This window comes from Pacificimonas sp. ICDLI1SI03, assembly GCF_054740865.1.
Map to the genome: position 1 here is coordinate 1,587,529 of NZ_JBSQAU010000001.1, position 115,343 is coordinate 1,702,871.

A 115,343-nucleotide genomic window follows, 5' to 3' on the forward strand; every position below is an offset into this window, starting at 1 on the left:
GATCATTGGCTACAGCCATGGCGGCGATGGTGGCGTGGGCGGCGATGCCACGTACAAGGGCAAAAAGGGTGGCGCCGGTGGCGTTGCCGGCGCGGGTGGACGGGTGTCCATCGTGAATCACGTACCCATGAATGTCACCGGCAGTTCCGCCGCTGCGGCAAGTGGCGGGGCCAGCACCACAGCATTCGGCATCGTCGCGCAAAGTGCCGGCGGTCAGGGCGGCGAAGGTGGCTTCGCCGACAATGGAGACAAGAATTCGGCAGGCGGTCCTGGCCTGGCCGGCGGTTCAGGTGGCGCGGTAAGCGTCAATAACACGGCAACAGTCCGAACCGCTGGCGGTATGGCCATCGTGGCCCAAAGCATTGGCGGATTCGGAGGCGATGCCGGCACAAGCGTCAAAGGTTACGGCGGTGGCGGCGGCTTTGGTGGCAATGGCGGTGCGGTGTCGATCGTCAATTCAGGCGCGTTGTCGGTCGGCACTTCCGGGCTACGCGAATGTACCGATTCTGTAAAAAGCGCGTGTAATCCCGTCGGCGTCGCGGTCGTCGCCGCGCAGTCGATCGGCGGCGGCGGCGGCGATGCCGGCGCAGCAGCCGGCCTTCATGCCATCGGAGCCGATGGCGGTTTCGCAGGTAACGGCGGAACGGTCAGCATCACCAATTCGAACTCGCTGTCGGTCTTTGGCACGGGATCGGTCGGTCTCTTCGCGCAATCCGTCGGCGGCGGCGGCGGCAAAGGCGGCGTGGCAACCGCCAGCGGTCGACGTTCTGTCGCTATTGGCGGCAGCGGCGGCGGTGGCGGCAGTGGCAGCACCGTATCGCTCAGTAATAGCGGCGACATCTGCACCGGCGGCGCTTGCATAGCCGGCCTCGCGGACGTTCCGAACAACGATGACAGTGTCGGTGGGGCGTTCGGCATCTTTGCCCAGTCGGTCGGCGGCGGCGGCGGCAGCGGCGCCTATGCCAAGGCCAAATCCAAAACGATTTTCGGCGGTTCGGCGCATGCGACAGGCGGCAGCGGCGGCGACGGCGGCAATGGCGGCCAGATCGCCGTGCTGAACAGCGGGTCGATCCGAACAGTGGAAATCAATTCGACGGCGATCTTCGCGCAGTCGGTCGGCGGTGGCGGCGGCAATGCCGGCGGCGCCCTGGCAATGGCCACCTCATTCATTGGCGAGGCCACTTCGGTGGCCCACGGCGGATCCGGCGGCGGCGGCGGAACGAGCGGCACGATTACCGTCAATTGCAACAGCTTCAGCAACGTCTCGCTCAACACGTCGGCCTGCAACGGTCGTTCACTGCTGGCGGCACCTGCATCGCGGGCCATGCTGTCCACCGCCGGGCTCTCCTCTCATGGCATCTTGGCGCAGTCGGTCGGTGGCGGCGGCGGCGCGGGCGGCTATGCTGTAGCGCTGGCGGCCAGCTTTTCCGGCGCGCTGGCAGTATCGCTGGGCGGCTCAGGTGGTTCAGGCGGCAGCGGTGCGGAGATTTTTGCTGGTACCGGTGGCGCCTCGATCACGACGCAAGGGATGAATGCGTCGGGCGTGCTTGCTCAGTCGATCGGTGGCGGCGGCGGCAGTGGTGGCACTGCAATCGATGCCACGCTTGCACTGGGGGCGGCAATCTCAGTCGGCATTGGCGGCACTGGCGGCTCGGGCGGCACTGGTGCGGCGGTGACCATAGAAAATCCCGGCGGGGCAATCACCACGCACGGCAGCAACGCGGCTGGCCTTCTTGCGCAATCCCTCGGCGGCGGTGGCGGTGCTGGCGGTTCATCTGTCAGCGGTGCGGCCAGCGGCGGCGTCTCCATCGCCCTTGCGATCGGCGGTCATGGCGGCAGCGGCGGCAAGGGACGCGAGGTTTCCGTGTACAATGAATCCGGGTCGGCCAATCAGGTTGCAGGCACCCCAGCCTATGGCCCGGCGTCGATCACCACCACCGGCTATGGTTCCAGCGCGATCCTGGCACAGTCGATCGGCGGCGGCGGCGGCAATGGCGGCTATACCGTTGCGGGCGCAGCGTCTCTTGGCGGGGCAAGCGCCGCCAGCATCGGCGGCGTTGGGGGCGCGGGTAACAGTGCCGCGACCGTGACAGTCCAAAACAGCGGCGCCCTGACGACGACCGGCGGCGGGGCCGCGGCCTTGCAGGCGCAGTCCATCGGCGGCAGCGGCGGCAGCGGCGGCTTTTCGGTTGCGGGCAGCTATGGCGGCTGGGCCGGCGCCAGCATCGGCGTCGGCGGCGCAGGCGGCAATGGCGGCGTCGCTGGTAAAGTCGCGGTCACCAACACCGCAGACATTGTCGTTCAGGCCTCCAAGACCGGCAATTCCAGCGGCATTCTCGCGCAGTCGATCGGCGGCAGCGGCGGCAGCGGCGGTTTTGCCATCGGCGCCGGTTTCAGCCCCAGCATTGCTGCCTCGGTATCGGTTGGCGGCAATGGCGGCAATGGCGGCACGGCAAGCACCGTTTCGGTCAGTCAGTCCGGCAGCACCGTCACGGCAGGGGCAATGTCCTCTGGCGTGGTCGCGCAAAGTCTTGGCGGGCATGGCGGAACCGGGGGCTATGCCGTTGCGGGAGCCTTTGGCGGTTCGCTGGGGCTGTCCGCAGCGGTCGGCGGCGATGGCGGCAAGGGCGGACGCGCCGCAAATGTCAGCGTGACACTGAAGGATGCGGGCAAGTCGGTGTCCACCACCGGCGACCAGGCGACCGGCATTCTGGCCCAGTCCATCGGCGGCAGCGGGGGTGATGGCGGCTGGTCGCTGGCGGGCGCGCTCGGCGGACTTGCGGCCGTCGGGGTTTCGCTGGGCGGAAGCGGTGGCGCAGGCGGCGTCGGCGCAAGCACCACTGTAACGACCGACCAAACGATCAATACGAACGGCCTGCTTTCCACGGGCATCCTTGCGCAATCCATCGGCGGCAATGGCGGCAATGGCGGTTTCAGCGCAGCACTGGCGGCATCTACGATCGCTTCGCCCACTGTTGCGATCGGCGGATATGGTGGCAATGGCAGCGTCGGCGGAACGGTCAGCGTAACTTCGCGCGGTGGGATCGCGACGTTGGCCGACCTGTCGACGGGCATCATCGCCCAGTCGATCGGCGGTAATGGCGGTAATGGCGGCTCCGCCTTCTCCGGCGCAATCGCGACGGGCAATCCCTTGTCCAAGCTTTCGGTCGGCGCCGCCGGCGCGCAGGGCGGATCTGGCGGAACCGGGCAAACCGGAAAGGCAGTGACGGTAGCCGCAAGCGGCCCGATCTCTACCGCCGGTTTGGGATCCGTCGGGATACTCGCCCAATCGATTGGCGGCGGCGGCGGCAATGGTGGCAATGCGGCCGCGTTCAGCGCGTCGGCCTCCTCGACCAAGAGCAAAAGCCTATCCGCAGCCGTCGCCATCGGCGGCGCAGGAGCCGCAGGCGGCAATGGCGACCGCGTCAGCGTAACCCAATCGGGTTCCCTGATCACGGGTGCGCCAGTCACTGCCGGTATGCCCGGCGGCGGGGACCAGGCCATCGGCATCCTCGCACAATCCATCGGCGGCAGCGGAGGCAATGGCGGGTCGGCCTATGCCAATGCCCTTTCTGGAACAGCATCGGTTTCGGTCGCAATCGGCGGCGGCGGCGGGTCCGGCGGCGTTGGTAGCGCTGTGACAGTGTGCAGCAATGCAACAGCCAATTGTGCCACACCGGCGGCAGGTACATCGGGACAGATCGTGACGCATGGCGCGCAGGCCTCGGCCATCCATGCCCAGTCGGTCGGTGGCGGTGGCGGCAATGGCGGCTGGTCGATGGCCGATGCCTCCAGCAACAAATATGGACTGGCCGTCGCTGTGGGCGGATTCGGTGCCGGGGGCGGCGACGCAGGCGCGGTTTCCGTCACTGCCGGCGGACAGTTGCAGACATCGGGCACTAGTTCCGCGGCGATCTTTGCGCAGTCGGTCGGCGGTGGCGGCGGCAATGGCGGTGCCGCAAGCGCATCGTCAACCGGACAGAAGGGCGGCGCCCTCTCTGGTGGGGCCGCGTCCTATACGGGTAGCGGCTTTGCGAAGCAGACAAATACCGGCGCGTCGGTCGCCACCGCAGCCCAGCTTGCCCAGTCGGGCGCGCCGGCTGACGATGAGAAATCGGACAATGGCGTAGGCGCCTCGCTCAGCATTGGCGGCAGCGGCGGCAAGGGCGGCAAGGGCCAGGCCGTAACCGTCAACAGCTCGGCGGCGATCGGCACGGTGGGCGATCTCTCCAGCGGCATCTATGCTCAATCGATCGGCGGCGGTGGCGGCAATGGCGGGTCCAGCCTCGCCAAGGCCGACGGCGGCAATTACTCGGGCGCGATCAGCCTGGGCGGCGCAGGCGGCGCGGGCGGCACCGGCGCAAATGTGACGGTATCCAGCGCCAATAAAATCAGCACCAGCGGCATCCAGTCGGCAGGCATCTTCGCGCAATCCGTGGGCGGCGGCGGCGGCAATGGCGGATCGGTTTCCAGCTCGGCGACATCGGGCGGCAGCGCAGCGGTGACATTCGGCCTTGGTGGTTCAGGCGGCGGCGGCGGGGCAACCGGCACCGTCTCTGTTACCAATAGCGGGGAGATCGCGACCCTCGCTGCCAACTCGGCTGGGCTCTTCGCGCAATCGGTTGGCGGTGGCGGCGGCAATGGTGGCTCGGCAATCAGCGCCGCCACGGCAGCACCGGCCAGCAGCGGCACATCCAGCTCAACCAGCGCCAGCACACGCTCGGGCACCACGAGCGGAAGTTCGACCAGCAGCGCCAATTCCGCCGAGACGGGCAAGAACAGTTCCGGTGGGCAGAGCCAGGCAGGTGCCGATGGCGGCTATGCACTGGGCATGAGCATCGGCGGGGCCGGTGGAGCCGGCAGCGCCGGCAATGCCGTTTTTGTATCCAACAGCGGATCGATCACCACCGGCAGCGCGGACGGGCGCAACGCCAGCGCCAATTCGGCGGCGATTTTCGCGCAATCGGTTGGCGGCGGCGGCGGCAATGGCGGATCGACCAGCACCAATGCCAGCGGCGGCAAGGCGAGCGTCGCCCTGTCGCTGGGCGGCAATGGTGGTGGCGCCGGCGCGGGCAGCACCGTGCGCGTGCTGCAGACGGCCGGATTGCTGACCACCTTTGGCACCAATTCCAGCGGCATCTTTGCCCAGTCGGTCGGTGGTGGTGGTGGCAATGGCGGTTCCGCCAGCTCGACCACGGGGGCCGGTGGGTCGGCATCGATGGCAATGAGTCTTGGCGGTTCGGGCGCGGGCGGCGGCGCCGGGGGTTCTGTGCAATTATGCGGCTCGCTGGATGGGCAGGTTTGCGGACAAGCCCTCAGCGGAAACGGCATCAATACCTCAGGTGCGGCATCCTTTGGCATCCTTGCGCAATCGGTCGGCGGAGGCGGCGGCAATGGCGGCGTATCCAGCGCAGCGGCGACGGCGGGATCGGGCAGCGGCGATGGCAGTGCCAAGCGTGCGGGTGGCGGGGTGGACGCCTCCACGGCTAGCGGTGCAGCAATCGGGTTCAGCCTTGGCGGTACAGGAGGCGGCGGCGGCGCTGGCGGAGCGATCGACGTATCCAGCAAGATCGCCATCACCACTGCGGGGGATCAGGCCACGGCCATCCAAGCGCAGTCGGTCGGCGGCGGCGGCGGCTCCGGAGGCTCGAGCGTAAGCAACGCCAATGGCGGCAATTATAATCTGGTCGCCGCGCTTGGTGGCGCCGGTGGCAATGGCGGCGCGGGCGGCTCGGTGGGGCTTGTTAACGCGGGTAAGATCCAGACGGGGGGATCGGCGGCGCATGGGCTGTTTGGCCAATCGGTCGGCGGCGGCGGCGGCTCTGCGGGCGCAGCAAGCGCAACAACCGCTACTGGGGGCAAGGCGAGTATATCATTGACGCTTGGCGGATCTGGTGGCGGCGGCCTGGCAGGCGGCTCGGTCAGCATGAACAATACCGGCCAGATCGTCACCAAGGGCGCAGGCTCTTTGGCAATGGTCGCGCAATCGGTCGGCGGCGGCGGCGGCGCGGGCGGATCCAGCATCAGCACTGCCAAGGGCAGCGATTACAATCTCGCCACCGCTCTTGGCGGTACCGGCGGCAATGGCGGTCTGGGCGGATCGGCAGCGCTTGTTAATGCTGGCGCGATCCAGACCTCCGGGTCGGCTGCGCATGGTTTGTTTGCCCAATCGGTCGGCGGTGGCGGCGGCATGGCCGGCGCATCGAGCGATGCCAGTGCCACCGGCGGCACCGCCACCATTTCAATGGGGCTTGGCGGCGCTGGCGGTGGCGGTCAGGCCAGTGGCGCGGTCAGCATGAGCAATACAGGCCGCATCGCCACAAGTGGTGCTGGATCGTTCGCAATGATCGCGCAATCGGTCGGCGGCGGCGGCGGCTTCAGCTCGGCATCGCGGTCAATTGCGTCGACGGGCAACAGTCTCTCCCTGACGATGAACCTGAGCAGCCGAAGTGCCAACGGTAACGGTGGGGCGGTTTCGCTGGCCTATTCGAGCGACCTTTCGACGACGGGCATCAATGCGATCGGTGTTCTGGCACAGTCGATCGGCGGCGGGGGCGGCGTGGCAACCTTTACCGATCAGTCATCCGGCGGATCAATTTCTGGCCTGCTTGGACAGGCGGACGGCTCGGGCATCGGCGGGGGCGTGAAGGTTACCGGATCGGCGAACGTCGCTACCAGCGGCGCGCAGGCAATCGGCGTTCTGGCGCAGAGCATTTCGGGCGGAGGCGGTCTGGCGAGCTATGCATCGTCATCAGCCGGCGCAATGAGCGGAACCATGAAGCTCGGCGCGGGCGATGGGGGGACCGCACTGAGTGGCCCCGTTACCGTTAATCTCTCCAGCGGGTCGCTGAGCACGAAGGGCGAATTCGCGCACGGGTTGGTCGCCCAATCGATTGGCGGCGGCGGCGGCTTAAGCCAGATGTCGGTGACCAATACCGTTTTGGGAAGCCAGGTGGGCAGTGATGCCAAAGGGGTCAATTTGACCAATGCGACCGCCATAGCCACAACGGGCCGCGGCGCCATAGGGATCATCGCGCAGAGCATCGGCGGCGGCGGCGGCCTGGCGGTTTCCGCCGACAAGGCAACATTTGGTGTTGCGCTGGATCCTGTCGCCCCCCCTGCCCCGGTTCCGCCAAGACACGGCGGCGGTGGTGGCGGCGTTGTCATCAATCCGCCGCCGCCGCCTACGCCGATGCCGAGTTTGGGTCTGGCCAATGGCGATGCCGTCGTCGTCAACAGCAATGCTGCGATCACTACGAGCGGCGTGAATGCCATCGGCATTCTTGCGCAAAGCATCGGCGGCGGCGGTGGAGCGGTGCTCTCGAACGGCGGAAAAGTTGCAGCCAGCGGCGTTGTCGGCAGGGTGGCCAATGCGGGCGCCGTGACGGTGAACGTCAATGCGTCGATCACGACTACAGGCGCGGGCGGCTATGGCGTCGTCGCGCAGTCAGTCGCCAATAGCGGCGGGCTGGCGATGAATGGCTCGACGGCCCTGACCGTCCAAGGTGATCCGGGCAGCTATTTGGGAGGCGTCGCAGGCATCGTCACGGTCAATGTGAAAAGCGGTGTCTCGATCACCACGAAGGCCGCCGGAACCAGTGCGATCTTCGGCTATTCCACCACCGATCCGGTCCTGAACATCGAGGCCGGGGCGATTTTGACCGGGGGTTCGGGTGGTCATGCAGCGCTGCTGGATTCGCCGACGAACACGATCAACAACCATGGCAGCATGTCGACGCTCGACGGGGCCGCAGGCATGGCTATCAAAAGCCAGTCCGGCAATACGGTGATGACCAATGGCGGCACGCTGATTGGCTCCGTCGAGTTTGCGGCCGGCGGTGTCAACTCGTTGCGCAATCTGGTCGGCGGTACGATCCAGGCAGGCACGTCGCTCGATCTCGCGGGCGGCACCTTCCAGAACGAAGGTGTCCTCGCCCACGGTGCCTCCTCCATCGGCACGACAGTGATCAACGGTTCGCTGCTGCAAACGGACAGTGCCTCGATCCTGGTCCGCATGGATCAGGCTGCGGGCATTGTGGACAGTTTCGAAGTCACCGGCTCTGGCAAACTGGCCGGTACATTGCGCCCAAGCCTGCACAATGCGGGTCGAATCAAGCCCGGTACCGTCTTGAAAACCATCCTCAGCGCTGCCGGCGAGCTCGACATTTCGGAACTCGAAATCGCCGGACAGTCGGCAATTATGGATTTCGCGCTCACCCAAAGCGATGGCCAGCTCACATTGGCGACAATAGCCGACTTCGCACCCAAGGGTCTGTCCGATAGCGGCGCGGTGATCGGAAAGGTCGTTTCCAACGCACAAGCGGGGGGACTGACGCATTTCGCAAGCTTCGTACCGAGATTGGTGGCAGTTCGCTCGTCAATCGATCTGGACCAAGCCTATTACAATCTCAGCGGTGCCGGAGTTTCATCGGTCTCGACCGTTGCCACGCAAATATCGACCGCATTCATCAGACAGATGCAGAACCTGCCGGCCGCGACCACCAATAGCGGCACCAGCAAACGCTGGGACCTCTGGGGCAGCGGCTTCACCGGCTCGAACACGACCAACTCCGGCGAGACAGAGATCGGCACGGGTGACCTCACCGCCCATGCCGAAGGGATCGCGATGGGCATCGGCGATCAGGTCGGGAATGACAGTCACATCGGCATCGCGGCCAGTTTCGGAACGACCCGCTTCGAGACCGCGAACGGCGTGAGTGGTAATGGTGACGTCTACCAGCTGGGTGCTTATGGCACACATCGCTTCGGACCAGCCTATGTATCCGGTTCGCTATCGATCGCGCGGCATGAAATCTCCACAAGCAGGATGCTGGAGTTGATCGGGGCGAGCTATGATGCCGATGTACGCGGTGAAAGCTTCGGCGGACGGATCGAAGCGGGCTACCGCTTTGCGACGCCCTATGTCGGAATCACACCCTTCCTGGCCGTACAGCCCCAGTCGTTCAGCACGCCGGCCTACACTGAAGCCGCAATAGCGGGATCGCCGCCGGTTCCCGCACTCAGCTATGAAAAGCGCTCTATATGGGACACGAGCTTTGAAGCAGGCGCCGCGATGGACAAGCTCTTTACGCTCTCTGCAGACAGGGATTTGGCAGTCCACCTGCGCGCGGCATGGGCGCATCACGATCTGTCAAACCACGATGTCAAAGCGACGTTCCAGACCGCGCAACCCGACCCGTTCAGTGTCGGGGGCAAGCTGCCGGCCGCCGATGTCGCTCTGATATCAGGCAGCTCTGAACTTCGCCTCCTCGACAACCTCTCGCTGGGGGTCAGGTTCGACGGCGAGTTCGCGGACCGCTCGCACACCTATAGCGGTGCCGGAACGCTGCACTTCCGCTGGTGAAGTCCTTCTCCGCTGCCCTGTCATGTGCAGCGGCGGACGAGAAACGCAGAAAATCCTTGTTAGCAAACGCGCATAGGCATCAAAGGAAAGCGCAGAGACGACTTACGACGGATGGGGGCGGGCCATGCGGCTGGCGCTTCGGGCTAGCTAGCGGGCCAAGTCTATTGTGACCGTGTCGGGGGAACGCTACGCTCCCGGCCGATGCAGGATCGTTACGGGGGAATATCGATGAATCAACTGATGCGTATGGCGGCTGCAGTGGCCGCCTTGGCGCTGGCGTGGTCCGGCACGGCTCAAGCCCAAACTCAGCCGGCCCTGAACCTCGAAGCGCTGAAGCCAAAGATCGAACAGGTGATTCAGGCGGAGATCGACAAAGGCACAGCGTCGGTGTCCATCGTGCTGGTAGAGGGTGACCGCATCATTTGGTCGGCCGCCTATGGCAACGCCAATGAAACCACCGCGACCCCTGCGACCCCCGCCACGGTTTACAGCACAGGCTCTACCAGCAAAAGCGTTACCGCCACTGCCGTGATGCAACTGGTGGAGCAGGGTAAGATCGATCTGGATTCGCCGGTGAACCGCTACCTACCGGCCGCACGTGTCCAGGACCGCCTTCAGGTAGAAGATCCGGTCACCGTCCGCCACATGCTCTCCCACGCATCCGGGCTGACCTGCGATGTGCGGACCGTGCCGCTCTTTTCCCGCACGCTTCCGCCGGACCTGGCCGAGCTTACGGAGCGCACATATTCCGTGCGCGCGCCGGGAGAGAAATATGAATATTGCAACGCCGCCTACGGCATTCTCGGCTATCTCCTCGAGGAGGTCTCCGGCCAGGAGTATGAGAGCTTTATTGTTGAAAATATTCTAAAGCCGCTGGGCTCCGAGGATGTGGCTCCGGTAAGACCCACCGCAAAAATGGCAGATCTGATGGCCCGGCCTTATGATCGCGGCGAGGACGGGAATCCAGAGCCGACAGAACAGGTGTTGTTCGACGTGTACCCGGCCGGCGACCTTTACATGACCGCTACCGACATGGCCCGTTATCTGGGCGCCCACCTCAATGGCGGCGCGTTTGGCGGCAAACGCATTCTGTCCGCAGATTCCGTGGCAGAGATGCAAAGGAACCAGTCGCCGACACCGGACAGTCCCTACGGCTTTGGCTTTGCAGTACTCACGGCGCCGGACGGACATAAGATTATAACCCACACTGGCTCGGTACCGGGGTTCAATGCCTTTCTTGGGGGCGACGTCACCTCCAGGCTGGGCGTCTACCTGATGACGAATTCGGCCGGTCATCAGCCCATTGGACGGGCGGTGCTGGAGCTTATGCGCGGCGCGCCGATCGAGGCAGAGGAAACGGGCCTGTCGGACTAATCCGGTACGGCAGGCACACCGCCGCTCTAAGCTATTTCCGGAGCAGGCGGGAAATGCGCGGGAAGACTATCGTTTCCAGATCATCTGACTTTCCAGAAAACCACCAGATCGAGACGTGGCAGACGCAATATACGGCGGCACCCAGCCAGATTTACATCGCTGCGTTTATATTGCACCTGGGCATCCCTTTCCACGGGGTGGCGGATCGGGAAAAGGATTTTTACAGATAATAGCGCATGCGGATGGTCTGGCGCGCTTGCTCCGCCACGGTGAACTGAACCTTCTCGAACTTTGGCGGACCGAACGGTGCGCTGGCATTGTTGGAAAAGCCAACGCCTTCGAAGGGAAGGCCGACGAAGCTCTTGTCCAGCCGCTTATTATCGTTCTCATCGTGGATGACGGAAATGCCATATTCGCCGGGGGTGAGATCTTTCACATCGAGCGTGACTGTGGCCGCGGCAGGCGCCTGGATGCGTTCCACGGCGTCGCTGCCCTTGCAATCGGGAAAGCCCTGTCCGTTCGCCCACAGGCAGATGCGCACGTGCCCGTCCTCAGACCGTAGCCCCTCAAGCGTCAGATGCAGAACTCCCGGTTGCTGAGCTGGCAGTTGCATGGGTGCCGCAGCCGGCGGCGCATCCGCCCCCATCAACAGAGCGGCGAACGGCAGCACGGCGGCGAGCCTGAACTTCTTCACGTCCGAAATCCCCCGATATCCCACGATCCGTACCGCATAGCCGGTCCCAGAACCGGAAATACAGACCGTAATTGCTGTTATAGACCTGGTGATGCCTGTGATGATGCGACGCCGTTATCATCAATCGTCCGAATGTGCCGTTAACGAGACGAGCGAGGAAAATCTCCCAACCCATGAACCCGCGCCAAGCGCATGCTGTGCATTGCCGCCCTCCTGCGCTGACGCAGCCGTCCATGACGCGTTGCAGACAAAGTTTCCTTCGACAGACCGCCTTGATATACGCAACGCCACAAACAGCAAGTGAGCAGGCCCGCCCGCCCCGGCTGGCCGCGGCACATCAATCTGCACAACCGGCGCCCGCACGGAGGTTCGCACCCGTCGCATGGCGCTGCAGTTTAGGAATATCATGGCAGTGTCAGACGAGACTTTCGAGACCCAGAATGTTGAATCGGGTGCGGATGACCGGCTGGTGGGGCTGGACTGGAACGACGCCCGGAAGCTGATCGCGGAGCGGCCGCTGGCCTGGGTATCGTCGCCTGCGCATTTCGAGGGCAGCCTGTTACCCTTGATCGCGACGTACGATGCGTCCGGTCGGCCGCAGGAACTGATCGGACATTTCGCGCGGCGCAACGCCCTGGTGCCGATCGTTGAGACGGACCCGCGCGTCAATGTGCTGTTTACCGGGCCGGATTCCTATATTTCGCCCCGCCATGCCGGGCGCCGCGATTGGGGGCCGACGTGGAATTATGCGCAATTGCATATCCAGGGCGAACTGATCGTGGAGGACGGGCTGACGGAAGCCGCGCTGGAAATGCTGATCGACAAGGTGGAGGCCGGCGCGGATAGCCCATGGGGGGCGCAGGAACTCGGGGGACGCTATGAAGTCCTGCTGGCGCACATCGTCGGATTTCGGATACGCGTGGAGAAGGTGTCGGGTCGTTTCAAGCTGGGTCAGGACGAGGACCTGGAGGACCTGCAAAACATTCTGGCCAATTTACCCGCACCGGACCTGGTGCGATGGATGCGGGACGCCAATGCCGAGCGGTTGGAACGCCCGGTTCGGAGATCTAGGATTATGCTAAGCAGTGAATTCAGGACGCGGTGATAGTGGTGGATGGCAATTGTCCGCGTGCTATGCATTGACAATGCGCTCAAAGGCCTCGCTTCTGTTGCTCTGCTTCCTGTCCGGATGTCTGACGGCGGAACCTGCGCCTATTTTGGAGTTTGGATGCAGTGATGTGGCCGTGGTAGGGCGTATCAAAACGCTTCGCCAGAAAGCAATCCAAGGCTCCGATCCGTTCCCTGGCTGGCAAAGTTCATATCAACTTCAGGTTCAAATTAAGCGGATACTTCGCGGTAGCGAGCGCAGGCAAGTAGTTCCCGCCACAGCCATAGCGCATGCCCAAATTCGCGATGATCGGGATTTTCTGATTGTTCTCACGCCAGATGGTCAAGACGGCTACTCCTTGGCGACGGCCTCTCTGTGGCAATACCGGCCCAAGCTCAGTGCTTCGTGCTCCTAGAGCGTTCCGTTCACTCGCGGCTTCCAAACACGTTTGGAAATTCTACTTCGACATCGCTGTACCGTCAGCGCAATCTGTCGGGCGGTTCCTCCCTAAGGTGAAAACTCGCCGAAAGCTTCCTCGCGATGGTTCAACTCGCCTCCATGCGGCTGTAGCTTCGCGTTTAGAGTCGACGGCCTCATTCAACGCCGATGTGGGCACCGCCCCCCTATTGAAACCGATATTGGCTGGGCGGAACGCCGAAGAACCGGTGGAACATGGATGTGAAGGCGCTGGGGCTTTCATAGCCGACGTCAAAGGCAACGGTGGTCACCGATTGGCCGCAGGCAAGGCGTGAAATCGCGTCGAGCAGGCGCACCTGCTGACACCATATGCCAAGGCTCATACCCGTTTCCTGCCGGAACTGGCGTGTGAAGGTCCGCCGGCCCATTCCGGCAAGGCTTGCATAATCATCGAGCGTTTGGCGATCCGTCGGCTCGTCCAGAATTCGGCGGCACACCCTGAGCAACCGCGGATCGGTGGGCATCGGCGCCTGATAGGGTGCGGTCGGCATGGCGGCGAGTTCCGCAATGAGCAGCGAAACGATCTGCTGGTAACGGATGTCGCCGCCATCCGCGCCCTCGCCAATATGGGCCAGCTCGACGATAAGCGCCTTTAGAAAATCGCTGACTTCAACGACGCGGCATTCGCGTTCGCCGCTGCCCGTCCGGTGTTCATCGATGTAAAGGGTGCGCAGGGACACGGCGCTGCGGCAGGAAACCTCGTGCCGGGTGCCGGACGGGATCCAAATGGCACGCAGCGGCGGTATGACGAAGCTGGCGCCACCCGCCACGACAGACATGACCCCCGAAGAGGCATAAAGCAGTTGGGCGCGGCTGTGCGAATGTTCGCTGTCCACAAAACCGGGGGCATATTCATCCTGCAGCCCGACCACAGGCAGTCCCGCCAGATCGCGCGCTTCGTCGAAATGTTTCATCCCATCGCTCCACCTTCACCCGGATAGAGCGTATGCTGCACTGCAGCGTGGTCAAGGACGAAGGCCGCGCCTTGGCCCGGTCGCAGAGCAGCTTGGCCCGATCAAGATATTCTGGCGACTTCTTGCAGCCATTGGGCCGATCTGTCGAGAGCCTGACCCGCGAGGGGCGCGATACTTACAGCCTCAAGGAAGGAGTGCGTCGCCTCTGGATATTCGCGGACGTCGACGGCGACACCCGCGTCCCGCAGCTTTTCGGCCAGCTCCAGGTTCTCGTCGGCCAGAATATCGCCGGACGGAATGCAAAAATGCGTGGGCGGAAGGCCCAGAAGATCCGCCGAAAGCGGGGCCGCATAGGGCACATGCTCGATCTGGCGATCGCCGATATAATTGCGCCAGAATTCTGCCATTTCATCGTCGGCAAGCATATAGTCGGGGCCATTCAGCAGCCGCCATGAGCCGCGTGGCCGGGGATCGAAAGCGCCATAATTGAGGAGCAGGCCACGCAGATCGGTCCGACCGGCATCCCGCTCCCGCAATGCTGTCCCGATGGCGAGGTTCGCACCCGCCGAATCACCCCCGATGAAAACCGCCTCTCCATCCAGCCCGAAGTCTGCAGCGTTTGCGCGAACCCACTCCAGCACTGCGCCGATCTCCTCCAGCGCGGCAGGGTAAGGCGCCTCTGGCGAGAGGCTGTAATCGGGTCCGAGGACGGCAAAGCCGCTGCGATCGGCATATTCCCGCATCAGGCGATCATGCGTTTCGATACTGAACACCGTCCAGCCGCCGCCATGGATATAGATGAGCAAGGGCCTTGGCTGCCGGCTTTCCGTGGCGGGAACGTGCAGACGCATGCGGGGGCGTCCGCGCTCCGCCGGAATATCGATCCGCTCCGCCATGTCGGGGCCGCCCTGAACCCACGGCGCGCGTACCGTTTCCGCCGCGGCACGGCGTGCCTGAAGATCCCCCGCAATGATCGAATGTTCGGCGTAAGCGGCGGCGATCCTGTCCCGAAAAATGGCGATGTGCGGGTCGACAGCCGGTCGCTTATTCTGCTCACTCACCAAATTTCTCCAGACTCTACAACGGCATTCCCGCTTCTTCCTTTCGCAGGAGCGCCGCTTCCGGTGGCGGGCAATTCTTGCGCGCGGTCGGGCCGTCGGGAAGGGGCGAGGACGATGCGGGGATAAAGGAGGAGCGGACGGACCGCCCCTCCCGCGCGGCAGCCTATTGGAAGTTCCAGGTCAGCGAGCCGCCCACCGTGCGCGGCCGTGTCACCGTCCCCGCAAAGGAAAACGGTGCGTTCACAATGCCGTATTTGTCCAGCAGGTTCTTCGCGAAAATCCCGACCTCGAGGCCGTTGCCCAGCTGGGCCGAGGCATTCAGGTCGACGATGTGATAGTCGCCGCGCTGAAAGTCCGCACCGAACGCAACGGGCGCTTCCGAAAGGTAGCGGTGAGCGATGCTGAAATACGGCCGCAACGGCATATCGTCGAAGTTGAACGACAGCTGGTTCGCGATCGTCCATTCCGAAGAACCGGGCAGACGCGTCCCTGCGGCATAGCCGCCGCCGGGGGCGCTGTTGTCGGGCAGCAGGCCCGACAGGCGTGCATCGGTATAGGCGACGCTGCTGGACAATTCCATGAACGGTGTCGGCCGGAACAACATGGTCATTTCGACACCATCAATGTCCGCGCCGCCGCCATTGGTCGTATAGGCCTCGAACGTGACCGGCACGAAGAGGCGGGCCTGAATGTCGTTCCAGTCGATATGATAAGCGGCGATGTCGAAGGTCATCTCGCCCGGAACCAGATCGAAGCGGGCGCCGATTTCGTAGTTTTGCGTAGTGTCGCTGTCGAACGTCAGCGGTGTCCCGGCCGCCACGGAGTAGACGTTGACGCCGCCAATGCGGAACCCCTCCGAATAGAGCGCATAAATCTTCAGATTGTCGTTCGGGTTGTAGGCGAGCGAAACCTTTGGAATGAAGCCGCTATCCTTCTGCGTACCGGGCGCATAGTCGAAGGGCGGGATCAACTCGGCATTTGGCAGGAACTGCAGGCGCGGCTGCGATTCATATTCGAACAGACGGCCACCGAGGGTCAGCGTCACCACATCGGCAAATGTGTACGCCGCTTCGCCGAACAGGGCGATTTCCTCGATATCGTTGCTGCTGACGGTGCGCTGTGTCAGGTCGCCCGGAGCGATTTCGCTGGATGGCCGGCCATTGAATTCGCCCGGGTTGGCGTCGATATAATCGCCAATACCTTCTATCGACACGCGGTCGGTGCTGTTCGAGCGGGCCTTCGTGTAATTGGCGCCGATCAGCCAGCTGAACGCCGTTTCCGTCGGCGACGTCAGCCGCAATTCGGCATAATCCGTCTTTGACTTGCCCGCCGACCCGGAAAGCTGGGGCGTTCCCGTACGGGGGTCGATGCCAACGAAGATGGAATCGTCGAACGCAAGGTCGCTTTCCTTCTCCGTGTAGCTGCCCACGGCGGTGAGGGTGGCAAAGCCGAGTTCCTGGTCCAGTCGCAAGCTGTGCAGCATGAACGAGGTATCCTGGAATTCGGCAACGTTCGTCGACCGTTCGAAGCTTTCCGGATCGTCGTTGAAGATCACATAGGTCTGGTCGTCGAGATCATATTCCTGATACATGCTGAGCGCGGTGACGCGGGTATCGTTGGTCGGCGTCCAGACGACGGAGCCGCGCAGACCGCGAACGCGCAGATCGTTGCTGCCATTGTCGTCGATACCCGGATTGTCGAGGAAGCCGGCGTCATAGCGCTGAAGCGCGACGACGCGCACGGCGAGCTTGTCCTCAACGACCGGGACGTTCACCATGCCCTTCGCGGCGTAGTTCGCCTCGCCCGTGCTGCGGGTGGAGGAGAGAATCCCCTGTGCGGCGGCGTCGAAGCCGCTGGCATCGGCCTCCTTCACCACATAGTTCACCGCGCCGCCGAGCGAGGACGAACCGAACAAGGTGCCCTGTGGCCCCCTGAGCACCTCGACGCGGGACAGATCGAATGAATCCACATCGGGGATGACGAGCGGAAATCCGGGTTCGATCAGCGGAATCTCGTTCAGATAATAGCCCGTCGTGGCCTGGTTCGCCTCGTGATAGGTCGTGGAGGCAACGCCGCGGATGACCACCTCGGACACGCCCGGCTGATAATCGTTGAAGACGACGCCCGGCACACGGTTGATGTAATCGCTGAGGCTTTGTGCGTTCAGTTCCGACAAATCCGCGTCAGTCACCGCGCTGACCGCGCCGGCAATGTCGCGAATATCCTCTCCGCGCTTCGATGCGGTGATGACGATGGGATCGTCGCCAGCGCCTGCGGGCTGAGCAGATTGTGCCCAGCCGGGAGCCGCGACCGTCAATGCGAGTCCCGCAGCGGTTGTCAAAAGAATGGATGTACTTTTCATGGTCGCGCCCCCTTGGTCATATCACTGAAATATTCCTGCCATTTTAATGTATGTCGCAACGGTCCAGCCAGACTTTGCCTTTCGGGCCAAAGGATGTGCGCGGAAGGACAAAGAGCGGGTTTTATGTACAGCGACGGTATTCGCCGGTTTCGCCCGTCGCTAACCCTGATGGCATGACAGAAGCTGCCTTCCTGCGGCCCGGACGCCGCGATCTTTTGATCGGTGCGGCCAGTGCGGCCCTCGCCGCCTGTGCGCCCAAGGCGGGTGCCACCCGCTTCGCTGCCGCCCCCTCTGCGATCCCAGCCGCGCCGCGCGCACGGCGTATCCCCAAGGAAATCGAACAGTTTGGCCGTACGCGCATGGATCCGTACGCCTGGCTGAAGGACGACGGGCCGGGATCGGAACGCAGCCTAGACACATTGTCGCCCCGGATCGCGAAGCACCTGCGGGCGGAAATGACCTATGCCAAGGCGGTGCTTGCACCCGGCGCCGAGCTGGAGGAGGAACTTTTCCAGGAAATGCGCGCCCGTTCGGCAGGCGACATGTCAGCGCCGCCACTGCGCGAGGAGGCGCTGACCGCCCGCACGCCCCAGGGCCAGGGGCGGCCTGTCTATACATTGCAGCGAGAAGGCGGCGCAGAGGTCGTTCTGGATGAGAATGAACGTGCGCGAGGGCAATCCTATTACCGGACAACGGGCCACCAGAGGGCCGGTTCGCGCTGGTTCCTATGGGCGGAGGACATAGTAGGATCCGACGAATTCCAGATTCTGGTTCGCGATCTGGATCAAGGAACCATCCACACCGCAGTCGCGGACAGCGTCTATGGCTATGGCGGCATCGCGGCCACCGGGGATGCCGTATATTGGCTGCGTCGCGACGAGCGCGCCCGCCCGAACGCGCTGATGCGGACATTGCTGCCCAATGGCGATACCGAGGTGCTGCTGGAAGAAACCGATCCCGCCTTCTTCCTGGGGCTGCACAAGACGGCGGCAGGCGGCCTGATCGTGCTGAATGCCTATAGCCCGGATCGAACCGAAATCTGGACAGTGGATAGCGGCAGCCCCGACGCTGCGCCCGAGCGGGTCATCGACCGATCCGACGGGGAGCGCGCCGAACTGTTCGAGTGGCGGGGCCGTCCCTGGCTGGCTACGGATCGCGGCGGCGCCTTTGACCTGAAGATCATCGGCCTGACCGAGGGCGCGGGCGGATCGCCGCTCGTTCCGCACCGGCCCGGCGTTCCCATCGAGACGATAATGCCGTTCGAGCGCGCGCTTGTCTGGACGGAGCGGCAGAACGCCCTGCCCCAATTCCGCATAATGACCGAAGCAGGCAGCGACCCCCTGACCGTTTCATTCGATGCGCCCGCCTACAGCCTGTCGGTTCCTGCGGACCAGGGCTATGACAGCACGTCGCTGCGCATACGCTATGAAGCGCCGGCGACGCCGCCGATCTGGTACGATGTGGACCTGGCGACCGGCGCGCTGACCCGCGTCGGCGAGGCGTCTGTCCCGGCATTCGACGCCGCAGCCTATATGGTCGAGCGGATCACCGTCCCCTCAACTGACGGCGCAAGCGTGCCCGTCACCATCTTGCGTCGCCGGGAAGCCGGAAACGCGCCTGCGCCGCTGCTGCTGACCGGATATGGCGCATACGGCGCATCGACCGAGGCCGATTTTTCGTTACCCGCGCTGAGCCTGGTGGACCGCGGCTGGATCTATGCCATCGCCCATGTTCGCGGAGGCGCCGAGCGGGGCCGTCGCTGGTTCGAAGATGGCCGACGCTTCAAGAAGCATCACAGCTTCGACGATTTCAACGCCGCTGCGCGCGCGCTGTCATCATCGCACGGGGCGGACCCGGAGAGGATGATCGCCTTTGGCCTGTCCGCCGGCGGACTGCTGCTGGGCGGGGCGCTGAACCAGGATCCCGAGCTGTTCGCGGGCGCGATCATGAAGGTGCCGTTCGTCGACATGCTGAATACCATGAGCGATGCCGACCATCCCCTGGTTCCCCTGTTCCGGCCGGATTGGGGCGACCCGCTGGCCGATCCGGAAGCCTATGATTACATGGCATCCATCTCCCCCTACGAGAATGTAAAGCGGGCGCCCTACCCCCCCATATTGACCACGGCGGGTCTGAAAGACGATCGCGTGGCATATTGGGAGCCGGCCAAGTTCATCGCGGCGGTGCGGGATCGCAGCACCAGCGATGCACCCGCGCTGCTCTATCTGGATCCGGACGCGGGCCACCAGCCGGATGCGGGCAGCGATTCCGCCCTGCGCGAAGCGGCGCGGTTCTGGACATTCGCCCTCCGCAGCGTCGACGGCGTCCTGTCCTGAGCAGGCTGTACCGCGCGCCGTATGCATATCCCCCGAACGTGGGCTGATCCGGGCGTCGCCGGTCTGCCGGCAGCGCTGAGCGCCTGACACCGAAAAACGGCGGCGGACTGCTAATCGGCGCCCAGGCGGGCGAAATTGGCAACGTTCGGATTGCGGGGCGAGGTGCGTTTCGGGGTGGTTTCCGCGCCCTCCGTCAGCTGCGCCAGAACCTGCTGAAGTGCCGCCATGTTTTCCTGATGGACGCGATAGAAAACCAGTTTGGCGTCCTTGCGTGTGCGCACCAGCCCTGCATTGCGCAGCACGGCCAATTGCTGGGATAGAGCGGGCTGCGCGATACCCGACAGTTCCTCGACCTCTCCGACATTTCGCTCGCCCCCAGACAAAATGTCCAGAATTGCAAAGCGCGCCGGATGCGCCAGCGCCTTTAATGCGCCAATCGGAGCATCGCTGCTCATTTGTCGCCCCGGCGCAGACCGGGCCGGTAGAACCATTCGGTCGCGGCCTCGGCAGCATAGACGTCGTCGAGGGCGGCGAGCGGCTGGCTGAGAAGCGGCTCACCAGCCTGCCAATCGGCGGGGGCGAGGGCAGCGCAGTCGTCCACCGCCTGCAGCGCGTCGAGCGTACGCAGCATTTCCCCGATCGATCGTCCGACATTCGCAGGATAGCAACTGATCGCGCGGATCGTCCCGGCCGGGTCGATGAAAAAGATGGTCCGAACCGCCGCACTGTCGCTGTCGCCCGGCGCGACCATGCCGTAACCGCGCGCGATGACCATCGTCGGATCCTCGATGATCGGAAAGCGCACCTCTACGTCGAAATGATCGCGGATCATTCTCAACCAGGCAAAATGCGAAAACAGGCTGTCCACCGAAAGCGCCATGAGCGCACAATTTCGCGTGTCGAATTCATGCGACCGTCGGGCCAGCGCGACGAATTCGCTGGTGCAGACAGGCGTGAAGTCGGCGGGATGCGAAAAAAGCACCAGCCACCGACCGCGAAAGTCGGAAAGGCGAATGTCGCCCGACGTCGTGCGCGCGGCGAAGTCAGGCGCAACATCGCCGATTCGTAAACCGGCGCACGGCGCCGTCGAGCCAGAATTGTCATCCATGGCGACAATCTAAGCCTTGACTCGATTTTAGCAATACATATACATAATTAATGAAATTAATAAGGATTTGTAGCATGAGCGAGCATGATGCCGCGCTTCAGGCGGCAACCGATCAGGTCGAACGCGCACAAAAAGAAAGATGCATGCGCCCATCGATTGCTGGCTTTTTCGACGAAGAAACCAATACGGTAAGCTATGTCATCCACGACCCGGCAAGTTCCGAGGCAGCCATAATCGACTCGGTGCTGGACTTCGACGCGGCGGCGGGCCGAACCTCCAACGGTTCAGCCGACCGGATAATCGAATACATAGATTCCAATAATCTGAAAGTGACATGGTTGATCGAAACGCATGCCCATGCGGATCATATCTCTGCAGCCCCGTATTTGCAGACGCGACTGGGGGGCAAGCTGGGCATCGGTCGCGAGATCATCCGGGTTCAGGACGTATTTGGAAAGCTGTTCAACGCAGGCACGGATTTCGAACGCGACGGATCGCAGTTCGACCATCTGTTCGTGGACGGCGAAACGTTCAGCCTGGGCGAACTGGAGGGCATCGCCCTGCACGTCCCGGGCCACACACCCGCCGACATGGCCTTTATCATAGGAGATGCCGCCTTTGTCGGCGATACGCTGTTCATGCCCGATTTCGGCACCGCGCGGGCCGATTTTCCCGGCGGTGACGCGCGGCAACTATACCGTTCGATCCAGAGGCTGCTGATGCTGCCGCGCGAAACGCGGCTGTTTCTTTGCCATGATTACAAGGCGCCCGGACGCGACGTATATGCGTGGGAAACGACCGTCGGACAGCAGCGCGATGAGAATGTCCATGTCGGGCGAGGCATGACGGAAGAGGAGTTTGTCGAGCTGCGTACCAGCCGCGACAAGACGCTTCCTATGCCGAAGCTGATCCTGCCCAGTGTTCAGGTCAATATTCGCGGCGGCAGACTTCCCGATCCCGAGGACAATGGAGTCAGCTACATCAAGATTCCGGTGAACGCGGTCTGATGCTGCTGTCCGGCTTTCCCGAGGCACAGCCTGCGGCAGGGTTCGCAGGGGGATTGCTGATCGGCCTTGCCGCTGCCCTGATGCTGCTGGGCATCGGGCGCATTGCCGGCATTTCCGGAATGACCGCACGCGCCACGGGGCTGGAACGCGGCGGCACGCCGTGGGCGACTGCCGCGCTGTTCGTGATCGGACTTCTGCTCGGCGCAGCGATTTTTGAAACGGTCGCGGGTCCGGTGGAGGCGCGGTTTCCGCCGCATATTGGCTGGCTGCTGGCAGGTGGCGTGCTGGTGGGCTTCGGCGCCCGCCTGGGCAGCGGCTGTACCAGCGGCCATGGCGTCTGCGGCGTGTCCCGGCTTTCCCGCCGCTCCCTCCTCGCGACCGCCATTTTCATGGCGTCGGGTATCGCCTCCGTCGCACTGGTGAACGCACTTGGCGGGGGCTGGTCATGAGGAAGGCGGCGCTGATCACACTGTCGGGAGCCCTGTTCGGGGCCGGCCTGGCACTCTCCGGAATGATGAACCCGGCACGGGTGCGCGGCTTTCTGAATATTTTCGGCGGTTGGGATCCAACGCTTGGCTTTGTGATGGCCGGCGCCATCGCCGTCATGGGCATCGCCTGGTGGCTGCAGCGGCGAATGAGCGCGCCGATAGCAAACGCCGCCTTTCACTTGCCGGACACACAGCGGGTCGATGGGCGCCTGATTCTTGGCGCCGCCCTGTTCGGTGCGGGCTGGGGCCTTGCCGGCCTTTGCCCCGGCCCCGCCATCGCCTCCCTAGTCACGAACATCGTGCCGGCCGCCCTTTTCGTGGCGGCCATGCTGGCAGGAATGGCGCTGTTCCACATGATCGAGCGCTGCAAAGGAGCATCATAATGGAAACGAAAAAGTTGAGCCCTGACCTGTCGGTCGTGGGGCAGATCCAGCCCGACGACGTCGGAAACATCGCTGCGGCAGGATATAAGTCCATCATCTGCAGCCGCCCCGACGGCGAAGAGGCGGGCCAGCCGGCGTGGGCAGCGGTCGCCCATGCCGCCAAAGCCGCGGGGCTGTCCGCACGCTATATTCCCGTCGGCGGCGATCACAGCATCAAGGATCAGCGAAGCGCATTCGCAACCGCCCTGGCCGAGATGCCGGCACCTGTTCTTGCCTATTGCAAAACAGGCAATCGTTGCGTTGATTTATTCGCGGCGGTGCAGACCGACGCGGGGGCGAAGGGAATGAAGAACGCGCGCCACCACCACATCCTGATCGCCGGCGGCGGGTCGGCGGGCATCGCAACAGCCGCATCCATTCTGCAGCGGAGCGCCGGCGTGGATATTGCGCTGATCGAGCCCAAGACCGAGCATTATTACCAGCCCGGCTGGACGATGGTCGGCGGCGGTATCTTTGACAAGAAAGATACCTGCCGCAGCGAAGCATCCGTCATGCCGGACGGGGTTACGTGGATCGAGGCGGCGGTGACGCGGTTCGACCCGGAAAGCAAATCCGTCGAGTTGAACGACGCAAGCCGGATCACCTACGACCTGTTGGTTGTCGCCATGGGCAACCGCCTTGCATGGGACGAGATCGAGGGTCTGGAGGCGACGCTGGGCCGCAATAATGTGACGTCGAATTACCGGTACGATCTTGCGCCATATACCTGGGAGTTGGTGAAACAGACGCGCAACGGCCGTGCGCTGTTCACGCAGCCGCCCATGCCCATCAAATGTGCGGGCGCACCGCAAAAGGCCATGTACCTGTCCTGCAGCGAGTGGGAAAAACAGGGCCTTCTGAATAAGTTGGATATCGAATTCCACAATGCGGGCGGTGCGATCTTTGGTGTCGAGGAATATGTTCCGGCGCTGATGGAAACGGTCGAACGATACGGGATAGACCTGGCATTCGGATCGAACCTGGTGCGCGTGGACGGGCCGAACCGAAAGGCATGGTTCGCCACCGCAGATGGCGAAGTGGAGCGGGACTTTGACATGCTGCATGTCTGCCCGCCGCAAAAGGGCAATGCGATCGTGGCGAAGAGTCCGCTGGCCGACGATGCAGGCTATGCGGAGGTCGATCAGCACACGCTGCGCCACATGCGATACCCGGATGTTTTTGCGCTGGGCGACTGTTGCAGCACGCCCAATGCGAAAACGATGGCGGCGGCGCGCAAGCAGGCACCCGTCGTCGCGGAAAATGCACTGGCCGTTCTGAAGGGAAAGCAGCCCGAGGCGAACTATGATGGCTATGGCAGTTGCCCGCTGACCGTGGAGAACGGCAAGATCGTCCTGGCCGAGTTTCTCTATGGCGGGAAGGTTGCCCCCAGTTTTCCCAAGTGGCTGATCAATGGGTCCCGCCCCTCCCGCCTGGCGTGGCAGTTGAAGACGCAGGCGCTGCCCTGGATCTATTGGCATGGGATGCTGAAGGGCCGGGAATGGCTCGCCAAACCCGCAAGCCGTTTTTGAGGATCCCGGTCGATGCTCGACACGCTGCATATGGCACTGGGCATGCTGTCCGGCGGGCTGGTAGGTTTCAGCCTGGGTCTGGTGGGCGGGGGCGGCTCCATCCTCGCCGTACCGCTGATGGTCTATCTGGTCGGGGTGGCAAGCCCGCATGTGGCGATTGGCACAAGTGCGCTTGCGGTAGCGGCCAATGCCGCCTCTGGCCTTGCAAGTCACGCGCGCGAACATACGGTCAAATGGCGCTGCGGAACCATGTATGCGGCGGCGGGCATTGTCGGCGCGCTTGGCGGGTCGACCGTCGGCAAGAATATCGATGGCCAGAAATTGCTCTTTCTGTTTGCGCTGTTGATGATCGGGGTCGGCATCCTGATGCTGCGCAGTCGCAACCAGCAAGGCATTCCCGGCGCGCAATGCAATCGAGAGAATGCGCCAAAGGTTTTGGGCTACGGACTTGGAACGGGCGCGTTCAGCGGCTTTTTCGGCATTGGAGGCGGGTTTCTGATCGTACCGGGACTTATCGGTTCCACGTCCATGCCCATGATCAACGCCGTCGGGACCAGCCTGGTCGCGGTCACCGCCTTTGGCCTGACCACGGCAGCGAATTACGCGTTTTCCGGGCTGATCGACTGGATCCTGGCGGCCACCTTTATCGTGGGGGGCGTCGTCGGCGGGTATTTCGGCACGCATCTCGCCAAGCGCCTGTCGAGCGGCGGACAGTTGAAGACAGTGTTCGCCCTGCTGATCTTCGTGGTCGCCGGCTACATGCTCTGGCAAAGCGGCAAGGCACTATGAAATGAAAGCGCCCCGCCCAGCCGCGCAACTGAGCGCGCGGGTGGTGGCGTAGACCGGCAAGTCCCGCGTCCGGCGGAAAGAAACCGAAACCCCAAACCAACAAGGGAGCCACCATGCTGCTGGAAAAAATCAAGACGCCCGGCCTGTCCCATCTTTCCTATCTGGTGGGGTCGAAGGGCAGCGCCGCGGTCATCGATCCGCGCCGCGACTGCGACATCTACCTCGAAATGGCGCGATCTCACGGGCTGGAAATCACCCATATCCTTGAAACGCATCGGAACGAGGATCTCGTGTCGGGGGCGCCCGCCCTGGCGGCGTTGACGGGGGCGAGGGTGCTGCACGGCCCAAATCCCGCAGCGCCCGTCGTCTATGCCGACACAGTTCACGAGGGCGACCGGTTCCCGATCGGACAGCTTGAAATCCATATCCTGGAAACCCCGGGCCATACCGACGATCATCTGGCGTTTGCCATATATGACACAGCCTATTCCGAGGGGGCGGTCGGTGTCTTTACCGGCGACGCGTTGTTCGTGGGCGACGTCGGCAGGACGGATTTCTATCCGGAACGCGCGGAGGAAGTCGCGGGCCTGTTGTTCGATTCCCTGCAGAAGCTGCTAGATCTGGGCGATCAGGCAATCATTTATCCCGCCCACGGCGCCGGGTCGGTGTGCGGTTCGGGCATGGCCGAGCGTGAGTTTTCGACCATCGGCCATGAACGCCGAAACAATCCACGCCTGCAGATTACCGATCGCGACGAATTCATCCGCGTGAAAGTGAATGAACACCATTATCAGCCGCCCTATTTCCGCCTGATGGAGCGGCTGAACCTGGAAGGGGGATCGCCCGCGCCGCGCGTCATGCGCCCGCGCAACCTCTCGCTGGCCGAACTTCTAGATCTGAAGGCCGATCATCTGATCGATATACGCGAACCGATGGCGTACGCCGCTGGCCACCTGCCGGGCGCGATGAACCTGCCGGTCGATATGATCCCTGCCTTTGCGGGCTGGTTCATCACGGAGGGGCAGAAACTGGCCCTGATCGCTTCCGACGAGGAACAGCTCGCGACCGCCACGGAGCATCTGGTGCGCATCGCGCTCGACAATCTGGCGGGTGGTTATGTGGGCGTGGTTCCCGCAGCGGCGCAAGGGGTAAGAATGCAGTCAATTCCGATGATCGGTACGGAGGAGGTCGCGCAGCGCCTGTCCGACGCCGCCCCGGACTGGACCCTCCTCGACGTGCGCGATGCCGACGAAGGGGGCGAACAGTCGATCGAGGGGTCGCGGCACATATATGTCGGCGAGTTCAACGAGCGCTGGCGCGACCTGGACGCGGACCGGCGCTATACCCTGATGTGTGCAAGCGGCATGCGCGCCACCGTCGCCGCTGGCTGGCTGGCCAGCAAGGGTTTCCGCAAAATCGATGTCTACCTTGGCTCAATGGGGGCATGGCAGGCCTTTCATGGCTGAACGGGCCGAAAAGATCATATAATCGTGGACAATATCCTGCAGCTCGGCCCCCTGGTCATGGCAGGCGACCGCCTGTTGGCCGTCATACTGATGACCGGGTTCGTTGTGATCATAGATCGCCTTCCCGGACGTGGCAGTCGCCCCTTTGTGCCCGTCGGGCCGATGGCCCTTGCCGTTGGCATTCTGGCAGCGCGCCTGGCCTTCGTTGCCGCGCATGCCAGTTCCTTCTCTGGCGACTGGTGGTCTGCGCTTGCGGTTTGGCAGGGCGGCTTTATCGCCTGGCCGGGATTTGTCGCCGCGGCTGTCATTGTCGCCTGGCGCCTGCCCCCGCCGACAAGACCACAAGGCCTGGCGACGGTCGGCATGTTCGCAGCGTTGTGGTACGTCGCGTCCGCGCTGTTGCAACCGGAACCCCAGCCGATGCCGGACCTGCCGACGCTGACCCGACTGGACGGCACCGAAGTCCCGACGGAGAAATTTCGCGGGCGCCCCCATGTCGTCAATCTGTGGGCCACATGGTGTCCGCCCTGCCGCCGGGAGCTGCCCATGCTGGCCGAAGCCGCAGAGCGTGCGGAGGTGCCCATCCTGCTCCTCAACCAAGGCGAGGGGGCGGACACTGTCCGCGCCTATCTGCAGGAAAACGCAATTGCTTCCGACTGGGTGTTCCTGGACAAGGCCGGCGAATTGTCGAACCGCCTGAACAGCCGGGCGCTGCCCACCACCCTGTTCGTGGACGGCGCGGGGCAGATCGTCGCGACGCACATGGGCGAAATTTCCCACGCCGCACTGATGGCGCAGGTCCGCGAAATCGAAGGAGACGCAAGATCAAAAAATGGCAGATAATCGCAGGCGCCGCCGCGCTGGTCACCGGTGGCATCCTTTACGCCACCCAAGGTCCGTCGACCACCTCCGACAGGTCCGCGGAAGGTAGCGACGAGGCGCTTGCGAGTAGTGAAGACGCGGAGGCGGAGCGGCGCAAGATAACAGACGATCCGTTGGCGCCCACATCGGAGCCCGCCGACTATGACGTGACCATTGTCAGCTTTTCCGACTATCAATGCCCCTATTGCCGCAAGATCCATCCGACGCTGGAAAAGCTGGTAACTAACGACCCGCGCGTGCGCATCGTTTACCGCGACTGGCCGATTTTCGGGGCGGCGTCCGAGGAGGCAGCGCGTGCGGCCATCGCCTCGCAGTGGCAGGACAAGCATGCGCCGTTCAACGACGCCCTTATGCGGACCGAGGGCAAGCTGACGACGCAGCGCATCCAGGCAGCCGCAACGGCAGCGGGAGTGGACTGGGCGCAATTGCAGCAGGACATGGAGACGCGCGGACAGGAAATCGACGATCTGATCGACCGGACGAGTTTGCAGGCAGCAAAGATGGGGCTGCAGGGTACGCCGGCGCTGCTGGTCGGCCCCTATCTGATCCCCGGCGCGGTAGATTATACCACCCTGACCGAGACAGTGGGGCTGGCGCGGGATTTCGAGCAGCGGTCGGATTAAACCCGGGGGCGCGGGATCCCGAGACTTTCAGGAACGCGCTGCGCCTTCCACCGGCCGGAAGCCGACGAAAGGCGCAGTATCAGGTCGATGCCGGGTTCGGATCGACCTGGCTGATGAAGCCGAAATGGCTGTTACGCAGCGTTCTTTATCTCGACGAGCGTCAGGTCGAAGTGCAGGTCTTCACCCGCCAGAGGGTGATTTCCGTCTGCCGTCACCTTTTCTTCGCCGACATCGGTAATCACCAGGTTCACGGTCGAGCCATCCTGCTGTTGCGCAGACAGCGTCATGCCGGGCTGAGGTTCCGCGTCCTCGGGCAGGTTCGCGCGGGGGATGTCGATGACCATTTCCTTGCGGCGGGGTCCAAAGGCGTCGTCCGTGACGATCGTGACCGTCTGTTCCTCGCCAACTGCCATGCCGTCCAGCGCGCTTTCGATCTGGGGAAAGATTTCCGCCCCGCCGATCTTGATCGCCTGCGGGCCTTCCTGTTCGGTACCGCCGACGATGCTGTCATCGTCCTTGCGCACGCGATATTCGATAATCACGGTGTCACCGGCTTTTGCCTTCTGCATAATATTTCCTTCCGTCAGGGGTTGGTGCGGCGCGTCAGGCGCCGCTCGATCGGCACATTCAAGTGCCCCGTATCCCCCAAGGGTAGGTATTCGAACTCGACCATTCAATGCGCGTGATCCCGCGCCGAGGGCCTTTAGCGCGATCGGCCCCGCGCAGAGACGGGCCAGATGTGCAGCAGCGTATCGCCGCGAACGACATGATAGCTGTCGTAGAGATTGACCGTCGGATCGCAGTGGGGAACCGCAAGGCTGAGCCGTGCGCCGGTCTGCATCGTCGACGCCTCGTCCGGACCCAGGATCAGGCCATGCTCGTCACCCATGAATTGATAGGTCGCCCCCTTCGCCGCCCCCGTAATGATCGGCGGTTCACCCGCATCGGTCGCCATCGCCTTCATGCCGGCATCGACGGTGGCGATGCCGGGACCGTTTGCACTGACCACGGTCGTGTCGATGAACAAAGATGTTTCCGGCGGAGGCGAATTGCCGTCCGTCAGTTCGCAATCATTATATTCCCGGTCCATGAAGATGTAGGAGCCGGCCTGCAGCTCCGTCATCGTTCCGATCTCCAGATCGATACGGTGCGTACCGGTCCCCGATCCGGTGACAATTTCCGCCGCGAAGCCCGCCTGCCCTAGCGCGGTCAGGAATGTCTGCAGATAGGCGGTACGTTCGCGAATGGCCTGCCGCCGCTCGTCATAGGTTTCGATGTGCTGGTGGACGCCGCAATAGAATTGCACGCCGCGATAGCGAAGCGCGTTCTGCGCCGTGATGGCGCCGGCGAGTTCCAGCGCATCATCGACGCTGCGGACGCCGGTGCGGTGCATACCGGGGTCGATATCGATGAATGCGTCGAGGGTGGCCCCGGCACGCTTCATCGCCTGCCCCAACGCCCCCGCATTGTCCGGGTGGTCGATGACCACGCCCAGTCCCGGCACCTTCGCGGCGAGGCTGGCAAGGCGGGCCAGGCCGGGCGCGGTGACGACGGGCGAGGTGAGAAGAATATTCGTGATGCCGCCCTCGGCCAGCGCTTCCGCTTCTCCCAATTTCGTGCAGCAAATGCCGACGGCGCCGGCCTCGATCTGCCTGCGCGCAATATCGACGCTCTTGTGCGTTTTTGCATGCGGCCTCAGCGAAACGCCATATTGCTGCGCCAGTTGCGCCATGGCAGCAATGTTGCGGTCGAGCGTGTCCAGGTCGAGGACAAGGGCGGGCGTATTGATCTGGCGCCGGGATCCAGGATTTCCAATCAAATGCTCATGCAGGCGCAGATCGTCGTTCACGGCAAAATGGCTCCAATGTTCAATCAACGGGTGGGCGGGCAGACCAGGGGAGATCGTCAGGTCCGTCGTTGCATATCCATCCAAAAGGTCAACCCGGCGGCAAAGGTCTGATTCTGCAGATCGTCCAGAGCCGCGAAACCGCCATATAGCCGGTCGCCCTCATGTTTCAGATCCAACTGGACGCTATTGTCGTAGCGCGCCGTATCTGCGGCCTGAAATCGCTGCTCGATCGCGCCGGTCAGTCGCCTGTTTTCATATGCGGCGTCGGTAACGGCGACCTGCTGCCGATCGCCGATCCTGGCGGCAATGGCGCCTGCTTCATCGATGGCGAGAGACACGGGGACGGCATCACCCTCCGGTCGCGTGATCGTGCCGACCCACTCGCCGGCCAGATCCGCCGGAACAGGATTCTCTGCGCCGTCTTCTGCTGCCGGTTCTGTCGACGACTCCGGCTCCGCGCCCAGCAACTCGTCCAGCAATAATTCGACGATCTCGTTTCGCGGCTCGAAAACCCATGTGTTGCAGAGGACGACATAGGCAACGCCCTTCGACGGAACCATGACCATCTGCGTGGCGACGCCGGGCATGGATCCGCCATGCTGCACCGTCTCGAAACCCCGGCTGCGGCCAGTGCTGAAGCCGATGCCGTAACCAGACTCCTCGCCGGGGCGGGCGGTGTTGACGTGCATCCGGACCGCGTTGCGGCGGGTCAATATCGGCTGCTGTTCCGGTAGCGGCCCGTTCATGTGGAACGCGGCAAACCGGATCAGATCATGCGCGCTGCTGTAGAATTCCGAGGCCCCTGCATGGTCGGTGACATAATAGGGCAGCCGCTCATTCTGAGCAGAATAACGCACCGCCGCCTGTACGCCCGGCCCCGTCGGCCTGCCGAGAGAGGTGGCGCGCATGTCGAGCGGCGCGAACACGGCAGATTGCAGATAATCGCCCAATGACTGGCCCGACGCCCCCTCTATGACATCACCCAACAGCCCGAAGCCGAGGTTCGAATAGGTGAAAGCCTCGCCAGGACGGCTGATGATCTGCGCCCATTTCGCAATGGTCTCCGACTGAGGCGGGCGCTGATGGGGCGCCCCCTCGTAAAAGAACTGAACATGGAACGGCAGGCCGGACGTATGATTGGCGACGAGGCCGACGGTGGCATCGCTTGCGTCCCCAATTCGCGGGGGGATCTGGCCGGCCTGCAAATAGGTGTCGAGAGGGGCGGCGAGATCGACCTTACCCGCCTCGACCAGCGTCATCAGGGCGGTGGCCGTGATCGGTTTCGAAATCGAGGCAAGCGAATAGGATGTGTGCACCGTCGCCGGGATGCCAGCCTCCCGGTCGGCCATGCCGAACGCCTCCTCCCACTCTATCCTGCCGTCACGAAGGACAGCGATCGAAAGCGACTGAACGGTGCCGTCGGCAACGGCCTTTTGCGCGACCGCCCTTACCGTCTGGAATTTTGCGGCATCCTCCGCGCCTTCGCGGGCGAAACCCGGAACTGAAAGCGTGGTCGAGGCGAGTGCTGCCGCCGATGCGCCCGCCAGAAAATTACGCCTCGATTGATCCGTCGACATATCTGTCCCCCTGTTCGATGTTAGACGTTCGCCATACGATCACGACCAGTCCAGCAGGACCTTGCCCGCTTCACCGGACCGTGCGGCGTCGAACCCCTGCTGGAAGTCGGTTGCGCGGAAACGATGGGTGATAAGCGGCGACAAGTCGAGACCGGCGCGCAGCAGGCCGAGCATCTTGTCCCAGGTTCCGAACATTTCCCTGCCGTAAACGCCCTTCAGCGTGATCGCCTTCATGATGATGTCCGCCCAGTTGACGCTCATCGGCTGGCTGGGGATCCCCAGAAGCGCAAGATTGCCGCCCATTCGCAGCGACTCGATGGCCTGCGCCATGCCTGCATGGGTGCCCGACATTTCCAGCGCCACCGCCACACCGTCAGGCAACCCTGCCCGTGCCAGCACCTCCGCCAAATCCTCATGCAGGACATTCACGGGGCGCACATCCGCCAGTTTCGTCGCAAGGTCGAGGCGGTAAGGATTGACGTCGGTGATGAAGACGCTGCCCGCGCCCGCCCGGCGTGCGACCGCCGCCGCCATGATGCCAATAGGTCCGGCGCCAATTATAAGAACGTCTTCGCCCAGAAGGTCGAATTGCTGGGCCGTGTGAACCGCATTCCCGAGTGGGTCCAGCAAAGCCCCGAAATCGTCGCTGACATATTCCGGCAGCGGGACGACGTTGAACGCGGGAATGGCCAGGATCTCGGCAAAGGCGCCGGGGCGATTGACGCCCACACCCTTCGTCGCCGGGTCGAGGTGGAAACGGCCGGAACGCGCCGCCGCGGAATTCAGGTCGATAATGTGCCCCTCGCCAGAGACGCGCTGGCCGACATGCAGCGGACGTCCCACATTCTTTCCGATTTCCACGATCTGCCCGGCAAATTCATGCCCCACGACCATCGGAACGGGGATCGTCCGCGCGGCCCAATCGTCCCAATTATAGATATGGATATCGGTGCCGCATATCGCGGTGCGCGAAATGCGGATCAGCACATCGTCGGGGCCGCAGACGGGGATTTCCGCTTGTGCGCTCCACAGCCCCTCCTCGGCGTGCAGCTTTGCGAGGGAAAACATGGTGGGTGCCGCCTGGGTGCTGGCGCGCGGAATGATCGCTGCCGCCGTCACGATACGATCTCCAGCGCTTTGCCGATCTTGCGAAAGGCGGCGATGGCCGTGTCGACCTGTTCGGGCGAATGACCGGCGGACATTTGTGTGCGGATTCTCGCCTGCCCCTTCGGCACGACGGGATAGGAAAATCCGGTGACGAAAACCCCCTCCTGCAACAGAGCCGCCGCGAACGCCTGCGCGCGGGCGGCGTCGTGCACCATGACCGGGATGATCGGGTGCTGCCCCGGCAGCAGCGAAAACCCGGCCTGCTCCATCCCCCGCCTGAACCGATTTGCATTGGCGAAAAGGCGTTCCCTCAACGCATCGCCCTCCGCAGAGGTCGCGATGCCGATCGCCTGCAGCGCCGCGCCGCAGACCGATGGAGCGAGGGCATTGGAAAAGAGGTATGGACGCGCGCGCTGCCGCAGAAGCGAAACCACCTCTCGCCGTGCGGCAACGAAGCCGCCCATGGCGCCGCCCAGCGCCTTGCCGAAAGTCCCGGTCAATATATCGATACGCCCTTCAACGCCGCAAAAGGCTGCGGAGCCCCGCCCCTGTTCCCCCAGAAAGCCGGTGGCGTGGCAATCGTCCACCATGACGAGGGCATCATATTTCCCGGCCAAATCGGTGATCGCGGACAGATTTGCGATGGCGCCGTCCATGGAAAAGACACCGTCCGTTGCGATCAGGATCGTGCGCGCGCCGCCTTCCCTCGCTTGTCGAAGGTTCTGTTCCAGCTGGTCCATGTCGCCATTCGCGAACCGCAGGCGCCGCGCCTTGCAAAGCCGGACGCCGTCGATGATCGACGCGTGGTTCAGACTGTCGGAAATTATGGCATCGTCCTCACCCAGCAGAGGTTCGAAAACGGCGGCGTTGGCATCGAAGGCCGCCGCGAACAGGATTGCCTCTTCGAACCCGACATAGTCCGCGATAGCGGCTTCGAGTTCTTTATGGATTTCCTGGGTGCCGCAGATGAAGCGAACCGAAGCGAGACCAGCGCCCCAATGGCGGGTGGCGGCAATCGAAGCCTCTACGATGCGCGGGTCGGATGCCAGCCCAAGATAATTATTGCCGCACAGGTTGATCGCTTCGCGCGGATGGCCCGCAACCGACACCGTAGCGCCCTGCATCGAGGTAAGGACGCGCTCCGGCTTCCACAGCCCAGCGTTCTCAATATCGGAAAGTTCGTCGGCAATGCGTTGATAGAAATGCGCTGGCACGGGTCCATCCTCCATATTTTCGGATGGAATACGATATGCAGGAACCTATGTCCAGTATAATGGAATATTCGCTAAAACAGATTCACCAATATGGCCTCTGCATGCTCCGCGGTCCGATTTTCTATGCAATGCGGGATGTCGGCGGCGTAACGCGCGGTCGACCCCTGCGGCACTTCCGTGCGCTCTTGCACCGCCTCGATGGTCAGGGTGCCCTTCAGAACGGTCAGATGCTCCATGCTGCCACGCGCATGTGGCTCCGACCTCAACACGCCGCCGGGCGCGACGTGAAGCTGATACCATTCCACCGAGCCCACGCGATCGGCGGGGCTGAGCACCTTCAACACACACAGACCATCATCGCTGCGCATTTCCGGAGTAAGCGACGGCGCCGCGACGTCGATCTTTCGCGGACCCTTCGCGTTCGGAACCTGCAGCAGTTCGGAAATGTCCATGTGGAGCGCATCGGCAAGAGCCCATACGGTAGCGACGGTGGGGTTCGCCTGACCGCGTTCGATCTGCGACAGCATGGACCGGGACACGCCGGACATTTGCGAAAGCGTGTCGAGCGTCAGGCGGCGTTCCTTGCGCAGCTTCTGCAAACGGGGGCCGAGGGGCGGGCGTACATCGTCAGCCATGAAACCCATTATCCCGCCCGTAATACAACCCGCCGATGCCCGCCATCCGTCAATCCCGCCTCAAAAACCGAAGTCCGTCAGGGGTGCCGGAGAACAGCATCTTTCCGGGGCCTGACGCCCTCTTCACGCCAAGTCTAATAGCAGCGACCCATTTTGGACAGAGCGGCGCCGGACGGCCGTTTCCCGCAGCCACGCCCCAAGCGCCCCGATATCGCTAAGCGCCCGGATAGGGTGTGTCCTTCAGGATGCGTGCCAGATGGGCGGCATTGCCGGCGACCATTCCCGCCGTCTCGTCGACCTTCTCCGGCGGTTTGGAGAAATCCTTGAAATCCTTCGATTGCATTGCCTCGCCGACCCAATAGCAGGCGGCTGCCGCTGGTATGGTCCAGCCGGTATCGTTCAGTGCCTGGAAGAGATCAGCCGATATGCTGTGTGCCCCATCCTCGTTTCCGACGATGGCGGCGACGGCAACCTTGGAATAGCTTGGCATGCGCCCCTCCTCGTCCGTTTCGCCCAGAAAGGCATCCATTCGCTCAAGCGCGCGCTTCGCGATGCTGGACATCTGGCCGAGCCAGATCGGCGTTCCAAAGATCAATATGTCGTGCGCCAGGATCTTCTCGCGGATTGCGGGCCAGGCATCGCCCTGCCCCTCGTCAGAGGTCACGCCGGGCTTGATATCGTGATCTGCCAGCCGGATCGTTTCCGAAAATTCGACCTCGTGACCGGCAAATTTTTCTTTCAGCAGCTGAATCATGAGATCCGTCGAAGACCCCTCCTCACCTGTCGGCTTCAGCGTTGCGTTGAGGGCGATGGCAGTCAGCTTGCTCATGGAAATTTCCTTGTAGCATTAGGATGATAGGCGTCTGTCATTAACGCGGTCCGATAATGGCGGTTCCGAATGGCTTCCGACGCTGAAACTCGCTCTCCACAGGCGATCGCCATGCGGACCCCGGCGGGCAGTGCAGCCAGGCGCAGGAGTGGGGGGCCAAAAGACGCACCCCCCAAATTCGTCCGATCATACCGTTGCGGAATCTTAACTTCAGCTTTATGTCGCACTGCACAAATGAGCGCGACTCGGAACCCTCTCGCCTGGCTGGCCATACCTCTGCTGTTCGCACTGGCGAATTGCAGCGAGTCGCCGCCGCCGCCGCCCGCCGCACCGGTGGTCAGCGTATCCGAACCCCTGCAACGCGATGTTCGCGACTGGGACGAATATATCGGCCGCTTCGAAGCCATTGACGATGTCGAGGTAAAGCCACGCATATCCGGACAGATCGAAGAAATTTTCGTGAACGACGGTCAGGATGTTGCCAAGGGCGACCCCTTGTTCAGCATCGATGCGAGGCCGTTCCGTGCCGCGCTGGCGGAGGCGAATGCCAGCCTGGCCAGCGCCGAGGCGTCGCGTGCCAATGCACAAACCGAACTTGAGCGGGCGGAATCCCTGCAAGCGGTCGAAGCCATCAGTGCAGAAGAACTGGAGCAGAAGCAGACCGCGGTCCGTACCGCCGCCGCCGCCGTGGAAGGCGCGCGCGCCAACGTAGCGACGCAGCGCCTGAACGTCTCTTTCACCACTGTCCGCGCGCCGATCGCGGGCCGGGTGTCGGCCCGCAGGATCAGCCCCGGGGATTATGTCACGGAGGGGCAGACCGTCCTGACCCGCCTGGTTTCCATAAACCCGATCTGGTTCGCGTTCGACGGTGCGGAAAGCTTCTATCTGAAATATATCCGCCAGGACCGGGAAGGGCAGCGCTCCTCCTCCCGCTATGCCGCCAATCCGGTGGAGATCAGCCTGGCGGACGAAAACGACTATAGCTGGCGCGGTCGCATGGACTTCGTCGATAATGCCATAGACCCTCAATCGGGTACGATCCGCGCGCATGCCGTGGTGCAGAATCCCGATGGCTTTCTGACGCCGGGGATGTTCGGGCGCGCGCGCCTGCTGGGCTCGGGCGTATACGAGGCCCTGCTGGTGCCTGATGAAGCGATCGTCACCGACCAGGACAGGAAACTGGCCTATGTCGTCAATCGCGAGAACAAGGTTGCGCCCCGCCCTGTGGAAACCGGGCCGATGGTGGAGGGATTGCGCGTCGTTCGCGAGGGGCTGGCCCCGACCGACAGGGTTATATTGGACGGCCTGACGCGGGTGCAGCCAGGCATGGAAGTGCAGCCAAAGCCGGTGAAGCTCCGCCCGAGGGCAGAAAATGACGCACCCGCCGCCCGGTCCGCATCCCCCGAAACGCCGGACGCTGCCGCCCCCACAGGCTCCGCCCCCACGGAGGCCGCCACGGATTCAGCGTCCTCCGCAGACGAATAGGCACCGGCGGATGCGACTGCCGCACTTCTTTATCGATCGGCCGATCTTCGCCGCCGTTCTGTCCATCCTGATCGTCCTGGTCGGCATTATCGCCTATCCCAGCCTGCCGGTATCGCAATATCCGGAGATTGCCCCCCCTACCGTCGTCGTCACCGCGACTTATCCGGGCGCCACGGCGGAAACGCTGGCCGAAACGGTCGCGGCACCGTTGGAGGAGGCGATCAACGGCGTCGAGGACATGATCTATCTGCAGTCGTCCTCAACGGGCGACGGCAATATCAGCATCACCGTCACCTTTGCGCAGGGCACCGATGTCGACCAGGCGCAGGTGCTGGTCCAGAACCGCATTTCATCCGCCGAACCCCGATTGCCGACGGAAGTGCGCACCATCGGCGTTACGGTGCGCAAAAATTCGCCCGACCTGATGATGGTCGTCGCGCTGTATTCCCCCGATGATTCCCTGTCGCGAGAATATATCGCCAATTATGCGACACTGCAGGTCATCGACCGACTGCTGAGGATCAACGGTGTCGGCGGCGTGCGGGCCATTGGCGGGCGCGATTACAATATGCGGGTATGGATCGACCCCGGCCTCGCGGCAGCGCGCAACCTGACCACGGATGAGATTATCGGCGCAATCCGCGGCCAGAACGCACAGGTTGCCGCCGGCGCCGTCGGACAACCGCCGTTCAACACGGGCGGAACGGCATTCCAGCTGGGTATTCAGACCGAAGGGCGACTGACAACCACCGACCAGTTCGGCGCCATTATCGTGAAGCGTGGCGAGGATGGAGCGCTGACCCGCCTGCGGGACGTCGCCCGCATCGAGCTGGGCGCGCAGGATTATGGCACCAATGCCTATATGGACGACACGGCCACGACCGCGCTGGCCATTACACAATTACCGGGATCGAACGCGCTGACCACGGCCGAAGCCGTTGAGGCGGAGATCGAACGTGCCTCTGCCGATTTTCCCGCCGGGCTCGACTATTCCATCCGCTATAACCCAACGGAATATATCGACGAGTCCATCAAGGCGGTCGAACATACGCTGATCGAAGCCATCGTGCTGGTATCGCTGGTGGTATTGCTGTTCCTGCAAAGCTGGCGCGCCGCGATCATTCCCGTCGTCGCGATCCCGGTGTCCCTGATCGGGTCGTTCGGCATGATGGCGGCGTTCGGTTTCTCGCTGAACAACCTGTCTCTGTTCGGCCTCGTCCTCGCCATCGGCATCGTCGTCGACGACGCCATCGTCGTGGTCGAGAATATCGAACGCCTGATGGAGGAAAAGGGCCTGAGCCCGCGCGAGGCCGCGCATGAAACGATGGACGAGGTTTCCGGCGCCCTGATCGCGATCGCGCTGGTTCTGTGCGGGGTGTTCATTCCGACTGCCTTCATCCCCGGCATTTCCGGGCAATTCTATCAGCAATTCGCCCTGACCATCGTCAGTGCGACCGCCATTTCCGCCTTCGTATCGCTGACCCTTTCACCCGCCATGGCCGCCCTGATCCTGAAGCCCAGGGTTCACGACGCGCCCTCCGCCGGGTGGCGCGGCTATCCAAAGCGGCTCGCCAACGGGTTCAACCGCGGCTTCGAACGACTGTCCGGCAAATATGGCCGCCTGACGGCCCGGGTCGTGCGCAGCCTGCTTGTCGTGTGCATCGCCTATGTCGCGCTGATCGGCCTGACGGGCTGGCGCTTCAACGAGACGCCGACAGGCTTTATCCCGGCGCAGGACCAGGGCTTCCTGATCGGCGTCGTGCAATTACCGCCGGGATCCGCCCTCGACCGCACGGACGAGGTGCTGCGCCAGGCGGCGGCGATCGCGCGCGACAATCCCAATGTCACGGGCAATATGGCCTTTGCCGGGTTCGACGGCGCAACCTTCACCAATGCGTCCAATGCCGGCGCCATCTTCATCATTCTGGACGAATTTGGCGAACGCGCCTCCTCCGGCGAGGTCGCGCAGGAACTGCGCCAGGCATTTGGACAGATCACGGCCGGAAATATTCTCGTTGTCGAACCACCGCCCGTGCGGGGCATCGGCACCGGCGGCGGCTACAAGATGGTCATAGAGGATCGCGCCGGCCAGGGGTATCGCGCGCTGGAGGCAGTGACCATGCAAATGATGGCAGCGGCCAATCAGGACCCCGGGCTGACCTCTGTCTTTTCCACGTTCAACACGCGGACGCCGCGTCTGACGGCCGATGTGGACCGGGAGCGGGCGGAGCAGATCGGCGTTCCGGTGGAAAATGTCTTTTCGACGCTGGGAACCTATCTGGGGTCGACCTATGTCAATGATTTCAACTATCTGGGTCGTACATATCGGGTAACGGCACAGGCCGACGCGCCGTATCGGGACGACCGCGAGGATATAACGCAGCTGAGGACACGCTCCGCCGCCGGAGAAATGGTTCCCCTGGGCGCCGTTCTCAGCATACGCGATGACAGCGGGCCTTACCGGGTGGTTCGCTATAATCTTTATCCGTCGGCAGAACTTCAGGGCGAGACGGTGGCTGGCTATTCCAGCGGCCAGTCGCTGGACAGGATGGAGGCCCTGGCGGATCAGATCTTGCCGCAAGGGTTCGCCCATGAATGGACGGAACTCGCCTATCAGCAGAAACAGGCCGGAGACACGGGGATCTTCGTGTTCGGCCTGGCAGTGCTCTTTGTGTTCCTGCTGCTTGCGGCGCAATATGAAAGCCTCGTCCTGCCGCTGGCGGTGATCCTGATCGTGCCGATGTGCCTGCTGGCCGCGATTGTCGGCGTGGGGCTGATGGGACTGGACAATAATATCCTGACGCAGATCGGCCTCGTCGTGCTGATTGGGCTGGCGGCGAAGAATGCCATTCTGATCGTCGAGTTCGCCCGCCAGGCGGAAGCGGAAGGTCTTTCGATCCGCAAGGCGGCGGAACGTGCGGCGGCACAACGCCTGCGTCCGATCCTGATGACGTCCATCGCGTTCATCCTGGGCGTGCTGCCCCTGGTAATCGGCACCGGCCCCGGCGCCGAAATGCGTCAGGCGCTGGGCGTCGCGGTGTTTTTCGGCATGATCGGTGTGACCCTGTTCGGGCTGCTGTTCACGCCGGCATTCTATGTCATCAGCCGGAAACTGGGCGACCGGACCGTCCAGATGGTGCGTCGATCGAGGCCGGCAGCCGAGCAGAAACCCACCGCCAAGGGGGCGCCTGCAGAATGACCAGAGCGGCCATTTCCTCCCTGATCATCGGGACGCTGACGCTGGGCGGCTGTGCCGTCGGCCCGCGTTACGAAGCGCCCGACCTGCCGCCGCCTGCTGCCGAGGCGTTCGTCGAAAACAGTGTCGGCACGACGCGCGATGCCGCCGCGGAGGACTGGTGGCGGCTTTACGACGATCCGGTGCTGGACCGGCTGGTGCAGGAGGCGCTGCAACATAATACGGATCTGCGCGTCGCCCTTGCCAATGTAGCGGAGGCGCGGGCGGCGCTGTCGGAGGCTGCAAATGGCCGACTGCCGACGACTGAGGTCAATTCCAGCTATAACAGACGGCGCATTGCAGGGGGTGCTGGCGCGCTCGGCGCCGGTGGCGGTGCTGTTGGCGGTGGCGGCGTCGGGGGCGGGCAGCTGGGCGGCGGCGGCGAAGCCTTCGAACTCGACCTCTTCTCGCTCGGTTTCGATGCGTCCTACGAAGTTGATTTGTTCGGGCGCGTATCGGCGACCATCGACGCAGCACGCGCCAACAGGGATGCCGCCATTGCCGCCTTCGAGGCGGCGCAGGTGATGGTGACCGCCGATACCACGCTGGCTTATGCGCGCCTGTGCGGCGCTGCCGTCCAGCAGGATGCGGCGCGCGAAACCGCCGAATTGCAACAACGCACATTGGATCTGACGCAAAGGCTGGTCACGGGCGGGCGCGGCACACGGGCGGATACGGACCGCGCACGCGTTCTGCTGGAGCAGGCACGCGCGCAAATTCCCGCATTCGAAGGCGAACGCCGCGCGTCGCTATATGCGCTTTCCGCCCTTACCGGGCGCACGCCGCAGGAGGCGGACCGCGCCGCCGCAGCCTGCCGCAGCCTGCCGGACCTGACGACGCCCATCCCCGTTGGGGACGGCGCCGCCCTGCTGGCCCGCAGGCCGGATGTCAGACAGGCCGAACGGGCGCTGGCATCGACCGCGGCGCAGGTCGGGATCGTCACCGCCGATCTCTATCCGCGCATCTCCCTTCTGGGATCGGCGTCCCTGGTGTCAACGACCGTGGATGGGCTTGGCGATGACGACGCGTTCGGCTTTTCGCTCGGCCCGCTTATTTCCTGGAGCTTCCCCAATATGGGTGCCGTGCGCGCGCGCATCCGGCAGGCGGACGCGCGCGCCGACGCTGCCCTGGCCGATTTCGACGGCACGGTCCTGACCGCTCTTACGGAAACGGAGCAGGCGCTCGCTCGCTATTCAGCCAGCCTGGAGCGGCGTGACCGGCTTGCCGACGCCGCAGCGGCAGGTGAGCGCGCCGCCGAATTGACGCGTCTGCGATACGATGCCGGGGCGGACAGCCTTTTTCTGCTGGTCGATGCGGAACGCACCGCTGCCGAAGTACGGGCGCAGCTGGCCGCCGCAAAAGGCGATGTCGTCGAGGCGCAGGTCGCGCTGTTCCGCGCCCTGGGCGGCGGTTGGCAGAATGCCGGGACGCCCGTTCAACGCGATATATCCGCCGACGCCAACCCCTGAGGGGTTTGGATTCCGGTCGGCCCGGCTGCAATCTGTGCAGGGCTGGATAGGGATAAATGCATCCCCGGCAGGGGGCGTGTGCGCCCGCGCCCCTTCCTAGATCGCCGCAAACAAAAAAGGGGCGGCAGCGATTGTAGCTACCGCCCCTTTCTGATCGATGCCGTTCCTTAGAAGGTCACACCCAGGCTGACGGCATAAGAGCGACCGCGGTCAAAGGTGTTGCGATCGATCCGCGAACCGTTGAATTCCTGGAACTCTTCGTAATCCTCGTTGAGGAGGTTACGCGCTTCCAGCTTGAGCTCCGCCTCGATGCCGCCGAGGTCGAGACCCTGGCGAATGACGACGTCCAGCTGCACGCCGGGTTCTTCCTTGAACGGAATGGCCGCAGTACCACCGCCAGCGGTCGCACCGATGAAACGGCTGGTAACCCGCTCCGACGCATAGCTGAGCAGGATCGTCTGCTGTGAAAGCGTGTCGCTATCCTCCAGACCAAGCTGCAGATTGACGATATGATCCGACTGACCCGTCAGCGGCTCGCCATCGGTGAACAGCGTATCCGCCGCGACAAGGCGGCCTTCATTGTTCAGCACCTGCTCGTCGCCAACCACGATCTCGGACTTGGTATAGGTGTAGTTCGCGATAAGGACCAAATCGCGCGAGAGGGAGAAGTCCGAGTCGCCGAGCCAATCCGCCAGGGCAAACCGCTTCGTCAATTCCGCCTCGGCTCCGTACAGCTCCGCAGACGGAGCATTGGCGAAGGTCGTGAAGAACGCCTCGCCCTGTACGAAGGCGACAGCCTCGATCGGGTTATCGAGATTCTTGTAGAACCCGGCAAGGCTGATGTTCTCGTTGCGGCCGATATACGATTCCAGCCGCGCCTCGGCATTGGTCAGCTCAGAATCCTGCAGGAACTGGTTACCGATGAAGGTGCGGTTGGATTCGATATCGAGGAATTGCTGCGGCGCCATTTCGCGGAACTGAGGACGCGCGATCGTCCGCGACCCCGCTACACGGAACTGCATGTCCTCAGCAAAATTCCAGGTCAACGTACCCGCGGGCAGGAAATAATCATTGTCCAGACGCGTGTTGACCAGGCTTGCGTCACCGCCAGTGCCTACGCCGCCGAATATGTCGAAGGTATTGATGGACTGGCTAGCATCTTCGTAGCGAACCCCCAACGTACCGCGGACATAATCGATTGGCTCGGCCTCGATCTGAGCATAGCCGGCATGAATTTCGAGGCCGGCATCATACTCGATTACCTCGCCGCCGGCTGCCTGTTCCCGCAGGGTCAGATCATATTGCCGAACGACGAAATCGGAGATCAGATAGTCTGGTCGCGCCTGGGTGACAGACGAGGGCAGCGCCTGATCCGAGCGATAGACGAATGCACGACGAAGACTGTTACGGCTGGTGTCCGTATATGCGTACCCGGCGCTGACCGTAAGATCGAAATCGACGGGGGCGTTGTAAGCCAGGTCGATCGCACCCGCATAGAGATTCTCTTCAAGCTCCGAGAACGCAACATTGGCACTTTGCCCGTTCGTCCGAAGATTATTGACGAAGTCACCGACTTCCTCATTGAACTCATAGCTGAAGCTGCGCTCGTACGGGCTGTCGCGTGTCGTATTTGCATAGCTGGCGCGAACGTCGGCACTCAAATCACCAAAGGTAAATTCGCCGACCAGCTGCGTATCGATCAGCTGCCGCTCAAACCAGGTCGTGCGCTGCCGAAGCAGGCGATTGTCGCCGACCGTCGCGGAAAAGCCGCTATCAAGCCGTGCCTCTTTCAGAGTGTCCCGGATAAACAGATTCGTCCAGCGGATCTTCTGTTCGCCAAACTCATATCCAAACCCAAGCAAGCCATTGACGACAATGCGGTTCTGGGTGGCAAGAAAGTCGAAATCGCTGTTCGGCTGCAGCGTGTCGTCGCCGGAAAGACCGTTGGTAAACTGCTGAATACCACCGCGTGTCTGCCAGCTATTGTCCCAGCCGACATTCGCGATCACACCCAGACGATCGTCGCCGATGTCGATCCCGGTACCGGCAGTCACATCGATCGATCCGTTGATCGGAATGTCATCGTTACGCTGCACGATGCTGGTCGACGCATTGTTCAGGCTGGCGGTGATTCCCTTCAGCTGATCCAGGGTAAACTCCGCGCCGCGGTTGACGCCGCCCACTACGTCGAACGCATTTCTCAATACGTCAGGTATATCGCGCGATCCGTCATCGAAGCCGGTGAAGTCCGTGTCCGATCCAAAATAGGTATAGCCCAGTTCGCCGGTCGTTTCGGAATTGCCGCCGATGCCGCCACCGATGCTGAGGAAGGATTCTTCGGGAACGGCGAGCGTCGTCAGGTTGATAACACCGCCGCCAAATTCACCCGGATAAGCTACCGAATAGCTCTTTTGCACGACCGACGAAGCGATCACGCTGGTCGGGAAAATATCCAGCGGCACGACGCGGCGCTGAGGTTCCGGGCTAGGCAAAGGCGAACCGTTGAGAAGGGCGAGCGAATAGCGGTCGCCGAGACCACGTACATAGACGAAGCGGCCGCCAACCAGGCTGAGGCCGGTCACGCGCTGGAGTGCGGAGGCGATGTCGCCGTCACCCGAACGCGCAATGGCTTCTGAATCGAGAACGCTCAGCACTTCGGAGGATGCCCGGACAGGTGCCGGAATATAGCGGCCCTGAACGACGATCACGTCATCATCCGAACTGCTTGCTCCTGGCCCGGAAATATCGACGCCGTCTGCGACGCGTTCCGCGTCTCGCTCGGCACCGGGCGTTACGGTGTCGATCGTTTCTGCCTGTTCCTGCTCCGTCATATCCGAAGAGGACGAGGAGGGTGCGGGGGGCGTGGTGGTTGCCGGCTGCGTTTGTGCAAAGGCGGCGCCGCCGAGAAATGGAAAGGCGAGCGCGCTAGATAGCAGCAGCAGGCTGGTCTTGGATGACATGAATGACATGGCGGGGCGTCCCTTGAACTTTAGCAGAAAGGGCGGCGGCTCCCCGATGGTCGCCGCCGCCCGTATTGGTACCCGGATCAGCGACTAGCTGGCGGGAACGATCGTCTGCGGACGCGTCTCGCAGGACAGGCTGTTGCCGAGGCCGCAAGCCCAACCGTCGAACCACAGATCGTCCTCGTCGCGGACGGCGCCGATGTAGCTCGTGGAGACGAGGAAGTCGTCCAGCGTGGAAGCGTCGAATGCAGTGACGGCGCTTTCGTTCGCACCGTTGACGACACCCGAGGTCCCGCCAAGCGTGCTTTCGAAGGAGCCGTCATTATTGTCGCCGCCGTTGGTGAAGAGGGCGAGATCGTCGATGTCGTCATCATCACCCGAGGCAACGGTATCGCAATCGATGACAACCGATTCGAACACTGGCGGTCCGTTCTCGTCATTGCCTTCGTCCGCCGCTGCCGCCGTCTGCACACCGTCGACATCGATACACGTCGTACCGGCTTCCGGAGCGTCGATGACACCGTTGACCAGCGTGTAATCGCCGCCGCCGCGCAGCGTGATTGCCGTGCCGTCGTTCACGAGGAATGTGAAGTTGGCAAGGATGAAATCCTGACGCGGAAGACGGTTTTCATTGCCGTCGGAGTCCGCTTCCCAGGCGCGATCGCCATTACCACCGTCCGTGCCGGCGCCATCACGCTGCGTGACCAGCACGAACTGATTGGCGCCCTTATAGCCCGAGTCACTGTCGATCGAGTCATCGTCATTGCCGGTCAGCACCAGATAACGACCATTGACCGTGCCGCCGAACCATTCGATGCCGTCGTCCGAGTTGTTGTGGACTTGGACGTGATCGAACGTCGTGCCGCTGCCGACGCCGCCCAAGGTGATGCCGTTCAGCTCATTGCCCTCAGAAATTTCGAAGCCAGCGTAGCGGACCGACAGATACTGGATGGAACCCGAGGAGTCGTTCGGAAGATCGCCACCGAAGAACGCCCCCGAGGTACCCTCGACAGCGCCGGTGCAGTCTGCCGTACCGCCGGTACCGGCCGAGCAGTCGGAGAATGGTGCGCGCCCCAGAATGACAACACCGCCCCACTGACCGATGGAATTGGCAGTCGCCGTTCCTTCGATATTCTGACGGCTCGTCATGACGACGGGGGCGTCGGCGGTGCCTTCTACGCGAAGCTGCGAACCGCGGTTGACGAGAAGGAAATCAGCGCCGTTCGATCCGAAGAGGACCACGCCTGGATCGATGCTGAGCGTCGCCTGCCGCGAGCCAGCTGCTGGCGAGTCGGTCGGACCGACGTCGGTGCCAACCTGAACACGGCCGGAAAGTGAATAAACGACGCCAGGCAGAGCCTCGAGACGCAGATCGTCGTCGAGCACGCCGCGCAGCTGACAAACGCGTGCGTCGTCGCTGTCGGTTTCCGTGCCGTAGGTGAGGATCTCACTGGTACGCGTCGTACCCGTGGGGCAATCGTCAGCCGGTCCGCCGGTCGGCGTTGGCGTCGGAGTTGGCGTCGGAGTTGGCGTTGGCGCCGGTGCGGGCGACGGAGCCGGTACGACAATTACGCCATCACCGGGAGATGCGACATCGTCTGCACCGCAGCTGGCAAGCGCGATCGCCGAACCGAGTAAAAGAATTGAGCGCATGTAGGACATTTAAGTACCCCTTTAGGTCATCTGATGAGACTAATTCGCAGCCTGGCTGGCTCGTCCGGCCTATCGGCTTGCGGCGCTGGCTAGGGGCACACGATGATGCTTATGTGACAATTTCCAAGAAAAAGTTTTGTGTCAGATTTACTACAAAAATAAGCATTTTTAGTGACTTATGCCTGGAACGGAACGCGGGTTTTAACTTCCACCACCACAGCAATGCCTTAGGTGCCTAGAAGGCACACGCCCTTGCTGTGGCGTATTTCGAAGCCGCCGCAGCATCCTGCGGTTTTGGGCAAAGCGCCGCAGGGGCTTTGCCCGCACAGAACTGCATCCGTCCCTGACGCGCATCAAACGGGCCTACCCGCGGCGAAATGCCCAATGTGACGCATGTGACCGAAAAACGTCGCAAAACCGTCATCGCACGCGCCTAGGTCCAGCATCATTCCAAAGCGGTTCTGTCAAAAGGGGGATGCCGGTGGCGTCTGGCTCCGTAAAAATGCCGATACGCAATCTGCCGCCTGTGGTTTGGGCGCAAATGGCAGTCATCGTCCTGCTGGCGCTAGCCGCAGCGCGGCTGATCTGGTCCGTTCTGGTTCCCATTGGTCCGGTCGGCACGATCAGCGCGGCCGATATCGCCGTTCAGGATGTGCCCGAGTTCGCAGGGCTGGACCCTCTGTTCGGCTTTCTGGCGGGGGGCGGCGACGTCGTGGTCAGCACGGCGGGCCTCGACCTGTTCGGCCTTCGCATGGACCGCGCCAGCGGACGCGGCAGCGCCATCCTGGGCAATGACGACGTACCGCAGCAAAGTTTCGACGTCGGAGAGGAGATCGTCGAGGGCATCACGCTGGAGGAAGTACGCTTCGATCACATCATTCTTTCGAATCGCGGTGTGCGGGAAGCATTGTACCTAGACCAGTCGGCACCGGCGACGCCCGTCGGTGGAGCCGCGCAAGAGGAGGAGGGCGAATGACCCGCCTGTTTCGTACGGTCCTCCTTGCATCTGCGCTCGCTCTTTCGACGCCCGGCGCGGCACAGCAATATCTGAACCTGCGCGATGCGGATATTCGCGCCTTTATCGAAGATGCCAGCAGCGTGACCGGGCGCACCATGGTCATCGACCCCGCGGTCGAGGGCAAGGTGTCGATCGTCAGCGAACGTCCCCTGAACCGCGCGCAATATTTCGAAGTCTTTCTGGAAACGCTGCGCGCGAACGGCCTTGTTGCCATTCCGATTTCCAACGGAGGACTGCGAATCGCACCGGCAGCGGATGCCGCGCGCCAGCCCTCAACCGGCGGCGGCGGTCGATTCGTTACCCGGGTCATCCCGTTGCAGTCGGTAACCGCCGCGCAGGCGCTGGAGGCTGTCGCGCCGCTGGTCAGCGGCAACGGCCAGGCCACCGCCAGCGGGGGCGGCAATGCCATCGTCGTCGCCGATTACGAGGACAATCTCGCCCGGATTCGCGGCGTCCTTTCAGAGATCGATCGGGACCGCGCCACAATGCGGCTGATCGGCCTGGAAAATGCGGGCGCGCGGGAAATCGCCGCCGCCATCACAACGCTGAACCAGGGCGCGGCACCGCTGTCCATCGTTCCGGTGGACAGTTCAAATTCCGTCGTGCTGCGCGGCGATCCGTCAAAGGTCGCGGAAATGGCCACCATCGTGGCGCAACTCGATTCCCGCGCGGCATTGGGCGCCGACGTCCGGGTGCATTATCTGGAGCATGCCGACGCCGCCTATCTGTTGCCGGTGCTGCAGCAAATCGCCGGACAGCGCACCAGCGTGTCGTCGGCAGCCCCCGTACAGACGCAGCCTCGTGCCGCCGGGGCAGAAGAGACGAATGAGGGCGGGGGCGCCGAAACGGCTGCCCCCGCACCCGCCGCGGGCCCCGGCGCAAGTGGAACGCCCGGACGAGCCGTGATCGCCCGCTACGAGGGCGCCAACGCGCTGATCATTTCCGCCCCGCCCGACCTGCAACGCACCCTGGGGGAAGTAATCCGCCAGCTCGACACGCGCCGGGAACAGGTGCTGGTCGAAGCCCTGATCCTGGAGGTTTCCGATACCGCCGCGCGGGAACTGGGCGTACAGTTCCTGCTGGCCGGAACGGACGGGGCAACGCCGTTCGCATCGACGAACTATTCCAATCAGGTCGTGAACCCCCTCGTTCTCGGCGGCGCCATCGCGGCGGAGGAACTGACCAACGATGCCACCGTCAGCGTCGATGGCGAGGTGATCACCCGCTCCGGGTCGACCGCGCTGCGGGACGAGTTGCAGGGGGCTGCGGCACAACAGTTGCTCGCCACGCGCGGCGGCCTGTTCGGTCTGGGTGGACAGGTCGGGGAATTCGTTTTCGGTGCCATATTGAACGCCGTGAAGGCAGACACCGCGTCTAACGTACTATCCACCCCGTCCATCATGATGCTGGACAATCAGCAGGGGCGCATCCTGGTGGGTCAGGAAATTCCGATCACGACGGGCGAGGCGCTGTCCGACAATTTCGACAATGCGTTTCGCACCGTCGAGCGCCAGAATGTCGGCATCCAGCTGGAGGTGACGCCCCAGATCAACGCAGGCGGTGCGATCAAGCTGTTCATGCGGCAAGAGGTTTCGTCCATCGCTGGCCCCGTCACGAACAACAGCGCGGACCTGATCCTCAACACGCGCGAGATCGAGACCGTCATCACCGTCGACGATGGCGACATCGTCGCTCTCGGCGGTCTGCTGGACGAAAACGAACGCCGCACGATCGAGAAAATCCCGCTGCTGGGCGATATTCCCATATTGGGCGAACTTTTTACCAGCAGGTCGCGCTCTAAGCAGAAAACCAATTTGATGGTCTTCATCCGTCCGCGCATCCTGAAGGATCGCGACGACGCGCAGGCGGTGGCAGCGCAGCGCTATGACTATCTGCGCTCTGCACAGATCGCCCGCGATCCGGAGATCGAGCCGTCGCTGGACCGGGTGTTGCGGACCTATCTGAACACATTGCCGCCGGGCAGCGTACCAGCCGATGCCAGCGGCCAGGTGGCAAGCTATGCCGTCGACGTCGCCGCCTTCGCCGAGGTGGACGATGCCAACCGCTTTGCACGCAAGATGGAGCGGTTCGGTCCGGTCGCAGTGATCAGCCGCGCGGGCACGAACGTCGTCCGCCTGGGTCCGGTCGACAGACTGGCCGACGCAGAAGCGCTGACGACGCGTCTGGGCGCAGCGGGTTTCGACCGGGCTGTAGTGATCGACCTTTCTTCGGACGGGGGGAACTGAGCATGGTTGAGCGTGATATTTCGCCGAAGGACACGACCCCTGGTCCGGTAGCCCCCCTGCCCTACGCCTTTGCGAAGCGGCACAGCGTTCTGATTCTGGACGGCGCGGCGCCGGAAGTCATGGTTGCCCTGCGTGACGATGCCGATCCGGCGGTTCTGACAGAGGTCCGGCGCCACGCCGGGCGGGCCATCGCGGTCAGGTTCCTGCCGACGAAGGAATTCGAGGCAAGGCTGGGGGAGACCTATGGATCGGGCGGTATCGATTCGGGTGTCATGTCCGGTGAATTGGAGGGGGCCGCCGACCTTGGCGCCCTGTCCGACGGGATTCCCGATGCCGCCGATCTTCTCGATACCAATGACGATGCCCCCGTCATTCGCCTGATCAACGGCATTCTTGCCGAAGCGATCCGGCGCGGCGCCAGCGACATTCATGTCGAACCGTTCGAAACTGCGCTGGTCGTCAGACTGCGCGTGGATGGCGTTCTGACCGAAGCATTGCGATTGCCGGCAAAGGTCGCCCCACTCGTCACAAGTCGCATCAAGGTGATGGCACGTCTGGATATTGCCGAAAGGCGCATACCGCAGGATGGGCGCATCGGCCTGACGCTTGGCGGGCGCCAGCTGGACGTTCGCGTGTCTACCCTGCCCGCACGCGGCGGCGAACGCGTCGTCATGCGTATTCTCGACAAGGAACAGGCGGAACTCGGCCTCGGCGACCTCGGCCTGCCGTCCGATCTGCTGGCGCATTTTGCCGAAGCGATTACGGAGCCGAACGGCATCATCCTCGTGACCGGCCCGACCGGTTCCGGCAAGACCACGACGCTTTATTCCGGCCTGCGCATGCTGAACGATGGCCAGCGCAATATCCTGACCGTGGAAGACCCGGTGGAATATGCCGTCGACGGCATCGGCCAGACCCAAGTCAACACAAAGGTGGGCATGAGCTTTGCCGCCGGACTGCGCGCCATCCTGCGGCAGGATCCCGACGTCGTCATGGTCGGCGAGATTCGCGACCACGAGACGGCGGAAATTGCCGTCCAGGCGTCCCTGACAGGGCACCTCGTGCTGTCGACGGTCCACACCAATGACGCCGTCGGCGCCATTACGCGACTGCGCGATCTGGGCGTAGAGCCATTCCTTCTCGCATCTTCGTTACGGCTGGTAATGGCACAGCGGCTGGTTCGCGCGCTTTGCCAGACCTGCGCGCAGCCGCATTCGGCCAGCGCAGCAGAGGCGGCCCCGCTCGGCCTCGACACGGAGACGACCATCTATGTCGCGAAGGGCTGCAATCAGTGCGGCGGCAGCGGCTTTCGCGGGCGCGTCGGCATTTTCGAGATGATCCGCGTTGACCAATCCCTGCGCGATCTGATGCTTGCGGGCGCTGATGAAGGTGTCATTGCGCGCCATGTCTTTTCCCGAATGCCGAACCTGTCATCCTCTGCCCGGCGGCTTGTCATGGAAGGCCGCACCACCGTCGCGGAGGCCGTCAGAATCCTTCGGAAGGATTCGACGACGGAGCCTGAAAATGCGCCGGTTGGCGCATAGGGCCGGGCAATGCCGACCTATCAGTATCTTGCCATCGACACCGGCGGGCGGGAGCGCAAGGGCGCCTTAACTGCGGGTGCGGAAGACGCGGCGCGGGAGCTTTTGCGGGCCAAGGGCCTGCTGCCGGTGCGGCTGTCCGTATCGGACCGCGCGACGGTCGCCGAAACCGGTCCGGCGCGCGCGCCGCTTTTCGAAAGGAAGCTGTCCACGAAGCAACTGACCCTGTTTACCCGGCAATTATCCACGCTGATCGCGGTATCCCCGCTGGAGGAATCGCTAAGGTCGATTTCGCAGCAGTCGGAAAAGGAACATGTACGTCGCATTACCGCCAACGTGCATGCCGGCGTCGTCGAAGGGCGCAGGCTGGGCGTCGCACTGGGCGCGGAGGCGAAGAGCTTTCCGCCGCTTTACCGCGCAATGGTGGCGGCAGGCGAAGGCTCCGGCGCGATGGCAGAGGTGCTGACCCGCCTCGCCGACCTGCTGGAACGACAGGCAGAGGTGCGGAGCAAGATCGTGACCGCGCTCGTCTATCCGATCATGCTGGCGCTGGTCGCGCTGCTGATCGTCACGGGCCTGATGGTGTTCGTCATTCCAAAGGTCGTCGAACAATTCGACAATATGGGTCAGGAACTGCCGCTGCTGACGCGGATCACGATCGGTACGTCGGATGCGATGGTGGCATATGGACCGTTCCTGCTGATCGCGATCGTCATCGGCGTCGCGGTTTTCATCCGGGCGATGGCAAATGATGGATTTCGTCTGCGATTCGATCGTTCGCTGCTGAACGTACCGCTGATCGGCCGCCTAATCCGCGAGGTGAATGCAGCCCGCCTGGCGCGTACGCTGTCGACGGTCGTTTCGAACGGCATGCCGCTTCTCGACGGACTGGCAGTTACCGCGCGTACGATCCACAATCGTGCCGTACGGGCAGCCTGCCTTTCCATCGTGGAGCGGGTTAACGAGGGCGGCAGCCTGTCGGCGGCGATGCGGGCCACGGGCCTGTTCCCGCCCCTGCTGGTGCACATGGCGACGTCCGGCGAACAATCCGGTCAGCTGGACATCATGCTGTCGCGCGCAGCCGACTATATGGAGCGGGAATTCGATGCCTTCACATCGGGCGCGCTCTCCCTTCTGGAACCTGCCATCATCGTTGTCATGGGCGGGATGGTGGCGATGATCGTCCTGTCCATTCTGCTGCCCATCATGCAACTCAACACGCTAGCCATAGGATAGAGGTCGAGATGAAAGACACCGATCACACAAAGAAGCCGGAGGACCGCCGCGACGAGGAGGGGTTTACCCTCGTCGAACTGATGGTCGTGATCGCGATCCTGGGCCTTCTTACCACGTTCGTCGTTCTGAACGTCCTGCCGGCGCAGGGTGTTGCGGAACGGGAAAAGGCGCGCGCGGACATCGCCGTGCTGGAACAGGCGCTGCAGATGTACCGCGTGGACAATCGCAGCTTCCCCTCCACGCAGGAGGGTCTGGCGGCGCTGCAATCGCCCCCGGCCAGCCTGTCGCGTCCGGAACGCTACCGCGCCGGCGGCTATGTGCAGCGCCTGCCCGATGACCCGTGGGGCAATTCCTATCTGTACCAATTCCCCGGCGAACGCGGGCAGCTGGACATATTCAGCTATGGCGCCGACGGCGTTCCCGGCGGTGAAGAAGATAACGCCGATATCGGCAATTGGCAGAACTAGACCATGCGATCCCGCGCCCAATCCGGTTTTACCCTTGTCGAACTGATGGTCGTTCTGGCGATCATGGGCGTCGCCTCTGCCGCGGTGGTCATGTCGATCCCGGGCGACGAAGAGGGCGCGCGCGCGGATGCCGAGCAGTTCGGTGCCCGCCTGATCGCGGTGCGCGACCGGGCGCTGTTTTCAGGACGTGAAACGGCGGCGCTGGTCGATGCGGACGGCTATCGGTTCGAGGAGCGCATCGGCGGCCAATGGGTCCCCATTCGCGACGCACCGCTGGATGCGGAGCGCTGGGACCGCAACATCGCCGTGGACATAGGCGGCGAGGGTGCAGCGCGTATTCGCTTCGACGCCGTCGGCCTTGCCGAACCTGCCGCAATCGCGCTGACCGGCGGCACGAGGCGGCTGGCCGTGAATGTCTCGGCGGCTGGAAACGTGACCATCGATGCGGGAAACTGATTCCGGCTTCAGCCTGATCGAGGTCATGGTGGCATTGGCCGTACTGGCCCTTGCCATGCTCGCCCTGCTGCGGCTGAACAGCGTCAGCGCATCGACCGCGGTTGCCGCCGAGCGCGCCACCGTTGCCGACATCGTCGCGGAGAATGCATTGATCGATGGGCTTATCGCCGCGCGTCCACCCGCTTATGGCAGCAGAAGCGAGACGATCACGAATCTGGACATGAATTGGGAAGTTACCATGGAGGCGACTGCGCTGGAGGACGGTCTGGTTCGCCTGCGGGTTGACGTGCGCGATCCCCAGGGCGTCGCGGCATCGTTGGAAGGCATGCGTGCCCTGCAATGAAAACAGTTTCCTCTCACGGCTTTACACTTGTTGAAACCCTGGTCGCGCTGTTCGTTTTCGCGATCGTGGCGGGGGCAAGCACCTTCGTTTTCGGCCAGACGGTCGAGGCAAGCCGTGGCATTGAGGAAACCTCGCAGGAATTGCAGGAATTGCAAAGAACGCGCGCGGCGCTGCGTTCCGACCTGGCCCAGATGGCGGTCAGGGTGACCCGCGACACGGATGGCAATCCGCGTCCCCGGATCGACGGTGGCGGGGGGCAGGATATGTTGATCGCCTTCGCCCGCCGCGGACCCGATCGCAGCGACCGAGAGGGGCGTCCAAGCATGGAATATGTGGAATGGAGTGCCGGACCCGACGGCCTGACCCGCCGCGCCGCGCCCTTTCTGGACGGAGCCGAGTTCGGCCCGCCCGCCGTGTTGCTGCCAGGGGCGCAAAATGTTGAAATCGAATTTCACCTGGAGGGTGCGTGGAACGAGCGCCCCATGACCGCCAACGGGGATGCCCTGCCGGATGCGGTTCGCCTGACCCTGACGCACCCCCGCTTTGGCAGGACAGAACAATTATTTCTGACGGGCGTGCCGTCATGAGCGGTCGCGTACTGATCATCCTGCCGCGAGCGGAGGGGGCCCAGACCCCCTGGCTGCGCATCGCGGGGGAAAGCGGCGCCATAGCCGCGCGTGGCCATATTCATGAGGAGGAGGCAGGCGAGCCGCCCCTGATCGCGCAGGACGATACGATCATCGCCGTCGTTCCGGGCGAGGCGGTCCGGATGCTGTGGCTGCCGCTGGACGGGACGACATCCGCGCAGCTGGCAGCGGCGGCGCGCTATACCGTTGCAGAACATACCGCGCTGGCCCCCGCGTCGATTCACACCGCCATCGACACAACGGACGAACTCCCCGGTAAAACGGGCATCGCGGTTACCGATTTCGCGGCGATGCAAACATGGCTGTCGCGCCTCGCCGCGCTCGGCATCGATCCCGACATCATCATTCCCGATCACATGCTGTTGCCCGTGCCGGAGCGTGACGCCGTGGGGTTTCCCGTCGGGCGTGCATTGCTTGCGGTACGGGCGCAGGGGGCGGCCATGGTGTGCGAAGCCGGCCTGGCAGAAGCCGTGCTGGGTACCCGCGCACTTCACACCGAGGAGAAAGCCAGCGCGTTAGAGGCAGCGATGGTCGTCGAGAGTGGCCGACCCCGCATAAATCTTCGAAACGGCGCATTTGCCCAGGCATCCGGGTGGCACCTGTCGAAGGCGTGGCGGCGCTGTCTGATCCTGGCCGCCGGTGTGCCGCTGTTGCTGCTTCTCTCAAATCTGATCGACATCTGGCGCACCGATCATGTGGCGGACGCGATCGAGGCGGAAAGTCGCGCCGTTGCCGCGGCGGCTTTACCGCCCGGTACGCCGCCTGCGGAAGCGGTGCAAACGCTGCTGAGCGGCTCTGCACTGGCCGAACCATCCGATTTGTCCGCAGCGATGCAGATCCTGGTCGCGGCTACGCGGGGCGCACCGGGGGCCACCATAGAGTCTGTGGCCTGGGACGGCGCGCGCCTTGCCGCTGAAATGGAGCTGACCGCAGGAATGACCGCTGACGCCTTGCGGCCGGTCGTCGAGGCGGCAGGCTATGATTTCGTGGCCGGTGCCCCCCGGCCACGGGGCGCCGGCCTTGCTGTTTCGGTGGAGTTGACCCGGCCATGATTCAGAACGGTCTCGCCTGGTGGCAGGCGCGCGATCTGCGCGAACGGCGGCTATTGGCCGGCCTCTCCGTGGTCGTCTTGCTGCTGCTGGCCTGGTTCGCTGTGCGAGCGCTTTCGTCTGCAGTCGCGCATGAGGAGATGCGCGTGTCCCGTGCCGTGGCCATGCACGAACAAGTGCTGGCCTATGCCGGCGAAAGCGGCGGCGGCGACGCACCAGCGGCGGTTTCGCCAGAGCGTCTGCTGACGCTGGCGCAGAGCGACGGATTGGATGTCCGCGTAACGGGGGGGACGGGCAGTGCCGTCGAATTGGCCGCCGACGCGGTAAAGGCGGACATTCTGTTCAACTGGATCGTCCGCGTGGAGCGCGAGGAACGTCTGAAGGTTATGGAGGCGGATATTCGCCGCAACGAGGATTCCACCCTTTCCGCTGCGATGACGATCGGCGCCATCTGATGGGCGGCGGGATACTGAATTCCGTTGGCGCCCGGATCGGTATCTTCGTCGTCGTGATGCTGGCGGCGCTGGTCGGAACGCTGCCATTGGCAAGCGCGCTGGACGGCGCGGATCTGCCGCCTGCAACGCTTCGTGCCCAGGCGGCCAAGGGCTCGATATGGAACGGCACGCTGGTCAACGCGACCCTGTTCGGCGTTCAGGTCGGCGATATCGACATTGCCGCCGCGCCAACGCGCCTGCTGACAGGCAGGCCCGCGCTTCGGTTCAGCACTCCTGAGGGAAGTGCGCTCTCTCTTTCAGGATATGGCGGCGGCGGGGGCGAGCTGGCCGGGCTGTCGGGCAGCGTCGACCTGAGCTCGCTCTTCCCGAGCGGGCCGCTTACCGGCTCCGCCACGTTCACGAATATCTCGGTGGCGCGGGACGACGGCATGTCATGCTCTGCCGCCAGCGGGACAATTGAAGCCGATGTAGGTGTGAACGTTCCCGGCCTGCCCTCCGGTGGCACGCGCAGCTTTATTGGTCCCGTCGCATGCGAGAACGGTCAGATCCTCGCCGACTTAGCAAGCGGCAATGATCACCTGTTACTCACCATCGCGGGGGATCGTCCCTCGCCGGTCATGGTCATGGTAGGCGGGGCGAGCTTCGCGCTCGCCCCGAACGCCGATTAACGTGCGGCCTGCTGCACCCGCGACAGGCGGCTGCTGGCGAGCGAGTGCGCCGTGACCTTGCGGCCGTCCGACAGGACCAGGATCATGTCATCGTTCGAAAGAACGCGGCGATAAACGGCATCGGCCTCCGCAGTCCGGTTCGTCGAAAGATATAGCTGGGCGAGGTTCAGCAAATATGCCGGATCGCTGGACAGCTCGTCGCCGCTCTGTGCCAGTTGAGCCTCTGCCGTGCTCCAGTCGCCGTTGATCATAGCGGAATAGGCCAGAGCGTCCTTCGCGTAACCGATTTCCTCTGCGGCCGCGCCGCCGAAAGCCATGGTTGCCGCAGCAAGTGCAAATAGGATTTTCATGTCTCTTCTCCCGTTTCTTGAAGAGAGTATTGCACTTTTATGACAGTTTTGCAACATGAATGTCATAAAGGCATTTTTTAATAATGTTTCGCTTTTTCCGTTCCTTGCTCCCCCACGTCCGCAAGCGGGGGTCCGGCATCGTTGGAAATGTTACGGCAAAAAAAACGGCGCGCGATCCGTCGGGACCGCGCGCCGCATTTTTTGAACGCGACCTTTGCTCAGACGAGGTTTTCTTCGTCCTTATCCAGGTTCTGCGCTGCAAAATCCCAGTTGATCAGCTTGTTCAGGAAGTCGTCGACATAAGCGCCGCGATCATTCTGCTTGTCGAGGTAATAGGCGTGCTCCCACACATCGAGGGTCAGCAGCGCCTTCTTGCCGTCATGCACCAGCGGCGTGTCCGCGTCGTCGGTGTTCAGGATTTCGACCGAATTGCCGGACAGGCACAGCCAGGTCCAGCCGGACGCGAAGTTGCCGGTCGCCTTCTCCTTGAACTTCGATTTGAAGTCATCCAGCGAACCGAATGCGCTATCCACCAGCTCCTTCAGCTTGCCGGTCGGCTCTCCGCCACCATTGGGCGAATAGCTGTTCCATAGGAATGTGTGGTTCCAGCTCTGCGCGGAATTGTTGAAAAGGCCCTGATCGCCCTTTGCCTTCGCCGCGCGGACGATCTCTACCAGGCTTTTGTTCTCAAGGTCGGTTCCCTTGATGGCATCGTTGGTCTTGGTCACATATGCCTTGTGGTGCTTGCCATGATGGTAGCTGAGGGTTTCAGCCGAGATTGCCGGTGCCAGAGCGTCCTGCGCGTAGGGAAGGTCGGGAAAGGTTACAGCCATGAATTGGTCTCCTGTATATAGATGGGGAAAAGGGTTCACGGGGCCAACGTGCGAACATCGCCGAAGGTCCACCGCCGCGTGTACTGAACATGGCTTTCCTTACGCAGAACGGGAATCCTGCGTCAATTTAGCCCTTGTGAAGCTCGTGCCGCTTCATTGCGTGGCGCAGCTGGTCATAGCTTAACGCTAGCTTTGCCGCCGTTTCGCGTTGGTTGTACCGGCATTTTTCCAGCGCCGCGATCAGGAGGGCGCGCTCGTACCGGGCGACCGTCGCTCTCAGGTCGTCGCAATCTTCCTCTTCGATCGAAGTGCGGGACGCCCTCGCTGGCGGGGGCGCACCTTCCGCCTCCTCGGCCTTCGCCGGCGCGGGCGCAGACGAAGGCGTCGTTGCGGGCGCGCCCTCCAGCCGGGTTGGGCGCCATGGACTTTCGAACGGATCGAAGCGCAATTCGTCGACGGGTTCGTCGGCAAATTCCGCGCTATAGACCGCCCGTTCGACGACGTTCTTCAATTCGCGGACATTGCCCGGCCAGTCATAGGCGGTCAGCGCCTTTGCAGCGCGGGCGGAAAAACCGGGAAAATCGTTCCAGCCAATCTCAACCGCCATGCGCCGTGCGAAATGATCCGCCAGAGTCATGATATCGCTGCCCCGAACCCTTAGCGGCGGCAGCGTGACTACCTCGAAACTCAAACGGTCGAGCAGGTCGGACCGAAAGGCGCCGCGCTCTGCGAGGCCGGGCAGGTCGGCATTGGTCGCGCCGACGATCCGCACGTCGATCTGCCGCACCTGGTTCGAGCCGAGGCGGGTCAGTTCGCCATATTCCACGACGCGCAAAAGGCGCTCCTGCGCAGGCGCAGACAGGGTTCCCAGCTCATCCAGAAACAGCGTCCCCGTATCCGCCTCCTCAAAGCGGCCCGCCCTCCCCTTCGTCGCACCGGTAAAGGCGCCGGGTTCATAACCGAACAGTTCGGCGTCCAGCAGGTTTTCCGGCAACGCGGCGCAATTGACCGTCACGAGCGGCGCATCCCAGCGATTGGACAGGCGGTGCAGCCGCTCCGCCACAAGCTCCTTACCGGTGCCACGTTCGCCGATCACCAGCACCGGCCGGTCGAGCGCGGCCGCGCGGCTGGCGCGTTCGATCGCGTCCAGCAGAACGGTCGACTCTCCGACCAATGTGGTATTCGGCTTCATTACCGGATATTAGCGTATTTTCCCAATTTATGGCAAACTAAATCCTGGTTAGTTTTTCTTGCTGGCGGGCAGCTTTTTCCATCTATCTGATATCCATGCGTTTTGTTTGAAATACTAAAATTGGCACGCCCTTTGCTAATCATGGGGCACAGAACAAAAAACACTTCACTCTATCGAAAAAGGGACCAACCAATGTACTCCGCAAACGACAACATCCTGCGCTCCGTCCTCGGCGTCTTTGCCGCCGCAGCCCTGACGCTCACTGTTTTTTATGGCGCCGCCGGCCCCGATCCGCGCGCCGATGCATATGCCGCTGCGCCGACACAGGCCGCGGCTGACGAAACGTCGGGCAAGCTTGCTGCCTGACGGGGTCCGGCGGGGGTCGCACTCCCTACAAGTCCCCGACCCCCGCCGGTCCAAACTCTCCCAGAGAGTTTAGAGTTCAACAAGGAAAGTAACCACCATGGGCATTTTCTCCCGCACGCGCGACATCGTCGCCGCCAACGTCACCGACCTTCTCGACAAGGCCGAAGATCCGGCAAAGATGATCCGCATGATCATCATGGAAATGGAGGAAACGCTTGTGGAGGTCCGCGCATCGGCGGCTCGCACCATCGCCGACCAGAAGGAACTGCGCCGCTCCATCATCAAACTGGAACAGAGCGCCACGGTCTGGGAAGAAAAAGCGGAACTCGCCCTTTCCAAGGACCGCGAAGACCTTGCGAAAGCGGCGCTGCTGGAAAAGCAGAAGGCCGCCGGCGGTGCCTCTCAACTGCAGGCCGAGGTCGATCTGCTGAATGACAGCCTGGGCACCTATGAAGAGGATATCCAGAAGCTGGAATCGAAGCTGAGAGAAGCCCGCGCGCGCCAGGGCGCCCTGCTACAGCGGCTGGAAACCGCGAACAACCGGGTTCGCGTTCGCAGCCTGCTTCGCGGCGGCAAGACGCAGGAGGCATTCAGCCGCTTTGACGTGCTGGAACGCCGCGTCGACGATGCCGAGGGCCGCGCCGACGCCTGGGGGCTGGGCGAGGAGGACTCGCTGGACGATAAATTCGCGGAACTGCAGGCCGATGACGCCGTGGAGGCCGAACTGGCGCAGATGAAAAGCCGCCTGACACATCGCAAATCCAACGAAACGACGGAGGGCTAAGTCATGGATGATTTTGCCGGAATTATTGCCATCCTGTGTATCTTCGTCATCCTGCCCTGGATGTTCCTGCATTATTCCAGTCAGTGGAAGAAGGGACGCTCAATATCGGCGGACGACGAACAATTGCTGGACGATCTCTATCATGTCGCACAGCGCTTGGACGATCGTATTGGCACCATCGAACGCATCATGGATGCCGACGATCCCGACTGGCGGCGGCTTGCACCTGCGAGCCAGCAGGAAACGCTGGACGAGAAAATTGCAAACCGCAGCACGAACATCAGGAGGGCATCGTAATGGAACGCCGCAACCGCTTTTATCGCAACAAGGCCGAAGGAAAATGGCTGGGCATCTGTGCCGGCCTGTCGGATTATACTGGAGTAGAGCCTGTCTGGATCCGTGTGGGTTTTCTGATGTCGGTATGGATTTCGGGCGGCCTTACCCTGCTCGCCTATATCATCACGGCGATGGTGTCCGACCAGCGCCCCGCCGATCTAAGGCACGAGGACGTGGCGGAGCGGCAGTTCGAACGTCAGACCCGTCGTTCGCCGCACCGGTCGATCCGCGACGTCCATTCCCGCTTTCGCGCGCTCGACCGCCGGCTGAGCGACATGGAACGCAATGTCACGACGCAGAACAGCTCGCTGTCCCGTGAAATTGACGCGCTTTAAGTGATCCGCGCGAAAGGTAAGTCGAAATGAGTTTCTGGTCTGCCGTGGTCCTTATCGTGCTGATCTGTGTGGTCGGCGGCGTCATCGCGAACCGCCAAAAGCGGATGCCGGACCCCGGTGAGGGCGATGAAAAGGCCGAGCTGCGGCGGGAAATTCGCGAACTCAATCAACGCATCCAGGTCCTTGAACGCATCGCAACAGACAAATCGCGTCAGCTGGCGGAGCAGATCGACGACCTCGACAAACTGGGAAAGGACTGATCCCGTGCCAGATATTCAAACCACCCTTATTATTGCCTGCAGCGCCCTCCTTGGCGCGGCGTTGATTACGGGACTGGCGGCCTGGTGCTGGCGTGGCTGGCTGGAGCTGAAGCGCGCCGAACTGGGGCACGCGTCGCTGACGGACATGCCCAAGAGCAGTCCGACGAACCGCATCGAAGTCGCCGATCTGAAGGAACGGGTGCGCAGGCTGGAGGCGATCGCCGCTGGGGTCGACCTTTAAGGGAGTTGACCCCTTCCCCTCCCGCCATCACTTACGATGGATGACCGAATTCGAACGCATCGCCGATGACTGGGAAATCCTGGAGCCCGACGACAGATACCGTCTTCTGATCGATCTGGGGCGCTCCTTGGAAGAAATGCCCGCCGCCCTGAAAACGGACGCAACGAAAGTCCGCGGGTGCAGCGCCGACGTCTGGGTCTATCCTGTCGGCGCAGAGGCGGATTCCCTGAAATTCCTCGCCGATTCCAATGCGGCCATCACAAAGGGCATCGTTGCCCTGATCCTGACGCTGGTCCAGGGGCGCAGCGCCGCCGAAGTCCGCGAACTTGACATCGCGGGCAGCCTTGCGCCGTTCCAATTGGACAAGCATCTGTCGTCGAACCGCACGCAGGGCATCCCCAATATGATTGCGCTGATCCACGAGACGGCAACCCGGCTGACGGAATGAAGCGGCTCATGAAACCGGTCATCGATCAGTTTCTGAAGCTTATCCCGCACATGCGGGAGCTGAACATTCGCTATTCCGCCGTCGGTCGTGATTGGGCGGAGCTGATCCTGCCCTATGACGAACGCTTGGTTGCCTATCCGGCAGAGGATGGCGGACCCGGCATCATTGCATCGGGCGCCGTCTTTACCTTGATGGATTCCGTCGCCGGGTTTGCCGTTCAGGCGGCGCGGCGGGTGCCATCGGGCCTCGCCACCGTCGATCTTCGCCTCGACTATCTAAGGCCGGCACGCCCCGGCGAGCCCATTACTGGCTATGCCAAGGTCCATAAGCTGACCCGGTCCATCGCCTTTGTCCGGGGATATGCGCATGATGGCGATCGCGACGACCCGATCGCGATGATGGCGGGCTGCTTCATGGGAACGTCTGGCGCGAAGTCATGAGCTTCGAGGATCTCGCCACACTTCTTGCCGGGTCAGAGGAAGGCCCGCTTACCTGCCTGCCCTATGCGCAGCTGCTCGGGCTGCATTACGTCATCGCAGAGGGCACGGGCGTTACCGTCACCATGCCATACCAAAAGAGCCTGATCGGCGCACCAAAGCCGCCGCGCCTGCACGGCGGCACCGTTGCCGGCCTGATGGAAATCGCCAGCATCGCCCAGCTTGTGCATGAACTGCGCCAAGAAACGACCCGGCCGGGGATCAAGCCGATCAATGTGACCGTCGACTATCTGCGCGCAGGCCAACCGGAGGCGACCCATGCCCGCGCCCGCATCGTGCGGCAGGGACGCCGCATTGCCCATATCAACGTAGAGGCATGGCAGTCCGACCCCGCCCAGCCGATCGCAGGCGGCAGGATGAACGCGTTGCTGACGCGGTGACGCGTGCACGAAGAAGGCAGGCGTGGCGCAGCTTGCAGGGACGGATTTGCCGGTCTAACCGGATGCAGGATATTCAGCACACCTAAACAGGAGCCCCCATGATCGGTCGCCTGAACCATGTCGGCGTCGCCACGCCCTCCATCGAAACCTCCGTCGCCCTCTATCGCGATACGCTGGGCGCGACGAAGATTCACGAACCATTCGACCTGCCCGCGCAGGGGGTTCGTGTCTGCTTCGTCGACGTTCCCAACAGCCAGATCGAGCTGATCGAACCCCTGGGCGAGGACAGCCCCATCCACGGGTTCCTGCGCAAAAACCCCGCAGGCGGCCAGCACCATGTCTGTTTCGAGGTGGAGGACATCATCGCAGCACGCGACGAACTGCGTGAGAAGGGCGCGACGATCCTGGGAACCGGAGAGCCGAGGATCGGCGCGCATGGCACGCCGATCATCTTCGTCCACCCAAAGGACATGGGCGGCGTCCTGGTCGAACTGATGGAAAAGCCGGAGGAGATTCACGCGTGAAGAATGCGCGTGTCCCGGACGCCACGGCCGGCATGGTCGCAGAGCTGCTGGACGTCCTCGACCTGGAACGCATCGAGGAAAACCTGTTCCGTGGCCAGAATACCGCCGACGCGGAATTCCGATTGTTCGGCGGACAGGTCATCGCCCAGGCGCTGGTCGCTGCCAGCAGGACGGTCGATGACGACCGGCCACCGCATTCCCTGCACGCCTATTTCATCCGGCCCGGGGCGGTCGACGTACCTGTCGTCTATCAGGTCGAACGTGACCGCGACGGCCGCAGCTTTTCCACCCGCCGGGTCGTGGCCATTCAGAACGGCCGCGCGATCTTCAACATGGCGGTCAGTTTTCAGGTGCAGGAGGACGGCTATGAACATCAGTTCGACATGCCCGACGTGCCGCCGCCCGAAGACCTGATGCAGGAACAGGAATGGCGCGAAAGCTTCGCTGCCGAGGTGCCCGTGGCGTACCGGGAAAACCTGTTGCGGGAACGCTCAATCGATTTCCGCCGCGTGGACCCCGCAATTCCGGGGCAGGAAGGGCCGGAGCCACGCCAGAACATATGGTTTCGCGTGCAGTGCGAGGTTCCGCCCGATCCTGCCCTGCATCGCTGCCTGTTGGCATATGCCAGCGACATGACGCTGCTTTCCACCTGTCAGCGTCCCCACAATATCGCCTGGCATACCGGCAATGTGCAGATTGCCAGCCTGGACCACGCCCTGTGGTTCCACACCCCGTTCCGCGCCGACGAGTGGCTGCTTTATGTACAGGACAGCCCGCGCGCCTCTGGCGGGCGCGGGCTTAATCGAGGATCGATCTACAGCCGCGAGGGGGTGCTGGTGGCATCCGCCGCGCAGGAAGGCTTGATACGCCCGCGCAGCTAAGCCTGCACTGATCCCGATTCAGGCGGCTTTTGCAAAGCTTTCGAACAGCGCCTTTGTATTCGGGGACGCCTGCACCACTGCCCTTTCGACCTGGCCTGCCAGATCGGCAAAATCGGCACCTGCCGAGTCCTGCTCGAACGCCATCGACCAATCGCCGAATTCCCGGTCGTCGATTTCCCTGTCGCTGAGCAAGACGAGGCTGCGATGCCGTTCGTCGGTCGCAATCCGCTCATATGTATGCGTAAGAGCAAGATCGCTGCCCTCGAGCACCTGCAGGAACCGATTGCCATTATAAAGCAGCAGACCGGTCACGTCGTCCTGTCGATTGTTCATACGGCTGACCGCCAATAGCTGCGCGAGGCCGTTATCGGACTGCGATCCGCGAACCGTACTGATGTAGATTAATTGTCGCACAAACCCATTCCAAGAAGCTGTTTAGCATCGAGGATGAGCCGTTAACCCCATAATCTTAATCAAGGGTTTTCTTTTTTGCGCCCCATCGGCGCGCCGGAATTTCCCAGTCGCTACGCACGTCGTTTAGGGGTTTACGCTGTTCTTCGTCCGCCCTATCGTCGCCCGGCAATGACACATCGTGCCAGCCTTCTCCTGCGACTTATCCGCCCTCAGGCGTAGACGCGGGACGATTTTGCCCCCGCCGCCTGGGGGCCACATCCGAACATGACCGACCAACAGCGCGCGGCTTTGCCACCGTAACCCGGATGATAGATAATGCTGACCGACCCTTCCCAGAAATACCGCCCCTTTGCCCCCATCGACCTGCCCGATCGCCGATGGCCCTCGCAGACGATCAAGCAGCCGCCGCGATGGCTGTCCACCGACATGCGCGACGGCAATCAGGCGCTGATCGATCCCATGGATGCGGAGCGGAAACGCCGCTTCTTCAACATGCTCGTCGATATCGGCCTGAAAGAAATAGAGGTCGGCTTTCCCTCCGCGGGGGCGACGGAATTCGATTTCATCTCCGGTCTCGTAAGAACCGATGCGATTCCTGAGGATGTCACCGTACAGGTCCTTACCCAGTCGCGCCGCGACCTGATCGAAACCAGCTTCGACAGCCTGCGCGGCGCGCATCGCGCGATCGTGCATCTATATAACGCCGTCAGCCCGGCATGGCGGCGCATCGTGTTTCAAATGGACCGGCAGGATATCAAGCAGATCGCCATCGACGGCGCGAAACTGCTGCGCGACGGGGCGGCGGCGCAGCCCGATACGGACTGGCATTTCGAATATTCGCCGGAGACCTTTTCCACAGCCGAACTCGATTTCAGCCTGGAGGTTTGCGAGGCGGTCATGGACATCCTGCAGCCGACGCCGGAAAAGCCGCTGATCCTGAACCTGCCGGCAACGGTAGAGGCGTCGACACCCAATATCTATGCCGACCAGATCGAATGGTTCGGGCGGCATATTTCCCGGCGCGATTCGGTTCTGCTGAGCCTGCACCCGCATAATGACCGCGGCACGGGTGTCGCGGCGGCAGAACTTGGCCTGATGGCGGGTGCCGACCGGGTCGAGGGCTGTCTGTTCGGCAATGGCGAGCGGACCGGCAATGTCTGCCTCGTCACGCTGGGGATGAATCTTTACACGCAGGGCGTTTCGCCGGGCCTCGATTTCGGTGACATGGACCGCATCGTCAAAACCGCGGAATATTGCAATCAGCTGCCCGTGCATCCCCGGCACCCCTATGCCGGCGAACTGGTGCACACGGCATTTTCCGGCTCCCATCAGGACGCGATCAAGAAAGGGTTCGCGGCGCAGGAAACGCGCAATGACGAGCTGTGGGATGTTCCCTATCTGCCGCTCGACCCGCGCGATATCGGCCGCGATTACGAGGCTGTCATCCGCGTGAATTCGCAATCCGGCAAGGGGGGCGTCGCCTGGGTATTGCAGCAGGACAAGGGATTGAAGCTGCCAAAACGCCTGCAGGCGCACTTCAGCCGCACGGTGCAGGAACTGGCCGATGCCACCAGCCGCGAACTGAATGCCGACGATATCTGGCAGGCGTTCAAGGGCGCTTACTATCTGGAAGGGAATGAAGGCCGCTTCCAGCTGGTCGATTATGACGAAACCCGCGCCTCCAATGGCGACCGCGTCTTCACCGGAAAGATCGCGGCGGATGGCAGCGAGCGCACCGTCAGCGGGCGGGGCAATGGCCTTATCTCCTCCGTTACAGCGGCGCTGCGCGAGGGATTTGACCTGACTCTGGACGTCGTAAATTATTCCGAACACGCGCTGAGCGGCGGCAGCGACGCACGGGCAGCCGCCTATGTCGAGTGCACCGATGCTCGGGGTGATACGGTTTTCGGCGTCGGCATGGACGAGGATATCGCGACGGCCTCCGTTCGTGCGGTATTGAGTGCGGCAAGTTCGGTGAAAGACTGAATCTCGCGGGGCAATCCTATTGCGCCTACCGCCGATCCTGCGCAGATTGGCGCGGATGTATCGCCTCCTTCTTGTCGCACTTCTCGCCCTCTTCACTGCCCCTGCGGTCGCACAACCTGCGGCCTTTGACGGAGAGGAACTTACCATGGCCAGCGGCACGAAGTTGCGCCGTGCACCGCTGGCCACCGTCCTGCAGGGAAACACCGCCTGGCGAACGGTTTTCGACGCGGCACCGTTCACGATCGAGCGGTCCACCTGCCTGCCGCCGGAATTCGACCGCTGCCTCCTGACGTTGAGCGACGCGGACGGCGGCGGGCATTCGATCCTGGAAATCGACGCGGAACGCGGCGAGCCGATCCCCGGCGGCTTCACCTTGGGCAAGGGGCCGAACCGCGTCGCCTGGTACGATGACCGGCGTATCATGCTGGTAGGAAACAGCGGTCCGGGAACCGTGACGGAGGCCGGCGAACCGCGCCTCGTGAAGCTGTGGACACGTGGGACCGATGTTGTCGATGCAACGACCATATTGGCCACCCCCCCTGATACGACCGACCTGACGCCGATTTTCGATGTATCCACCGGCGGCCTGTTTCACGCCGCGGCACTGACCAACCCCTCGGGCGAGCGCGAACTCTATCATTTCGGCTGGGAACAGAACTTCATCGTTTCCCGCCTGCCGTCGCAATTCACCTTTCAGGATTTCTTCCAAGGCCGCGCGATCGCTCTGCTGGGCGCGACATGGGCGGGAATTCCCGCAGGTGGCCTTGCGTCCTATCCGATGGCGGCGCTTATGCGGCCGGACCGCCGCACCGTGCCGGAGCGGGCCTATGTGCCGCCTGCAGGCTATGGCGTAATTGCCGCGCGCGGGGGACGCGACCGCCTGTTCGTTCATTTGCGCGGGGCGGGTGGCGACCGCCTGATCGACCTTCGCGTCGGCGCACCCGATTGGGGGGAAAGACGGATTTCCGTCCCCGGCGATGGCCCGATGGAATTGCTGGCCGTCAGCAAACTGGCCGACACCGCCCTCGTCAGCCGCGGAGAAGAGCTCTATGCCGTGGGCAGGGGAACGGCGCGAAAGGTGCGCGCGCCTTGATCGAACGCCTTAGCCTGACAGCCATATTGAGGAGGTCGGCAGGCATCTGGTGGCGCGACTTCGCCCCTATAGCGATGCTGGGCCTCGGCCTTGTGACCGTGCCGGAGGTCATCATGCACCTGATCGGCGCCATGGGGGCCACCGCCCCATCGACGGATACGCTGGTGACCACCATTCGCGCGCTGACCCGGCTGATGTATGTCGGCACGGTCATGGCGGCGACGCTTTCCAGCGCCGATGCGCTTCCCCCGCGAGTATATATGATCGCGGGCCTTCAGCGGCTGCAAAAACCGCTGATCACCGGCCTGACGGTTCTTGCCGCCCTGATCGGTATGCTCATCGTTGGGCAATTGGCAGCGCTGTTCCTTGCACCGATGGCGCGCCTTCTTGCCGTGCCGCTTTCGCTCGCCTGCCTGACGATCTGGTTCGTCGCCATGCCGGTCGCAGCGGCGCGGCAGACCGCACCCCTGGCCGCCCTGCGATATTCGACGAGATTGATACGCCCTGTGAAATGGCAGGTTTTCGTTCTGGTAGCGGGACTGCTGCTCGTCTCGGCGGCGGTCCTCTTGGGCATGGCGCTGGTGATCTTTGGCGCCGGGAGCAGCAGCGATCAGGTGCGAACTGGCATCGAGACCATGGGCCCAACGACAATGGGCTTTTGGATTTCGCAGCTGGTTTCCGTTCTGCTGCTGGGTTTTCTATCGGTGGTGCCGGCTGTCCTTTACGGGACACTCTCGCAACAAAAAGGGCGGACCTGACGGCCCGCCCCGAATGCTTCCGACCAGAACAGTCTGAAATTAGCGCGAGTAGAACTCGACGACCAGATTCGGTTCCATGACGACGGGATAGGGCACCTCGTCCAGCGTCGGGATGCGGACATATTCGGCTTTGCCATTTTCGTCGACGGCCAGATAATCGGGCACTTCGCGCTCGGCGAGCGACTGCGCCTCCATGACCAGAGCCATCTCCTTCGCCTTTTTGCGAAGCTCAAGCACGTCGCCAATGTCGACGCGGCGGCTGGCGATGTTGCACTTGACGCCATTCACGCGAATGTGGCCGTGGCTGACCAGCTGGCGCGCGGCAAAGATCGTCGGCGCCCACTTGGCGCGATAGACCAGCATGTCCAGGCGGCGCTCCAGCAGACCGATGAGGTTCTGCGAGGTGTCGCCCTTCAACCGGCTGGCTTCCTTGTAATAGCCACGGAACTGCTTCTCGGTCACGTCGCCATAATAGCCCTTCAGCTTCTGCTTGGCGCGCAGCTGAATGCCGAAGTCGGACATCTTGCCCTTGCGGCGCTGGCCGTGCTGACCCGGACCATATTCACGCTTGTTTACCGGGGATTTCGGACGACCCCAGATATTCTCGCCCATGCGGCGATCGAGTTTATACTTGGAAGACTGGCGCTTCGACATGGCGTCGGCGCTCCTTTCGATAAAGTTGCTACATCATTGCCCGGACTCGCACCGCCCAGCCAAAATGCCGGACGCGGCACCCGCTTCACCGAGCGTGCAGGGCCAAATCACGAAGAGCCGTCACATAAGGCCCTGTCCATATGTGTCAAGACGAATGCGATTTATCTGCCATGATGCGAAAACGTATGACCTTCGCATGCCGATAATCGACGGAACACATATTTTCTATTTGGCTTGATCCTGCGCCTCGGGGCGGCGCGGTTTTGTCAGGGCGCTGACGATGCCGCGAAGCGTGCGGATTTCCTGGCTGGTATAGCCGACGCGGGTGAAGAGATTGCGCACCGTCTGGCGGGCGACGGGCGCTCTTGTCTCCGTGCGGAAGAAGCCGGCGGGCTCCAGGGCGTCGTTCAGCTGTGTGACCAGACCATCGACTTCCTCCTGCGGCGCTGCCTCGTCCAGCCCGTCATGCTGCAGCAGCGTCACATCATGGCGCGACCATTCATAGGCGCACAGGATGACGGCCTGGGCCAGGTTCAGCGAACTGAATGCCGGGTTCACCGGTACGGTGATGATCGACTGTGCCCGCACGATTTCGGCATTGTCGAGGCCGGTCGCCTCCGCGCCGAACAGGATCGCCGTCCGCCCCGGACGCGCCATGCTCTCCGTCGCGGCCTGTTCCGGCGTGACGACGTCCTTGTACATGCCGCGCTTACGCACGGTCGTCGCGTAAACATGTGCGCAGTCGGCGACGGCATCGGCGACACTGTCGAACACTTCGGCGTTCGCCAGCACCTCGTCCGCGCCAGAGGCGGCTGGCCCCGCGTCGGGATTGGGCCACCCATCGCGCGGGCTGACCAGACGCATCCGGTTCAACCCGAAATTCAGCATCGCACGGGCGGCGGTGCCGATATTCTCGCCCAGTTGCGGGCGAACGAGGATGATGATGGGCTTTTGCATGAGGGTGAAAATCGACCTTTGGATGTCCGGGAAAAGTGAGAAGGCTTTGCCGCGTGCGCCTAGAACAGCGTGTCCTTGGGCTCTGGCGCGTCCGCTTTATCGTCCGGCATATCCTTGATCAGTTTTCCAAAATCACTTGCCTCACGGAATTCGCGATAGACGCTGGCGAAGCGTACATAGGCGACCTCGTCGAGCGCATGCAGACCCTCCATCACCAACTCGCCCAGCTCTCCCCCCTCGATCTCTGCTTTGCCCGACGCCTCCAGCTGCCGCTGAATGCCAGAGACCAGACGTTCGATCTGGTCCTCCGATACCGGTCGCTTGCGGCAGGCGATGGCGATGGAGCCAGCCAGCTTCTCACGGTCGAACGCCTGCTTGTCGCCCGATTTCTTGACGATCAGCAAGTCGCGCAGCTGTACGCGCTCAAATGTCGTGAAGCGCGCGGCGCAGGCGGGGCATTGCCGCCGCCTGCGAATTGCGGAGCCATCCTCCGTCGGCCGAGAATCCTTAACCTGGCTGTCGGTGTTCAGGCAGAAGGGGCAGCGCATCAGCGCCCCGGATAAATCGGAAACCGCTCACACAAAGCGAGGACGCGGGACTTCACCTCGGCCTCTACCGTGCCATTCCCCTCCGGCCCGTTGGCGACCAGCCCGTCCAGCACGTCGGCCATCATTTCGCCGATCTGCGCGAATTCGGCCTGCCCAAACCCACGCGTCGTTCCCGCCGGAGACCCGATGCGAATGCCGCTCGTCTTTGTGGGTGGCAGCGGATCGAACGGAACGCCGTTCTTGTTGCAGGTCATGTTGGCGCGTTCCAGCGCCTCTTCGGCGTCCGCACCCGTCAGACCCTTCGGACGCAGGTCGACCAGAACCACGTGCGTGTCCGTACCGCCCGCGACGATGTCGCAACCGCGGCTTTTCAGCGTTGCGGCAATCGTCTTCGCATTGGCAATCACGTCCTTGGCATAGGCCTTGAAGCCGGGCTGCAGCGCCTCCCCGAATGCGACGGCTTTCGCCGCGATCACGTGCATCAGCGGGCCGCCCTGCAGGCCGGGGAAAACGGCGCTGTTCAGCTTCTTGCCCAGATCCGCATCGTTCGACAGGATCATGCCGCCGCGCGGGCCGCGCAGCGTCTTGTGCGTGGTCGTCGTCACGACATGGGCGTGGGGCAAGGGCGAAGGATGTTCGCCAGCGGCCACCAGCCCGGCGAAATGCGCCATGTCGACATGCAGATAGGCACCGACCTTGTCCGCGATGGCGCGGAAGCGTTCGAAATCGATATGACGCGGATAGGCCGAACCGCCCGCGATGATCAGTTTAGGCTGCGCCTCAACCGCCAGTTTCTCAAGCGCGTCATAGTCGATCAGCTGAGTGTCCTCGGCAACGCCATATTGAACGGCGTTGAACCATTTCCCGGACATTGCCGGCCTGGCGCCATGGGTCAGGTGGCCACCGGCATCCAGGCTCATGCCCAGGATGGTATCACCGGGCTTCACCAGCGCCAGCATCACCGCGCCATTCGCCTGGCATCCGGAATGCGGCTGCACATTGGCATAGCTGCAGCCGAACAATTGCATAGCCCGATCGCGGGCAAGGTCCTCTACTGTGTCGGAGGGGCCGCAACCGCCATAATATCGCTTGCCCGGATATCCTTCGGCATATTTGTTGGTCAGTATCGACCCCTGAGCCTGCAAGACAGCCTCTGAGACGATATTTTCAGACGCGATCAGTTCGATCTCCGTCTGCTCGCGATTACGTTCCGCCGTTATACCGGCGAAAACGGCAGGATCGGCCTGTTCCAGCGGGGTGGAAAAGAAACCGGAATAGTCGTTCGCGGGGGGAATGACGTTCGGATTGGTACTCATCTAGATAATGTCCTCTAATCCAGCAGATCGACGCGCCGCTGATGCCGCCCGCCTTCGAAATCGGTTTTCAGGAATTCGTCCAGGCAGTCACGCGCGACCGCATCCCCCACCAGCCGCTCCCCCAGCGCCAAAATGTTCGCGTCATTATGCTGCCGCGCCAGCCGCGCCATCAGACCCGATGTGCAGTTCGTCGCGCGCGCGCCCTTCACACGGTTGGCGGCAATCGAAATGCCGATGCCGGACCCGCAGACGATGACGCCGCGATCGGCAAGCCCCTCTGCGACTGCCTTTCCGACGGCGCGTCCGAAATCGGGGTAATCGACCGAGTCCGTTCCGTCCGTGCCCAGATCGGAAATTGCATATCCCATTTCGGTCAGCCAGCTGGAAATCTTTGACTTCAGGGCAAAGCCGGCATGGTCGGAAGCTATGGCTATGGTACGAATGCTGTTCATGCCCGCAACATCTAGTGTGGGGAGGGCGAAGGTGCCACCGATTCTTCGGACCGAGCCATGATCTGTCCCAGCCGCTCCCGGATTGCAGCGACGAGCGCTTCGTCATCGCTGGAGATCAGAATCTCGGCATTCAGATATTGAGAGCGCGGATTGTAATTATAGCTGCCCGTCCATGCCACTGTCCGACCATTTTCGGTCACCAGCAGCATCTTGGCATGCATCGGGGCAGCGGCGGCAGACCCGCCCCTGTGGATCCGCACCCCTGCCGAAATAAGCCCCGCCACGACAGCTTCCGGCACGCGTCGTTCCGTTGCATGCGTTACCAGCTGGACCTCCGCCCCCGACTTCGCCGCACGCCTGAGGCTGCTTGTCAGCGGGCCGTCCTTCAAATGCGAAATTGCACCGATCACCCTGTCCCCTGCCCGCAAGCATGCCAGGCGGTTCTCGATCACGGTGGTTTGCCAGCGCGGATAGAGGCTGATTTGCAGGCCCGGCACCGCCAGCGCCGCCGGCAGCCGCGGATCGAGGCGAGCCAGCAGAGGTGAGACCGTTCCAAAGGCCGTGACAACGCGCCGAAGCCCCTCGACGATCGAGAGATTCACGATTTCCATCAGGATGTTATCGCCGCGATCCTGGTTGCCGATGATATTGACCACCTGCGCATCTTCGGGAGTGTCGCCGGAAGGATTGAACGATCCGACCCACGCCCGGTCCGGATGTGAAAAGGCATAGATCTTCGCGTGCAGGCGTCCGGGCCACCAGCGCCGCGCGACAAGCTCCACTGCCGGTGACGCCGCCAGCATCGCGATGACGGCGCTGTTCGCCCGTTCCAGGCGCGGCCGTCGTTCCATTACCACGCGAACGCGAACGCCCCGTTCGCCTGCCGCGATCAGACAGGCGGCGAGCGCCCGGTCGCGGAAATAATAGGTCGACCAGTCTATGAAGCCGCCGGGAGGGACAGCGGCAATTTCGGCTGCAAGCAAATCTCGCAGGGCGCGATACGGCAGGTCGGGACCGCCGAAAGCGACGCGGCCCACGCATGGCGCCGTCATCGCGATGCCGGGTGCGGCAGCAGGGTCGTCAGCGGCAAGGCTTTCAAGCCGCCAGCCGTATCTCCACGCGATCCCATATTTCGACCAGTGCCTTCACCAGTTCGCCCATCATCAGCTCATCATGGTGCGGGCCGGGCGTAAAGCGCAGGCGCTCCGTTCCGCGCGGCACGGTGGGATAATTGATCGGCTGCACATAAACGCCATATTCCATCAGCAGGATATCGCTGATCTTCTTGGCCTTGATGGGGTCGCCGACATGCAGTGGCACGATATGGGTAGTCGATTCCATGACCGGCAGATTTGCCGCCGTCATCATCGCCTTCAACCGCTCCGCCGCGAGCTGCTGGCCCTGGCGTTCCTCTTGCGATTCCTTCAAATGGCGCACGCTGGCAAGTGCGCCCGCCACCAGGACCGGCGAAAGGCTGGTCGTAAAGATAAATCCGGGCGCATAGCTGCGGATCACGTCGATCAGCGTCTTGGATGCCGTGATATAACCGCCCATCACGCCGAACGCCTTGCCCAGCGTCCCCTCGATAATGGTGACGCGGTTCGCGCACTCGTCCCGCTCTGAAATGCCGCCGCCGCGCGGACCGTACATGCCGACGGCATGCACCTCGTCCAAATAGGTCAGCGCATTATATTTGTCGGCCAGATCGCAAATGCGGGCGATGTCGGCGACATCGCCGTCCATCGAATAGACGCTTTCGAACGCGATCAGCTTCGGCGCCTCCGGGTCGTCTGCGGCAAGCAGCTCTTCCAGATGGGCATAATCATTGTGCCGGAACACGCGCTTTTCGCACCCGGCGCCGCGAATGCCCGCGATCATCGACGCGTGGTTCAGCGCGTCCGAATAGACGATGCAGCCGGGCAGCAGCTTCGCCAGCGTCGACAGCGTCGCCTCGTTCGACACATAGCCGGAGGTAAAGAGGAGCGCGCCCTCCTTGCCGTGCAAATCCGCCAGTTCGCGCTCCAGCTGGATATGCAGGTGCGTATTGCCGCCAATATTGCGCGTACCACCGGACCCGGCGCCGACTTCGTGCAGCGCCGCCTCCATGGCCTCAATCACCTTCGGGTGCTGGCCCATGGAAAGATAATCGTTGGAGCACCATACGGTGATCGGCTTTGGGCCGTTATGGCCGGCAAAACACTTGGCGTTCGGAAAGCTTCCGCGATTGCGCAAAATGTCGATGAAGACGCGGTAGCGCCCCTCTTCGTGCAGACGATCAATCGCCTTCTCGAAAATCTGGTCGTAATTCAAAATCTGCGCCCGCTGGTTCTTGCCGGATGTCCCACCTAATCATTGCGGACGCAGGATGCATCCCCTCTTTTGTCGCAAGGGATTATTGCGAAACAATCGCAGTTAAAGCGTCAGATCACCGTGTTCCGGCTCTGCAAAATATCCATCGACCATGTCGTGGGTGACATCGCGCAGGTTCGACGGGTTCCAGCGGGGTTTCCGGTCCTTGTCGATCAGTTGTGCCCGTATGCCTTCGTAGAAGTCGTTGCCGTTCTTGATATTCCCGACCAAACGATACTCCCGCTTCAAACATGCGGCCAGATCGTCCCCTGCCCCTTCCCGCAGCGCACGCAGGGTCAGCTTCATGGAGGTGGGCGACATTTTCATCAGCAGGTCGCGCTGCGCCTCTGCCCAGTCATTGCCCATCGACAGGGATGACATGATCTCTTCACAGGTGTCGCCATCGAAATATTTATCGATGTCGGCGCGATGGGCTTTCAGTTCTGGCGGCTGTTCCGGCGACTGATGGAATTTCGCAATGGTGTCCTCGACACTTCCCGGACCGGCGGCCAGGGCATCGACCAGCAGGGGAACATCGCCGCTTTCCATATAATGAGTGGCGATTCCGGCATAGAGGCAGTCCTCCGCCTTCAGCCGCGCACCTGTCAGCCCCAGATAGGTGCCCAGTTCGCCCTCCAGGCGGGGAAGTGCGTGAGTGGCGCCCACATCTGTGATCAGGCCGATCCCCGTTTCCGGCATCGCAAACAGGGTCCGCTCTGTCGCGACCCTATAGGGCGCGTGGATCGACAGGCCGACACCGCCGCCCATGGTAATGCCGTCGATCAGGGCGACGAAGGGCTTCGGATAGGTGCCGATGCGGTAGTTCATGCGATATTCGTCGGCAAAGAAGTCTTGCCAATCGGCCGTCCCCGCCTTTCCGGCATGGTAGAGGCCGACGACGTCGCCGCCCGCGCAGAAGGCACGGTCGCCTTCCCCCTGAATGGCAACGACCGAGACCTCTTCATCCTCCGCCCATTCATCCAGCCCAGCCAGGATCGCGATGCACATGTCGCGATTCAACGCGTTCAGCGCCTTTGTGCGGGTCAGGGTTATCAGGCCCAGATTGCCGCGCTTTTCCATTTGAACGTCATCGGTTTTTGCAACGGTCATGTTCGCTCCACAGCGTTTGAAGATGGGATTTCCGCGGCTGGACAGGCAGCGCGGTTGGTTTCACCTGCCACTAACACGCCCCGCCCGCGTCATTAAAGGATTTCGATGTCGGCATAGCCATGCCGCAAAAGTGCAGGCCGCAATGCCTCCACAGCGGGCGCGTCAGAGGTGAACACCACCTTGTGCGGGAGATGCGGAATGCGCCACTGTTGATCCGACAGCAGGTGCACCGTGCGGCGGGCAATCCCTGCCCCTCCATCCACGAAGGTGAGCCGCTGTCCGGCAATTGCTGCCAGACGGTCGGAAACCAGCGGAAAATGGGTGCATGCCAGAACGACGACATCCATGCGGTCACCCCCCTCCGCGTCCAGCAGGCCCGCCATGGCATCGGCGAATGCGGCATCTGGCACCTTCTCCCCACGCAGCACAGCCTCCGCATGTGCCGCAAGATCCGCAGCGCCGTGACGCAGGACGACGCAATGGCTGGCAAAGCGCGCAGCAAGATCATCGACATAACGCTGACGCACCGTGGCGGGCGTTCCCAGAACGCCGATCACGCCCGTCTGCGTCAGCTCCGCCGCCGGCTTGATCGCGGGCACCGTTCCCACGACGGGAACGTCCAGCGCCGCGCGCACATGCGCCAACGCGATCGTCGATGCGGTGTTACAGGCGATAACGACCAGGGCCGGACGATAGCGTTCCACCAGCCGCCCCAGCAGCGCAGGGACGCGCGCAGCGATCTCCGCCTCGTCCTTTGACCCGTAGGGAAAACCGGCATTGTCGGCGGCATAAATGATCTGCGCATCCGGCAATGCGCGCATGACAGGGTCCGCCACGGACAAGCCACCGACACCGGAATCGAAGATCAGAATGGGCGCTGCGTCCATGCTGCTTCGATAGGCCGCCGCACCTGCACCTTGCAACCCGATGCGGTTCTGGCAGAAGCTGCGGCATGACCCTCCGCGTTCCCTCCTCCAGCTCCGCTGACCCCGCTTTTCCGGCATTGCGTCTGCGCCGTCCCCGCGCGTCGAACTGGTCGCGGCGCCTGCATGCGGAGACCGTCCTGACACCGGCAGACCTGATCTGGCCCGTATTCATCACCGAGGGCGAAAATGTTCGTGAACCGATCAAGACGATGCCGGGTGTCGACAGGCTGTCGACAGACCTGCTGCTAGAGGCCGCGCGGGAGGCTGTGGATCTGGGCATTCCGGCGCTGGCGCTGTTTCCCAACACGCCGGGCGACCGCCGTACCGAGGATGGCCGGGAAGCGGTAAATCCCGAAAATCTGATGTGCCGGGGCAGCCGCGCGATCCGCGACGCCGGCCTCGACATCGGCATCCTGACGGATGTCGCGCTCGACCCCTATACCGATCATGGCCATGACGGCCTGATGTCGCCGGATCATCGCATTCTGAACGATGAAACGCTGGAGGTTCTGGCGGCCCAGGCGGTCAATCAGGCGCGCGCCGGCGCCGACATCGTCGCCCCCAGCGACATGATGGACGGACGTGTGGCCGCCATTCGCACCGCGCTGGAATCAGAGGGGTTTCGGGACGTTCAGATCATGTCCTATGCCGCCAAATATGCCAGCGCCTTTTACGGACCGTTCCGTGATGCCGTGGGATCGGGCGGGCGCCTGACCGGCGACAAGAAAACCTACCAGATGGACCCGGCAAACGCGAAGGAAGCGCTTAGGGAGGTGGCGCTCGACATTGCAGAGGGCGCCGACAGCGTCATGGTAAAGCCGGGGCTCGCCTATCTTGATATCGTCGCGAACGTCCATGCCGTCTTCAACGTGCCCATCTTCGCCTATCAGGTGTCGGGCGAATATGCGATGATGCGGATGGCCATGAATGCGGGCATTCTGGACGCCGAACGCGGCATGATGGAGGTACTGACTGCCTTCAAACGCGCCGGATGCAGCGGAGTCCTGACCTATTTCGCGCGCGACGCCGCGCGCCTTCTGAACGGATGAGTGCCGCGACGGCGCGCCTGACCGCCCGCCTTCCCATGCGCAGCCTGTTCGTCCTGACCGTATTTACGGGCAGCTTTCTGCTGTTTTTGGTGCAGCCCATGTTCGCCCGCCTGGCGCTCCCCCATCTGGGCGGCGCGCCGGCAGTGTGGACCGTTGCCATGCTGTTTTACCAGGCGGCGCTGCTGGCAGGATATATCTATGCTGACATTCTGGTCCGCCTTCGGCCCAAGCGGCAATATCTGTTCCATATTGCTGCCTTTCTGGTCGCAGCGGCGACATTGCCGGTGTCACTGCGGGAAATCGGCGGCTGGCAGGAAACGGGGGCCATGCTGTGGCTGATCGCGGCGCTTGCCATTTCCATTGGTCCCGTCTTTTTCGTCATCAGTGCGCAGGCGCCGCTGATGCAAAGCTGGTTCGCGGCAGCGCCCGAAACGGCGGGGCGCGATCCCTATTTCCTCTACGCCGCGTCGAATGCAGGCAGCCTGCTTGCGCTGCTGATCTATCCCGTTTTCATAGAACCTTCTCTGACGCTGACCGACCAGCGCCTGTTGTGGTCTGCGGGCTTTGTCCTCCTCCTCGCCATGGTCGTAATTGTCGGCCTTGATTTCCAGCGTGCGGAACGACCCGTCGCGCCTGCGGAACGCCAGCCCATTCCGGCGCGAACGGCATTGTCCTGGATCGCGCTGGCGGCTGTCCCCTCCGGCCTGATGCTGTCAACCACGACGCATCTGACCACGGATATCGTCGCCGTACCGCTGCTGTGGGTGTTGCCGCTGGGGCTTTATCTTCTCAGCTTCATCGTCGCCTTTTCGGAAGGCGGGCAGATATTCGTTCGCAATGCCCGCTTCATTGCGCCGCCGCTGCTGCTTGCGCTGGGCAGTTATACTTTCATGGCAGAGGGGCTGTTCGCGTTCCTCCTCGCCATGATGGGCCTCGTGCTGCTGTTCTACGTTGCGCTGGCCCTTCATGGGCAATTGGCGGCTGCACGGCCCCCGGCGGGGCAGTTGACCGGCTATTATCTCTACATGTCGGTGGGCGGCATGCTGGGCGGCCTGTTCGCGGCGGTCGTCGCGCCGCTCGCTTTCGACTGGACCTATGAGCATCCGATCCTGCTGGTGGCCGCCGCCGCTTTGTTGCCGGCGACGCCTTTGACGGGATGGTTCGGGCGGCTGTGGGAAGGGCGCGCGGCGCTTTCGGTCGCCGTGCCGGTGCTTGCCCTGCTGCTGTCCGCTGCGGCGTGGCAGCTGGACAGCGAGACGGTAACGCTGGTGCTGCGTATCCTGTTCGTCGTCATTGCCCTCCTCGCCATCGGGCAGCGGCTTGTCTTTGCCGGTATTTTCGCCGCGCTGATGCTGTCCATGGGCGGCTGGAGCACGCTGGCCGACAGTTTCGGCGAAGCATACCGGGTCAGAAGCTTCTTTGGCATCTACACGATCCGCGAGGAAAATGAGGAGAATGTGCGGCAATTGCAGCACGGGACGACGCTGCATGGTGCCCAGAGCCGCAATCCGGCGCTGGCGACGCGGCCGCTGGGCTATTACGGCCCGACCAGCGGCGCGGGACGCATCTTTGCAAGTCTCGACGTGCCGCAGGCCAGTGTCGGGGTCGTCGGCCTGGGCGTCGGATCGCTGGGCTGCTATCGGCAGCCGGGGCAGGAGTGGACGTTCTTCGAGATCGATCCTGTCGTCGTAACCATCGCCCGCGACCGCAGCCGGTTTACATATTTGTCGCGCTGCGCGCCGGATGCGGACATCGTCATTGGCGATGCCCGGGTCAGCCTGGCGAGGGACGGCCGGCGAAATTTCGATCTACTGGCCATCGATGCCTTTTCCTCCGACGCCATTCCGCAGCATCTGATGACCCGCGAAGCGTTCCAGCTTTATACCGAGCGGCTGAAAGCCGGCGGGCGTCTGCTGGTGCACATTTCCAACCGCTTCGTCGATTTGGAGCCGGTCGTTGGGCGCATTGCCGAGGATCTGGGCTGGCACGCCCGTATCCTGGACGACGTCCCAGAACGATCGGCAGAAAACGGGCTGGAATATACCCGTTCCCTGTGGATCGTGATGGCCGCGGATGAAGCCAGCCTGCCCGACGCGGCAGAATGGCGCCCGCTGAACACGCGCCCCGATCAGCCCGCATGGACAGACGATTTCGGGTCGATCCTGCCTGTCCTGCGCTATTAAATAAACGGTCCTTAAATCCCCGCTGCCGCGATCGCCTGTTCCAGATCGGCGATAATATCATCGGGATCCTCCAGGCCGATGGAAAGGCGCAGCAGCCCCTCGGTAATGCCCATTTCGGCCCTGCCCTCCTCCCCCACGCCATAATGGGTTGTCGAGGCGGGGTGCGTCATCAGGCTGCGTGAATCGCCGATATTATTCGAAATATCGACCAGTTGCAGCGCGTTCAGCAGCGCGTGCGCCTGTTCGCGGCCCCCGTCCAGAAAGATCGAGATGATCGTGCCACCGGCGGACATCTGCGCCTTTGCCAGTTCGAGCTGCGGATGTGAATCGAGATGCGGGTAAAGCAGGCGCGGTACGCGATGTTCCAGCGCCTGCGCGATCTTCAGCGCATTTTCAGACTGGCGATGCACGCGCAGGTCGAGAGTTTCCAGCCCCTTCAGCACCACCCACGCATTGAACGGCGACAGATTGGGACCGGTATTGCGCTGGAACGGCAACAGCGTATCGTTGATGAATTCCGCCGTGCCAAGAACGGCGCCCGCCAGCACGCGCCCCTGCCCGTCCATCATCTTCGTCGCGGAATAGGCGACCATGTCGGCGCCCATTTCCATCGGCCGTTGCAGGATCGGCGTCGCAAAGGCGTTGTCGACCAGGAGCTTTGCCCCGCCATCATGCGCAATGTCGGCAATGGCGCGGATGTCCGCCACCTCCAGCGTGGGATTGGCGGGCGTTTCCAGAAAGAACAGCTTCGTATTGGGGCGCATGGCGGCGGCCCAGGCATCATTGTCGGTGCCGTCGACGATGGTCACCTCTATGCCGAAGCGCGGCAGCAATTCGCTGCCCAGCCATTTGCACGACCCGAACATCGACCGCGCGGTCACCATGTGATCGCCCGCCGACAATTGGCACAGCAGCGCCGTCGTCATGGCCGCCATGCCGGATGCCTGCGCCCGGCATGCCTCTGCCCCCTCCATCAGGCACAGCCGCTCCTCAAGCATGGCCACTGTCGGGTTTTGCAGGCGCGAATAGGTCATGCCCGGATCGTCGCCGCGGAAGCGCGCCGCCGCCGTTTCCGCCACGTCATAGCTGTAGCCAGAGGTCAGAAACAGCGCCTCCGACGTTTCGCCGAATTCCGAACGCAGCGTGCCCCCACGAATCGCCTGCGTCGCGGGTTTCCAATTGCGGGTGATCTGCCTGTCATGGCCGGTCTTGTTCTTCATGCGCGGCGCAATGGCACGGAGCGCCCGGACCGGTCAAACGGGGAGATGAACCGCACAGGGCAAAAACGGACGAACCGCACACACAGCGCGGGTGCGTGCGCGCCCGCGCGAGAAATCATTGAAGAATTTTGGGGGCGGCAACTGGCAGCAGGCAGCGTCCGAGCGCACCGCCGCAGGGCAAACCGCACAGCCGAAATATTGTGCGGTTCGGGCGACGCGCTGCGTTCGCCAAGCAAAAAATCGCCGGACGGGCGCGGAGGAATCTTGGTGCGGATAGGCATGGCGGAATTATGCCGCAGGCGGGCGGATGTAGGAAAATGGTTTCTGTTAATCCGCCAACCTGCCGAGTCAGTCTGCCGCCAGAGCTTCGTCCAACATGGCGGTCAGGGGCGTGGAGGAACCGCCGAACGCTTCCCCGGTCCAGTCGTAGTCCAGCCGATCGAGCGTCAGCGCGAGGGCCAGACCCTGCGCCTGCGTCCACGAACTGCCGCGCCGGGCAAAGCCGGTCATCGCGTCCGGCACGGGGACGGCGGCGCCGTCCGGATCGACCAGATAGCGGTACCCGACCCACTGGCCCGACCCCTCCATGCTAAGCCAGATATCCTCCGCCTGCGTCAAATAGCTGTCAGCGACGTGCAGCATTAATATTCAGCCCTTCCTCAGGCTCATTCACCCCTGACCTGGTCCTTGGCGCTATCCTCCTCAAATTCTTCCATGACCTCTGCCGCATCGCGCTCATCTTCGGCGCTCGGGCCATCGGCATCATCATTGCGCGTTCGCGCCGGTGCGGGTGCAAGGCACAATTGCGCGATAACGGGACGGTGATCCGAACCCACCGGCACGCCCACGCTCATATCTTCAAGCAAGAACTCTTCCGTCACGAACAGGTGATCGAGCGGCCAGCCGAGCCAGGTTTTGTCAGCCGGGAATGTCGCATAGGTTCCGCGCCCGATACGCGGATCGAGGAAACTGCCGATTTCCAGGAAAAGGCTCGTCGTATCGGACCAGGCGACATCATTGAAATCACCGATGGCAAGGACCGGCATTTCAAGATCGCGCGATTGCCTTGCAGCGATAACAATCTCCGCATCGCGCTCTTCGGTGTCCTGACCGGGCGTGGGCGGGCGGGGATGCAAGCCAATCACCCTGAATTCGCGCCTGCCCGCCATCAATGTTGCGAAAACTGACGGCGTATCCTTTTCCGCCAGTTCCTGAATGGTAGCGTCCTTCATGGGCAGGCGCGTGGCAAACATGAGGCCGTAAGTGTTGCTGAGCGGACGATCGATTCGGCCGGAATATTCTGCCATGATCGGGGCCATTGCATCTGCCCAAGCCTGATCGGTTTCCGTCAGCAGCAAAATGTCTGGATCGATATCCCGGATCAGATCTGCCGTGCGCTGGTATTCGCGATTGGTTTGCAGCACGTTGAGCGTGAGGACGGTAAAGCAACCCTCACCATCAGCTTCGCCAGGCAGCGTACGCGCCACCTCAGTCTCCGCGATGGGCGTATAGGGATGGATCCGATACAGCTGCCATACGCTCAGACCGACCAGGATCAGCGGGCCCCAAGGGCGCCAGCGGCGATCAAGGAACCATAGTGCGATTGCAGCGGAAAGCATCGCGATGAGGATTTGCACCCTTGGGAAGTCCCAGACGCGTATCCACCATTGGTTGAGATCAGTCGTGCTAAGCAGGGTTCCCGCGATCAAACACAAAGAGAGCAGACGCAGGAGCCAAAGCGCCGCCAGATTCCAGTTGATTGTAAACGTGCGAGCCATTTCGTGTTTTCCCCCGCGTGCGCAGTTAGCCGCCCCTTACGCGCCAGACCAGCTACTTCGGCAGGAGCGAAACCTCAGCCGTAGGCCGGGGGGAAGTCGAATGTCCGCACTCAACCCAATTTCTGGCTTTCATTGGTTGACTTAGCCGACCAGCAAGAAAGATGGCTTTCGCTAAATCGTGACATTCTCGAAAGGAAAACGAGCCGAAAGGGCCTAGAGGAACAGCGGAATGGCGTTTCCGAAGGAGTGGAGCAAGTCCGGCAGAAGCAGGCTGCCTGTGCGGAGGCGTAGCCAGACGGCGAGGAAGGCGGGAATGGCGGTCAGGGCCATGTAGGTGGGATCGAATGAGAACTGCCCGTCCGCATAACCAAAGGCGTGCGCGAGGCCGAAGAGCAGGCAGGACAGGATCGCGCCCCAGCCCCATTCGACGCCCAGCCACGACACGCGCCCGGCAAATGCCCGGTAGAGCGCAAAGAGCAGGATGCCGCGATAGAACGGCTCCTCCTCCAGACTGGGCATGGTGAGTTGAAAGGCGATTGTTTCCGGGGATGCGACATCATTCGGGAACATCAAAGCAATGATCAGAAAGAACGCACAATATAGCCCGGCGACGGGCAGGCAGCTGCGCAGGCTGCCGCGGGCCTGCACCAATGTCAGCCCCGACCTTCGCCACCCGAACCATGGCAGGGATGCGATTGCCAGGGTGGCCGCCAGTGCCAGAATTTTCCCCTGCCAATTCCAGCCCGACGCCGGGAGCAGATCGGGGATCAGGCCATATACGCTGGTCAACAGCACATCGTTCACAAAGACGAGCACCGCCGCGACGAGAAGCCAGCGAAACGAAAACGCCTCACGGTTCGTCAGTCCGAGAGCAGTGCCACCCAATATGAGCATCGCGGCGATCCCGCCTATGCCGACCAGTCCGTTCAAGATATTTTCCCCAAACGTGCGGCCCATTTACTAATTCAAATGAACAGATAGAGACTATCCCGGGGATGGGAGAAAATCGATGTCCGTGGGATTATTTTATCTGGTCTTTGGACTGGCGGTGTTGTTCCTTGAGATCGCAAAGGGGCACCATCGGGGGATTTATACGCGCGCCGACTGGTTCACCAATGTGTTGTGCGGCGCGGTGGGCATGGCGCTGGTGCGGCCGCTGGCTGCCGTGCTGACAGCGATGATGTTCGCGGCGCTGTTGCCGGAATCGAAGGACGCGGCGGCGGATGTGCCGGTCTGGACGGGCTTTCTGGTCACGCTGGTGCTGGCCGAGCTGCTGTTTTACTGGGTGCATCGCTGGGCGCACGAGGGGCGCGGGAAGCGGCCGCAGCTGGAATGGCTGTGGAAGCTGCACCGCACCCACCACAGCGGCAAGTTCATGAACAGCATCGTCATCTGGCGCATCAATCTGTTCTGGGCGCTGATGCAGCCGCAATCGCTGGTCATCGGCCTCGCCCTCTATCTGGGGCAGGTGCCGGCGGCGACGGCGGTGGGCCTGAGCCTGTATGTCTGGAACATCGTCACGCACAGCAATTTTCGCTGGGACGATCCAATCCGCCGCCACCGCCTGTTCGGCCCCGCATTTCGCGCGCTGGAGCATGTCATCGTTTCGCCCGGCGTGCATCACAGCCACCATGGTTATGGCAAGGACGGCGCAAGCTATCGCAACTTTGCGGTTATCCTGTCGCTATTCGACTGGGCGTTTGGCACGCTGCACATCCCCAAGGGACGGCCATGGAAATATGGTGTGCCCGGCCCAAGTGCGCATTGGAGTGAGGAAGTCTTCTATCCGCTGGTGCGGCGGCGCCCGCCCGAGAAGCGCGACGGGAACGCTGCCGCCTGAACAGGCAACGTTCCCGCCGGCGAGGCATTAGAACGCCTTTTGCACGCCGACCGTCAGTGACCAGTCATCGGGCATTTGCGGCCCGTTGAGATCCTGCACCAGCGGCAGGCCAGCCTCTACGCCGACGCGCCACCCGGCAAGCGCACCGTGGGTGAAAACGCTGTTCACACCGACAAAGCCTGTCAGCTTCTCGCCGCCCTGAAAATCGGGGTTCGCGGTCTGAACCGGACCGGCGATGTTGGGGTCCATGCCATTCACCCGGCCCAGGGTTTCCCCCTGCAGCCGCGCGGAAACGGCGATAGCCTGATCCAGCGAATAGGCCAGCCAGGCCGTTGCCATATAGCGGTCGCCCTGACGGTAGCCCGCATCATTGGTGCCCAGGCGGATTGTGCCCTTCACCTGCGCGCCCCAGCCAAATGCGGATGTCTGGTCACGATAGGTGATGCCGGGTTCCAGGTCCCATGTGCCGCTGCCCAATTGCATCGCATAGGGGACGCGGACGATCGGCTGCATCCCCATGGGGGTCAGGATATCGTCCGTCTTTGTGATGGAACCGGTCGGCACGGATATTCCCGCATTCACATGGACCGTTTCGGTCAGGCCGATAAGCGCGGATAATTTGGTATCGGCAAACCCCTGTGGCGAGGTAGTGAATTCGCCCAGCCGTCCGGTGCCCATGCCCCCCTGATAAGTGGCATGGTCCATTTCCTTTGCGACATAGCTGCCCATGGCCATCAGCGTGATGCGATCGCTGATGCCGTACATCGCCCCAAGCATGTGCATGTCCATCCGCATCTGCAGCGGAACGATCCTGAGCGTTGGCGGCTGACCGGGAGCGCCGGCAAACCGGTTCGGGACCGTCGTTGCGACCGTATCCGGCGAAACGCTGTCGGTGCCGATCTGAACGCCGCCCATGTCCATATACATAAGGCGGTAGGAAAGCATGAATTCCCCCTGCCCGTGGCGATGGTCGCCCATGACGCCGATGGGCGCATGGTCCAGCGCGCTTACATCATGGGCGGACGCGCACAGAGGCGCCGCAGCCGCGAGGGACGCGGCGATAATCGTCTTTTTCATTGTCTGGTTTCTTTCTGTCTGAATCTTTCGGGAAGGGATCAGACGAGAAAGGGAGGTGCGCGGGAGCGATATGCGAGAGGCGGCGCGCGCGGATCGGCAGAAAAAACAGATCGCAACGGCAATCGCGGCAGGCGCCCAAACCGGACCGGAACGGCCAGCAGAACCAGAAGCCCCAGCGCCGCCATCGCACACAGCGCGGCGCAGCTGCTGCCATGATCCTGCTGCGGCGCGGGATCGTCGACATCGATTTGCGTCGTGCCATTGCCCGAACAGATGACCAGAACACCGCCTGGTGCCCAGGCCGCATCGGACCGCGCGGTCGCCGGGATACAGCAGCTGGCCAGTGACCAGAGCTGAAATACCAGCGCCAGCGGCAGGACCAATGCGAAAGCAGAGTAAAAACGAAGAAGGCGTCGCACGCGCCGTCGTTATTGCCGGAGCGCTGCCGGGTCGAGTCCCGGGTTTATTCCGCCGGTTGCGGGGTTTCGCTGTCGGAAAGCTGGGCCTGCAGCCGGCGCGTCACTGCCTCCGGACTGCCGGTATTGCGGGCAAGCAGCCAGTAGAAGGTGGGAATGACGAAGAGGGTGAGAAGCGTCGAGATGCCGACGCCCCACACGATGACCGTGCCGATCGCCTGGCGGCTGGCGGCGCCCGCGCCGGTGGCGAGCATCAGGGGAAGCGCGCCGGCGACGGTCGCGATGCTGGTCATCAGGACCGGGCGCAGACGGCGGGTCGCCGCAGTGACGATGGAGGCAACGAATTCCTCTCCCTCATCGCGAAGCTGGTTTGCGAATTCGACGATCAGGATACCGTTCTTTGCTGCGAGACCCACCAGCATGACCAGTCCGATCTGGCTGTAGAGGTTCAGCGAATGGTCCATCACGACGAGGCCGAAAATGCCCCCGCCGACCGCCATTGGCACGCCGAGAATGATAACAAACGGAGTGACGAAACTTTCGAACTGAGCGGCGAGGACGAGGTAGACGAGAAGAATGGTGAACCCCAGCACCATCCAGATGGATCCGCCGGTCTGCCGCAGGGCACGGCTTTCCCCCTCATAGCCGATGGCGGCAACCTCTGGCAGTTGCGCCGCCTCAGCCTCGAGAAAGTCGAGCGCCTCCCCAAGAGATGCACCGGGGGCGAGCGTTCCCTCCAGCTTGATGGCGCGTAGTTTGTTGAAGCGGTTCAGTTCGCCGGCCTCAGCCGTCTGGCGAACGGTCACGAGTGCGGACAGCGGCACGACCGTACCGTCGCGTCCGCGCACATTGACGCCGCTGAGGTCCTCGGCAGTCACGCGGTCCTCCGCCTCTGCCTGCACGACGACATCATATTCCTCGCCCCGGTCCACATATGTACCGACGCGGCGCGACCCCATCATGGTTTCCAGGGTACGGCCGATATCCTGGGTGGAAACGTTCAGATCCGCCGCACGCGTGGTATTTACGTCGACGACCAATTGCGGGCGCGTTTCCTTGTAATCGGATTCCAGCGTATCGATGCCGGGGAAATTGTCGGCGGCGACGAACAGCGCATCGCGTGCGCGCGCCAGTTCCTCATACGTGTCGCCAGCGATCACGAATTCGATCGGCTGACCGCCACGATTGCCGAGACCGCCGCCCGGGAATACCCGGGCCTGAGCGGCGGGATACTCGGCCAGCATGGTGTTCATGCGCTGGGCGACCTCCTGCGTTGTCTCGTCTCTATGTTCCCATTCCTTAAGGAAAATGATCATACGACCATTGGAGAAATCGCCGGTGGTCCCCCAGCCGCCCGGCGCGCGCAGAACCGCGCTGCGGATGGGTCCGTCCCCCGACTGATCTTCACTGGGATCGACCATTGGCGCGAGCAGAGTTTCCATGTCATCCATGACATTGACGAGGCGCTGCCACCCGGCGCCCTCAGAAATGTTGACAGTGCCGTTCAGGGACCCGGAATCTTCCTGGGGGGCAAGTTCGCTGGTGAGATTTGCGAGGCCGAGAAGCGCAAAAGCCGCCACCAGGCCCAAAGCCGTAAGCCCAATGAGAACCGGCCGATGCACCAGCCGTTGCAACAGGGATTCATAGCGGCTGGACATGCGGTTGAAATGACGGTCGACGAATTGCGTCAGTCCCGTGCCATTGCCTGACCGTTTCAGGATTTTCGAGCAAAGGACAGGGATCAGCGTAAGCGCCACGAACATGGAAATGGATACCGACACGATCATGGTGATGGCCAGTTCGCGGAACAGAAGGCCGGTATTGCCCGGCAGGAACATGACGGGCACGAAAACGGCGATGACAACGGCGGTCGTGGCGATCACGGCAAAACCGACCTGACGCGCGCCGGCATAGGCGGCGAGCAGGCGGCTCTCCCCCTCCTCGATGCGGCGATAGATGTTTTCCAGAATCACGATGGCGTCATCGACCACCAGGCCGATGGCCATGACCAGTGCAAGAAGGGTCAGCAAATTGATGCTGAGGCCGAGAATCCAAAGCACGAAGAAGCTGCCGACCAGGCTGATCGGAACGGTGACCGCGGGTATGATCGTGGCGCGGACGCTGCCGAGAAACAGGTAGATCACCACGATGACGAGCAGGGCGGCGATAGCGAGTGTTTCCCAGACATTATCGATGGCGGCATCGATAAACACGCTGCTGTCGTAAGTGACGGAAAGCTCCACACCCGTTGGAAGAAGCTTTTGCACCTCCGCCAGCCGTTCCCTCACATCATTGGCGACGGCAAGCGTGTTGGCGCCGGACTGACCGACAATACCCATGCCGACGCCGGCAACGCCATTGGACCGGAAATAATTATACGGGTCCTCGGCACCCAATTCGATATTGGCAACGTCGCCCAGCCGCAGCAGCGAACCATCGTCGCCACGGCGGAGCACGAGACCCTCAAAATCCTCCACCTGTCCGTAGCCACGCGCCACGCGGACCGTCAGGTTCAGGTCTGCGGACTCCAGCCGGCCGGCGGGAAGCTCGACATTCTCCCGCCGAAGCGCCTCTTCGATGTCTGCGGGCGTCAATCGGTAAGCGGTCAGCGCCTGCTTATCCAGCCATATACGAATGGCGGGCCTGGCGCTGCCCCCGCCCTGCACCCGCGCCACACCGTCAATGGAGGAAAAGCGGTCGACGAGGACGCGATCAAGATAGTCTGCCAGCCATAATTGCGTCCGCCCCTCACCTGTCAGGTTAAGCCACATGATGGACTGACTGTCGGAATCGACCTTGTTCACTTCCGGCGGATCAGCCTCCTCCGGCAGATTGTCGAGGACGCCCGACACACGATCGCGGACATCATTTGCAGCATTATCGACATCGCGATTGGGCGAGAATTCGATGCTGACATCGGCGCGGCCATCGCGTGATGAAGAACGGATCGTGTCGATCCCCTCTACCCCCGCAACGCGATCCTCGATCAATTGCGTGATACGGGATTCGACGACGCTGGCGGCGGCGCCGGGATAATTGACGTCCACCGAGACGATAGGTGGGTCGATCGCAGGATATTCCCGGACGGATAATTGCAGAAACGCAACCGCCCCCGCGAGAAGCAGGATCAGGCTGAGAACGATCGCAAAGACCGGGCGCTTTACCGAGACGTCGGAAAGCATCATCCCCGGGCCACAGCCTCCTTGGTGGCTGCATTATCGGCGCAGGCCGCGGCGCCCGAACCACGCTCCGGCATTTTCGCATCCACAGGGGCATCGTCGCGCACCTTCACGGTGCCATCGGCGACGATCGGCGTGCCGAGCGCCAGGCCGTCCCGGACCTCTATCATGCCATCGGAACGCAATCCGGTTTCGATGCGGGTCCGCCGCGCAATGCCTTCATCGTCGATCTGGAATACAAAGGAATCATCGCCCTGCAGGATCAACGCCGTTTCCGGGATCGCCATAGCGGTATAGGATTGCGACACGATATCGACACTGAGCAGCATGCCAGGACGCAGTCGGCGATCGGGATTGGGGAGTACCGCGCGTACCGTGACGCTGCGGGAAAGCGGATCAACGCGAGGATCGATGCCGTCGATCTTTCCGCGGAACGGCTCCCCCGGATAAGCTGCAGCAACGGCCCTGATTTCCTGCCCTTCGTCGATGGCGGAAAGATATTGCTCTGGAACGGTAAAATCGAGATTGATGGATGAAATGTCGCTGATCGTCGCAATAGGCGAACCCGCACTGATGACGGCACCGGGAGAAATAGTGCGGAGGCCGATGACGCCGTCAAACGGGGCGCGAATGACCCGGTCTTCTATGCGGGACCGGATCGCACTGGCATCCGCACGGGCGCTGTCGCGGCTGGCGACCTGCGTATCGACGTTGGAACGGGTAGCAAAGCCGCGATCCTGCAGTTCCTGCAAACGGCCCAATTGTTGCTGCGCCTCTCTCGCGCGCGCTTCGACAGCGGCAAGATCGGCTGCTTCTTCTCCGCGTGAAAGCTGAGCGATCATGCTGCCCCGGCGGACGAAGTCTCCGTCGGAAAAACCCAGGCGCTCGATGCGCTCGGTAACGGGGGCCGTCAGAACCGTTTCTTCGCGAGCAAAGGCGGTACCTACAGCCTCTATCGCGCTGGAAAACCCATGTTCGGACACCCTTCCGCCCACAACTGTAGGCGCGCTTTCGTCGGGGCCGCCGCCCTGACCCCCATTATCCGATCCGCATGCCGCCAGCAGGGCGGTCATAAGACAGATCGGCAGAATGCGGTGTAGGATCATATCGGCCCTTATGAACTAGATTGGGCTACGTAGCAGAAATGCCGCGCCCCTTGGAATTCCATAACATAATATCATTACGCGCGCGTGTGATAAATGAACACATGCACTGCGGATGCGCGCGCCTCAGCTAGCCAAAACATAGGCGGCACCTCCGTTCCCGGCAACCGGCTTTTGCCGCGCTGCACAAAAGCGCCGCCAAAGGTTCATACGCCTGCAATCGTTACGACCCTGAACCGTCAATAAGCACGGTTAACAGACCTTTAACGATCCCCCGCCCCTGACGTTCGCTTTGGAGGATCGGCAACTGTCAAAGGGAAATATTCGATGCGTTACCTGCTTTGTTCTGCCGCCCTTACTCTGGTCACTCTTGCTTCGCCTGCGCATGCCGACCGCATCAAGGTGAGCTTCACCGGCACCAATTCCAGCCCCGACCGCGCCAACGTCTTTGGCACGGCGATCCCGACCGTCACCGGCTATCTGATCTATGACGACACCAGGGCGGGAACCCCGTTCGTCGTCAACGACAGCCGTTCTGCGTTCAACTATAGCGGCGCTGTCACCGACCTGAGCCTGGATTTCGGCAGCGGCATCGGTACGCTGGTCGAAGACCGTAATTTCGGTTCCATCCAGGTGTCCGACCAGTACAGCTTTGGCCGCGACCGCCTGTCCTTCAACAATATGAATATCGGCCCATCGCTGATCACCGGCGAGCCCGCCGGCACGAACAGCTATAATTTCACCCTGGGGCTTTCCGGCAGCTTCGATGCGCTGTCCCGCTCCGATCTGCCGGGCGCGTTCGACCCCGACATCTTCGGCCTGCAGGATCAGCTGAGCTTCTTCGTTTCGCGCCAGTCCGGCTCGCAGCCGACCGGCGTTGCGGTCAGCTTCAACTATAATCTCAGCAACATCACCGTCGAAAACCTCGACGCGCAGGTTCCCGAGCCTGCCGCGCTGGCGCTGTTCGGTCTTGGCCTGGGTGGCCTTGGCGCCGGCAGCATCGCCGCACGCCGCAAAGCAGCGCGCAGCTAAACATACCAAGCTGGATGCGGAGGGGGCAAACGCCCTCTCCGTTATCCTAAGTTGCGCTCAAATTGGCGGTGCGTGTAAGCCCCGCTCCTAAGAGGAGCAACGCCATGAACGCGCCTATCGACCCGACCGAATTCCGTACCGACGACGGATCCACCGCCGTCGAACGCTATCGCCGCCTGCCGGAACCGACAGCGGCGGACTTCGCCCATCTGCCGGGCCCCGGCCATGCCTCCTTTCTGAAAAAACTGCGCACGCTGCGGCGTTTTCTGTTCGACACCGTCCGGTTGCAACAGGAACGGCGAGAGGATTTCGGCGATGTCTTTGCCATTGAGACGCTGACCGGCCCCTCGGTCCAGATGATCGGCGCGGACGCCAATGAACTGGTTCTGATGAACCGCGAGCGGATCTTTTCCAGCGAACAGGGATGGTATCCCATATTGGGAAAGCTGTTTCCGCGCGGCCTGATGATGCAGGATTTCGAGGAGCACCGCGCGCACCGCAAGGTGCTGTCGGTCGCCTTCAAGCCCGCGCCCATGCAGGCCTATCTGACGCTGCTGCAGGACGGGATACGCCGCCGCATCGCGGAATGGCCGGAACGGCTGAAAATCTATCCCGCCATGAAGGAATTGACGCTAGACCTGGCGGCGGCGTCCTTTCTGGGCATACCCTGGGGACCGGAAGCGGACCGCGTGAACCAAGCGTTCGTCGACATGGTGCAGGCGTCCGTGACGCCGGTTCGAAAGCCGCTGCCTCTTACGCAGATGCGGCGCGGGGTGCGCGGACGCGCCTATCTGGTCGAATATTTCGGGCGGGAAATCCCCCGGCGCAGGGGCAAGCAGGCCGACGACATGTTCACGCAGGTCGTCAACGCGACGGGCGATGACGGCCAATTGCTGACCGACCGGCAGGTCATCGATCATATGAACTTCCTGATGATGGCGGCGCACGACACGCTGACATCGTCGCTGTCGGCGACGGTATTTTATCTGGGCAAGGCACCGACCTGGCAGGAGCGGGTCCGGCAGGAATCGGAAGCGCTGCGCGGCGAAGTCGGCAGCGATCTGCCCTATGACCGGCTGGGCGATCTGGAACTGGCGGATCAGGCGTTCAAGGAGGCGATGCGCCTGCGCCCGCCTGTGCCCTTCATTCCGCGCCGGGCGCTGAGGACGTTCACGTTCCGCAACCATGTCATTCCGGCGGGGACCCATGTCGGCATCTGCCCGATGATGGTGCACCGCGACCCCAATATCTGGCCCGATCCGGAACGCTATGACCCTGCGCGGTTCGAACGGGAACAGGAAAAGGCACGTGACAAGCACGCCTATGTCCCGTTTGGCGGCGGCGCCCATATGTGCCTGGGCCTGCATTTCGCCCATATGCAGGCGAAGACGTTCCTGTTCGAATTATTGCACGCCCGCCATATCGATGTGGCGGCAGCCTATGAGCCGCGCTGGCAGATGGTGCCTATTCCGCGACCGCGCGACGGCCTGCCCCTCGGCCTGATAAAACGGGCGGGGACTGCCTGAGAAAAGGCGGTCCCCGGCCTTCCCCTATTCAGCCGCCTCTTCCAAGCCTTCGGGTGGCATGTTGTGGCCGAGGATCCTGAGGACGTCCGCAGCGGCGTCGATGACATTGGTGCCGGGGCCGTAAATGCCCGCGACGCCCGCATTGCGCAGGAATTCATAGTCCTTTTGCGGGATGACGCCGCCAGCGACGACGCGAATGCCGGACCCGGCCTCCTTCAGCTCGCCGATCAGTTCCGGGATCAGCGTCTTGTGGCCTGCGGCGAGCGATGATGCGCCCACAACATCGACATCCTGCTCCATCGCCTGTTTCGCCGCCTCTCCCGGCGTTTGAAACAGCGGCCCGGATATGACCTCGAAGCCCAGATCGCCGAATGCGGAGGCGATCAGATTGGCGCCGCGGTCGTGGCCGTCCTGACCCAATTTGGCCACCATCATGCGCGGCGCGCGGCCCTTGCGCTGGGCCACGGCCTCTACGCCGTCGACGACGCGCTGCCATTCCGGATCGCCGGCATAGGCGCCGCCATAGACGCCCTTAACCGGCGTCGGCACCGTGTCGTAGCGACCGAAGGCATCCTCCATCGCGGTCGAGATTTCGCCAAGCGTCGCGCGGGCGCGGGCGGCGTCGACGGCAAGCGCCAGAAGGTTGCCGTCGGCTTTCGCACCGGCGGTCAGTGCCTCAAGAGCGGCGCGGCACGCGGCATCGTCGCGGGCGGCGCGGTTCTTCTCCAGGCGCGCGATCTGGCCGGCGCGGACGCGGACATTGTCCACCTCCATCGTTTCGATGGGATCTTCCTTTGCTAGGCGATATTTATTGACGCCGACGACGACATCCTCGCCCCGGTCGAGACGCGCGGCCTTTGCGGCGGCGGCCTCCTCTATGCGGGATTTGGGGATGCCGGCAGCCACTGCCTTCGTCATGCCGCCCGCCTGTTCGGCCTCCTCGATCAGCTCCAGCGCTTCGTCGTAAAGCGCCTGCGTCAGGCTCTCGACATAGTAGGAGCCGCCAAGCGGATCGGCGACCTGCGTGATGCCCGTCTCCTCCTGCAGGATCAGCTGCGTGTTGCGCGCGATACGGGCGGAGAAATCGGTCGGCAGGGCAATGGCCTCGTCGAACGAATTGGTGTGCAGCGATTGCGTACCGCCCAGCGCGGCTGCCATCGCCTCAACGGCGGTACGGACGATGTTGTTATAGGGGTCCTGCTCCGTCAGCGAAGCGCCGGACGTCTGGCAATGGGTACGCAGCAGCTTCGATTTTTCCGACTGGGCGCCAAGATCCGTCATCATCTTGTACCACAGCTTGCGCGCGGCCCGTAGCTTTGCGATTTCCATGAAGAAATTCATGCCGATCGCGAAGAAGAAGGAGAGGCGCGGCGCGAAGGCGTCGACGTCGAGGCCGGTTTCCTTTGCGGCGCGGACATATTCCATGCCGTCGGCGATGGTATAGGCCAGTTCCTGAACCTGCGTCGCACCCGCCTCCTGCATGTGATAGCCGGAAATGGAGATGCTGTTGAAACGCGGCATGTTCGCCGATGTGTACCCGATAATGTCGGAGACGATCCGCATGGAGGGCGCTGGCGGATAGATATAGGTGTTGCGGACCATGAACTCCTTCAGAATGTCGTTCTGAATGGTGCCGGAGAGCTTCTCCTGGCTGACGCCCTGCTCTTCCGCCGCGACGATGTAGAAGGCGAGGATTGGAATGACCGCACCGTTCATGGTCATGGACACCGACATGGTGTCGAGCGGAATCTGATCGAACAGAACCTGCATGTCCTCGACCGTGTCGATGGCGACGCCCGCCTTTCCTACGTCGCCTGCAACGCGCGGATGATCACTGTCATAACCGCGATGGGTGGCGAGATCGAACGCGACGGAAAGCCCCTTCTGCCCCGCGGCAAGATTGCGGCGGTAAAAGGCGTTCGATTCCTCGGCGGTGGAAAAGCCGGCATATTGGCGAATGGTCCAGGGGCGACCGGCATACATGGATGCATAGGGGCCGCGCGTATACGGGGGAAAACCGGGAAGGCCGGCATCCAGCCCCTCAGCATCCTTCGCCGTATAGACGGGATCGATCGCGATCCCCTCCGGCGTGTGCCAGGTCAGTTCCTTACCTTTGACTTCCTTTTCGGCCTTTGCCTGCCAGTCGTTCTTGTCCGCCACGAAAAATCTCCTTTGGGCGGGCTTAAAGCGCAGAACGGCCCTGCCTGTCACCCATAAGGTGAGAGGCAGGGAGGTACGAAAGTACTTTCGAGCGAGCCGGGGGGGAGCCGACTCGCAGCCAAGAGCGTAGATGAAGAGCGTGACTGAAGGATGAACCGCCCGGGACCGCCCCGCCCGGCGCCATTGCGGCGGAACGGAAAAGGGGCCGGGCGCTTCTTTTCAAACGGCTGGTCATGGACGTTTCGTGACGATAAGTGATTTTGACACAACGGGCGAACGGTTTAACCAAGAGTATAAAGTATCTGATTTTGACCCGCACCTCGCTCTTGTTTCTGACCGGCCTGATATTGGGCAACCCCGTGTGGGCGCAGGACCAGCCGGCCAGTCCCGCCGTTCCCGCCGATGATGCGGCCGATGATGAACCGAGCGATCCCATCATCAATGACGAGGATTTCGAGGAGGCGCTGCCGCCACTGGACGAGGGAGCGGCGATTTCTGGCGATGAAGAGAGCGGGGATGACGCGGCCCCCGACGCTATCTCTGACGCTGCCCCCGATGAAGAAACGCCGGGCGGGGCTGTCCCGGAATCCGGCGTTCCGGGCGATACCGTTGACCTGCCTGCCCTAGACGACGGCACCACCACGGAGATCATCGAGGACGTGCCCGTCGAGGACGAAGCGCTGGCAGCGCCCCTGGAACCGCTCGACAGTTTCGATGTCACGACGCCGGAGGAGCCGACGGAAGAGGCTGCGGAAGCAGCGCCGGCCATTCGCTACCGCTTGGTCATCGACGGGCTGGACGAAGCCGGGCTGGAGGGTCAGTTTCGGTCCCTGTCCGCATTGGAGCGGAGCGCCGAGGCGGCGAACGCCGCGATGCTGACAGCACGCGCCGAATCGGATGCGGAGCTTGCCGTGCGACTGCTGCGCTCCCAGGGGTATTTCGACGCGAACGCCGACAGTAACATCGCATTGCCCGCCGAACCCGATGGGCGGTTTCGCGTCGACCTGGTGGTCGTTCCCGGCCCGCGTTATGAATTTTCCAGTATCGAGGTGGTCGGCGAGGACGAAGCGATCCCGGCTGGCCTGGTGAGCGACAATCTGGAAATCGAGGTCGGCGCGCCCATCGTCGCCGACGACGTTCTGAGCGCCGAGGCCACGATCAGTCTGCTGTTTCCGTTCAACGGCTACCCCTTCGCAGAGGTGGAGCAGCGCGACATATTGCTGGATGGCGAAGACCATACCGGCGATTACGTACTGCCCGTCGACCTGGGTCCCCGCGCGCGCTTCGGCGGCATACAGGTCGAAGAAAACGCCGTTTTCGATCCCGAACATATCGAGGTGCTGAGCCGCTTCGACCGCGGTGAATTGTACGACGTTCGCAGGCAGGACGATCTGCGCGAGGCGATGGTCGCGACGAACCTGTTCAACAGCGTTTCCATCGAGCCCGTCAGGACCGGCGAAGCAGGCCCGGAGGGAACGGAATATGTCGATCTGCTGGTCCGGCAGGTCGAAGGGCCGGACCGGTCACTGCAGGCGGACGCAGGCTATGGCACGGGCCAGGGGTTCCGCCTGGAGGGGCGCTGGATCAACAGAAACCTTTTCCCGCCTGAAGGAGCGCTGGAGCTGAATGCCGTGGCGGGCACGAAGGAACAGGGCGTCGGCGCCCTTTTCCGCCGATCCAATGCAGGACAGCGCGACCGCACGGTGCAATTGGGATTCGATGTCAGGCGGCAGGATTTCCAGGCGTTCAATGCCCGCACGGCGAGTCTGGTCGGCCGGATCAGCCGCGATTCGACGCCGATCTGGCAGAAGCGGTGGACCTATGCCTATGGTTTCGAGCTGATCGGATCGCAGGAAACCCGCTTTGACGACACGGTGGGCGACCGCAACCGCAATACCTTTGCCATCGCCGCCCTGCCCGGCCAGTTGGGCTTCGACAGCTCCGACAGTCTGCTGGACCCGACGAAAGGATTCCGCGCGACCGTTCGCCTGAGTCCGGAAGCATCGCTGCAGGGCGGCGATTTCGCCCCCTATGGCCGCGGCCTGATGGACGTCAGCGGTTATCAGGGCATTGGCGAGAGCTTCGTTCTGGCGGGGCGCGTGAGACTGGGCAGTATTCAGGGCATCAGCCGCGATAATCTGGCGCCATCACGGCGCTATTATGCCGGCGGCGGCGGCTCTGTACGCGGCTTCGGCTTTCAGGATCTCGGCCCGCGCGACAGCAATAATGATCCGCTGGGTGGCCGCAGCGTCAACGAGTTCGCCGCCGAAGGCCGCTATCGTTTCGGCAATTTCGGTGCCGTCGCCTTTGTCGATGCGGGTCAGGTCTATGAAGCCACGACGCCGCAATTTTCCGACATGCGCTACGGCATCGGTATCGGCGCACGCTATTACACCAATTTCGGACCGTTCCGTGCCGACATCGCCATGCCGGTGAACCGCCGCCCGGGCGAGGCCCGTTTTGGTGTTTATATTTCCATCGGGCAGGCGTTCTGATGGCGGAGACCATGAACACCCCGGACGATGTGGAAGTCGAGGCGAAAGAATCCTCCGGCAGCCCCACTGCGCTGAAATGGTTGGGGATCGTCATTGCGGCATTGCTGCTGCTGATCGTGCTGCTGGTCTTTGCGCTGGATACTGGCCCCGGCCGCCGGTTCGTGGCGCAGCAGATCAGCGGACTGGAATTCGAAAACGGCATGGACATCGAAGTCGGTGCCATTGACGGGTCGCTATATGGCGGCATGGTCGTTACCGATTTGAGCATTGCCGATCCCGACGGTGTGTTCCTGACCATCCCGCGCGCGGAAATGGACTGGCACCCGCTGGCCTATGCATCCGGCCTGATCGACATCGACCGGCTGGAGGTGCCGCAGGCTACGCTGTCCCGCCTGCCTGCCTTTCGCGAGACGCCGACCGATCCCAATGAACCGCTGATCCCCGACATCAACCTCGATATCGACCGGTTGAGCGTCGGCAGGTTGGATATTGGCGAGGCGGTGACGGGCAGCCGCCATGCCCTGACACTGGCGGGCGACGTGCTGCTGGATGGCGGCCAGGCGACCGTCGAGCTGGATGCACGCGCTCTGTCGGAAGATGGCCTGGCGGGCGGTGATCGCTTCGACCTGTCGCTGTTGGTGGACCCGGCGGACGACAAGCTGAACGTGGCCATGGATCTGATCGCACCCGCCGACGGTCTGGTGGCCGGAATGACAGGCGTCGCCCGCCCCTTGCGCGCGCGCATCGAACAGTCTGTGGGCACATGGACCAACTGGAACGGGCGCCTGCTGGTCGATTCCGCAGGGGAGGCGATTACGCGCCTGGATCTGAGCGCGGAGGAAGGACTTTATCGCGTGCGGGGCCCGCTTGCCCTGTCTTCCTTTCTTGAGGGGCCAGCGGCGCGGATGGCGGGCGAACGCCTGACGGTCGATGCCACGGTCGATACACGCGCGGAAATCATGGGCGTTGATGTGGCCGTGCGCGCAGATGCGTTTACCGTCGACGCCGCGGGCGGGCTGGCGCTGGACCGCAGCAGCTTTGAAAATATGGTGATCGAGGCACAATTGCTGGAACCGGGCGCAATCGCCGAGGGCATTGCCGGTCGTGCGATCCGCACGCGGCTGGTCCTGAACGACGCCTTCACCGTTCCCGACGTGGATTATGAACTGACGGCGGAAGCGATCGGCATCAACGACATGCTGGTCGAGGATCTGGTCGCATCGGGCGATGGCCGGGTAGAGGATGGCGGCATGGTCGTGCCGCTGAACGCCACGGCGCGGCGTGTCAGCGGCCTGCCGGATGCGGTTGGCGGCCTGATGACCAATTTGAAAGCCAACGGCACGTTCCGTATCGCCGATGGACGCGCGGTCAGCGACGATCTGAAGCTGACCACCGACCGGATCGATGTCACCGCCCTGATCGTCGCGGACTTTGCCAGCGGCACATATACCGGCGCCATTCAGGGCCGGGTCAATCGCTATGAAGTGCCGGGCCTGGGCCTCGTCGACCTGGTTGCCGACATAAAGCTGGTACCGGGGCCGAACGGCTCATTCGGCTTGCGCGGCCCCATCGCGGTGCAGACGCGCCGCATCGACAATGAGACCGTGCAGGAGTTTTTCGGCGGGCAGGCAAAGATGACTGCCGACTTCACCGCGCCTGGCGACGGCATATATGGCGTGGAGAATATCCGCGTCACGGCGCCCGGCCTGCGCGCAAGTGGCAAGGGGCGGTACACGCCCGATGGCCGCATCGCGCTCAACCTGGCGGGGACGAGCCGCGCCTATGGACGCTTCACGACAGCCATCAGCGGCACAACGGACGCGCCGGTAATCCGAGTAACCGCCGCCAATCCGACGCTGGGCATCGCCTTTACCGACGTGGAGGCCGTCATTCGCGGCACCGCCGCCGGTTATGACGTGCAGGCGAACGGCGGCACCCCCTATGGCGATTTCGATGCCGATTTGCTGATCCGCACGGGAGATGCGCTGATCATCGATATAGAGCGCGCCACGCTGGCGGGCGTGACGGCGGCAGGCACGATACGTCAGGCCGCGGCTGGGCCGTTCGTCGGCGACCTCAGCCTTTCCGGCAATGGCGTGGCGGGCAATGTGTCGCTGGGCGCGCGTGAAGCGGTGCAGACGGCCGCGCTGAACGCGCGCATTCGCGACTTCAGCAGTGGCGGCGAGACGCCGATCGGTATTCGCAGGGCCGACATAGATGCGACAATCGCCCTGCCCGACAGCGGCCCCACCATCGATGGCGAGGCGCAGATGGCAGATGTGCGCTATGGCACATTCCGCATTGCCAAGGCGCGCGCCGAATTCGAGGGCAGTCCGGGGGGAACGGGAACCGCGCGTCTGGTCGCGGAGGGCAGCGCGCCGACACCCTATGAAATCGCCGTCAACGCCAGATTGGGTGCAGATAGCATATTGGCGGCGATCAAGGGCGAAATTTCCGGTCAGTCGGTCCAATCCGTGCGTCCGCTGCGCATCATGATGACCGACGAGGGATATAGGCTGGCACCCGCGACCTTGCGGCTGCGCGAAGGGGATGTGCGGATCGCCGGCAGCTATGGCGACGGCATCATGCTGCAGTCGCGGTTCGACAAGTTCGATCTGGGCATCCTGAATGCCTTTGCCCCCGCCGCGGGCTTTGGCGGCAGCGCGACCGGCAGCGTGGATTTCCGGCAAACGTCAAGCGATGCCTTTCCCGAAGCCGACATGCGCCTGAAGCTGGACGATTTCACCCGATCGGGCGCGGTCGCCGTATCGCAGCCGGTCGATATCACCATGGTCGGCAAGCTGAACGGGGAGGGCGGCGATCTGAGCGCCCTGATGCGGGAACGCGGGCGGATCGTGGGCCGCATGAAAGCCGCCCTGTCGCCGTCAGAAGGCGGCACCGGCAGCTGGAGCGAGCAGCTGTTCGCGGCGCCCCTGTCGGGCGGGTTGCGCTATAACGGTCCGGCGAGCGCGCTCTTCTCCTTCGCCGGGCTGGCGGGGCAGCATCTCGAGGGGCCGCTTGCCATTGCGGCGGATGTTTCCGGCAGGCTGGATGCGCCGCGGCTGACCGGCGTCGTGAAGGCGAACAGCCTGGTATATGAAAACGAAACCTTCGGCACGCGCATTGCCGACCTGCGGCTGGACGGTCGTTTTACCAATACGGATTTCGTCCTGAACCAGATGGCCGGCCGCGCCGGGGAGGGCACTGTTTCCGCCAGCGGCCGCGCCAGCCTGTCCGCAGAGGACGGCTATCCCATCGACCTGAGCGTCACGGTGGATAATGCCCAACTGGCCGAAGGCGAAGGGATTTCTGCACGCGTTTCCGGCGATCTGAACATCGTCAACGGACCCAACCGGCCGGCAAGCATTTCGGGCACGCTGACGCTGCCCGAAGCGCGTTATCGCATCGTGCGTCAGGGCGGCGAGGAAATCGCCGAATTGGCGGGCGTCAGAAGGCGGCCGGTGAGCTTGGAAAGCGTCGAGAATGCCGCAGGAGAGGAAGAGGAAGCAGTTCCACCCTCCGACTGGAATCTCGACATCGACATACGTGCCGATAACCGCATTTTCGTCACCGGCATGGGCCTGGAATCAGAATGGCAGATGGACCTGAACGTCGGCGGCACGGCGAGCGACTATCGTGTGCGGGGCGAGCTGGAAATCCTGCGCGGCACCTTCGGCTTTGCCAATAGCAGTTTCGACCTGACGCGCGGCATCATCGAGATGACCGGCGAAAAGGAAATCAATCCGCGCCTGGACATTCGCGCCGAAACCGACGTCGATACGGTAACGGCCATCATAAATATCACCGGCCGCGCATATGACCCGCAGATCGCGTTCACATCCCGCCCGGTTCGGCCGGAGGACGAGATCCTGTCGCTGATCCTGTTCGGCGGTCCGCCGTCGGAACTGGGCGCGCTGGAGGCTGTGCAGCTGGCGGCCAGCCTGAACAGCCTGCGCGGCTCTGGCGGGGGCGGGCTGAATCCGATTGCGTCATTGCGCGGCGCGACCGGCTTTGATCGCCTGAAGATCGTCGGCGCGGACGAGGCGACCGGGCGCGGCACCGCCCTGGCGGTGGGCCAATATCTGGCCGACGACATCTATGTGGAGGTCATTACCGACACGCGCGGCTTTACCGCGACGCAGATCGAGATCGCCCTGTCGCGGGCGCTGAGTATATTGTCCAGCGTGTCCACCTTTGGCGGGCAGGCGGTCAATCTGCGTTACTCAAAGGACTATTGAGGCGAAGCCGAAGCCCCGCAAAATCTCCGAAACCATCAGCTTGTCGCTGAAAAATAACGGCTCGTCTGCCGTTGTGGGGGGTTCAGGCTCTTTCGTCCAATTGCGTACGTTCCCCTTCCACTTCGGAAAAGGAGTTGATCATGCGTACACTGATTTTTGCCGCCGCCTGCGCGGCCCTGTCCCTGCCGGTTCTTTCGGCACCTGCCGCTGCAGATCCGCCGTCTTGGGCACCTGCCCACGGAAAACGCGCCAAGGATCGTGCCCAGCGCTGGGACCCGGTGGACCATTACCGGAAGGGCGACAATTATCGCGCGCGGCGCTTGTCTGCCGATGACCGCGTCTATCGCGGACGCGATGGTCGTTATTATTGCGAACGCGATGACGGCACGGCCGGGCTGATCATCGGCGGCCTGACCGGCGGCACGCTGGGCAATGTCGTGGCGCCCGATGGCTCCAAGCTGCTGGGCTCCATCATCGGCGGCGCCGTGGGTGCCTATGTCGGCAAATCGGCGGACGATGACGGCGTAACCTGTCGCTAGACCCCCATCGACCTGTTAGGCGGGCGGGAGGATCCAACGGGTCCTTCCGCCCGCTTTTTTTCAGGAATGATGTCATCGCCCGCCCTGCCCCGCTTTCCGGTATCAAGGTCCTGGACCTTTCGCGCGTTCTGGCAGGTCCCTGGTGCACCATGATCCTGGGCGACCTGGGTGCCGATGTCGTGAAGATCGAGAACCCGGCCGGTGGCGACGATACACGCCGCTGGGGACCACCCTATGTCGGGACGGAATCGGCCTATTATCTCTGTGCCAACCGCAACAAGAAAAGCATGGCCATCGACATTTCGACGGTGGAGGGGCAACAGCTGGTGCGGAGGCTCGCCGCCGACGCGGACGTTCTGGTCGAAAATTACAAGCTGGGCGGTCTGCAGAAATTCGGACTGGACCATTCGTCCCTGTCCGCGCTCAACCCCCGCCTCATCTATTGCAGCATTTCGGGCTATGGTCGGGTCTCCCCGCTCGCCGCACGGCCGGGGTATGATTACGTCATTCAGGCCGAGGGCGGGTTGATGTCCGTAACGGGACCCGCCGAGGGCGAGCCGATGAAGGTCGGCGTTGCGGTGGCGGATCTTTACACCGGGATGGCCGCCGCGCAGGCGATATTGGCGGCACTGATCGCGCAGGCACGCGACGGAGTGGGACAGCATATCGACATGGCCCTGTTCGACTGCCAGCTGGCCATGCTGGCGAATGTCGGCGCAGCGTTCCTCGCCTCGGGAGAGACGCCGCCGCGCCTGGGCAATGGCCATCCCACGGTGGTCCCCTATCAATTGTTCGCGACGAACGATGGCAGCACGGTCATTGCGGTCGGCAATGACCGGCAGTTCGCCGCATTCTGCAAGGGGCCGCTGGCACGACCGGAACTGGCGGAGGACGCGCGGTTCGCGACCAATGATGCGCGCGTGACCAATCGTGCGGCCCTGATCCCACTGCTGGCCGCTCGTATTGCGGAAGAAACGACGGATTTCTGGCTGCAGAGCCTGCGCGCAGCCGGCATTCCATGCGGCGAGGTCCGCACAGTCGGCGAGGCACTGCGATCACCCGAAGCGGTGGCACGGGATATGGTGGCGACGCTATCCAGCGGCTCCGCAGGACAAGAGGTCGAAATCGTGGCGTCCCCGCTGAAGCTGGGCGAAACGCCGACCGTGGCGGGTACGATGCCGCCCCGGCTGGGCGAGCATACGGAGGCGCTGCTGTCGGAGCGGCTGGGCCTGAGCGGCAGGGAAATTGCTGAACTGCGGGCGGCGGGAGCGCTCGGCCGATCAAAAGGCCCGACGGACTGAGCTAAGCCAGGCGAGCGCCGAACACCAGGCGCCCTTCTCCTTCGGAAATCTGGATTTCGGTGCCCGCCTCGGCAGCGAGCATGCAGACGAGATAGGCGCTGGCAGCACGTGGCGTCAGACCGTCCTCCTTCGACTGTCCCTGCAGGGTCAAGCGCAATTCCTCGTCGAGGAGGAGGCGCGGCCCCTCCGCCCTGACCGCCACTTCGGTGGCGCCATCAACCTCTTCGCTGGCGACCTGCAGCGTTCCGCCCCGCAACAGTGCATCGCCAGCAATCATTGCCAGGTTCAGGAGCATTTTCACCGCGCCCTTTGGCAGCGAGACACCCGACACCAGCCATTCTACCTCGATCCGCTTTTCGGAGCCATAAAGCCCCTCAAGCGCGGCCTGCGCCTCCCGCGTGTCGATATGATCGCCGAAGCCGCCAGCAGCCCCAAAGGCGAGCCGAAAGAATTTCAGCTTGTTGGCTGTCTGCCTCGCGCTGTCGGCCAAAAGGTCCATGCAGCGCGCGCGCATGGCGGGGTCCGTTTCATCCGCCAGAAGTTCGACCCCATTGTAAAGCGATCCCACCGGACTGACGAGATCGTGGCAGAGGCGCGAACATAAGAGGCTCGCAAAATGGGCTGAGTTCATGGGCCACTCCTCCAAAAACAGGTGATCGGGCGCAATCCATCAAAACCGCTCGACCGTTAATCTAGCGCAACGCACCTAAAGCCGCCCCGGATCCCTTTTTCATTTCGGCTATGACGAAGAGATGGTCGTAACGTCAAAGGCGCTGACCCGCCCGTCGCGAAGTTGCGTCAGTTCGAACTGTACCCGATCCCCCTCTGCCAGAACACCCGGCCCTTCCCGAGAGAGGGATGAGACGTGGACGAAAACATCGAGCACACCGAGATCCGGCGCGATGAAGCCGAACCCTTTCTTGCGATCGAACCATTTGACGACGCCCTGCGCCAAGAAACTTCCCCTGTTACGTCTCCAGAAGCTTGATAGGCCTAAATCGACCATGAAGGCCAGCGTCGCCTGCGATCCAGCCGGTGATGCCGGATGCACAGATAATCCACAATTTTCCGTCCGGCGCAGCCCGCGCCGCGTCAATGGCGGAGGGCTGGGCACAGCCGTTCGGGTGCGAATGATAATAGCCGAGCAGCCGGGGCCCGCCCCCGCGCGCTTCGCGGTGGGCACGAAAAAGCGCCTGCGGATCGATTTCGAAATTCCTGGCGGGCCGGTCCGACACGTTTGCAGTGGCCCTTGCCTCGCCTATCATGACCGTCTCGGCAGGCTGCAGCCCCTCCGCGTGCGGCCCCAGAAGCAGTCCGCACGCCTCCTGCGGGGCGGCGCGGTCGGCGTGCGCTCGAATCGCGTCGAGCGCGTCTCTTGCGATTTGCCATTCCATCGCCGAAGTCCTGCACGATGACGCGCGCCAAGTCGAATATCGAAATCGTGGTAACAAATGCCGGCGTGCGCCTGGATCGGGCGCTGGCCGACGCCCACCCGCAACTGTCGCGCGAGCGGCTGAAGGCGCTGCTGAAAGAGGGCGCGGTAACGGGCAGCGGCGGCGTCGAGCGGCAGGCATCCCGGCGCGTGAAGGCGGGCGAAAGCTTTACGATCGCGGTTCCCGCACCCATCCCCGACCGCGCCGCGCCGCAGAATATCCCGTTGAATATCATATTCGAGGACGACGAACTGATCGTCATCGACAAACCCGCCGGCCTGGTCGTGCACCCGGCGGCAGGCAATTCCGACGGAACGCTGGTAAACGCCCTGCTTTACCATTGCGGCGGCAGTCTGAGCGGCATTGGCGGCGTCACCCGCCCCGGCATCGTGCACAGAATCGACAAGGATACGTCGGGCCTGCTGGTGGCGGCAAAGACCGCGCATGCGCACATGGCGCTGGCCGCCCAGTTCGCCGCCCACACTGTCGGGCGCCGCTATGCCGCGATCACGCGCGGGGTGCCCGTGCCCACGGCTGACCGGATCGAAGGGAATATCGGCCGCTCCCCGAAAAACCGCAAGAAGATGGCGGTGCTGGAAGACGGCCGGGGCAAGGCCGCCGTGACGCATTATCGCACCCTGAAGGCACTGGGCAATGCGGCGCTGGTCGAATGCCAACTGGAGACCGGGCGCACCCATCAGGTACGTGTGCATCTGGCATCGCGGGGATTTCCCCTGCTTGGCGATCCGCTTTACGGTGGAACGGGCAAATCCGCGCAAAGAAAGCTGCTATCTTCCATGGGCTTTCACAGACAGGCGCTGCACGCGAAATACTTGCAATTTGAGCATCCCTCAGGTAAAGAAAACATGTCTTTCGAAAGCCCGCTTCCCGGCGATATGCAGGAACTGATCGCGGCGCTTTCCGTTCATTGAGATGAGTGAGACCGTGGTTCGTCGCCGTATAAGGGACGAGCGCGAGATGTCCCCGCGGATGCCGGAATTTGAGGGTCCGCATGAGAAGGAGTGAGGCCGAAATGGCAAAGACGAATATACCGGCGACCATCCCCGCCCTTAGCGGTGGCACGTCGCTCAATCGCTATCTGAGCGAAATCAAGAAATTCCCCGTCCTGACGGCGGAAGAAGAATATATGCTCGCCATACGCTTCAAGGAGCATGGCGACCGCGATGCCGCGCACCGTATGGTCACGAGCCATCTTCGCCTGGTGGCGAAAATCGCCATGGGCTATCGCGGCTATGGCCTGCCGACGAGCGACCTGATTTCAGAGGGCAATGTCGGCCTGATGCAGGGCGTGAAGAAATTCGAGCCGGACAAGGGCTTTCGCCTGTCGACCTATGCCATGTGGTGGATCCGCGCGAGCATTCAGGAATTCATCCTGCGCTCCTGGAGCCTGGTGAAGATCGGCACGACCGCAGCGCAGAAGAAGCTGTTCTTCAACCTGCGCCGCATGAAGAGCCAAATCGACGCGTTCGAAGATGGCGACATGCATCCCGACGATGTGAAGCAGATCGCCACTGAGCTGAAGGTGACGGAGGAGGAGGTCATCTCCATGAACCGTCGCATGATGCGCGGCGGCGATACCAGCCTGAACGCCCCCCTGCGCGCCGAGGAAGGCGATTCCGAATGGCAGGACTGGCTGGAGGATGACGAACCGCTGCAGGATTCGATCGTCGCCGATGCGCAGGAGGCCGACGTGCGGTCGGCATTGCTGGCGGAGGCGCTGAGTACGCTGAACGACCGTGAAAAGCACATCATCACGGAACGCCGCCTGACGGATGAACCGCAGACTCTGGAAGAACTTAGCCAGGTCTATGACATCAGCCGGGAACGGGTGCGCCAGATCGAGGTGCGGGCGTTCGAGAAGCTGCAGAAGGCAATGACGAACCTTGCCGAGGAGCGGAACCTGCTGGAAGTGGCCTAAAGCCCCGTGCGGATAAGTTAAAAAGCCCCCGTCGTTCGAATGAACGGCGGGGGCTTTTTATGTGGGGCTTCAGACATCCTTCGCGGCGACACCCAGGCGGGGGATTTCAATCTTTGGGCAGCGGTCCATGACGACCTTCAGCCCCGCAGCCTCGGCCTTTGCGGCGGCCGCTTCGTTGACGACGCCCAACTGCATCCAGACCGACTTCGCCCCCGCCGCAATCGCCTCGTCAACGGCATCGGCGGCAGCCGCCGAATTGCGGAAAATATCGACCATGTCGATATCCACGCCGATTTCGTCGAGCGATGCCCAGACATGCTCGCCATGCACCTGCTCGCCCGCGATGGTCGGATTGACGGGCATGACGCGGTAGCCCTGACGCTGAAGAAACAGCATGACACCGTTGGAGGCGCGGTCCGGCCTGTCGGACAGGCCGATCATCGCGATGGTCTTCGTCGCTTCCAGCAAATCCTTGATGTCGGCATCATTCGTGAGGGGCATCGATCGTCTCCAACTGTTTCATCAGGGTGCGTGCCACCGCGTTCAAGGCGTCGGCGGCGGCACCGCCTGCCAGGACAGCGGGCGTCCCTGCATCGGCACTTTCGCGCAGGCTCATGGTGAGCGGAACGGCACCAAGAAAAGGAACGCCGCGCGCACGGGATGTTTCCTCTGCCCCGCCATGACCGAAAATATCGGTCGCCTCTCCGCACTTCGGACAGTGGAAGGTCGACATGTTCTCGACGATGCCCACCACCGGCACCCCCACCTTTCCGAACATGGCGATGGCCTTTTCGGCGTCGATCAGGGCGAGGTCCTGCGGCGTCGATACCACCACCGCCTTCGCGCCGCCGATCTTTTGCGCCAGGCTGAGCTGTATGTCGCCCGTACCGGGTGGCATGTCGATGACGAGAACGTCGAGCTGTCCCCAATCGGCATCGGTCAGCATTTGCATCATGGCGGCGGCGGCCATGGGACCGCGCCAGATGACGGCCTGACCGGGTTTGGTAAGGGCGGCGATGGAAAGCGCCTTCAGCCCATGGGCCTGCATGGGCTGAATCCTGCCCTGCACGCCCTCCGCGCGGCCATCCAGCCCCAGCAGGGTCGGCACCGACGGCCCATAAATATCCGCGTCCAGCAATCCCACGCGCATGCCGTCCTGTGCCATTGCGACGGCAAGGTTTGCAGCAATCGTCGATTTGCCCACCCCGCCCTTGCCTGAGGCGACGGCCAGAATGTGGCGGATGTTCGGAAAGGTGGCGGCGGGTACGTCGTGCGGCGGCGCGCGCTTCGGCTGCGCCTTCATCTCGGACGTGGTGATGATGCGCGCGCCGGGGGCCGCCGCCTCCAGCGCCTCTTTCAATGCAGTAACCTCACCCGCCGCAAGCCCGCCGACATCCAGCACGAAACCCGGCTGGCCGCCGCGCACCGTTATGCCGGAGACGCGGCCGGATGCGACAACGTCGGCGCCGGCGGCGGGATCGCGGACGCTGGAGAGGCTTTGGCGGAGTTCATTTTCGGTCATATCGGAGGTCCGGGTGGGCAAAAAGAGCGCGCCTATAGGAAAGCGCGGGAGGCGTTCGTATATAGGCACCGAACGGAAATGCGTAAGTGCGGGAAGGGCAGATATGCCTTGGGACAAGAATGAGGGCGGTGGCCCGTGGGGAAATAGTGGCGGGGGCGGCGACAAACCGCGCAATCCCTGGGGACAGAAACCCACCAAGCCAAGCGGCGGCAACACACCCCCGTCAAAGTCCGGCAGCGTCGATTTCGACGACTTCATCAAGCGCAGCCAGGAACGGCTGCGCTCCGGCCTGCCCGGAGGCGGCGGTGGCGGCGGCGGCGGGGGCGGCGGTGGTCGCCGCACCCTTCCGTGGAGCTGGATCTTTGTCGCGATCGCGGTCGTCTGGGTGGCCGCCACCAGCATCTATCGCGTCGAGCCCGATGAACGCGGCGTCGAACAGATGTTCGGGCGCTATCTGAAAACAACGCTGCCCGGCACGCACTTCAAATGGCCGGCCCCCATCGTCACCGTCACCAAACCGAAGGTAGAACAGGTTTCCACCATCGCCATCGGGTCCGTCGACGCGACCGACCAGAACCTGATGCTGACCAGCGATCAGAACATTATAGATATCGCCTATCAGGTGCGCTGGAAGATCAGAGATCCCCAATTATACCTGTTCCAGATCGCCAATCCCGAGGGCACGATCCGCGAAACGGCGGAATCTGCCATGCGTTCTGTCGTGGCGTCCGTGGAACTGGACGCGGCCATCGGCCCTCAGCGCGAGCAAATCGCCGCCGAAGTGGCTGCGCGGACGCAGGCATTGCTCAACGAATATCGCGCAGGTGTCGACATTGTGGGTGTCGATATCCGGCAGGCCGATCCCCCCGCCGCCGTCGACGATGCCTTCAAGGACGTTTCCGCTGCGCAGCAGAATGCCGAGGGCTATATCAACGAAGCGCGCGCCTACAGCCAGCAACTCGTGGCGCAGGCGCGGGGTCAGGCTGCTGCGTTCGACGCGGTTTACGAACAATATCGCCTGGCCCCCGACGTGACGCGGAAGCGCATGTATTACGAGACAATGGAGCGCGTCCTAGGGAAGGTCGACAAGACCATCCTGGAAGCCGATGGCGTGGTTCCCTATCTGCCGCTGCCGGAAACAAACAGACGCGCGCCCGCGCCCGCCGGAGACCAGTGATGAGCCTGAAAAATCCGATCCTGATCCTCGCGCTGCTGTTCATCGGCCTGGTGCTGGTGGTCACGAGCTTCTTCACGATTTCAGAATCGCAGCAAGCCATCGTAACGCGGCTTGGCGACCCTGTTTCCGTCGTCAACGAATATGATCCAGACGTCGTATATGGGCGGACCGAAGCAGGTGTGCAGATGAAACTGCCGTTCGTCGACGATGTCGTTTACATCGACAAGCGCGTTCAAGACCTGAACATGGAGCCGCAAACGGTCCTTTCGACCGATCAGTTGCGGGTCGTTGTGGACGCCTTTGCACGCTTTCGCATCGTCGATCCGCTGCGCATGTATACAGCCGTAGGCACCGAAGCCCGTGCTGCGGACGAGTTGTCGCAGATTTTAACGTCGCGACTTCGCAACGAACTCGGCCGTCAGACCTTTGCAGCGCTGTTGAGTCCGGAACGCGCTGACCTGATGGATACGATCCAGACGGCGGTAAATCGCTCGGCGGCAAATTATGGCGCTGAAATCGTGGATGTGCGCATCAAGCGCGCCGACCTGCCACCGGGCCAGCCGCTCGATTCTGCCTTTGCCCGCATGCGCACGGCACGTGAGCAGGAGGCGCGCGGCATTCGCGCCGAAGGCGACCGGCAGGCCCGCGTCATCCGTGCGAACGCAGATGCGGCGGCGGCGAAAATCTATGCCGACAGCTTTGGCAAGGATGAAGGCTTCTATGAATTCTATCGCGCGATGCAGGCCTATGAGGAAGCATTCAAGGATGGCAACGCGTCCATGGTCCTGTCACCCGAGAACGAATTTCTGGAACAGTTTCAGGGGAACGTTGGCCGCTAGGTCGTAGGAAATATGAACCTGATCGTTGCGCTGGGTCTCGCAATCGCACTTGAGGGCGCGGCCTACGCTCTATTTCCGGATGCCATGAAACGTGCAGTTGATACATTGTTCGCCAATGGGTCGGATAAGGTTCGGATCATGGGTGCCGTCAGCTTTGCCGCAGGCGCGGCTATCGTATTGGGTACCCTATATTTAACATGAGGGCCTTATTCGCGTAAGGCAGACATTCTTATACTGGCGAAACCAGGCAGGAAACGACACGAACATGGCTAAACTTCGCACCGCCACCACCACTGCGACATCCTATATCGCCGCCGGACTGTTGTTTGGCAGCGCAGCGACGCTTGCCCTGCAAACGCCGGGAAGCGCGCAGGCAGAGGCACCGCAAAACGCGGCGCCCGCCGTCGCGCAGGCAACGCCGCCGGGCGGCGCGCCGAACAGCTTTGCCGATCTTGCGGCGCGTCTGCAGCCCGCCGTCGTCAACGTATCGACGACGCAGCAGGTAGAGGTGCGCCGGTCCCCCTTCCCCCGCCTGGGTCCGGGCTCTCCGCTGGAGGAGTTGTTCCGGCGCTTCAATGAGGAGCAGGAGGATGCGGAACCAGAAACGCGGGAGGCGAATTCGCTCGGTTCCGGCTTCATCATTTCACCGGATGGCTATGTCGTTACCAACAACCATGTCGTCACGGCGCGGACGGGTGACGATCCCGTCGACACGATCACAGTGACGCTGGGCGACGAACGCGAATTCGAGGCGAAAGTCATTGGACGCGATCCGCTGAGCGATCTTGCGCTGCTGAAGGTCGACGGCGAGGATCTACCCTATGTCCGCTTCGGCACGTCCGACAGCGTGCGGGTCGGCGACTGGGTTGTCGCGATCGGCAATCCGTTCGGGCTGGGCGGCACCGTCACCGCCGGTATCGTATCCGCCCTGCACCGCAATATCAGCGCGGGGCAATATGACCGCTTCATCCAGACCGATGCCAGCATCAACCAGGGCAATTCCGGCGGCCCCATGTTCGACCTGTCGGGCAATGTGATCGGCATCAATACCGCCATCTTCTCCCCCACGGGCGGGAACGTGGGCATCGGCTTTGCCATTCCGGCCAGCCAGGCACAGCCGATTATCGAGCAGCTGAAAACCATGGGCCGTGTGCGACGCGGCTATCTGGGCGTGTCGATCCAGCCGATCAACGAAGAACTGGCCGAAGGGCTGGGCCTGGACGACGACAATGGCGAGATCGTCGCCGCCGTCGAACCGGACGGCCCCGCCGCGAAGGCAGGTATTCGTCAGGGCGATGTCATCGTCAAGATCAACGATCAGAGGGTTACCAGCGAAAATACGCTGAGCTTCCTGGTGGCGAATAGTGGCATCAATTCCACGATCCCCATCGAATTGATCCGCAACGGCAAGCGCATGGAACTGTCGGCAACCCTGACGGAGCGGCCGCCCGAAAATGAAATCGCGGCCAATCAGAGCGGCGAGCCGGAGATGAGTGCCGACGAGAACGCCCCCGGCAGCGAGACGGCGCGCAAGTCGCTGGGTATCTCGCTGGCGGAACTGACGCCGCAAATCCGGCAGCAATTGCGTATCGACGACGAGGTTCAAGGCGTCGTGGTGGCAGGCGTCGACCGGCGCAGCGATGCCGCGCAAAAGGGTATCGGCCGCGGTGCGGTGATCGTCTCAATCAACGGCCGCCCAACGCGCACCCCGGCAGACGCCACCGCCGCAGTTGACGCCGCGCGCAAGGCCGGTCGCAACTCGGTTGCCATGCTGATCCAGCCGCGTGGGTCGAGCAATGCCGTCTTTGTCGGCGTCGAGATGATGGAAGCGGAGACGGAATAAAGCCGGGCCCCTCCCACAAGGGGAGGGGCTTTGCCATGCCAGCACGATGACAGCCCCCAAGGACATCCTGACCTTCTGGTTCGACGAGACACCGTCCGACCTGCATTTCAAGCAGGACGATGATCTGGACCGGACGATCCGGGAGAGGTTCGGACAGCTGCACGAAGATCTATCCAACCACATTCCGGACGCATGGCTGGCGACGCATGACGGTCTTCTGGCCGCCATTATCGTTCTCGATTAGTTCAGCCGTAATTTGCACCGGGGCAGTGCGCGCGCCTTTGCCCAGGATCAGGACGCGCTGCACCTGGCGCAATTGGCGATCGAGCGGGGCTGGGACCAAGATTATTCCGAGGAGGAGCGGCAGTTTCTCTATATGCCCTTCATGCACGGTGAAAATATGGACGCGCAGAATCGTGCCGTTGAATTGTTCACCGCGCTTCGCGGCGACGAGCGCCCGGAATTTGCGCTGGGCCATAGGGACATTATCGAGCGCTTTGGAAGGTTTCCCAACCGCAATGCCGCGCTAGGTCGGGAGACGACACCGGAAGAACAGAGCTTCCTGGACGAGGGCGGCGGATATTAGGTCGTCACGCCGATTCCCCTGCCCTCGTACGGAAAAGGCGTCTGCGCCACCTTCCCACTAGGCTGCACCCTCGCTACATGCCGTCGTCTATGACCGACGACACGCCCCCCGATTATCGCGATACCGTTTTCCTGCCGAAGACCGACTTTCCCATGAAGGCGGGACTGGCGCAGAAGGAACCTGCCATTCTGGACCGCTGGGCGCGGACGGAGGTCTATAAGCGGCTGCGCGAAAAGCGTGCGGGGCGGGACACATGGATCCTGCATGACGGCCCGCCCTATGCCAATGGCGATATCCATATCGGCCATGCGCTGAACAAGATCCTGAAGGACATCACCGTCCGCATGGCGACGCTGCGCGGTTTCGATGCCCCCTATACCCCCGGCTGGGACTGTCACGGCCTGCCCATCGAGTGGAAGATCGAGGAGCAGTACAGGAAGAAAAAGCGCGACAAGAACGATGTCGATCCCATCGAGTTTCGCCAGCAATGCCGGGACTTCGCCGCAAAATGGGTGGAAATCCAGTCTGAGCAGTTTCAGCGCCTGGGCATCATGGGGACGTGGGACCGCCCCTATCTGACCATGGATTACGACGCCGAGGCGATCATCGTCGAGGAATTCCTGAAAGTCGCCGGATCCGGCCGCCTGTATCAGGGCGCAAAGCCCGTCATGTGGTCGCCCGTAGAACAGACCGCGCTGGCCGAGGCGGAGGTCGAATATAAGGACATCACCTCGACGCAGATCGACGTGGCGTTCGAGATCGTCGAGGCGCCGAACGCGCCCGAGCTGGTCGGTGCACATGCGGTCATCTGGACGACGACGCCTTGGACCATTCCGGTAAACCGGGCCCTGTCCTATGGCGAGGACATTGAATATGTCGCCGTGAAAACCGGCGGACGCATCATCCTTGCCGCCACGGAGTTGCTGGCCGACACGCTGGGCCGTCATCCGGCAAATAGCGTCGATGACAGCGTTGAAATCTGGCGCGGCAAGGGCAGCGACCTTGCAGGTGCCATCGCGCGGCATCCTCTGCACGATCTGCATCCCTTCTTCGCCGACCCTCGCCCGCTACTGCCCGGCGATTTCGTTACCACCGACAGCGGTACGGGCCTCGTCCACATGGCGCCCGACCATGGCGAGGACGATTTTCGCCTGTGCGGTAAATATGGCATCGAGCCGATCTTCGCGGTCGATGACGGCGGCGTTTACAAGGCGGACTGGCCCGTCGTCGGCGGCAATCACGTCTATAAGGTGAACGCGCCCGACGGGCCGATCTGTACCGCCCTGAGCGAAGCCGGTGGCCTGCTGGCGGCGTCGGCGGATTACGAGCATTCCTATCCGCATTCCTGGCGGTCAAAGGCAAAGCTGATCTATCGCTGCACGCCGCAATGGTTCGTGCGCATGGATGGCGAGCACAGCCTGCGCGAGATCGCCCTTGCCGAGATAGAGAAGACCCGCTTCGTCCCGGAACGCGGATATAAGCGCCTGAAATCCATGGTCGAGGGGCGGCCCGACTGGGTGTTGTCGCGCCAGCGCGCCTGGGGCGTGCCGCTGACGCTGTACGTGCACAAGGAAACCGGCGAGTTCCTGACCGACGAGGCCGTCAACCGCCGCATCATCGACGCCGTGCGCGAAGGCGGTGCAGATGCCTGGTTCGCGGCAGACCACCAGATCCTGCTAGGCGATCAATATGACGCCGCGGACTATGTGCCGGTGCGCGACATTCTGGACGTCTGGTTCGATAGCGGATCGACGCACGCCTTCGTGCTGGAATCAGGCAAGTGGCCGGACCTGTCATCGCCCGCCGACCTGTATCTGGAGGGCAGCGACCAGCATCGCGGCTGGTTCCAGTCGTCACTGCTGGAAAGCTGTGCCACGCGCGGGCGGGCCCCCTATAAGGGCCTGCTGACGCATGGCATGACGCTGGACCAGACAGGCCGGAAACAGTCCAAGTCGCTGGGCAACACGACCGACCCCAAGTCCATCATCGATGTCCAGGGCGCGGATATATTGCGCATGTGGGTGTCCGCCGTCGACTATACCGAGGATCACCGGATCGGCGACGAGATCCTGAAAGGGATCGGCGACCGCTACCGCAAGCTGCGCAACAGTTTCCGATATTTGCTGGGTGCGCTCAGCGATTTCGACGCGGCGGAGGCGGTGGACGCCGCCGATATGCCGGAACTGGAACGCTGGGTATTGCACCGGCTGGCGACGCTGGACGCGACATTGCGGGCGAAGGCGGAGGCGTTCGAATATACCGGCTATCTGACCGCGCTGGAGGGCTTTTGCGGCTCCGACCTGTCCAGCTTCTATTTCGACGTGCGCAAGGATTCGCTTTATTGCGACGCGCCGGACGATCCCCGGCGGCGCGCATGCCGCACTGTGCTCGACATATTGTTTCATGCGCTGGTGCGCTATGCCGCGCCCATCTTGGCGTTCACGGCGGAAGAAGTGTGGCAGACACGCTTCCCGACCGAAGATGACAGCGTGCATTTCGCCGACTGGCCGCAGGTGGATGCGGGCTGGCTGAACCCGGACCTCGCAGAAAAATGGGATCGCCTGCGCGCGATACGCGGCGCCGTTACAGAGGCCATCGAACCGTTGCGGCGGGAAAAGACCATCCGTTCGTCCAACGAAGCCGATGTCGCGCTGGTGCTGGCCGATGTAGAGGCGCTGGCCGATGTCGACAGTGTCGATTTTGCCGAGCTGGCCATTATCGCCCGGGTGGAT

The 115,343-nt window shown here is 62.8% G+C and carries 98 protein-coding genes and 2 pseudogenes (2 of these 100 only partly in view); 57 read left to right on the forward strand and 43 right to left on the reverse strand.

Translation table 11 applies throughout. The annotated features are described in order from the left end of the window. Window positions 1-9,364 carry the 3' portion of a hypothetical protein gene (locus ACSMXM_RS07705; protein ID WP_460315279.1) on the forward strand. Its footprint begins 467 nt before the window's first position, so the window shows 9,364 of its 9,831 coding nt (coding positions 468-9,831); its start codon lies beyond the left edge, outside the window; it ends in the stop codon at window positions 9,362-9,364. A gap of 228 nt (window positions 9,365-9,592) precedes the next feature. Continuing rightward, window positions 9,593-10,738, forward strand: a complete 1,146-nt coding sequence (locus ACSMXM_RS07710; RefSeq protein WP_460315280.1) for a serine hydrolase domain-containing protein — start codon at window positions 9,593-9,595, stop codon at window positions 10,736-10,738. A gap of 220 nt (window positions 10,739-10,958) precedes the next feature. Here ACSMXM_RS07710 and ACSMXM_RS07715 read toward each other — a convergent pair whose 3' ends face one another. Next, window positions 10,959-11,384 (reverse strand): DUF2141 domain-containing protein, encoded by a 426-nt coding sequence (locus ACSMXM_RS07715; protein WP_460316374.1) that lies wholly within the window; start codon window positions 11,382-11,384, stop codon window positions 10,959-10,961. After that, a pseudogene (locus ACSMXM_RS07720) lies at window positions 11,305-11,607 on the reverse strand (sterol desaturase family protein); the annotation flags it as partial. The gene ACSMXM_RS07715 and the pseudogene ACSMXM_RS07720, both read right to left, overlap by 80 nt. 237 nt (window positions 11,608-11,844) lie before the next feature. Here ACSMXM_RS07720 and ACSMXM_RS07725 point away from each other — a divergent pair. Further along, a complete protein-coding gene (locus tag ACSMXM_RS07725) occupies window positions 11,845-12,537 on the forward strand; it encodes an FMN-binding negative transcriptional regulator (protein WP_460315281.1) in 693 nt (230 codons plus the stop codon). Window positions 12,538-13,163: 626 nt separating this feature from the next. On the opposite strand, the gene ACSMXM_RS07730 is transcribed toward ACSMXM_RS07725, so the two are convergent. From ACSMXM_RS07730 to ACSMXM_RS07740, 3 genes are all read right to left on the reverse strand, one after another. Further along, on the reverse strand, window positions 13,164-13,931 hold the full coding sequence (locus ACSMXM_RS07730; protein ID WP_460315282.1) for an AraC family ligand binding domain-containing protein: 768 nt from the start codon (window positions 13,929-13,931) through the stop codon (window positions 13,164-13,166). A 101-nt stretch (window positions 13,932-14,032) separates the two neighbouring features. Next, window positions 14,033-14,992, reverse strand: coding sequence for an alpha/beta hydrolase (locus tag ACSMXM_RS07735; RefSeq protein WP_460315283.1), 960 nt, complete (start codon window positions 14,990-14,992; stop codon window positions 14,033-14,035). A gap of 163 nt (window positions 14,993-15,155) precedes the next feature. Further along, entirely contained in the window at window positions 15,156-17,354 is a 2,199-nt protein-coding gene (locus ACSMXM_RS07740) for a TonB-dependent receptor (RefSeq protein ID WP_460315285.1), read from the reverse strand. A gap of 173 nt (window positions 17,355-17,527) precedes the next feature. On the opposite strand from ACSMXM_RS07740, the gene ACSMXM_RS07745 reads away from it, so the two are divergent. Then, window positions 17,528-19,690 (forward strand): prolyl oligopeptidase family serine peptidase, encoded by a 2,163-nt coding sequence (locus ACSMXM_RS07745; RefSeq protein WP_460315286.1) that lies wholly within the window; start codon window positions 17,528-17,530, stop codon window positions 19,688-19,690. A 110-nt stretch (window positions 19,691-19,800) separates the two neighbouring features. On the opposite strand, the gene ACSMXM_RS07750 is transcribed toward ACSMXM_RS07745, so the two are convergent. Both ACSMXM_RS07750 and ACSMXM_RS07755 read right to left on the reverse strand, forming a co-directional pair. Beyond that, window positions 19,801-20,145: an ArsR/SmtB family transcription factor gene (locus ACSMXM_RS07750; RefSeq protein WP_460315287.1), complete on the reverse strand. Its 345-nt coding sequence runs from the start codon at window positions 20,143-20,145 to the stop codon at window positions 19,801-19,803. Further along, entirely contained in the window at window positions 20,142-20,798 is a 657-nt protein-coding gene (locus ACSMXM_RS07755) for a peroxiredoxin (RefSeq protein WP_460315288.1), read from the reverse strand. Before ACSMXM_RS07755 ends, ACSMXM_RS07750 begins: the two co-directional genes overlap by 4 nt. A 74-nt stretch (window positions 20,799-20,872) precedes the next feature. Between ACSMXM_RS07755 and ACSMXM_RS07760 the strand changes: the two genes are divergently transcribed. The 8 genes from ACSMXM_RS07760 to ACSMXM_RS07795 all read left to right on the forward strand — a co-directional run bounded on the left by ACSMXM_RS07760 (window position 20,873) and on the right by ACSMXM_RS07795 (window position 28,004). After that, window positions 20,873-21,805 (forward strand): MBL fold metallo-hydrolase, encoded by a 933-nt coding sequence (locus ACSMXM_RS07760; RefSeq protein ID WP_460315289.1) that lies wholly within the window; start codon window positions 20,873-20,875, stop codon window positions 21,803-21,805. Then, on the forward strand, window positions 21,805-22,254 hold the full coding sequence (locus ACSMXM_RS07765) for a YeeE/YedE family protein (RefSeq protein ID WP_460315290.1): 450 nt from the start codon (window positions 21,805-21,807) through the stop codon (window positions 22,252-22,254). The genes ACSMXM_RS07760 and ACSMXM_RS07765 overlap by 1 nt, the downstream gene beginning before the upstream one ends. Continuing rightward, entirely contained in the window at window positions 22,251-22,676 is a 426-nt protein-coding gene (locus tag ACSMXM_RS07770; RefSeq protein ID WP_460315291.1) for a DUF6691 family protein, read from the forward strand. The genes ACSMXM_RS07765 and ACSMXM_RS07770 overlap by 4 nt, the downstream gene beginning before the upstream one ends. After that, window positions 22,676-24,244 (forward strand): bifunctional protein tyrosine phosphatase family protein/NAD(P)/FAD-dependent oxidoreductase, encoded by a 1,569-nt coding sequence (locus ACSMXM_RS07775; protein WP_460315292.1) that lies wholly within the window; start codon window positions 22,676-22,678, stop codon window positions 24,242-24,244. Before ACSMXM_RS07770 ends, ACSMXM_RS07775 begins: the two co-directional genes overlap by 1 nt. 12 nt (window positions 24,245-24,256) lie before the next feature. Then, on the forward strand, window positions 24,257-25,033 hold the full coding sequence (locus ACSMXM_RS07780) for a sulfite exporter TauE/SafE family protein (RefSeq protein WP_460315293.1): 777 nt from the start codon (window positions 24,257-24,259) through the stop codon (window positions 25,031-25,033). Between the two features lie 113 nt (window positions 25,034-25,146). Then, complete coding sequence (locus ACSMXM_RS07785; protein WP_460315294.1) at window positions 25,147-26,499, forward strand: MBL fold metallo-hydrolase; 1,353 nt, start codon at window positions 25,147-25,149, stop codon at window positions 26,497-26,499. Window positions 26,500-26,523: 24 nt separating this feature from the next. Beyond that, on the forward strand, window positions 26,524-27,342 hold the full coding sequence (locus ACSMXM_RS07790; RefSeq protein WP_460315295.1) for a redoxin family protein: 819 nt from the start codon (window positions 26,524-26,526) through the stop codon (window positions 27,340-27,342). Window positions 27,343-27,494: 152 nt separating this feature from the next. Next, window positions 27,495-28,004, forward strand: a complete 510-nt coding sequence (locus tag ACSMXM_RS07795; RefSeq protein ID WP_460315296.1) for a DsbA family protein — start codon at window positions 27,495-27,497, stop codon at window positions 28,002-28,004. 131 nt (window positions 28,005-28,135) lie between these two features. On the opposite strand, the gene ACSMXM_RS07800 is transcribed toward ACSMXM_RS07795, so the two are convergent. The 7 genes from ACSMXM_RS07800 to ACSMXM_RS07830 all read right to left on the reverse strand — a co-directional run bounded on the left by ACSMXM_RS07800 (window position 28,136) and on the right by ACSMXM_RS07830 (window position 35,215). Further along, window positions 28,136-28,573 (reverse strand): FKBP-type peptidyl-prolyl cis-trans isomerase, encoded by a 438-nt coding sequence (locus ACSMXM_RS07800; RefSeq protein WP_460315297.1) that lies wholly within the window; start codon window positions 28,571-28,573, stop codon window positions 28,136-28,138. Between the two features lie 134 nt (window positions 28,574-28,707). Then, the gene (locus ACSMXM_RS07805) at window positions 28,708-29,853 is read right to left on the reverse strand and encodes a DSD1 family PLP-dependent enzyme (RefSeq protein WP_460315298.1); all 1,146 of its coding nucleotides are present in this window, start codon (window positions 29,851-29,853) and stop codon (window positions 28,708-28,710) included. 56 nt (window positions 29,854-29,909) lie between these two features. Beyond that, window positions 29,910-31,430: a serine hydrolase domain-containing protein gene (locus ACSMXM_RS07810; RefSeq protein WP_460315299.1), complete on the reverse strand. Its 1,521-nt coding sequence runs from the start codon at window positions 31,428-31,430 to the stop codon at window positions 29,910-29,912. Between the two features lie 39 nt (window positions 31,431-31,469). Beyond that, window positions 31,470-32,549 carry an L-threonine 3-dehydrogenase gene (gene tdh, locus ACSMXM_RS07815; RefSeq protein ID WP_460315301.1) on the reverse strand — a complete coding sequence of 360 codons (1,080 nt, stop codon included), beginning with the start codon at window positions 32,547-32,549 and terminating at the stop codon, window positions 31,470-31,472. Beyond that, a complete protein-coding gene (locus tag ACSMXM_RS07820) occupies window positions 32,546-33,751 on the reverse strand; it encodes a glycine C-acetyltransferase (RefSeq protein WP_460315302.1) in 1,206 nt (401 codons plus the stop codon). The genes tdh and ACSMXM_RS07820 overlap by 4 nt, the downstream gene beginning before the upstream one ends. A gap of 71 nt (window positions 33,752-33,822) precedes the next feature. After that, a complete protein-coding gene (locus tag ACSMXM_RS07825) occupies window positions 33,823-34,386 on the reverse strand; it encodes a helix-turn-helix domain-containing protein (protein WP_460315303.1) in 564 nt (187 codons plus the stop codon). A 214-nt stretch (window positions 34,387-34,600) separates the two neighbouring features. Beyond that, a complete protein-coding gene (locus tag ACSMXM_RS07830; protein ID WP_460315304.1) occupies window positions 34,601-35,215 on the reverse strand; it encodes a flavodoxin family protein in 615 nt (204 codons plus the stop codon). Window positions 35,216-35,449: 234 nt separating this feature from the next. On the opposite strand from ACSMXM_RS07830, the gene ACSMXM_RS07835 reads away from it, so the two are divergent. Genes ACSMXM_RS07835 through ACSMXM_RS07845 form a run of 3 tightly spaced genes read left to right on the forward strand, consistent with a single transcriptional unit; the run spans window position 35,450 to window position 41,404 of the window. Beyond that, on the forward strand, window positions 35,450-36,700 hold the full coding sequence (locus ACSMXM_RS07835; protein ID WP_460315305.1) for an efflux RND transporter periplasmic adaptor subunit: 1,251 nt from the start codon (window positions 35,450-35,452) through the stop codon (window positions 36,698-36,700). A 10-nt stretch (window positions 36,701-36,710) separates the two neighbouring features. Next, a complete protein-coding gene (locus ACSMXM_RS07840) occupies window positions 36,711-39,899 on the forward strand; it encodes an efflux RND transporter permease subunit (protein WP_460315307.1) in 3,189 nt (1,062 codons plus the stop codon). Further along, window positions 39,896-41,404, forward strand: coding sequence for an efflux transporter outer membrane subunit (locus tag ACSMXM_RS07845; RefSeq protein WP_460315308.1), 1,509 nt, complete (start codon window positions 39,896-39,898; stop codon window positions 41,402-41,404). The genes ACSMXM_RS07840 and ACSMXM_RS07845 overlap by 4 nt, the downstream gene beginning before the upstream one ends. Before the next feature lie 167 nt (window positions 41,405-41,571). On the opposite strand, the gene ACSMXM_RS07850 is transcribed toward ACSMXM_RS07845, so the two are convergent. Together ACSMXM_RS07850 and ACSMXM_RS07855 are read right to left on the reverse strand one after the other, a co-directional pair. After that, window positions 41,572-44,373: a TonB-dependent receptor domain-containing protein gene (locus ACSMXM_RS07850; RefSeq protein WP_460315309.1), complete on the reverse strand. Its 2,802-nt coding sequence runs from the start codon at window positions 44,371-44,373 to the stop codon at window positions 41,572-41,574. Between the two features lie 84 nt (window positions 44,374-44,457). Further along, window positions 44,458-46,029, reverse strand: coding sequence for a hypothetical protein (locus ACSMXM_RS07855; RefSeq protein ID WP_460315310.1), 1,572 nt, complete (start codon window positions 46,027-46,029; stop codon window positions 44,458-44,460). A gap of 472 nt (window positions 46,030-46,501) precedes the next feature. Here ACSMXM_RS07855 and ACSMXM_RS07860 point away from each other — a divergent pair, with 472 nt between their 5' ends. Genes ACSMXM_RS07860 through gspN form a run of 11 tightly spaced genes read left to right on the forward strand, consistent with a single transcriptional unit; the run spans window position 46,502 to window position 56,146 of the window. Beyond that, window positions 46,502-46,996, forward strand: a complete 495-nt coding sequence (locus ACSMXM_RS07860) for a type II secretion system protein N (RefSeq protein WP_460315311.1) — start codon at window positions 46,502-46,504, stop codon at window positions 46,994-46,996. After that, the gene (gene gspD / locus ACSMXM_RS07865) at window positions 46,993-49,284 is read left to right on the forward strand and encodes a type II secretion system secretin GspD (protein WP_460315312.1); all 2,292 of its coding nucleotides are present in this window, start codon (window positions 46,993-46,995) and stop codon (window positions 49,282-49,284) included. Before ACSMXM_RS07860 ends, gspD begins: the two co-directional genes overlap by 4 nt. A gap of 2 nt (window positions 49,285-49,286) precedes the next feature. Beyond that, window positions 49,287-50,828, forward strand: a complete 1,542-nt coding sequence (gene gspE / locus ACSMXM_RS07870; protein ID WP_460315313.1) for a type II secretion system ATPase GspE — start codon at window positions 49,287-49,289, stop codon at window positions 50,826-50,828. Between the two features lie 9 nt (window positions 50,829-50,837). Continuing rightward, the gene (gene gspF, locus ACSMXM_RS07875; RefSeq protein WP_460315314.1) at window positions 50,838-52,061 is read left to right on the forward strand and encodes a type II secretion system inner membrane protein GspF; all 1,224 of its coding nucleotides are present in this window, start codon (window positions 50,838-50,840) and stop codon (window positions 52,059-52,061) included. 8 nt (window positions 52,062-52,069) lie between these two features. Further along, window positions 52,070-52,528: a type II secretion system major pseudopilin GspG gene (gspG, locus tag ACSMXM_RS07880; RefSeq protein ID WP_460315315.1), complete on the forward strand. Its 459-nt coding sequence runs from the start codon at window positions 52,070-52,072 to the stop codon at window positions 52,526-52,528. 3 nt (window positions 52,529-52,531) lie between these two features. Further along, complete coding sequence (locus tag ACSMXM_RS07885) at window positions 52,532-52,984, forward strand: GspH/FimT family pseudopilin (protein ID WP_460315316.1); 453 nt, start codon at window positions 52,532-52,534, stop codon at window positions 52,982-52,984. After that, complete coding sequence (gspI, locus tag ACSMXM_RS07890; protein WP_460315317.1) at window positions 52,971-53,327, forward strand: type II secretion system minor pseudopilin GspI; 357 nt, start codon at window positions 52,971-52,973, stop codon at window positions 53,325-53,327. The genes ACSMXM_RS07885 and gspI overlap by 14 nt, the downstream gene beginning before the upstream one ends. Further along, window positions 53,324-53,914 (forward strand): type II secretion system minor pseudopilin GspJ, encoded by a 591-nt coding sequence (gspJ, locus tag ACSMXM_RS07895; protein ID WP_460315318.1) that lies wholly within the window; start codon window positions 53,324-53,326, stop codon window positions 53,912-53,914. The genes gspI and gspJ overlap by 4 nt, the downstream gene beginning before the upstream one ends. Beyond that, window positions 53,911-55,026, forward strand: a complete 1,116-nt coding sequence (gspL, locus tag ACSMXM_RS07900; RefSeq protein WP_460315319.1) for a type II secretion system protein GspL — start codon at window positions 53,911-53,913, stop codon at window positions 55,024-55,026. The genes gspJ and gspL overlap by 4 nt, the downstream gene beginning before the upstream one ends. Then, entirely contained in the window at window positions 55,023-55,478 is a 456-nt protein-coding gene (gspM, locus tag ACSMXM_RS07905; RefSeq protein ID WP_460315320.1) for a type II secretion system protein GspM, read from the forward strand. Before gspL ends, gspM begins: the two co-directional genes overlap by 4 nt. Continuing rightward, window positions 55,478-56,146 (forward strand): type II secretion system protein N, encoded by a 669-nt coding sequence (gspN, locus tag ACSMXM_RS07910; protein ID WP_460315321.1) that lies wholly within the window; start codon window positions 55,478-55,480, stop codon window positions 56,144-56,146. The genes gspM and gspN overlap by 1 nt, the downstream gene beginning before the upstream one ends. On the opposite strand, the gene ACSMXM_RS07915 is transcribed toward gspN, so the two are convergent. The 3 genes from ACSMXM_RS07915 to pspF form a co-directional block, all read right to left on the reverse strand. After that, the gene (locus tag ACSMXM_RS07915; protein WP_460315323.1) at window positions 56,143-56,496 is read right to left on the reverse strand and encodes a hypothetical protein; all 354 of its coding nucleotides are present in this window, start codon (window positions 56,494-56,496) and stop codon (window positions 56,143-56,145) included. The two genes, gspN and ACSMXM_RS07915, sit on opposite strands and share 4 nt — an antisense overlap. 218 nt (window positions 56,497-56,714) lie before the next feature. Then, window positions 56,715-57,329 (reverse strand): superoxide dismutase, encoded by a 615-nt coding sequence (locus ACSMXM_RS07920; protein WP_460315325.1) that lies wholly within the window; start codon window positions 57,327-57,329, stop codon window positions 56,715-56,717. Window positions 57,330-57,456: 127 nt separating this feature from the next. Next, entirely contained in the window at window positions 57,457-58,521 is a 1,065-nt protein-coding gene (gene pspF / locus ACSMXM_RS07925) for a phage shock protein operon transcriptional activator (protein WP_460315327.1), read from the reverse strand. Between the two features lie 192 nt (window positions 58,522-58,713). Between pspF and ACSMXM_RS07930 the strand changes: the two genes are divergently transcribed. From ACSMXM_RS07930 to tesB, 11 genes are all read left to right on the forward strand, one after another. Continuing rightward, window positions 58,714-58,887, forward strand: a complete 174-nt coding sequence (locus ACSMXM_RS07930) for a hypothetical protein (RefSeq protein ID WP_460315329.1) — start codon at window positions 58,714-58,716, stop codon at window positions 58,885-58,887. Window positions 58,888-58,984: 97 nt separating this feature from the next. Further along, window positions 58,985-59,671, forward strand: a complete 687-nt coding sequence (gene pspA, locus ACSMXM_RS07935) for a phage shock protein PspA (protein WP_460315331.1) — start codon at window positions 58,985-58,987, stop codon at window positions 59,669-59,671. 3 nt (window positions 59,672-59,674) lie between these two features. Next, window positions 59,675-59,968 carry an envelope stress response membrane protein PspB gene (gene pspB / locus ACSMXM_RS07940; protein WP_460315333.1) on the forward strand — a complete coding sequence of 98 codons (294 nt, stop codon included), beginning with the start codon at window positions 59,675-59,677 and terminating at the stop codon, window positions 59,966-59,968. Further along, the gene (gene pspC / locus ACSMXM_RS07945) at window positions 59,968-60,342 is read left to right on the forward strand and encodes an envelope stress response membrane protein PspC (protein WP_460315335.1); all 375 of its coding nucleotides are present in this window, start codon (window positions 59,968-59,970) and stop codon (window positions 60,340-60,342) included. The genes pspB and pspC overlap by 1 nt, the downstream gene beginning before the upstream one ends. A 26-nt stretch (window positions 60,343-60,368) precedes the next feature. Beyond that, the gene (locus ACSMXM_RS07950) at window positions 60,369-60,602 is read left to right on the forward strand and encodes a hypothetical protein (RefSeq protein WP_460315337.1); all 234 of its coding nucleotides are present in this window, start codon (window positions 60,369-60,371) and stop codon (window positions 60,600-60,602) included. Window positions 60,603-60,606: 4 nt separating this feature from the next. After that, window positions 60,607-60,843 (forward strand): hypothetical protein, encoded by a 237-nt coding sequence (locus tag ACSMXM_RS07955; protein WP_460315339.1) that lies wholly within the window; start codon window positions 60,607-60,609, stop codon window positions 60,841-60,843. Between the two features lie 40 nt (window positions 60,844-60,883). After that, complete coding sequence (locus tag ACSMXM_RS07960) at window positions 60,884-61,291, forward strand: SufE family protein (RefSeq protein WP_460315341.1); 408 nt, start codon at window positions 60,884-60,886, stop codon at window positions 61,289-61,291. An 8-nt stretch (window positions 61,292-61,299) separates the two neighbouring features. Then, window positions 61,300-61,731 (forward strand): PaaI family thioesterase, encoded by a 432-nt coding sequence (locus ACSMXM_RS07965; RefSeq protein ID WP_460315343.1) that lies wholly within the window; start codon window positions 61,300-61,302, stop codon window positions 61,729-61,731. After that, window positions 61,728-62,168, forward strand: a complete 441-nt coding sequence (locus ACSMXM_RS07970; RefSeq protein ID WP_460315345.1) for a PaaI family thioesterase — start codon at window positions 61,728-61,730, stop codon at window positions 62,166-62,168. The genes ACSMXM_RS07965 and ACSMXM_RS07970 overlap by 4 nt, the downstream gene beginning before the upstream one ends. 98 nt (window positions 62,169-62,266) lie before the next feature. Next, on the forward strand, window positions 62,267-62,692 hold the full coding sequence (gene mce, locus ACSMXM_RS07975) for a methylmalonyl-CoA epimerase (RefSeq protein ID WP_460315347.1): 426 nt from the start codon (window positions 62,267-62,269) through the stop codon (window positions 62,690-62,692). A gap of 32 nt (window positions 62,693-62,724) precedes the next feature. Next, window positions 62,725-63,573, forward strand: a complete 849-nt coding sequence (gene tesB / locus ACSMXM_RS07980; protein WP_460316376.1) for an acyl-CoA thioesterase II — start codon at window positions 62,725-62,727, stop codon at window positions 63,571-63,573. A gap of 18 nt (window positions 63,574-63,591) precedes the next feature. On the opposite strand, the gene ACSMXM_RS07985 is transcribed toward tesB, so the two are convergent. Next, window positions 63,592-63,987: a BLUF domain-containing protein gene (locus ACSMXM_RS07985; protein WP_460315349.1), complete on the reverse strand. Its 396-nt coding sequence runs from the start codon at window positions 63,985-63,987 to the stop codon at window positions 63,592-63,594. Window positions 63,988-64,299: 312 nt separating this feature from the next. On the opposite strand from ACSMXM_RS07985, the gene leuA reads away from it, so the two are divergent. The 3 genes from leuA to ACSMXM_RS08000 are packed head-to-tail and all read left to right on the forward strand — an operon-like array spanning window position 64,300 to window position 67,824. Continuing rightward, entirely contained in the window at window positions 64,300-65,973 is a 1,674-nt protein-coding gene (gene leuA, locus ACSMXM_RS07990) for a 2-isopropylmalate synthase (RefSeq protein ID WP_460316377.1), read from the forward strand. Window positions 65,974-66,028: 55 nt separating this feature from the next. Then, complete coding sequence (locus tag ACSMXM_RS07995) at window positions 66,029-67,066, forward strand: hypothetical protein (protein WP_460315351.1); 1,038 nt, start codon at window positions 66,029-66,031, stop codon at window positions 67,064-67,066. Continuing rightward, window positions 67,063-67,824 (forward strand): hypothetical protein, encoded by a 762-nt coding sequence (locus ACSMXM_RS08000; RefSeq protein WP_460315353.1) that lies wholly within the window; start codon window positions 67,063-67,065, stop codon window positions 67,822-67,824. The genes ACSMXM_RS07995 and ACSMXM_RS08000 overlap by 4 nt, the downstream gene beginning before the upstream one ends. Window positions 67,825-67,863: 39 nt before the next feature. On the opposite strand, the gene rpsD is transcribed toward ACSMXM_RS08000, so the two are convergent. The 9 genes from rpsD to murI all read right to left on the reverse strand — a co-directional run bounded on the left by rpsD (window position 67,864) and on the right by murI (window position 76,097). Further along, entirely contained in the window at window positions 67,864-68,478 is a 615-nt protein-coding gene (gene rpsD / locus ACSMXM_RS08005; protein WP_460315355.1) for a 30S ribosomal protein S4, read from the reverse strand. 225 nt (window positions 68,479-68,703) lie between these two features. Then, on the reverse strand, window positions 68,704-69,435 hold the full coding sequence (locus ACSMXM_RS08010) for an RNA methyltransferase (protein WP_460315357.1): 732 nt from the start codon (window positions 69,433-69,435) through the stop codon (window positions 68,704-68,706). A gap of 59 nt (window positions 69,436-69,494) precedes the next feature. Continuing rightward, window positions 69,495-69,983, reverse strand: a complete 489-nt coding sequence (gene nrdR, locus ACSMXM_RS08015) for a transcriptional regulator NrdR (RefSeq protein ID WP_460315359.1) — start codon at window positions 69,981-69,983, stop codon at window positions 69,495-69,497. Then, a complete protein-coding gene (gene glyA / locus ACSMXM_RS08020) occupies window positions 69,983-71,299 on the reverse strand; it encodes a serine hydroxymethyltransferase (RefSeq protein ID WP_460315361.1) in 1,317 nt (438 codons plus the stop codon). The genes nrdR and glyA overlap by 1 nt, the downstream gene beginning before the upstream one ends. A gap of 14 nt (window positions 71,300-71,313) precedes the next feature. Further along, window positions 71,314-71,751: a ribose 5-phosphate isomerase B gene (gene rpiB, locus ACSMXM_RS08025; protein WP_460315363.1), complete on the reverse strand. Its 438-nt coding sequence runs from the start codon at window positions 71,749-71,751 to the stop codon at window positions 71,314-71,316. An 11-nt stretch (window positions 71,752-71,762) separates the two neighbouring features. Then, a complete protein-coding gene (locus ACSMXM_RS08030; RefSeq protein WP_460315365.1) occupies window positions 71,763-72,788 on the reverse strand; it encodes a phospholipase D-like domain-containing protein in 1,026 nt (341 codons plus the stop codon). A gap of 58 nt (window positions 72,789-72,846) precedes the next feature. After that, complete coding sequence (gene hemA, locus ACSMXM_RS08035) at window positions 72,847-74,061, reverse strand: 5-aminolevulinate synthase (protein WP_460315367.1); 1,215 nt, start codon at window positions 74,059-74,061, stop codon at window positions 72,847-72,849. Between the two features lie 102 nt (window positions 74,062-74,163). Further along, complete coding sequence (locus ACSMXM_RS08040; RefSeq protein ID WP_460315369.1) at window positions 74,164-75,210, reverse strand: enoyl-CoA hydratase/isomerase family protein; 1,047 nt, start codon at window positions 75,208-75,210, stop codon at window positions 74,164-74,166. Window positions 75,211-75,302: 92 nt separating this feature from the next. Next, window positions 75,303-76,097 (reverse strand): glutamate racemase, encoded by a 795-nt coding sequence (gene murI / locus ACSMXM_RS08045; protein ID WP_460315371.1) that lies wholly within the window; start codon window positions 76,095-76,097, stop codon window positions 75,303-75,305. A gap of 65 nt (window positions 76,098-76,162) precedes the next feature. Here murI and hemB point away from each other — a divergent pair, with 65 nt between their 5' ends. Then, entirely contained in the window at window positions 76,163-77,185 is a 1,023-nt protein-coding gene (hemB, locus tag ACSMXM_RS08050; RefSeq protein WP_460315373.1) for a porphobilinogen synthase, read from the forward strand. After that, window positions 77,182-79,368 carry a spermidine synthase gene (locus ACSMXM_RS08055; RefSeq protein WP_460315374.1) on the forward strand — a complete coding sequence of 729 codons (2,187 nt, stop codon included), beginning with the start codon at window positions 77,182-77,184 and terminating at the stop codon, window positions 79,366-79,368. The genes hemB and ACSMXM_RS08055 overlap by 4 nt, the downstream gene beginning before the upstream one ends. 11 nt (window positions 79,369-79,379) lie before the next feature. Here ACSMXM_RS08055 and metZ read toward each other — a convergent pair whose 3' ends face one another. The 4 genes from metZ to ACSMXM_RS08075 form a co-directional block, all read right to left on the reverse strand. Beyond that, complete coding sequence (gene metZ / locus ACSMXM_RS08060; RefSeq protein ID WP_460315376.1) at window positions 79,380-80,588, reverse strand: O-succinylhomoserine sulfhydrylase; 1,209 nt, start codon at window positions 80,586-80,588, stop codon at window positions 79,380-79,382. Window positions 80,589-80,936: 348 nt separating this feature from the next. Beyond that, the gene (locus tag ACSMXM_RS08065) at window positions 80,937-81,230 is read right to left on the reverse strand and encodes a hypothetical protein (RefSeq protein ID WP_460315378.1); all 294 of its coding nucleotides are present in this window, start codon (window positions 81,228-81,230) and stop codon (window positions 80,937-80,939) included. A gap of 23 nt (window positions 81,231-81,253) precedes the next feature. Further along, window positions 81,254-82,366, reverse strand: coding sequence for an endonuclease/exonuclease/phosphatase family protein (locus ACSMXM_RS08070; RefSeq protein WP_460315380.1), 1,113 nt, complete (start codon window positions 82,364-82,366; stop codon window positions 81,254-81,256). Window positions 82,367-82,579: 213 nt separating this feature from the next. Further along, on the reverse strand, window positions 82,580-83,323 hold the full coding sequence (locus tag ACSMXM_RS08075) for a CPBP family intramembrane glutamic endopeptidase, BDIM_20840 family (protein ID WP_460315382.1): 744 nt from the start codon (window positions 83,321-83,323) through the stop codon (window positions 82,580-82,582). A 52-nt stretch (window positions 83,324-83,375) separates the two neighbouring features. Here ACSMXM_RS08075 and ACSMXM_RS08080 point away from each other — a divergent pair, with 52 nt between their 5' ends. Continuing rightward, entirely contained in the window at window positions 83,376-84,206 is an 831-nt protein-coding gene (locus ACSMXM_RS08080; protein ID WP_460315384.1) for a sterol desaturase family protein, read from the forward strand. Between the two features lie 27 nt (window positions 84,207-84,233). Here the strand turns inward: ACSMXM_RS08080 and ACSMXM_RS08085 are convergent, their stop codons facing one another. The 4 genes from ACSMXM_RS08085 to ACSMXM_RS08100 are packed head-to-tail and all read right to left on the reverse strand — an operon-like array spanning window position 84,234 to window position 89,984. Further along, the gene (locus ACSMXM_RS08085; RefSeq protein WP_460315386.1) at window positions 84,234-85,283 is read right to left on the reverse strand and encodes an NUDIX hydrolase; all 1,050 of its coding nucleotides are present in this window, start codon (window positions 85,281-85,283) and stop codon (window positions 84,234-84,236) included. 38 nt (window positions 85,284-85,321) lie between these two features. Continuing rightward, entirely contained in the window at window positions 85,322-85,702 is a 381-nt protein-coding gene (locus tag ACSMXM_RS08090) for a hypothetical protein (RefSeq protein WP_460315388.1), read from the reverse strand. 44 nt (window positions 85,703-85,746) lie between these two features. Continuing rightward, the gene (locus tag ACSMXM_RS08095) at window positions 85,747-88,884 is read right to left on the reverse strand and encodes an efflux RND transporter permease subunit (RefSeq protein ID WP_460315390.1); all 3,138 of its coding nucleotides are present in this window, start codon (window positions 88,882-88,884) and stop codon (window positions 85,747-85,749) included. Beyond that, the gene (locus ACSMXM_RS08100; protein WP_460315392.1) at window positions 88,881-89,984 is read right to left on the reverse strand and encodes an efflux RND transporter periplasmic adaptor subunit; all 1,104 of its coding nucleotides are present in this window, start codon (window positions 89,982-89,984) and stop codon (window positions 88,881-88,883) included. The genes ACSMXM_RS08095 and ACSMXM_RS08100 overlap by 4 nt, the downstream gene beginning before the upstream one ends. Window positions 89,985-90,308: 324 nt before the next feature. Between ACSMXM_RS08100 and ACSMXM_RS08105 the strand changes: the two genes are divergently transcribed. Beyond that, entirely contained in the window at window positions 90,309-91,013 is a 705-nt protein-coding gene (locus tag ACSMXM_RS08105; RefSeq protein ID WP_460315393.1) for a PEP-CTERM sorting domain-containing protein, read from the forward strand. Window positions 91,014-91,117: 104 nt separating this feature from the next. Beyond that, the gene (locus ACSMXM_RS08110; RefSeq protein ID WP_460315395.1) at window positions 91,118-92,539 is read left to right on the forward strand and encodes a cytochrome P450; all 1,422 of its coding nucleotides are present in this window, start codon (window positions 91,118-91,120) and stop codon (window positions 92,537-92,539) included. 24 nt (window positions 92,540-92,563) lie between these two features. On the opposite strand, the gene scpA is transcribed toward ACSMXM_RS08110, so the two are convergent. Beyond that, complete coding sequence (scpA, locus tag ACSMXM_RS08115; protein ID WP_460315397.1) at window positions 92,564-94,699, reverse strand: methylmalonyl-CoA mutase; 2,136 nt, start codon at window positions 94,697-94,699, stop codon at window positions 92,564-92,566. A 308-nt stretch (window positions 94,700-95,007) separates the two neighbouring features. On the opposite strand from scpA, the gene ACSMXM_RS08120 reads away from it, so the two are divergent. The 4 genes from ACSMXM_RS08120 to ACSMXM_RS08135 all read left to right on the forward strand — a co-directional run bounded on the left by ACSMXM_RS08120 (window position 95,008) and on the right by ACSMXM_RS08135 (window position 103,272). Continuing rightward, window positions 95,008-97,194, forward strand: coding sequence for an autotransporter assembly complex protein TamA (locus tag ACSMXM_RS08120; protein WP_460315399.1), 2,187 nt, complete (start codon window positions 95,008-95,010; stop codon window positions 97,192-97,194). Beyond that, window positions 97,194-101,432 carry a translocation/assembly module TamB domain-containing protein gene (locus ACSMXM_RS08125; protein ID WP_460315401.1) on the forward strand — a complete coding sequence of 1,413 codons (4,239 nt, stop codon included), beginning with the start codon at window positions 97,194-97,196 and terminating at the stop codon, window positions 101,430-101,432. The genes ACSMXM_RS08120 and ACSMXM_RS08125 overlap by 1 nt, the downstream gene beginning before the upstream one ends. 140 nt (window positions 101,433-101,572) lie before the next feature. Further along, window positions 101,573-101,971, forward strand: coding sequence for a glycine zipper 2TM domain-containing protein (locus ACSMXM_RS08130; RefSeq protein ID WP_460315403.1), 399 nt, complete (start codon window positions 101,573-101,575; stop codon window positions 101,969-101,971). A gap of 101 nt (window positions 101,972-102,072) precedes the next feature. After that, on the forward strand, window positions 102,073-103,272 hold the full coding sequence (locus ACSMXM_RS08135) for a CaiB/BaiF CoA transferase family protein (protein ID WP_460316379.1): 1,200 nt from the start codon (window positions 102,073-102,075) through the stop codon (window positions 103,270-103,272). A 1-nt stretch (window position 103,273) separates the two neighbouring features. Here the strand turns inward: ACSMXM_RS08135 and ACSMXM_RS08140 are convergent, their stop codons facing one another. The 3 genes from ACSMXM_RS08140 to ACSMXM_RS08150 all read right to left on the reverse strand — a co-directional run bounded on the left by ACSMXM_RS08140 (window position 103,274) and on the right by ACSMXM_RS08150 (window position 104,666). Next, entirely contained in the window at window positions 103,274-103,903 is a 630-nt protein-coding gene (locus ACSMXM_RS08140; RefSeq protein WP_460315405.1) for a histidine phosphotransferase family protein, read from the reverse strand. Window positions 103,904-104,011: 108 nt separating this feature from the next. Then, a complete protein-coding gene (locus ACSMXM_RS08145; protein WP_460315407.1) occupies window positions 104,012-104,227 on the reverse strand; it encodes a cold-shock protein in 216 nt (71 codons plus the stop codon). Window positions 104,228-104,240: 13 nt separating this feature from the next. Next, window positions 104,241-104,666, reverse strand: a complete 426-nt coding sequence (locus ACSMXM_RS08150) for a M67 family metallopeptidase (protein WP_460315409.1) — start codon at window positions 104,664-104,666, stop codon at window positions 104,241-104,243. Window positions 104,667-104,683: 17 nt separating this feature from the next. On the opposite strand from ACSMXM_RS08150, the gene ACSMXM_RS08155 reads away from it, so the two are divergent. Continuing rightward, window positions 104,684-105,637, forward strand: a complete 954-nt coding sequence (locus ACSMXM_RS08155; RefSeq protein WP_460315411.1) for an RluA family pseudouridine synthase — start codon at window positions 104,684-104,686, stop codon at window positions 105,635-105,637. 101 nt (window positions 105,638-105,738) lie between these two features. Next, window positions 105,739-106,644: an RNA polymerase sigma factor RpoH gene (gene rpoH, locus ACSMXM_RS08160; protein ID WP_460315413.1), complete on the forward strand. Its 906-nt coding sequence runs from the start codon at window positions 105,739-105,741 to the stop codon at window positions 106,642-106,644. Window positions 106,645-106,713: 69 nt separating this feature from the next. Here the strand turns inward: rpoH and ACSMXM_RS08165 are convergent, their stop codons facing one another. Further along, window positions 106,714-107,145, reverse strand: a complete 432-nt coding sequence (locus ACSMXM_RS08165; RefSeq protein WP_460315415.1) for a CoA-binding protein — start codon at window positions 107,143-107,145, stop codon at window positions 106,714-106,716. Next, window positions 107,129-108,166: an Mrp/NBP35 family ATP-binding protein gene (locus ACSMXM_RS08170; protein ID WP_460315417.1), complete on the reverse strand. Its 1,038-nt coding sequence runs from the start codon at window positions 108,164-108,166 to the stop codon at window positions 107,129-107,131. Before ACSMXM_RS08170 ends, ACSMXM_RS08165 begins: the two co-directional genes overlap by 17 nt. Window positions 108,167-108,269: 103 nt before the next feature. Here ACSMXM_RS08170 and hflK point away from each other — a divergent pair, with 103 nt between their 5' ends. From hflK to ileS, 6 genes and pseudogenes are all read left to right on the forward strand, one after another. Beyond that, window positions 108,270-109,343, forward strand: a complete 1,074-nt coding sequence (gene hflK / locus ACSMXM_RS08175; RefSeq protein WP_460315419.1) for an FtsH protease activity modulator HflK — start codon at window positions 108,270-108,272, stop codon at window positions 109,341-109,343. Then, a complete protein-coding gene (gene hflC / locus ACSMXM_RS08180; protein WP_460315421.1) occupies window positions 109,343-110,182 on the forward strand; it encodes a protease modulator HflC in 840 nt (279 codons plus the stop codon). Before hflK ends, hflC begins: the two co-directional genes overlap by 1 nt. A 12-nt stretch (window positions 110,183-110,194) precedes the next feature. Then, window positions 110,195-110,383: a DUF2065 domain-containing protein gene (locus tag ACSMXM_RS08185; RefSeq protein WP_460315423.1), complete on the forward strand. Its 189-nt coding sequence runs from the start codon at window positions 110,195-110,197 to the stop codon at window positions 110,381-110,383. A 64-nt stretch (window positions 110,384-110,447) separates the two neighbouring features. Next, window positions 110,448-112,025 carry a Do family serine endopeptidase gene (locus ACSMXM_RS08190; protein ID WP_460315425.1) on the forward strand — a complete coding sequence of 526 codons (1,578 nt, stop codon included), beginning with the start codon at window positions 110,448-110,450 and terminating at the stop codon, window positions 112,023-112,025. 46 nt (window positions 112,026-112,071) lie between these two features. Continuing rightward, a pseudogene (locus tag ACSMXM_RS08195) lies at window positions 112,072-112,611 on the forward strand (DUF924 family protein). A gap of 89 nt (window positions 112,612-112,700) precedes the next feature. Continuing rightward, on the forward strand, window positions 112,701-115,343 hold the 5' portion of the coding sequence (ileS, locus tag ACSMXM_RS08200) for an isoleucine--tRNA ligase (protein WP_460315427.1). 171 nt of this gene lie beyond the right edge of the window; the window shows 2,643 of its 2,814 coding nt (coding positions 1-2,643); its start codon is at window positions 112,701-112,703; its stop codon lies beyond the right edge, outside the window.

Bases quoted from the DNA above. Each gene is read 5' to 3' on its own strand.
- ACSMXM_RS07740 (WP_460315285.1), bottom strand. From the start codon at position 17,354: ATGAAAAGTACATCCATTCTTTTGACAACCGCTGCGGGACTCGCATTG.
- hemB (WP_460315373.1), top strand. From the start codon at position 76,163: ATGACCCTCCGCGTTCCCTCCTCCAGCTCCGCTGACCCCGCTTTTCCG.
- ACSMXM_RS07845 (WP_460315308.1), top strand. From the start codon at position 39,896: ATGACCAGAGCGGCCATTTCCTCCCTGATCATCGGGACGCTGACGCTG.
- ACSMXM_RS07970 (WP_460315345.1), top strand. From the start codon at position 61,728: ATGAGCTTCGAGGATCTCGCCACACTTCTTGCCGGGTCAGAGGAAGGC.
- gspN (WP_460315321.1), top strand. From the start codon at position 55,478: ATGGGCGGCGGGATACTGAATTCCGTTGGCGCCCGGATCGGTATCTTC.
- pspF (WP_460315327.1), bottom strand. From the start codon at position 58,521: ATGAAGCCGAATACCACATTGGTCGGAGAGTCGACCGTTCTGCTGGAC.
- ACSMXM_RS08065 (WP_460315378.1), bottom strand. From the start codon at position 81,230: ATGCTGCACGTCGCTGACAGCTATTTGACGCAGGCGGAGGATATCTGG.
- ACSMXM_RS07760 (WP_460315289.1), top strand. From the start codon at position 20,873: ATGAGCGAGCATGATGCCGCGCTTCAGGCGGCAACCGATCAGGTCGAA.
- gspL (WP_460315319.1), top strand. From the start codon at position 53,911: ATGAGCGGTCGCGTACTGATCATCCTGCCGCGAGCGGAGGGGGCCCAG.
- ACSMXM_RS07995 (WP_460315351.1), top strand. From the start codon at position 66,029: ATGTATCGCCTCCTTCTTGTCGCACTTCTCGCCCTCTTCACTGCCCCT.
- ACSMXM_RS08155 (WP_460315411.1), top strand. From the start codon at position 104,684: ATGACGCGCGCCAAGTCGAATATCGAAATCGTGGTAACAAATGCCGGC.
- ACSMXM_RS07780 (WP_460315293.1), top strand. From the start codon at position 24,257: ATGCTCGACACGCTGCATATGGCACTGGGCATGCTGTCCGGCGGGCTG.
- metZ (WP_460315376.1), bottom strand. From the start codon at position 80,588: ATGAAGAACAAGACCGGCCATGACAGGCAGATCACCCGCAATTGGAAA.
- ACSMXM_RS08185 (WP_460315423.1), top strand. From the start codon at position 110,195: ATGAACCTGATCGTTGCGCTGGGTCTCGCAATCGCACTTGAGGGCGCG.
- ACSMXM_RS07785 (WP_460315294.1), top strand. From the start codon at position 25,147: ATGCTGCTGGAAAAAATCAAGACGCCCGGCCTGTCCCATCTTTCCTAT.
- gspM (WP_460315320.1), top strand. From the start codon at position 55,023: ATGATTCAGAACGGTCTCGCCTGGTGGCAGGCGCGCGATCTGCGCGAA.
- ACSMXM_RS07715 (WP_460316374.1), bottom strand. From the start codon at position 11,384: ATGGGGGCGGATGCGCCGCCGGCTGCGGCACCCATGCAACTGCCAGCT.
- ACSMXM_RS07965 (WP_460315343.1), top strand. From the start codon at position 61,300: ATGAAACCGGTCATCGATCAGTTTCTGAAGCTTATCCCGCACATGCGG.
- ACSMXM_RS08040 (WP_460315369.1), bottom strand. From the start codon at position 75,210: ATGACCGTTGCAAAAACCGATGACGTTCAAATGGAAAAGCGCGGCAAT.
- hflC (WP_460315421.1), top strand. From the start codon at position 109,343: ATGAGCCTGAAAAATCCGATCCTGATCCTCGCGCTGCTGTTCATCGGC.
- rpiB (WP_460315363.1), bottom strand. From the start codon at position 71,751: ATGAACAGCATTCGTACCATAGCCATAGCTTCCGACCATGCCGGCTTT.
- ACSMXM_RS07840 (WP_460315307.1), top strand. From the start codon at position 36,711: ATGCGACTGCCGCACTTCTTTATCGATCGGCCGATCTTCGCCGCCGTT.
- ACSMXM_RS08165 (WP_460315415.1), bottom strand. From the start codon at position 107,145: ATGCCCCTCACGAATGATGCCGACATCAAGGATTTGCTGGAAGCGACG.
- ACSMXM_RS08140 (WP_460315405.1), bottom strand. From the start codon at position 103,903: ATGAACTCAGCCCATTTTGCGAGCCTCTTATGTTCGCGCCTCTGCCAC.
- pspC (WP_460315335.1), top strand. From the start codon at position 59,968: ATGGAACGCCGCAACCGCTTTTATCGCAACAAGGCCGAAGGAAAATGG.
- ACSMXM_RS08080 (WP_460315384.1), top strand. From the start codon at position 83,376: ATGTCCGTGGGATTATTTTATCTGGTCTTTGGACTGGCGGTGTTGTTC.
- ACSMXM_RS08150 (WP_460315409.1), bottom strand. From the start codon at position 104,666: ATGGAATGGCAAATCGCAAGAGACGCGCTCGACGCGATTCGAGCGCAC.
- ACSMXM_RS08095 (WP_460315390.1), bottom strand. From the start codon at position 88,884: ATGATGCTTTCCGACGTCTCGGTAAAGCGCCCGGTCTTTGCGATCGTT.
- nrdR (WP_460315359.1), bottom strand. From the start codon at position 69,983: ATGCGCTGCCCCTTCTGCCTGAACACCGACAGCCAGGTTAAGGATTCT.
- gspD (WP_460315312.1), top strand. From the start codon at position 46,993: ATGACCCGCCTGTTTCGTACGGTCCTCCTTGCATCTGCGCTCGCTCTT.
- hflK (WP_460315419.1), top strand. From the start codon at position 108,270: ATGCCTTGGGACAAGAATGAGGGCGGTGGCCCGTGGGGAAATAGTGGC.
- ACSMXM_RS07745 (WP_460315286.1), top strand. From the start codon at position 17,528: ATGACAGAAGCTGCCTTCCTGCGGCCCGGACGCCGCGATCTTTTGATC.
- ACSMXM_RS08100 (WP_460315392.1), bottom strand. From the start codon at position 89,984: ATGATCCTACACCGCATTCTGCCGATCTGTCTTATGACCGCCCTGCTG.
- ACSMXM_RS07830 (WP_460315304.1), bottom strand. From the start codon at position 35,215: ATGAGCAAGCTGACTGCCATCGCCCTCAACGCAACGCTGAAGCCGACA.
- gspG (WP_460315315.1), top strand. From the start codon at position 52,070: ATGAAAGACACCGATCACACAAAGAAGCCGGAGGACCGCCGCGACGAG.
- ACSMXM_RS08125 (WP_460315401.1), top strand. From the start codon at position 97,194: ATGGCGGAGACCATGAACACCCCGGACGATGTGGAAGTCGAGGCGAAA.
- ACSMXM_RS07855 (WP_460315310.1), bottom strand. From the start codon at position 46,029: ATGTCCTACATGCGCTCAATTCTTTTACTCGGTTCGGCGATCGCGCTT.
- ACSMXM_RS07800 (WP_460315297.1), bottom strand. From the start codon at position 28,573: ATGCAGAAGGCAAAAGCCGGTGACACCGTGATTATCGAATATCGCGTG.
- ACSMXM_RS07765 (WP_460315290.1), top strand. From the start codon at position 21,805: ATGCTGCTGTCCGGCTTTCCCGAGGCACAGCCTGCGGCAGGGTTCGCA.
- ACSMXM_RS08085 (WP_460315386.1), bottom strand. From the start codon at position 85,283: ATGAAAAAGACGATTATCGCCGCGTCCCTCGCGGCTGCGGCGCCTCTG.
- ACSMXM_RS08110 (WP_460315395.1), top strand. From the start codon at position 91,118: ATGAACGCGCCTATCGACCCGACCGAATTCCGTACCGACGACGGATCC.
- ACSMXM_RS08075 (WP_460315382.1), bottom strand. From the start codon at position 83,323: ATGGGCCGCACGTTTGGGGAAAATATCTTGAACGGACTGGTCGGCATA.
- glyA (WP_460315361.1), bottom strand. From the start codon at position 71,299: ATGAGTACCAATCCGAACGTCATTCCCCCCGCGAACGACTATTCCGGT.
- ACSMXM_RS07810 (WP_460315299.1), bottom strand. From the start codon at position 31,430: ATGTCGACGGATCAATCGAGGCGTAATTTTCTGGCGGGCGCATCGGCG.
- ACSMXM_RS08170 (WP_460315417.1), bottom strand. From the start codon at position 108,166: ATGACCGAAAATGAACTCCGCCAAAGCCTCTCCAGCGTCCGCGATCCC.
- pspA (WP_460315331.1), top strand. From the start codon at position 58,985: ATGGGCATTTTCTCCCGCACGCGCGACATCGTCGCCGCCAACGTCACC.
- mce (WP_460315347.1), top strand. From the start codon at position 62,267: ATGATCGGTCGCCTGAACCATGTCGGCGTCGCCACGCCCTCCATCGAA.
- ACSMXM_RS08190 (WP_460315425.1), top strand. From the start codon at position 110,448: ATGGCTAAACTTCGCACCGCCACCACCACTGCGACATCCTATATCGCC.
- gspF (WP_460315314.1), top strand. From the start codon at position 50,838: ATGCCGACCTATCAGTATCTTGCCATCGACACCGGCGGGCGGGAGCGC.
- murI (WP_460315371.1), bottom strand. From the start codon at position 76,097: ATGGACGCAGCGCCCATTCTGATCTTCGATTCCGGTGTCGGTGGCTTG.
- ACSMXM_RS08055 (WP_460315374.1), top strand. From the start codon at position 77,182: ATGAGTGCCGCGACGGCGCGCCTGACCGCCCGCCTTCCCATGCGCAGC.
- ACSMXM_RS07835 (WP_460315305.1), top strand. From the start codon at position 35,450: ATGAGCGCGACTCGGAACCCTCTCGCCTGGCTGGCCATACCTCTGCTG.
- gspI (WP_460315317.1), top strand. From the start codon at position 52,971: ATGCGGGAAACTGATTCCGGCTTCAGCCTGATCGAGGTCATGGTGGCA.
- ACSMXM_RS07885 (WP_460315316.1), top strand. From the start codon at position 52,532: ATGCGATCCCGCGCCCAATCCGGTTTTACCCTTGTCGAACTGATGGTC.
- ACSMXM_RS07915 (WP_460315323.1), bottom strand. From the start codon at position 56,496: ATGAAAATCCTATTTGCACTTGCTGCGGCAACCATGGCTTTCGGCGGC.
- ACSMXM_RS07825 (WP_460315303.1), bottom strand. From the start codon at position 34,386: ATGGCTGACGATGTACGCCCGCCCCTCGGCCCCCGTTTGCAGAAGCTG.
- ACSMXM_RS07930 (WP_460315329.1), top strand. From the start codon at position 58,714: ATGTACTCCGCAAACGACAACATCCTGCGCTCCGTCCTCGGCGTCTTT.
- tesB (WP_460316376.1), top strand. From the start codon at position 62,725: ATGGTCGCAGAGCTGCTGGACGTCCTCGACCTGGAACGCATCGAGGAA.
- ACSMXM_RS07730 (WP_460315282.1), bottom strand. From the start codon at position 13,931: ATGAAACATTTCGACGAAGCGCGCGATCTGGCGGGACTGCCTGTGGTC.
- gspJ (WP_460315318.1), top strand. From the start codon at position 53,324: ATGAAAACAGTTTCCTCTCACGGCTTTACACTTGTTGAAACCCTGGTC.
- rpsD (WP_460315355.1), bottom strand. From the start codon at position 68,478: ATGTCGAAGCGCCAGTCTTCCAAGTATAAACTCGATCGCCGCATGGGC.
- ACSMXM_RS07920 (WP_460315325.1), bottom strand. From the start codon at position 57,329: ATGGCTGTAACCTTTCCCGACCTTCCCTACGCGCAGGACGCTCTGGCA.
- pspB (WP_460315333.1), top strand. From the start codon at position 59,675: ATGGATGATTTTGCCGGAATTATTGCCATCCTGTGTATCTTCGTCATC.
- ACSMXM_RS07960 (WP_460315341.1), top strand. From the start codon at position 60,884: ATGACCGAATTCGAACGCATCGCCGATGACTGGGAAATCCTGGAGCCC.
- ACSMXM_RS07950 (WP_460315337.1), top strand. From the start codon at position 60,369: ATGAGTTTCTGGTCTGCCGTGGTCCTTATCGTGCTGATCTGTGTGGTC.
- gspE (WP_460315313.1), top strand. From the start codon at position 49,287: ATGGTTGAGCGTGATATTTCGCCGAAGGACACGACCCCTGGTCCGGTA.
- ACSMXM_RS08105 (WP_460315393.1), top strand. From the start codon at position 90,309: ATGCGTTACCTGCTTTGTTCTGCCGCCCTTACTCTGGTCACTCTTGCT.
- ACSMXM_RS07850 (WP_460315309.1), bottom strand. From the start codon at position 44,373: ATGTCATTCATGTCATCCAAGACCAGCCTGCTGCTGCTATCTAGCGCG.
- ACSMXM_RS07755 (WP_460315288.1), bottom strand. From the start codon at position 20,798: ATGGATGACAATTCTGGCTCGACGGCGCCGTGCGCCGGTTTACGAATC.
- ACSMXM_RS08010 (WP_460315357.1), bottom strand. From the start codon at position 69,435: ATGCAAAAGCCCATCATCATCCTCGTTCGCCCGCAACTGGGCGAGAAT.
- rpoH (WP_460315413.1), top strand. From the start codon at position 105,739: ATGGCAAAGACGAATATACCGGCGACCATCCCCGCCCTTAGCGGTGGC.
- ACSMXM_RS08070 (WP_460315380.1), bottom strand. From the start codon at position 82,366: ATGGCTCGCACGTTTACAATCAACTGGAATCTGGCGGCGCTTTGGCTC.
- ACSMXM_RS07770 (WP_460315291.1), top strand. From the start codon at position 22,251: ATGAGGAAGGCGGCGCTGATCACACTGTCGGGAGCCCTGTTCGGGGCC.
- ACSMXM_RS08130 (WP_460315403.1), top strand. From the start codon at position 101,573: ATGCGTACACTGATTTTTGCCGCCGCCTGCGCGGCCCTGTCCCTGCCG.
- ACSMXM_RS07710 (WP_460315280.1), top strand. From the start codon at position 9,593: ATGAATCAACTGATGCGTATGGCGGCTGCAGTGGCCGCCTTGGCGCTG.
- ACSMXM_RS07750 (WP_460315287.1), bottom strand. From the start codon at position 20,145: ATGAGCAGCGATGCTCCGATTGGCGCATTAAAGGCGCTGGCGCATCCG.
- ACSMXM_RS07775 (WP_460315292.1), top strand. From the start codon at position 22,676: ATGGAAACGAAAAAGTTGAGCCCTGACCTGTCGGTCGTGGGGCAGATC.